This is a genomic window from Micromonospora sp. BQ11, from assembly GCF_052068135.1.
Lineage (GTDB): Bacteria > Actinomycetota > Actinomycetes > Mycobacteriales > Micromonosporaceae > Micromonospora.
Window position 1 is genome coordinate 56030 of record NZ_JBQHDB010000014.1, and the last position, 111656, is coordinate 167685.

Consider the following 111656-nt stretch of genomic DNA (forward strand, 5'->3'; position numbering starts at 1 on the left):
CAACGCCGTCGGCGACGGGCAGTCGCAGATCCCGATCAGGGCGGTCTCGGAAACCCTCCGCGACGCCCTCAAGGGCACACCACCCCGCCAGTTCACCCCACCGTCCGACACCATGGTGGGCTGAGCGGACCCGCACCGACGCGCCGTCTCCGGTTGGGACGGCGCGTCAGTGCAGGTCGGCGGAGACCTCGTCGGCGGCCTTGGCGTCGGCCACCCCGAGCGGCCGGACCTCCGTACGCGGCGTCGAGACGGTCAGCGTCGGGAAGCGGCGGACCGCCACCTGACCGATCACGCCAGGACCCCGCCGGGACCCGCGACCGCCGCCGGGTCGACCAGGGCCCGCGCCGCCGCCTCGACCAGACGGACGGCCGTGCCGGGGTACGCGGCCCAGTGCGGGACCAGCTGCGAGGCGTGCACGCCCCGCCACACGAAGCCCTCCGGCGCACCGCCGTCCCAGCTCCACGCCGCCCGTTGCCCGGCCCGTGGGGACAGCACCGCACGGTGGTCCTTGTGCCCGGTCACCACCGCGCCGGTCGAGGCGACCACGCTGTCGGTCAGCGCGGTCGCGGTGCGGTAGCCGACGACCAGACCGTCCCGGCTGCTGCCCACCGCGTCCAGCACCCCGCACATCGGCAGGCCGTCCACCTCCCGCGCCAGCCACAGCAGGCCGGCACCCTCGGCGACGACCGGCCGGCCGGTACGGGCCAGCTCGGCGACCGCAATGCAGAGCCGCCGGTTGGCCGAGAGCTGCGCCACGTACGACTCGGGCAGGCCGCCACCGACCACCAGCGCCCGCACGCCGGCGGGCAGCGCCTCGTCGTGCAGCGGGTCGACCGTCACCACCTCCGCACCGGCCGCCCGCAGCAGCTCCGTGGTCTCCACGTGGCCGTAGGCGCCGCCCGCGCCACCGGCCACCGCCACCAGCGGTCGTTCACCGGTCGACGGGCCACCGGCGGCAGCGACCTCGGCCTCGGGCGACCAGGCCGGTGCGGGCAGCTCCGGGGCCGAGCGGGCCAGCCCGAGCAGCCGTTCCAGGTCGACGGTCGCGGCGACCGCCTCGCCGAGCCGCCGGACCCCGCGGGTCGCCTCGCCGCCACCGGCGAGCACCGGCACCACGCCGTGCCGGCGGGCCGGCAGCACCGGCGGCAGGTCCTGCCGGCGCAGCGCGCCGTAGACCGGCACCCCGACGTCGTCGAGCGCCTCGCGCAGCAACGCCTCGTGCCGCGTGGACGCCACCCGGTTGAGGATCACGCCACCCAGCCAGAGCTGCTCGTCGTACGCCCGGAAGCCGTGCACGAGGGCGGCCACCGACTGGCCCATCGCGCCGACGTCGACCACCATGACGACGGGGCTGCGCAGCGCGGTGGCGACGGCGGCCGTCGACTCCGTCTCGGGGCGGCCGGCGAGCGAGTCGTACAGGCCCATGCTGCCCTGCACCACGGCGAACCCGGCACCCTCGGCGCCGTGCGCGAAGAGCGGGACGACCCGGTCGGGGCCGATCAGCCGCGGGTCGAGGTTGCGCCCGGGGCGGCCGGCGGCGAGCCCGAGGTAACCGGCGTCGACCTGGTCCGGTCCGATCTTGAAACCGGCGACGTCGAGCCCCCGGTCGGCGAGAGCGGCGAGCAGCCCGATCGCCAGCGCGTTCGTGCCGTGCCCGGAGGACGGCGCGCTGAGCACCAGGCGCGGCACGACGGTCATCATCGGCTCCTCGTGGGCGGCGGGTACGCGGGCGGACCGCTCGGCGCGGTCCGCCCGCGTGACGATAGCGGACCGGGCCGTCCCGGCCGGTGGCCCGGGTCACAGGGGTAACCTCGTCGTCGTGTACCGGTTCCTGCTGACCCCGCGCTGGCTGGGCATCCTCGCGCTGACCCTGGTCGCCGCGGTGGTGATGGTGCTGCTCGGCAACTGGCAGTTGGACCGCTACCACGGTCGGACCGTGATCAACGAGCGGATCGACGCGGGCCAGCGGATGGACCCGGTGCCGCTGCGCGACGCGCTGGCCGCGCCGACCGGCGGTTCGGGCGCCCTCGGGCCCGCTCCCACCGAGGAGAAGACCTGGACCAAGGTCAGCGCCACCGGCCGCTACGACGCCGCGAACGTGGTCCTGGTCCGGGGCCGCTCGGTGGAGCGCAGGGTCGGGTTCGAGGTGCTGACCCCGCTGGTCCTCGCCGACGGCACCGCCGTGCTGGTGAACCGGGGCTGGATCCCACCGGCGCCGGGCGCCGACGCCACCGCCCAGCCGCCGTTGCCCCCGACGCCGGCCGGCGAGGTGACCGTGGCCGGCCGGGTCCGCACCGGCGAGGAGGGGGCGGGCTCCGTCACCCGGCGCGACGGCAGGCTGGAGACGCGTCGTATCGACCTGCCCCGGCTGGCCCGTGAGCTGCCCTATCCCGTGCACGGTGGCTACGTGCTGCTGGACGAGCAGAGCCCGGCGGCCGACCCGACGTTCGTCGCCGTCCCGGTGGGGCACGCCAACAACTGGCAGAACCTCGGCTACGTCGTGCAGTGGTGGATCTTCGCGGGGATGGCGCTGGTCGGCTACGGCTGGGCCGCCCGCCGGGAGGCCCGCCGTCGGGCCGGCCTCGTGGAGGAACGGCCCGTCGACCGCGCCGCCGAACCCGTCACTCCCGGCATCGCCTGACGGTCGCCCCCCGTGCGCCGGTGTCGGCGGCGGGGCGGTCACCTGACGGCCGCGGAGGTCGCCGAGCGATATACCGGACAGTCATATTCATGCCTGCCAGGTATATCGCCCTGGGCACTTCGCAGCTCCGGGTCGGCCGTGACCGGCGGGCTCGGCCAGCCGATCAGCCGCTGGCCCGGCCCGCGTGGATGGCGCGCACGGCGTCGATGGTGTCGGCCTCGGCGGCGCTCTTGTCGTCGCGGTAACGCACCACCCGGGCGAAGCGCAGCGCCATCCCGCCCGGGTAGCGGGAGCTGGTCTGCACCCCGTCGAACGCGATCTCGACGACCTGCTCGGGGCGGACCCGGACCACCCAGTCGCCACGCTCGACGGCGAGGTCGAGGAACCGCTCGGTCTGCCAGCGCAGCAGCTCGTCGGTGAGCCCCTTGAACGTCTTGCCGAGCATGACGAAGTCGCCGGTGCGCGGGTCACGGGCACCCAGGTGCAGGTTGGAGAGCCAGCCCTGCCGCCGGCCGCTGCCCCATTCCACCGCGAGCACCACCAGGTCCAGGGTGTGGCGCGGCTTCACCTTCACCCAGGCGGCACCACGCCGGCCCGCGTCGTACGGCGCGTCGGGCGCCTTGACGACCACGCCCTCCTGCCCGGCGTCGATCGCCGCCGCGAAGGCCGCGCCGGCCCGCTCCGGGTCGTCGACCTCCATCCGGCCGACCAGCATCGACGGGTCGACCGCGCCGGCCAGCGCCGCCCAGCGCTCCCGGCCCGGCCGGTCGATGAGGTCCTCGCCGTCGAGGTGCAGCAGGTCGAAGAAGTACGGCGTCAGGACGGTCTCGCCGGTGGTCTCGGCAGCGGCCAGCACCGCCGGGGCGACCGGGGTGCCGCCGGTGGTGCTGGGCGTGGTGCGGCGGGCCGCCCGGCTCGACGTCTGCTGGAACGGCAGTGGCCGGCCGGTCGCGTCCAGGCCGATCGCCTCGCCGTCGAGCACCAGCTCCCGCGCGGGCAGCGCCCGCACGGCGGCCACCACCTCGGGCACGCGGGTGGTGATCTCGTCCAGACTGCGGGTGAAGACGGCGATGTCCCGGCCGGAGCGGTGCACCTGGATGCGGATGCCGTCGAGCTTCACGTCGACCACGGCCGGCGTGCCGGTGGCCGCCAGCGCCTCGTCCACCGACGGTGCGCTCTGCGCGAGCATCGGCGCCAGCGGACGGCCGACCTGGAGACCGAAGGCGGCGAGCGCCGCCGCGCCGCCGTCGAGCGCGGCCACCGCGACCGCCCGCAGGTCACCGGCGAGCAGGAGCGCCCGGCGTACGGAGGCGACCGGAACCTCGGCCGCCCGCGCCACCGCGTCGGCGAGCAGGCCCGCCTGGGCGCCCTGGCGCAGCTCCCCGCTGAACAGCCCGGTCAGCAGCCGCTGCTCCTCGGCGGTCGCCGCACCGTAGAGCGCGTGCAGCAGGGCGCGCCGCCGGGCCTGCGAGCCGGCACCGCTCACCGCCGCGATCCTGTCGATCGCCGCGTCCACGGCGGCCACCGTCAGCGTGGGAACGTCGGCCGGCGGAGGAAGGTCACGCAGACTGGCCCAGCCCACACCGGTCTGCCGCTGGCGCAGCTCCCCGGCGAGATAGCCCGAGCCCGGCGCGATCTCGTCCGGCGCGAGCCGGCGCAACGCCTCGGCGAGCAGCTCCACCTTCGCGCGCCGGCCGCTGGTCGCGCCGACGGCGGCGGAGGTGGCTGCCAGATCCAGGAACCGCACGGGCACCATCCTGCCAGCCACCCCCGACACCACCCGGGCATTGCCGTGCCCGGTCAGGCGGAGACGGGCTCCTCGATGCGCAGCCCGCGGGCACGAACCTCGTCGGCGACCCGGGACAGCAACGTGTCCAGCGCGACCAGGGCGGCGGAGAGCTCACCGAGCTGTTCCTTCAGCGTGTCCTCGGACCACGCGGAGACGTCGACGTCCCCCAGAGCGCTGACCGCGGCTTCCAGCCGGGACATGACCTCGTTCGTACTCATGTTCGAAAGGCTATAACAGCCCCGCGCCCGACACACCGCAAACTCCCGGATGAACCGGGAAGTTACGGTTCCGACACCTAGGCCCCGTGCGTGCCCGCCCGGGCCACGTTGGCCAGCAGCAACGCCTCGGCCAGGCAGACCCGGGCGAACTCCCCCAGGTGCAGGCTCTCGTTCGGCCCGTGCGCCCGCGCGTGCGGGTCCTCCACGCCGGTGACCAGGATCGCGGCCTGCGGGAACATCTCCTGGAAGGTGGCGATGAACGGGATCGAGCCGCCGATGCCGATGTCCACCGGGTCGGTGCCGTCCCAGGCGCTGCGGAAGGCCGAGCGCGCCGCGTCGAACATCGGGCCGGACGCCTCGATGACGCACGGGTCGCCGTCGTGCTCCAGGGTCACGGTGACCTGCGCGCCCCACGGCGCGTGCTTCTCCAGGTGCGTCCGTACGGTCGCGTACGCGCGCTTCGGGTCGTCACCCGGCGCGAGCCGTACGCTCAGCTTCGCCTTCGCGGCCGGGACCAGGGCGTTCGGCGCCTCGCCGGTGGCCGGCGCGTCGATGCCCAGCACGGCGACCGCCGGCTTCGTCCAGATCCGGTCGGTGATCCGGCCGGTGCCGATGAACTGCACGCCCTCGGCCAGCCCGGCCTCGGCCCGGATCCGGTCCTCGGGGTAGTCGACGCTCGCGCCCTCCCGGGCGACCAGGCCGTCCACCGCCACGTCACCGGCGTCGTCGTGCAGGGTGGCGAGCAGCCGCACCAGCGCGGTGAGGGCGTCCGGCACCGCACCGCCGAACATGCCACTGTGCACAGCGTGGTCGAGCGTACGGACCTCGACGAAGCAGTTGACGATGCCGCGCAGCGAGGTGGTCAGCGCCGGTACGCCGATGTCCCAGTTGCCGGAGTCGGCGATCACGATGACGTCCGAGGCGATCTCGTCGCGGTGCTCGTCGAGCAGCCGCTCCAGCGAGTCGGAGCCGAACTCCTCCTCGCCCTCGATGAACAGCACCACACCCACCGGGAGCGCGTCGCCGAACGCCCGCAGCGCCGCGACGTGCGCCATGATGCCGGCCTTGTCGTCGGCGGCGCCCCGGGCGTAGAGGCGGCCGTCCCGCTCGACCGGCTCGAACGGGTCGGACTCCCACAGCGACCGGTCGCCGACCGGCTGGACGTCGTGGTGGGCGTAGAGCAGCACCGTCGGCGCGCCGGGCGGGGCGGCCTTCCGACCGATCACGGCCGGCTGGCCGCCGGAGCGCACGATCCGCACGTCGAGGTCGCAGCCGCGCAGCAGCTCCGCGACCGCCTCGGCGGAACGCTCGACGTGCGAGTGGTCGAAGCCGTCGAACGCGATCCCCGGGATGCGGACGAGGCGTTCCAGGTCGGCGCGGACGCCGGGCATCTCCCGCTCGACGGCGGCCCGCAGGTCGGACTCGGACATGATCGGTGTGGTCATGACCGGCATCGTATGACGGCCTTACCGGGTCGCACCGACCGAGCCGGCCGAGCGTCACCGGCGGCGGACGTAGTACCGGGTGGCGTCGTGCGGCAGGGTGGGCGCGCCGTCCACCACCAGGTCCGCCCGCGCCTCGGTGCCGTCCGCCGCGAAGTGCGCCCGCTCACCGGCGTGCCACCGCCGCAGCTCGGGCAGGATCTCGGGGCCGTCGCGCTCCACCGCCCGGGTGAGCCGCAGCGGCGCCGGCGCGGTGACGAAGACCACGAGGGACAGGTCCGGACCCGCCGCCACCCGCGCCGTGCTCACCCCCTCCACGATCAGCACCGGCGCCACCGGAACCGGCACCGGGCGGGGCAGGAAGCGGCGCCGCACCCAGCTGTACCGCCGGTAGGACCCCGGTCGGCCCGCGCGCAGCGGCGCCAGCACCCATTCCTCCAGGCGTGGCCAGAAGGTGAGCTGGTCGTCCCATCCGTCGAGCAGGTCGTCGGTGTGCACCACCGGCGGTCGCGCGCCGCCGTCCGCCGCCGTCAGGGCGTCCGCGAGCCGCGACGCGAACACGCTCTTACCCGCGCCGCTCGGCCCGTCGACGGCCACCAGTCGGGTACGCCCCAACCGCGCCGGCGCGGCACCCACCCGGCGGGCGAGCCGCGCGTACGCCTCCATCACCGCGACCGTCACGCCGCCGACGGTAACCGGCGGCCCGGCCCCCGACGGCGCGGCGTCGCCCGTTCGGGCGGTCGTGGACGGGGACCCGGCCGTTGGGCGGGCGAACCGGCCGGCGGGGCGGCAGGATCGGTTCGTGGCCCACAGCGTGATGAGTCCGGGCGTCGACGCCCTGTTGGAGCAGGCCCGCGCCGGGGTACGCCGGCTGACCCCCGAGCAGACCGTCGAGGCGGTCCGTGCCGGGGCGTTGCTGATCGACACCCGCACCGAGTCGCAGCGGCGGGAGCAGGGCGACCTGCCCGGCGCCATCGTCGTGGACCGGACGGTGCTGGAGTGGCGGCTGGACCCGGCGAGCGCCTGGCGGATCCCCGAGGCGACCGGGTACGACCTGGAGGTCGTCGTGGCGTGCCGCCAGGGCTACAGCTCCAGCCTGGCGGTGGCCAGCCTGCGGGCGCTGGGCCTGCACCGGGCCACCGACATCATCGGGGGCGTGGAGGCGTGGCGGGCGGCGGGGCTGCCGATGTCCGACCGCCCGGCCGACGTCCGCCCCTGAGCGCTGGCCCCTCGGTGTCGGCGCGGGGCTAGCCCCTCGGTGTCGGCGCGCCGGGCGGGATGAACGGCAGGCCCGCGGGCGGCCCGGCCTCGACGAGGCGCCACAGCGCGTCGGTGTCCAGGTGCTCCTCGACGAGGTCGCCGAGCAGGTCCAGGGACCGCTCGCGGGCGGCGGCGAAGGACGTGTCCGGAGCCACCCGGAACCCGGTGCGGCCGGCCAGCCGGGCCGCCTCGGTGAGGAAGCGACGGCGGAACTCGTCGCACTCGAAGGCACCGTGCCAGTGGGTGCCCCGTACCGCGCCGGCCACCGCCCCCTCGCCCGTCCCGTCGGCGCGGGTCAGCAGCGGAGCCAGAGCCGGGTCGGCGGAGGAGACGTACCCGTGGTGGATCTCGTAGCCGCGCACCGGGACGTCACCGTCGACCGTGCCCACCGACTGCCGCACGGTCTTGCGCGGGTCGAAGGTGATCTCGATCGGCAACAGGCCTAGCCCCGGCACGCTCCCCCGCCGGCTCTCCACCGGGTCGTGGATCGCGCGGGCCAGCATCTGGAAACCGCCGCAGATGCCGAGCAGCGGCCTGCCGGCGGCGGCGTGCGCCAGCACGGCGTCGGCCAAGCCGGTCTCCCGCAGCCAGGCCAGGTCGGCCACGGTCGACTTCGAGCCGGGGAGGACGACCAGGTCGGCGGCGGCCAGTTCGGCCGGCTCGACGGTGAGCCGCACGCGGACACCGGGCTCGGTGGCGAGCGCCTCCACGTCGGTGGCGTTGCTGATCCGGGGCAGCCGGACCACCGCCACGTCCAGCCAGTCGGTGCCGCGCGGGGCCGCCGGCCGGCCCAGCACCCGCCCGTACGCCAGCGAGTCCTCCGCGTCCAGCCACAGGTCGAGCGACCAGGGCAGCACCCCGTACGTGGGCCGGCCGGTCACCTGGCGCAGCATGTCCAGCCCCGGCTGGAGCAGCCCGAGGTCACCCCGGAACTTGTTGATCACGAAGCCGGCGACGAGGGCCTGGTCGGCCGGGTCCAGCAGCGCCACCGTGCCGAACATCGAGGCGAACACGCCGCCCCGGTCGATGTCGCCGACCACGATGGTGGGCAGCCGGGCGTGCCGGGCCAGCCCCATGTTCACGTAGTCCCCGGCGCGCAGGTTGATCTCCGCCGGGCTGCCCGCCCCCTCGCAGATCACCACGTCGTACGCGGCCCGCAGCTCGGCCAGGGCCGCGTACGCGGTCTCCGCCAGCCGGGGCCGCAACACCCGGAAGGTGCCGGCGGTGATCGTGTCGACGGCCTCGCCGAGCAGCACCACCTGGCTGGCGAGGTCACTGCCCGGCTTGAGCAGCACCGGGTTGAACCGCAGGTCGGGGGCGATCCCGCAGGCCGCTGCCTGCATCGCCTGGGCCCGGCCGATTTCCCCGCCCCGCCCGTCCGGCCCGACGACGACCGCCGAGTTGTTGGACATGTTCTGCGCCTTGAACGGCGCCACCTTCACGCCCCGCCGGTGCAGCCAGCGGCAGATGCCGGCGGTGAGCACGCTCTTGCCGGCGTCGGACGTGGTGCCGGCGACGAGCAGACCACCGCTCACCACCCGGCCCCCCGGCGGGCACCGAACACGCGGCGGCCGGTGGCGCCGACCAGCCGGCCGAGCGTCAGCGGGTACGCGGCGGCGAGCCCGAGGGCGGCCAACCCGACCGCGCCGGAGACCTTGGCGGCCCGCTTGAGGTGCCGCGCCTCGGGGTGGGGGCCGTCACCGAGGTACGGGCGCACCTCCGACCGCCCGAAGTACACGTTGCGCCCCCCGAGCCGTACGCCCAGCGCCCCGGCCATCGCCGCCTCGCACTGGCCCGCGTTCGGGCTCGGGTGGTCGTTGCGGTCCCGGCGCCACACCCGCCAGGCCCGCTCGCGGTCCCCGTTCGCCACCGGCGCGACCGCGATGGTCAGCAGCCCGGTCACCCGGGCGGGCACCAGGTTGAGCAGGTCGTCGAGGCGGGCCGCCGGGGTGCCGAACCGGGCGTACCGCGCCGAGCGGTGTCCGACCATCGCGTCGAGGGTGTTCGCCGCGCGGTACCCGAGCAGGCCGGGCAGCCCGGCGACCGCCCCCCAGAGCAGCGGGGCGACGACCGCGTCGGAGGTGTTCTCGGCGACCGACTCGACGGTGGCACGGGCCAGCTCGGGCTCGTCCAGGGCGGACGGGTCCCGGCCGCAGAGGTGACCGAGCCGCCGCCGCGCCGCGGGCAGGTCACCGCGGCGCAGTGCCCGCCCCATCACCCTGGACTCGTGCCGCAGGGTGCGCCCGCCGAGGACCGTCCAGGTGGCGGCGGCGACCAGCACCGCCCGGGCCACCGGCCGGTGTCGCGTGGCGGCGTTGGCTGCCGCGCCGAGCAGCACCGGCACGCCGACCGCCGCAGCGGTGTACGCGGCACCGGCCGCGCGGTCCGGTCGGTAGAGGCGTCGTTCCAGGGCGGAGGCGGCCCGACCGAAGCCGGCCACGGGGTGCCCGCGACGCGGGTCGCCGAGCAGCGTGTCCAGGGCGTACCCCGCGACGAGCCCCACCGCGGTCGCCACCGGCGTCGCGTGCCGCACCGGCCATCACCTCCGGCCGGCCAGCCTAGCCGAGCACCGCCCACGGTCCGCTGCCCGAGCGACCCCGGCGATCCCACGCCCCGCCCCCCGGCGGTTCCCGCGTCGTCGGCCGGGAACCCGGCACCGGGGTGGCGGCGGCTCGTACCGCCGCCACCCCGCCCCCGTTCCCCGCGCCCACCGGGCGGCCTGATCACACCGGCCGCGCCGGGTCCCCCCGCCGGACCGGTCCACTGGACCGGCACCGTCCGGCCAGCCCGCCGCAGCGGCCCGGTCAGGCCGGCTGCGGCACGCGCCCCCGGCTCCGTCGCCCCCGCCCGGTCGACGAGCCGGCAGCGCCGCTGTCCGGCACCGGGTCCAGGTCATCGCCCGGACCGTCGGAGCCGCCGGCACCGCCCGAGGCGTCGCCCTCGACCGACGTGTCGCCCTCGGCCGAACCGTCAGATCGGTCAGCGGCTCCCGAGGCGTCCGTGCCGTCCCACCGGAGTTCGGCCGCGCCCGCACCGTCGGCCAGCTCGTCGGCGTCCTCGTCGAACGGGTCCGTCGCCCCGGCGAAGGGGGACAGCTCACGCCGGCCCCGCACCGGGAACCCGGACAGCTCGAAGTCCTCGTCCAGCGGTCCGTCGTCGAGCACGGCCGGGGCGTCGCCGTCCGGCACCGGCTCGGTCGGTTCGCCGTGCACCCGCTGCTCGGCCTCGGCATCCTGCACGGTGCTGGTGGACATGGTCGGCCGATTGCGCAGGAAGCGACCCCGGCCACGGGACAGGTCGTGCCCCACCGCGACCGCCTCCAGCTCGTAGAGGGTGCGGTGGTTGCCCGCGTCGTCGGTCCAGTCGCGGGTGTAGAGCCGACCGCAGACGACCACCGGGTCGCCCACCATGATCGAGGCGGCCACTCCCTCGGCGAGCTTGCGCCAGCAGTTCACGCGGACGCGGAGGCTGTTGCCGTCGACCCACCGGCCGCTGTCGCGGTCGAGCCGGCGGGCGGTGGAGGCGACCTTGAAGTTGGCCACCAGGGTGTTGCTCTGGGTGGTGCGGCGCCACTCCGGGGCCGTGAGCACGTTGCCCACGATCGTGACGTACGTGTCGAACATCGTCCCTCCAGGGGGAGATCGGGCTTGCCATCGCGAGTCGACTCGACGCCGAGCCTGCGTCCGGACGGCGGCTCGCGCGAGCACCGACGGCCCGCCTGTGGACAACCGGAGCGGCTGTGGACAACGACCTGATCACGGTGTCCGTGTGCTACGGCCGGTCAACTCCGAAGCACCCGCACGGGCTGTCGGGTGTTCGTCACGTTCCGAACGACGGTCGGCTGGGTATGGATTTGATCAACCGCACCGCGGACAGCACCACGAACGAAAGGTCAGCGATCATGAAGATGACCACCATCGGCACCGGTCGGGTGCAGCGATGAGCGCCGTCAGCAACCCGGCGACCGTGGCGGAGTGCCTGCGGGTCGGCGCGGGGTTCTCGCAGGGCGACCGGAACTGGATCGCCGAGCAGTTCGCCACGTTGGACGCCCGGCTCGCCGGCTTCCACGCCGACGCCACCGAGTTGGAGGTGTCGGTGAAGGACCGCGAGGCCAGGGGTCAGAAGGTCACCCTGGAGTGCTGGATCGCCGGCCGGCAGAAGATCGTCACCACCTCCTCCGAGGAGGACCTGCACGCCGCGCTGAACGACGTCCGGGACGACCTGCGGCGCCGGCTCAACGACTCCAAGACGCGGCAGGAGCCCCGGCACAACAAGCACCTGCGGGAGCTTCCCCCGCAGGCCGGCGCCCCGGCCGACGAGGACACCGAGCCCGTCCGCGCCGACGCCGAGACCGCCTGAGGCGTACGCCCGACGCCCCCGCCCGCCGGTGCGGCCGGGCGGGGGCGGGCACGCCAGGGGCTACCGCCCGGTAGCAGGCGGGCGTAGCGTCGCGTTCGTGGAACCCGACGTGCTGGGCCCGCCTTACGAGCGGCAGACGATCGACCTGGGCGCCGACGACGAGGGACCGGTGGTCGCCACCCTAGTCCGCCGTCGGGCCGACCGCCCCACCGGGCGGGCCGTGCTCTACGTGCACGGCTTCGTCGACTACTTCTTCCAGACCCACCTGGCCGACTTCTTCGCCGACCGGGGTTGGGACTTCTACGCGCTGGACCTGCGCAAGTACGGCCGCAGCCTGCTGCCGCACCAGACCGCGAACTTCTGCACCGACCTGGCGGAGTACTTCCCCGAGCTGGACGCCGCCGCGAAGATCATTCGCGAGGACGACGGCCACGACATCCTGCTCGGCATGGGCCACTCCACCGGCGGCCTGATCGTCTCCCTCTGGGCGCACGCCCGCCGGGAGGCCGGCGTCGTCGACGGCCTGTTCCTCAACAGCCCGTTCTTCGACCTCAACCTCCCCTGGGTGCTGCGCCGGCCCGGCGCGGCCGCCGTCGCGCGCCTGGCCCGCAGCGCGCCGAAGCGCGTCGTCCGTCCCGGCCTCGGCTCCGTGTACGGCCAGAGCATCCACGCCCAGCACCGCGGCGAGTGGACCTTCGACCTGGAATGGAAGCCGCTCGCCGGGTTCCCCGTCCGGGCCGGCTGGCTGGCCGCGGTCCGGCGCGGCCAGCAGCAGCTCCGGGCCGGTCTGGACATCCGTGTGCCGATCCTGCTCGCCTGCTCCACCCGCAGTTTCAAGGGCATGAAGTGGCACGAGTCGGCCACGCTCGCCGACGCGGTGCTCGACGTCGAGCACATGGTCCGCTGGGCGCCCCGCCTCGGCCGGCACGTCACCCTCGCCCGCTTCGACGGCGGGATGCACGACCTCACGCTCTCCGGCCCCGCCGTACGCCAGAAGGTGTTCGACGAGGTCGGACGCTGGGCCGACGCCTTCCTCGGCGCCGGACCCACGGCCCCGGCCGGCCAGCCGACGCCGCCGGCGAGCCGACAGCCGGCGGAATCAGCGGACGCCACCGCACCAGGCGTCTGACCCGCCGCCCCGCCGCCCCGCCCCGCCGGTCCCGCTCGGCGATCTTGGAGGATTTCGGCCCCTCTGGGGGCCGTTTCCTACCAAGATCTCCATTGGTCCGCCTTGGCCGGGCCGGCGTCCGGGTCAGGGGGCGGTGGGGAGGTCCGCGAGGGCGGCGCGGATACCGTCGAACGTGGCCACCGGGTGCCCGCCGTCGCGCGCGGGCAGCACCAGCCCCAGGCACCGTAGCCCGATCTCGCCGTCGTCGTCCTGGACGCCGAAGACCGGAGCACCCAGGTAGCCGTCCGGCAGTTCGGCGTCGAGACGAACGGTGTCGCCGTGCCGGGCGACGCGTTCGATCGCCACCTCCAGCGGCCGAGAGCCGTCCGCGCCGACGCCGAGCGCGAGGACGATGGCCGATCCGGGCTCCACGCCGATCCGGGTGATCGCGTCCGTGTCGGCCGCGAGGGCGTCCGGCACCGCCTGCGTACGCCAGTGCCAGCCCTGCCCCGCCGCCTCCTCGTGCAGTCTCGTGGTGGGGAGGACGGCCACCGGCACGCCGGCCGACCTGACCCAGGCCGCACCGTCGACGTCGGCGGAGTCCCCCGCGACGCCGGCCGGCTCGGTGACGCTGGGCCGCAGACCCAGGATCACGCCGGGTACGTGGGTCACCGTGGCGGCGGTGAGCAGGTACTCGTCCCGCCCCGGCCCGGTGCAGAAGAACGCGGTGCCGAAGCGGTCCTCCCCCGCGTCCTCCGCGCGCACGGGCAGGATGGCGCGGCCGAAGAGCTGGCACAACTCGGACGCGACGTCGCTCTCGGTCTCTCGATCAAGTAGCACGAGCCGAGGGTACGGCGTGCCGGAGGCCGGGCCGACCGGACGGCGGAACCCGGATGACCTCGGCCGCCGGTCCGTGCGACCCTGATCGGCGACGTGGCCGCGTCCACCCGTGCACCCGCCGGACCAGCGGGCGGCGGTACCCTCTTGGCGCGACACCCACGGCACGCGCCCGTAGCTCAGCGGATAGAGCAGGGGACTTCTAATCCCAAGGCCGCAGGTTCGAATCCTGCCGGGCGCGCCACTCCCACCGCAGGTCAGCGGCTTCCCGCTTCCGGTCGAGACGATCACCACGCCCCCGTACAGCCATTCGTACAGCCACGTCAGCCGAAGAGGTGCTTCGCGGCCTCGTCCACGGCGGCCCGCTCGATCTCCGGCAGGACGTGCGCGTAGGTGTTCATCGTCAGCCCGATCTGGCTGTGCCCGAGCACCTTCATCACCGTTCGGGGCGAGGCACCGGAGACGAGCAGGAACGTCGCGCAGGCGTGCCGCAGATCGTGCAGCGCAGCCAGTCGGGGCCAGCCGCCACCCGGATCTTGTGCCACGTCCGGTCGATGTGGTCCGCTTGCTGTCGACGGTGCGCGCGGAACAGGGCGAGGGTCTGCGCCGGCACGGAACTCCAGTAGTTTCCTCCCGTGGCTGAGGAGACATGGAGCCCGGAGTGGTGCATGGTGGGCAACCTGCTGCCGTACCCGTACAGCCCGGACGGGCCGCAGGCGGACTTCCGCAGTCAGAAGATCTTTCCCGCCGGGGCGAAGCTCTACGTGGTCGGCGGCTTCACCGGGTTGGGATACGAGACGATCACCGTGATCGGGTACGCCAACCGGCGGCGCCGACCGGTGACCGCGCACATCAAGGCGAAGTACGTGGGGAACTGGCGGGCGGAGCTGGTCTATCGGCCGGTCATTCTCCGCGCAATCCACGCCGCTGAACGAGAGCAGAGCACCTACCATCGCTGGCTGACCCCATTCCGCGACGACCGTACGGTCGAGTATCACCCGAGCGAGCCGGAGTACGGCGAGCATCTTGCTCAGGTTGCGGCTTACTACCAGCGAAAGCTTCACGGGGGCGGGTGAGGCGAACCTCGTACAGCCAATCCGTACAGCCAACGCGACCCACTGATGCCGACGTGACCCGACAAGGCTGCCCAGGGGTACAGCCGCCCGACCAGCCGGCGCTGATCTTCTTCTCATCCCAAGGCCGCAGGTTCGAATCCTGCCGGGCGCGCCACGCAGACCGCAGGTCAGCGGCTTCCGCCCTCGGTCTTGGCGATCATCAAGGCTGTGCCCGTCCGAGGAGGCTAGAAGGTCTACGACTCCCCGACGAGGAGATCCGCTTCCTGGATACAGCCTGTCACCCCGTCGCCGCAGGCGAGGCGTTACAAAGTGCGTCGATGCGCTCGTGCCAGGCGCTCACCTCAACCGGGAAGGTGAACTCACCGGTTTGCTGATCGGGGGTCTGTACTGAGAAGCGCAGCGGCAGAGGATTCGGGCCAGCCATGCCGCAATCAACCATCAGCCGGACGTCTATCCCGCCTGTGCTGCCCGGGACCAACAACAGTGACTGGCCGGTGTCGCGTACCAGTACGCCCGTCTCCTGAGCTCCGACGAAACGAACCATGACCGGTGTGGAACCAGCGTTAACGACCGTCAACTGGGCGTCCACCTCGGCATTCCCGTCGCGTCCGGTGCCTCCGCTGGCTGGGCCGGCCATGGCGTCGACCGCGACCGTGGCCGGCTGCGCCTGTTGTTCGCGGCGTTCCTGGAACTTGGCAACCCCGACACCGCCGAGCGCCACACCGAGAGCGAAGGTACCGACGAGGTACAGCGCCACACGGCGTCTAGACGGCACGCGCTCGCCCGGACTCTCGTCCGATCCGGCAGGACCACCCTCTTTCTGATCTAGGTCGATGAACCCATGCTCTATTGCCATGTCGGAAGCGTAGGGCCAACCTGTCCACCGCCGTCCTCGTCACCGGTTCACATCCAGTCCGCAAGAGGTCGACGGCCAGCAAGAGGGAAGTGCGACATGTCGCGAAGCACTTCCGCTGCTGGGCCCCATGCGCCCAGGTCGCCATGGCGGTCAACGTGATCTCATAGTTCCTCGGTCGCACCGTGCCCGTTGCATGCCCGTCGGGAGGGGCGACCGGGGTCAACGCGGTCAGTTCCTGGACGTGGCAGCCAGCGTGGCGACGCAGGTCAAGCCAGGGCATTGCCGAGCAGCTTCGCCCGCGTCCACACTGCCTGCACCGTATGGGACGGACGGACGGACGGGCGACCGACTGGGGGCACATGAGCAAGAAGAGCCGGTACATCGGTCCCAGCATGAATGAGCCGTACAGGGGGTTGCCGGAGCAGGCGGACCGCTTGACGCTGATCACCGACTGGCACAACTTCGTGCCCGAGCACCCCGTCCTGGTCCAAGCCGGCGAGACGATCTGGATCGAGGACCACCGACTGGTTGAGCACCGAAGGCCGCAACATCACCTCATGGTGAAGCGGAACAACGGCCAGCTTGACTCATACCCCGGCGAGCTCTACCGCTGAAGTGCTGCGACCAGCGCCGAAGCCCAGCGTGCGGACACCGCTGGCTGTACAGCCAGCGGTACAGCCAAGCCGCCGAACCCAGGCCGACGTCCCCAGACGCCGGCAGGCGCTCTGAGCAGGGGTAACGGCCTCCCAGCAGGCCGCCGCAATCTTCTTCTCATCCCAAGGCCGCAGGTGCGAATCCTGCCGGGCGCGCCACCCACACCGCAGGTCAGCGGCTTCCCGCTCCCGGTCGGCACGATCACCACACCTACTCGGTGGACCGTTGTGCTGAGGTTGATCGATGAGCCAGCTTGTCGCGGCGACGGCCGCGCCAGATCAGATCGAGTGCATGGACAGGGCAGCCGGCACGGCGTGGTCAGCCCTGTTCGGCGACGAAGGTGCCCCGCGCGTGCACGGTGACGACCAGCCCCCTGTCGCGCAGCTCGCGCATCGCCATCCGCACGGTCCCTCGGGCCACCCCGTAGGTCTGCTGCAAGTGGAGTTCGCTCGGCAGCGGCTGGCCGGGACGGAGCTTGCCCTCTTCGATCTGCTTGGCGAGCAGGTCCGCCAACTGCCGGTAGAGCGGCACGTTGGACAGTGGGCTCGTCATGGGCGCGAGCGTAGGCACGCACACGCCCTGTACGTGTCCGGGGCTGTCCAGTGCCTAGACGTCTAGTGTCTAGACGTATAGTGGCTGTACGTTTGTCACGCTCAGACAGAGGCGGCCCCCGGTACAGCGATTGCGCCGCTGACCGAGGGCCTTGATCGCCCAGCTAGGAGGCGACCCGTGCGAACCCTACCCACCCTGCCGGCCTGCGGAGAACCTGCGACAGTCCGCATCGAGCTGTACACAGCGGAATCCCTGGACGCCTGCGCGTACACCTGTACCGCGCACACCATCCGCGTGACCGCTGCCGCCACTCGGGCCGGGCTTGACGCCCACCCGGTCGGCATCGCACTGAACGTGCATCGGCCGTGCGGCTATCTGCACGTCTACCCGACCGGCACCCTCGCCGACGTCCCGACCGAACTGGCACACCCGCGCTGGTGCGACCGGAACGGTTGCCAGCGCCGGGGCCAGCACCGCTCTCGCGCCCGCCACGTGACCACCAACCGGCCGGAGGCGTTCATCGTTGACGTGGCCCTCGTCCAGGCGTTGCGCCCGGCCGCCACGCCGATGGTGAACGTGACCAGCGTGGAGGGCGCTTTCGCAGCCAGCCTCATCTTGTCGACGAGGCAGGCGCGGGTGTTGCGGTACCGACTGAGCCACCTGCTGGACGTGGCCAAGGCAACCCGCAATGACGGGCACTGGACGTAGGGCATGCGCCCGAAGCACCAGCAGACGGGACCGCCTACCTAGCCCGTGGGCGGTCCCGATACCTGCGGTTCGTGCCCGTTGGCACCGTGAGGGCCGCCAGCCAGTGTCGGTTGTGGTCAAACCAACGTAGGTACTCGACCGTGATCTCAAGGGCTTACGTCGCAGCTCGATCATCACGGTCCGGGGGAAGGCACCGGAGACGAGCAGGAACGTCGCGCAGACGTGCCGCAGGCTGTGCAGCCGCAGCTAGTCATGGCGGCCCGCAAGCGGGCCGAGCCGGCTGGCCACGCCTGGGGGACGACCAGGACCTGGAAGACCTCGCGGCTCCGCCCGGCCAGCGATCCGTAATCGTCTTCCAACCCCAAAGCCGCAGGTCCGAATCCTGCCGGACGCGCCATTCTGACCGCAGGCCAGCGGCCTCCCGCTCCCGGTCGAGACGCGGGCGCTGAGGATCCGCTGATCCCCAGCGCCCTGCCCGAAAGCGATCCGGTACGGCTACTTGCAGCCCAGGGCCTCTTCGTACTGGGCCGGCGGCTTTCCGGCGGCCACCTCGTCGGCGGTCTCCCAGAACACCTCCGGCCAGTCACCCTTGTCGTTCATCTGGTGCAGCACGGTCCACTTGTGGCTGCTGCGCAGCGCGTCGGCGGCCCGTTGGAGGGCGGCGGCGTCGCCGGCCTTCTTCGCACGCAGCCATTCGGCGATCCACCCGCAGCCCACCCGGCTGGTCACCTTGGCGCCGAACTGGTAGGCGTCGTTGATGCCGAGGGTGCGCAGCGTCGTGGTGTCGAAGCCGGGAGGGAGCGGCACGTCGGCGAGCATCCTGGCCGCCTGCTCGTCCGCCCGCTCCGGCGTGACGATCTCGGTCGGCAGTGCAGCCAGCCACGTACGAGGGTCGACGCGCACCACGTCGGCGAGAACCCGGTCGAACTCGCTGCGCGTCCAGGCGCCTCCGGTACGCAGTTCGACGAAGAAATTGTCGCGGGGGCGGAGCATGACCGCGAAGTCGCTGTCGCTGTACCGGAACAGGTCCGCCGGCCATCCGTCGACCTTCACCGGCTCCGGCTTGCTGACGTGGCGTCGATCCGCGTGGTAGCCGTCGTACTGGCCGGCCGGATACCAGTTCATCGACACCTGCCGTCCGCCGTTGCGGAACTCGATGGTGCCCTCCTTCTCGGCGAAACCGTAGACCGTGATCGCCTTCCAGCCGGGCTGGTCGATCAGCAGCCGAGGGTTCTCTTCGACCGCCTTGAGCACCATCCCCGAATACGCGGACGGGTCCGTCGCTCCGGAGGTCGTCGCCGGGGTCGCGGGGCGCCCTTCCGGCTGGTCGCCCTTCATGATCGAAACGGCCAGGACACCGGCGAGAAGGGTGGCCGCGACGCTTGCGCCGGCGAGGCCGCTCATCATGCCGCGGCGTTCCCGGAGGCGCTTGCCCGGCGGTCCGGCGACGGATTCGAGGGTTGGCACGGACATGATTTCCTCCAGGAGGTTCTGCGCGGCCCCGTCGAGGTGCGTGATGACCTCGGGTCGGTACGGGTCGGCGTCTCGGACCATTCGGTCGAGGTGCTCGTCGGTCATCTGCCCTCCTCGGAGGCGGGTACGGCCATGACGTCGAGTACATGTCCGGCCGGGCCGAGATCGTCACCGACGAGATCTCGCAACCGGGCGCGGGCACGCGACAGCCGGGTACGGACCACAGCCGGGTTCACGCGGAGGACCGCAGCGGCCTCGCGCGGCTCCAGTCCCTCCCAGAAGGTCAGCATCAACACCTCCCGGTCCAACTCGCCCAGCCGGGCCAGCGCGGCCTGGACCGTGAGCCGTTCGGGCACCTCCCTGCCCGGGTCGACGGCGACGGCGCCTCTGAGCCGTTGCCGCAACCGTTCACCCAGCCGTTCCCGGCGGACTCCGCCGCGGTGGTGGTTGGCCAGCACCCGCCGGGCCACGCCGTACAGCCACAGCCGGGCCTCTTCCTCGGGCGGCATGTCGCGGCTGCGCCGCCAGGCGACGAGGAAGGCCTCGGCGACCACGTCGGCGGCGTCCTCGGGCTGCTCGACGCGCCGTGTGGCGTACGCGAGTAGCGGCGCGAAGTTGGCGGCGTAGACGCGGCGGAAGCGGTCCTCGTGCTCAGTCCCGGAACTCACGCCTACTCCATGTCCGGTCGAGCACTCATCGTGACAAGCCCGATCCAGAAATCGCGCAGCTCGTCAGTCCGATCGAACCGTGCACGGGCACGGCGGACAAGCTCGACCTGAGCTCCGCCGAGGAGCCATAGTCCCAGGCCGAAGCCCATCCAGCTACCACCGGGGACGACCCGACCGGGTGGCCCCCGCCGCGCTGGGCGCTGCGACGCTTCAGTGTGGTCGGCTGATCTCCCGGTACCGCGCGATCCACCGCCGATTGAGCTCGTCGGCCTGACGGCGGTGCCGAGGAACGACGCCGCCTCCGCCCTCGGGCAGGTCGATGCCCAGGAAGTCGAGGACGCTGTGGACCGCGCCGGTCATGTCGGCGTCGAGGTCCTCGTAGCTCACCCGGTGCGGACGGATCCCCCACGTCGCGAACCACGCCTCCCAGGCCGCGTTGTGCTCCCGGATCGTCTCGACGAAGCCCCGGATGCCGTCGGGATCGAAACGGGGTTCGTGTCCCTCGCCGGAGTCACCGCTGATCTCGCCGTTGCCGCCGACGAACCACCGGCCGGTCTGCTCGGCGCGCAGCCAGGACACCGCCTGCGCCACGACGTCGTCCCGCCGCAGGAACACGAACCCGGTCCGCCCGAAGGCCCGGTCCAGCAGCGCGACGTCGTCGCCGCGCAGGTCGGGGTGCACCGCGGTGAGCTTGTCGACCACCTCGTCCAGCGTCCCCCACATGAGCTTCGCGCCGAAGACCCCGTTGTCGGTACGACCGGCGGCCAGCGCCGCCCGTACGTAGTCGGCGTAGTCAAAGCCGCCCCCGGCGGTACGCGGAAGGTCCCACCGGTCGGCCCACAGCGGCTCGTCCGGGGACCGGAAGTACGCCTGCGGGCGGCCGGCGACACCGGTGGACTCCAGCAGGCCGAGCAGGACCGAACTGCCGGTGCGCGGGGTGGCGCAGACGAAGTACGAGTCGATCTGGTCGGTGGGCATGGCCGCACGCAACCGCACGGCGACAGCCTGCGCAACCGAATAGACCACCGTGACAGCCCCTAGGCCGGCTCGACCAACCGGCCGCGCCGGCCCACAGGGCTCAGGAGGGAAGAGCGAACCGGGTCCAGGACGAGCCGTCCCGGGTCAGCAGGACGTGGTCCGCGCCCACCCGCGACATGTCGTCCCGCCCGTAGAGCCAGGCCTGGCCGGGAGCGACCCCCACCCCGCCGTCCTTGCGGTCGTACTCGCGCTCCGTGACGAAGTGCCGGCCCCCGTCCCGGCTCACCCGGAGGAACGAGATGTGGTCGGACCGCATGTGACCAGCCTCGGGTAACAGCAGGGAACCGTCCGCGCCGAGGGTGATCGTCCGGTGGAACGGAACCGCGGGCAGATCGGTGCCCACGTCGGTCCACCTTGCTCCACCGTCGATGGTGTGCAGTAGCTGGGACGGTCCTGTGACCTCCGTCGGCTGGGCGCCGGGCGGGAGCGGGGGCTCGATCAGCAGGTACGCCTCCGTGACGCTGACCCCGACCACCGCGATCACGTTCGTGTCCCTGGCCGGCCGCCAGGTGTTCCAGGTGGCACCCCGGTCGACACTTCGCGCGACGACCATGATGTTGGGGTCACCCGGCCAGTGGGTCGCCCAGATCGTTCCGTCCGCGCTGGGGTAGACGCTGAACGGCGGGTAGGGCGAGGGCGGCTTGCCGGTGAGCCGGTACACCGTCCCGGTGGACGGGTCCACGGCGAGCAGGTGCTTCATCGCCCCACAGCCCTCCTGACAGAAGACGACCTGGGAGTTCGCCGGGAAGGCGGGCACCGACACCATCGCCTTGCCCGCGTCCTGCCAGGTCCGCCCGTGATCGGTGGAGAGCCGGAACAGGTCACCGTCCTGGACCAGGTAGGAGCGCTCGCCGAGGACGGAGAAGTCCACGTGGTGGCCCACGGGATCGGTGGCGCCGGGCGGGCAGGCCGTGGACCGGTAGCGGCCGGCCGCCCAGTCCGACCAGGTCCGCCCGCTGTCCGAGGTGTGGGTGAAGTGCAGCGTGCACCCGTGGTCCGCGACCCCGACGCCGGATTCCGGACCGGTCATGAAGAGATGGGCCGCATGTTCCCCCGGGGACGGCACCGGCGCCGGGTCGGACCAGTCGAGCGCGTGCGTGCTGCCGGCCAGCGGCAGGGTCGCCATGCCGGCGAAGACCAGCGCGAGGGCCAGCGCCACCCCGCCGGTACGACGCCGACGGCGTGCCCGGACCGCCGACCACAGGTCGTCGAGGGGCGGCTGCCGGACGGCCTCGCTGATCGTGTCGACGTCGAAGCCGCGGAACTCATGATCGGACATCGATCCTCCCGGTGCTCGTGCGGTCGGTCGTCCGAGAGTCGGCGACGGTCGTCGGAGAGTCGGCGAGCAGCGTCGCGAGGGCCTGCCGGCCGCGGGAGAGCCGGGACTTGACGGTTCCGGCCGACACGCCGAGGGTGGCGGCGACCTCGTCCACCGGCAGGTCGACCAGGTAGTGCAGGGCCAGAGCGTGCCGCTGCCCCTCGGGCAGGCCCCGCAGCGCGGCCAGCAGGGCCAGGTGCTCCGGGGAACGGTCGGCGACGGCGGGCGGCGGGCCGATCCGGCGCAGCAGCCGGTCCAGCACCCGACGCCGACGGTGCCGGCTGCGGAGGACGTTGACCGCCACCCGCCGCAGCCACGCCTCCGGATTGTCCAGCTGGGCGAACCGCCGGGGCGCGACCAGCGCCCGGGTGAAGGCCTCCTGGACCGCCTCCTGCGCCTCGTGCAGGTCCCCGCTCACCGCGTAGAGCTGCACGACCAGCCGCCGGAAGCAGCCCGCGTACACCTCGGAGATCAGATCACCGTCGGACACCGTCACCTCCCTTCTCCACCACTTCCACTCACGAGCGGTGGGAAAGGTTCCGTGGCGGCGGCCGGAAGATGCCGGCGGGCGCCAGCGCGCCTCGTCTAGCGGGCGGTGGTCAGGGCCAGCCGGACGCCGAGGCCGATGAGGACGGTTCCGGTCAGGGCGTCGACGGCACGTCGTACGGCTGGTCGGGCGAGCACCCGGCGGAACGCCGCGACCAGGTTCGCCACGGTGACGAACCAGGCGGCGGTGACGACGACCGCCACGGCCGACAGGGCGAGGCCGTCGGTCAGACCGGCGTCGGCGGGGAAGAACTGCGGGAGCAGTGCGACGAAGAAGACCGCCACCTTGGGGTTCAGCACGTTGCACAGCAGGCCCTCACGGAAGGGAACCCACAGCCCGTCGGCACGGCCGGCGCCCGAGAGGGGCAGGGACTCCGGACCACCGGGACGGCGGGCCGCGCGCAACGCGCCCACACCGAGGAAGACCAGGTAAGCGGCGCCGACCACCTTGACCACGGTGAACGCGACGGGAGCCACCTCGAACAGGGCCGCGACACCGAGGGCCGCCGCGAGCGCCCAGGCGGACACTCCGGCGGCGATCCCGGCCGCCGCGGCCATCCCGTGCGTACGGCCCGAGATCGCGGAGCGCCGGACCACCATCGCGAAGTCCGGTCCCGGCGACATCGCGCCGAGCAGGATGAGGCCGGCGAAGGCCAGCAGGTGGGACACCGAGGTCATGACCCCGAGGCTAGCCGCGTAGCGAGGAGGATGACAGACCAGACGTGAAAGAGTACTTTCGAAACATGTCTCTCACTAATCCGTACGGAGACTTCGAGATCACCGACCCGCAGGCCCTGCGGGCGCTGGCCCATCCGGTCCGACTGGCGATCCTGGAGCACCTGCAACGGCACGGCCCGGCCACCGCGACCCAGCTCTCCCCGCACGTGGGCGCCACGCCGTCGGTGCTGAGCTGGCACCTGCGACACCTGGCCTCGTTCGGCCTGGTCAAGGACTGGGACGGCGCGACCAGCAAGCGGGAGCGCTGGTGGCAGGCGGCGGCACGGGGTTTCCGCTTCAACCTGCCGGACGACCCCGAGGGGCAGAGCGCGGCGCGGCAGCTCGGCGGGGAGATGCTCGCCCGGTACGCGGAGCTGCCCCACCGGTGGCTGATGGACGACGAACCCCGGCTGGACACCGGGTGGCGGCGACTGGCCCGGACGACGAACACCCGCATCCGGATTTCCGCCGACGAGCTGCGGGAGATCGAGGACGCGGTCGAGAAGATCCTCGCCCCGTACGTCCGACGGCCGGAACGGGACGCGCCGGCCGATGCACGGGGCGTGCGGATCCTCCGGTACGTCCTGCCCGAGGCCGACGGTACCGACGACCCGGCCGACGACGCCGCAGAGGCATGAGCGCCACCACCGCCACCGTCGCGGCGCCGGTCGACGGGCTGCGGGGCAACCGGCGCTTCCGCACGTTCTGGATCGCCGAGACGGTCTCGCAGGCCGGCGACCGCGTCACCGAGCTGGCCCTGCCGCTGATCGCGGTGACCGTGCTGGCGGCGACGCCCCGGCAGGTGAGCATGCTGACCGCGTTGATCTGGACGCCGTATCTGCTCGGGATGGTCGTCGGCGCCTGGGTGGACCGCCGTACCCACAAGCGCCGCCTGCTCGTCGTCGCCGACCTGGTCCGGGCCGGCGTCCTGCTCAGCCTGCCGGCGGCGTACCTGCTCGACGCCGTCACCCTGACCCACCTCGGGATCGTCGCGCTCCTCACCGGGGCCGGTGCGGTGCTGGCCGGCCTGGCGCACCCGTCGTTCTTCGTGGCCCTCGTGCCGCCGTCGGCCTACCTGGACGCGACCAGCCGGTTGAGCCTGAGCCGGGCCGGCTCGTCCGTCGCCGGCCCCGCCGTCGGCGGCGCGCTCGTGCAGGCGTTGACCGCCCCGGTGGCAGTCCTCGTCGACGCGGTGTCGTTCCTGGTGTCCGCGCTGCTCGTGGGCCGGATCACGGTCACCGAGGTCGCGCCGTCGCCGACCCGGTCGTCCACGCTGGCCCTGGTGCGCGACGGTTTCCGGCTCGTCCTGCGGCACCCGGTGCTGCGCGCGGCGCTCGGCTGCACCACCACCGTCAACTTCTTCACGATGATGGGTAGCGCGCTGTCGGTCCTGTACGCGAGCCGTGAGCTGCGCCTGTCCGCCGGCACCATCGGTCTCGTCCTCGGCGTCGGGGCGCTCGGGGCACTGGCGGGCGCGGCGCTGGCGCCCCGGGTCTCCCGCGCGGTCGGTGTGGGCCGGACCGCGATCGTCGGGGCGGCCCTGTTCCCCGCACCGCTCGCCCTCACGGCGCTGGCCGCCGGACCGACCTGGGCGAAGGTCGCGGTGCTCGCCGGCGCCACACTGCTCTCGGGCGTCGGGGTGATGCTCATGGACGTCAACCTCAACGCCCTCCTCGCCCGGGTCACCCCGGACGACGCCCGGGGCCGGCGGGCCGGCGCGTACGCCGCGGTCAACTACGGCGTACGCCCGGTGGGCGCGCTGGCCGGCGGCGCGCTCGGCACGGCCCTCGGGCTGCGGCCCACCCTGGTCGTGGCCGGCCTGGGCGGGATGCTGGCCGCGCTGTGGTTGGTCGCCTCCCCGGTGCGGCGGATCGCCACGATCGACGACGCGGCACCCGATCAGGCCCCGGCCGAGCGGAGCAGCGCGGTGCAGACGGCCATCGCGTCGTGAGGATCACGCGATGGCCGTCTGCTGTTCACGCGTCAGGCCTACACGGGAGAACCGTACGCGCCATTGCGGGCGGAACCGATCAGGAATGCCACCCCGTCAGGGCGAATTTACCGGTGCCGACGAAGTCGATGCCCGTGGAGGAATTCATGGTGACGGATCGGGGATTTCCCTTTACCCACGGGGAGCGCGTCAGCTGCACCACTCCCCTGGCCGGGCCGCTGGTGAGGGTGACGTCGGCCGAGTCGAGATCGAAGATCCAGTTTTCCCTGATGTTGGAGACCTGGACATTACCTTGGGCAAGAATCGTCAAGTAGCAGCTGAATTGGTACGTGTTCCTCGCCAGGTCGATGTTGAGGCCGATCGGGAACGGGCAGACTCCCTGGCCGACGTATCGTGGGTCGACGTTCGTCGTCCAGACCGCCCGTCCGCCGGCACCGAATGCGGTGGACCCCCAACCCAGCGGTTGTTCCCGCACTCCCAGCCCGGTCGGCTCATCGATGAACATCGTCTGCCATTCGTAGCAGTACGTTCCCCACAGCTTCTTTTCGCAGGCCCGCTGGTTGACCTCGTACTTGTTGCCCAGGACGTGGGTGTAGATGTCGTACCCACGGCGCACGTCCACCGGGGGATGCGACACGCTGTAGGTGGTGGACCAGCCGATCGAGGTCTCCGACGTGCGGGTGACCGAGGTGCTCCCCGAGGCCGAGACGTTGCCGTCGATCTTGATCCCGGCCGAGGCGCTGCCCGCCACCAGGTTGGCGATCGCGCCGAACTCACGCGAGCTTCCGAAAGACCACGAGAAGGCGGCGGTCTGGCTGACCGCATTGGTTATCTTGTAGCTGCTGGTAGCCGTGATGTTCGCGCTGACCGTCGGCCCGACCGGTGAAGCTCCCGGCAGCACCCGGAAGACTTTACTTTCCCCGCTGAGGGGGACGCCGATCTGGCGACGCAGGATCTCGTACTGGTAGCACGTGGCCCCCACCGAGGCCGTCGCGCATTTGTCGTCAACGACCGCGAGAGCCGGACTTGCGTTCACCACCGAGCCGACAACACCCATCAAGACAGATGTCGCCAGCACAGCAATGCGGGCCGGGATTCGCCTCATCACTCTCCTTTCGTTGCAACGGAACCTCGCCTCAGCGGAGCGCGAGTGAACGAACGAAGTAGAGCACGAGCGAACATAGCCGGTCCAAGAACTTCGATCTATTCCGCCTATTCGCGACGCCTATCGCGGAGCGGAGCCGGGCCGTCTGCCCGGGGCAACCGCGCGCAGGCCGCCCCGGGCGACCGTTACCCTGGCCGGTGCATGCGTGTCGCCCACCGCCGATCGACCATAGTGGAGGCGCCATGGAGCTGAGACACCTGCGCTATGCCGTGGCACTGGCCGAATCGGGTAACTTCACCCGCGCCGCGGAGCGGCTCCACATCAGCCAGCCGACACTCAGCGTGCAGATCCGCGCACTCGAGCGTCTGGTCGGAGCGGAGCTGTTCGAACGGCTGCCGAACGGGGTCCGGGTGACCACCGCCGGGGAGGTGTTCCTCACCCACGCGCGCGTGGCGCTCGCGGCGGCCGACGATGCCGTCGGTGCTGTTCGGGCCGCCATGCCGGCGACGGCGCCGGTGCGGGTCGGCTGCTTCCGGGCCCCCTGGAGCAGTTGGGCGATCGCCGATGCCCTGCACCCCGACGACCGGCAGCAGGCCGTCGAGACCATCACCGTCGGCACCACGGAGGGTATGGCCCTACTGCTCGACGGCAAGCTGGACGTCCTGGTCGGCCAGGACTTCACCTCCGTGCCGCTGCAGTTGCCCGAAGGGGTGGACCGGCACGAGGTTGCCACCGAGCACGTCTGGCTGGCACTCGGAGGCAGGCACCGCCTCGCCCGGCGTCCCCGGCTGACGATTGCCGACCTGGTGGACGAGAACTGGCTCGTCCTGACGAGCCAACCCGATCTCCACGAACTCACCGTCGCCGTGTGCCGCAACTACGGACGCTTCGAGCCCCGGCAGGTGCCGGTGCACGCCGGCGACGAGCTTCCCACCGCGCTCGTGGAGCTCAGGGGAGTCTGCCTGTGCACCCCGATGGTCCGCCGGGTGGGTGGACTGACCACACGGGACATCGGCCTGCCGGAACAGCGGCGGATTTTCGTCGCCCGCGTACGGGCGAAGACCTCGCGGGAGCAGGCCCTCCGCATCGGTGGCTCAGTCGCACGACTCCATGCCGACCACACCGCCCGCAGTCCCGCCGGCCGAGCCAGGCGGGGACCCACCACGATCGAACGGCCGGCTCCCCTCGCCGCGGCGGCACGCGACCACGATGGCACGGAACCCATGCGGTGAGTTCGACACGAGTCGGTCAGCACGAACCGTTCCTGCTCGGGCCGGACGCGCAGCCGGCACTGCGGGCCGGCCGGGGGCCGCGACGGCACAATGACCGGGTGGCACATCTGGGACTGGTCGCGCTGCTGGTGCGCGAGTACGACGAGGCGATCTCCTTCTACGTCGACCGGGTCGGCTTCGACCTGGTGGAGGACACGCCCCGGCCGGACGGCTCCCGCTGGGTGGTGGTCCGGCCGCCCGGTGCCCGGGAGACGGCGTTGCTGCTCGCCCGCGCGTCCACCCCCGAGCAGCGCGAACGCGTCGGCGACCAGACCGGTGGCCGGGTCGGCCTGTTCCTGAACACCGACGACTTCACCCGTGACCACGGGCGGATGAGCGCCGCCGGGGTGCGGTTCGTCGAGGAGCCACGCCACGAGGCGTACGGGTCGGTCGCGGTCTTCGAGGACCTGTACGGCAACCGGTGGGACCTGATCCAGCCCCGTGGCTGAGGCCACGGATCGACGAGATCGCACGTACCGTCCGTGATCATCCGGTACCGGTCGTGTTATTCTCCGGCGTCGATTTGCCGCGTGGACCCCCGAGAGGGTCGTTTCGCCTAAGGACGTCTCCCTCGATGCCGGCCGTTTCCGCCTCCGCTCCGACGCTCGCCACGTCGGACACCCCGGCAGGCGACGCCTTCACCCTCATCTTCACCACCCTGCCCGCGCTGCTGCGGCTCTCCTGCGGGCTGGTCGGCGCGGTGGTGGCCCTGTCGGTGCGGACGCCTCCGGTCGCCCCGGCGGTGCTGGTGCCGGCCGTCGCGGCGTTGACCGTCTGGTCGGTCTGGTACGCGGCACACGTCCTCCGGCAGGGCGTCTCCGGTCCGCTGGTCGCCGGCGACGTCCTCCTCACCACCGTCACGTGCCTGGCGATCCCGGTGCTGGTGGCACCCGAGGTGCTGCCCGGCGAGGGGAGCTGGGTCGCCGTCCTGGCCAGCACCACGGTGATCAACGCACAGGCCACCGCGCCGGTGCGCTGGTCGGTGCCGGCGGGCCTGCTGGTCACCGGCGCGTACGTCGTCGGCGCGGGGGCGGCCGACGCGCGTGCGGAGGCGACCGCGCACGCGGCGACGCTGCTGGTGCAGGTGTTCTGCGCGGCGGTGATGACCGGGGTGATGCGTCGTCGGATCGCCCGCGCCGACGGTGCCTTCGCCGCGCACCAGCGGCTCACCCGGAAGACGCTGGTCGCCCGCACCGCCCGCGAGGCCGAGCGGCAGCAGAACCGGGACCTGCACGACACTGTCCTGGCCACCCTCACCATGGTCGGTCTGGGCGCGGTGGGCGGCCCGTCGGCGGCGCTGCGGGAGCGGTGCGCCGCCGATCTGCGCACCCTGGGCGCGCTCGCGGACGCCCGCGCGACGCCGGAGGGGCCGACGTCGCTGGACGAGCGGCTGCGGGCGGTGCTCACGCGCCTGCCGGACCTGCCGGTCACCGTCGAGCTGGCGCCCTGCACCGTACCGGCGCCGGTGGCCGACGCCATCGCCGAGAGCGCCCACGCCGCCCTGTCCAACGTGGTCCGGCACGCGCCCGGCGCGACGGCCACGCTGCGTCTGGACCGGATCGCCGACATCGTCGTGGTCGAGGTCACCGACGACGGTCCCGGCTTCGACCCGGCCACGGTCCCGGCCCACCGGTACGGACTGCGCGAGTCGGTACGTGGCCGGATGGCCGGTGTGGGGGGCCGGGCCGACGTCGGGTCCCGACCCGGCGCCGGTACCCGGATCCGGCTGGAGTGGTCCGATGTCGACTGAGACCGACCCGGCGCCGACCGGAGCCGCGGTCACCGGCGACACCGCGTCCGCGTCGTACCCCGGGGGCGCGCCGACGCCGGTCGCGCCGGCAGCGCGTACGCCAGCGGAGGGCCCGGCCGGGGCGGACGCCGCGGCGGCTGTGGCGAGCGCGTCCGACCGCGGCGCGCGGGTGGTCGCGGTGGTCATCGCCCTGGCCTGGCACACGGCGATCGGCCTGCCGGCGGTGCTGGCGGCCCGCGCGGACCTGGCGCGGCCGACGCTGGTGCTCGCCTGCTGGGCCGTGGTGGCGGTGACCGGCGCCGTCGCCGGGCTGCGGCTGCTACGCGGCGAACCCCTGCCCGCGTGGCCGCTGGCCGTGCTGCTGCTGGTGGTCGACGCGCTGGTGTTCGCGGCGGCCGGCGAGCGCCAGCTGTTCACCGCCGCGAACTGGGCCTGGGGCACCCTCGGCTGGTTCTTCGTGCTGGTGCTCTGGGGGCGCCGGGTGACCGGCCTGCTGGTGCTGCTCGCCGCGCACTCGCTGATCGCCCTGGTGGCGGTCCTCGGCCACGGCGCGACCGCGCCCGCCGACCTGGCGCGCTTCACGATGTACGTCTACGGCACCGTGTCGCTGCAGGTCGCGGTCTTCGCCGGCAGCGCCGCGATCGCCGCGCTGGCCCGGAACCGGGCCGCCGCCGCCGCGACGGCGTCCGCACTGGTCGCCGAGCGGGACGCGGCCGAACGGGCCCGGCGGGAACGGCGGGAACGGCTCGCGCTGGTCAGCGGCACCGCCGAGGAGGTGCTGGCGGACCTGGCCGACGGGCGGGCCGACCCGGCCGACCCGATGGTCCGGCGGCGCTGCGTGCTGGCCGCCGCGCGGCTGCGCCGGCTGATCGCCGAGTCCGACGACGTACCGGACCCGCTCCTGCACGAGCTGCGGGCGGCGGCCGACCTGGCCGAGCGCAGGGGCGTCCCGATCGACCTGGTGACGATCGGCACGCCGCCGCCCCTGCCGGTGGAGGTACGCCGGGCGCTGGCCGAACCGCTCACCGCGACGCTGGCCGACGCCCGGGACCGGGCCCGGCTGACCGTCGTCGCCGAGCCGGACGAGGTGGTGGTCAGTCTGGTCGTACCGGACCGCGACGACGAGCCGACCGCCGGGCCGCCGGGCGACGGGGACCCACGGGTGGAGCACCTCCAGGAGCGGGACGGGGAGATCCGATGGACGCAGACGCGGTGGCGGCGGTGACCGGGGGGCGGTCGATCGGCGTGGCGATCGTGGACGACCACCCGGTGGTCGTCGAGGGCGTACGCGCCTGGCTGGCCACCGAGCCACGGCTGACCGTGCTGGCCACCGGCGACGACCCGGACGAGGTGCTGCGGGTCGCTCCGCACGCCGACGTCGTCCTGCTCGACCTGCGCCTGCACGGCCGCATGGTGCTGGACAAGCTCGCCGAGCTGAGCGCCGCGGGACGCCGGGTGGTGGTCTACTCCGAACACACCGACCCGGCGACGATGCTCGCCGTGCTGGACGCCGGCGCGGTGGCGTTCCTCGCCAAGCAGGAGGGACGGGAGCACTGCGTGGCGACCGTCCTGGCCGCCGCCAGCGACCGCCCGTACGTACCGCCGGCCCTGGCCGGTGCCATCGTCGGTGATCCCCGGCCGGACCGGCCCGCGCTGTCCGACAAGGAGCGGGAGGCGCTGCTGCTGTGGTTCCAGTCCATGTCGAAGGCGTCGGTGGCCCGACGGATGCGGATCAGCGAACACACCGTCAAGCAGTACGTCGACCGTGCGCGGATCAAGTACACCCGGGCGGGGCGACCGGCTGCCACGAAGGCGGCGCTGCTCGCCCGGGCGATCGAGGACGGCCTCGTCCGGCCGGAGGAGATCGGCACCTACCGGTCGCAGGCGTCGTACGACCGGCCGACCCCCTAACGGGCGTCATGACAGGGCGGGCCGGGGTGGGCGAGGCTCGACGGGTAAGGGGCCGAGGGGAGCCCGGGGCTGAGTCCCGGCGCGGGACGGGGGTTCCGACGGCCTCCGCAGACGTGTCCACACCGGAGGTCGTCACGATGCACGACGCTTCCCCCTTCTTCATCGCACCGCACCGCTTCGACGCCCCGGACGACGACACCGGGCCCGTCCTCGACCGGCGCCACCGGCTCGCCCTGGAGTCGGGCGAGCAGACGATCGGCCGGTACCTGCTGCACGCCGAGGGCCACCTGCTCGACCCCACCGAGGGGTGGCGGTGCTGGAGCCTGCCCGAGCCGGTGGAAGTCAACGTCACCGACCGGCGCATCGCGTACGCCGGCACCGGCTCGCAGCTGTCCGTGGCCGGCGCGGCCTCCGATCCCCGGCACCGCCGCGCCGTCCGGCTGCCCGGTCTGGTCAGCGGCCAGATCCGCTGGCAGTGGCCGTCCCGGCTGGAGCTGTCGACGCCGACACCCGACGGCGCCGCGCGGCTGCTGGTCGTCTGCGACGCGCTGCGCACCATCCGGCAGCCCGCGCTCGCCCTGACCGGCCCGGCGGACGTGGTCGCCGAGCTGGCCCGTCAGGTACGCCGGGCGGTGGCCGCCTTCCGGCTCACCCACCCCGAGCTGGTGGACCTGTCCCCGCCGGAGCGGGACGTCCTGGTGCTGCGTGCCCGGCCGGCGCTCCCCTCCGGCACCGACCGGGTCACACTGCCGGGGGCGCTGCCGGTGGAGTTCCACTCGCGGGACGACTACTACCGGCGGGGCCAGGTCGGCCGGGCGTGGCCCGGGCCCGCAGCCGGCGCAGCATCCGGGCATCGGTGAAGCCGACGGTACGGGCGGCGGACTCGACCGTCGTCCCGTGCCCGATCAGGTGCTCGGCCCTCTCCACCCGCAGCAGCTGCTGGTAGCCGAGCGGCGTCAGGCCGGTGGTCCGGCGGAACAGGCGCGTCAGCGTCCGCTCGGCCACTCCGCCGACGGCGGCCAGCTCGGCCAGCGGCAGCGGCTCGGCGTACCGGCCGTCGATGAGGTCCTGCACCCGGTGCACCACGTCGGACAGGTGCGAGCGGTGCCGCATCATCGCGCTGGTCTGCTGCTCGTGGCCGTTGCGGCGCGCGTACACCACCAGGGTGCGGGCGATCCGCGCGGCCGTCGCCGGGCCGTGCCGGGTCGCCACCAGGTGCAGTGCCACGTCGATGCCGCTGGCGATGCCCGCCGAGGTCACCACCCGGTCGTCGACCACGTACAGGACGTCCCGGACCACCCGCGCCGCCGGGTGCCGGCGGGCCAGGTCGTCCTGCACGTCGTGGTGTGTCGTGCAGCGCCGGCCGTCGAGCAGCCCGGCCCCACCGAGGGCGTACGCCCCGGCGCACACGCTCGCGACGGTCCCGCCGGCCGCGTGGTGGGCGGCCAACCGCCGCAGGTCCTCCGGGCCGACCGGCCCCTGCGGCCCGTGCGCCCGAGGTCGCCATCCGGGTACGACGAGGAGGTCGTCCGGGGTCAGCTCGGGCCACCGGAGGTCGGCCACCACCGGCACGCCCTGCACCGTCGGCACCACCTCACGGTCGGCGACGTAGTGCAGCCGGTAGTCGTACCCGAGGTCGGCGGCGGTCGAGAAGACCTGGGCCGGGCCGGCGAGATCCAGCAGGTGCAGGTGCGGGACCAGCAGGAAGACGACCCGGGCCACGGTGGTCAGACTCCGGCCGGCACCGCGCCGGTGACCTCGGCGACCGTACGGACGGTGGCGAAGCGGCCGGCGAGGGCGTACTCGGTGCGGGCGATCATGTCGTCCGCGGACAGGGTGCGGGGATCGGCGAGGATCTCGGCCGGCGTGGCGGTCTCCGGCAGGCTCCAGTGCGGAGTCGGGAAGCTCACCGTCGCGTCGGTCACGAACGTCATCTCGTACCCGAGGTCGCAGCCGACCCGGGCGGTGGTCTCGACGCACTGCTCGGTGCGGATGCCGCAGACGGTCACCTCGCGGATGCCGGCCAGGGTGAGCACCTGCTGGAGACCGGTGGTGGTGAAGGCGTTGTGCGACGTCTTCACCAGCGTCGGTTCCCCGTCGGCGGAGGCGAGTCCGTCGATGAGGCGCACATGGCCACCAGCCGGGTCGAACACGCCTCCGGTGCCCGGCTCGGCGTGCAGGACCCAGACGACCAGATCACCACGGCCCCGGGCGTACGCGACCAGCCGGTCCACCTGCCCGACGATGTCCGGCTGTGAGGCGTGGGCCCAGATCGGGCGCTGCCGGAAGGACTCCTGGACGTCGATCACGACGAGTGCTGTTCTGCTCATGACGGAGATCCTGGTCGAACGGGCCACGTGTCGACAGGCACCATCACGCCCGGCACCGGAACGATCCGGTCCCCTCCCCCGCGGACGGCGTCAGGCCCAGGGGTCCTTGGCGGCGGCACGACGGCGAACCTCCAACTCGGCGGCCTCCTCCAGGGTGGGCGCGGTGCCACCGAGGTGACACGGCTGCCACCAGGCGTCGTCCGGGCCGGCCGGCGAATCCGGGTACTCCCGCTGGGCCCGGTCGACCAGGGCCGTCAGCCGGGTCTTCAGGTCCGCGGTCATCACGTTCGGGTCCTCGTACGCCGCCGGGTCCATCGGCTCACCGATGAGGATGGTGATCGGCACGTGCCGACGGGTGAGGGTGCGGGGGCGGCCCTTCGTCCACAGCCGCTGCCCACCCCAGAGCGCCACCGGCAGCACCGGCACACCGGCCTGGCTCGCCATCCGGGTCGCGCCGCTCTTCAACTCCTTGACCTGGAACGACCGGCTGATCGTCGCCTCCGGGAAGACGCCGACGACCTCGCCGCCGCGCAGCGCGCTGACCGCGGAGGCAAACGACCCGGCACCGGCCCGCCGGTCCACCGGGATGTGTCGCATGCCCCGCATCAACGGGCCGGACACCTTGTGCGTGAACACCGACTGCTTGGCCATGAAGCGCACCAGCCGCTTCGACTCCTGGGCGCCCAGCCCGCAGAAGATGAAGTCCAGATAGCTGACGTGGTTGCTGGCCATGACGGCCCCGCCGGTCCGCGGGACGTGGTGGGCGCCCTCCACCGTGATCTTCAGGTCGAGGACCCGGAACATCGCCTTGGCGGCGGCGACGACGGGCGGGTACACGAGTTCCGGCATCCGGCAACTTTACCCCGGGTAAGTTACGGGACCGTAGGGCGAGGCCGCGTCGGCGCCGCCGGCCGCCGGCCGCCGCGGATCGGGGCCACCGGCGGCCGGTGCACTCAGCCGGCGCTGTTGCGCAGGTCGAGCCGACCACGGGCGAACGCGTCCACCCGGCCCCACCGGCCCGGGATGTCCAGGACCTCGATGCGACCCATGCCGACGGGCAGGCAGGGCGCCACCGCGAGGTGACCCTCGTGCGGTTCCAGGCCGAGCATGGTCCGCAGCAGCAGCAGCGGGGCGCCGGTGGACCAGGCCTGCGGACTGCACGCCGTCGGATACTCCACCGGGAACTTGGTCAGCTCCCGCTGGTAGCCGCCGAACGCCTCCGGCAGCCGCCCGTCGAAGAACGTGGCCGCGTCCAGGATGCCGTTGGCGATGGTGGCCGCCTCCTCACCGAAGCCGTACCGGCGCAGGCCCCAGGCGATGAACGAGTTCTCGAACGGCCAGATCGTGCCGTTGTGGTAGCCGATCGGGTTGTAGCGCACCTCCCCCTCGGCCAGCGTCCGCACGCCCCAGCCGGAGAAGAGCCGCGGCCCCACCAGGTGCTCAGCGATCTTCTCGGCGCGGTCGTGGTCGACGATGCCGCTCCAGAGCAGGTGCCCGATGTTGGAGCTGAGCACGTCACACTGCCGGCCGTCCGGGTCCAGCCCGAGGGCGTAGTACTCGCCGTCGTCGACCCACCAGTCCCGGTTGAACCGCTCCTTGAGCTCCGCCGCCTCCCGCTCCAACTGGTCGGCCAGGGCCGCGTCGTCCCAGCACTCCCGAGCCAGCCGGGCCGCGCGGACCTTCGCGTCGTACGCGTACCCCTGCACCTCGCAGGTGGCGCGGGGGAACGGCGGCAGCGTGCCGTCGCGGTACGAGATGGAGTCCCACGAGTCCTTCCAGCACTGGTTCTCCAGGCCGGTGTCGCTGTTGCGCCGCTCGTACCAGATGTAGCCGGTGCCGCCGACCAGGTCGGCGTAGTCGTCGATCCACCTGAGGGCTCGGCGGCACTCCTGCTCCAACTCCTTGACCAGGGCGACGTCCCCGGTCCACTGCTCGTACTCGTCGAGCAGCACCAGGAACAGCGGCGTGGCGTCCACCGACCCGTAGTACGGCGAGTGCGGCTGCTCCTCGAAGGCGGCCGACTCGCCGTAGCGCATCTCGTGCAGGATCCGCCCGGGGTCCTCGTCCCGGAAGTCGTCGAACCGGGTGCCCTGCAACGCGGCCAGGATCCGCAGCGTCGTCTTCGACAGCGCCGGGGTGAACGGCAGCGTCTGGAGGCAGGTGAAGATGCTGTCCCGGCCGAACATGGTCATGAACCAGGGCAGGCCGGCCGCCGGCAGGGTTGCGCCGCCGAGCGAGAGCGGCGAGAAGCGCAGCGCCGCCAGGTCGACGAGGCTGCGGCGGTACGTCCTGGCCAGTTCCTCGTGCTCGGTGTTGACCTTCGGTGCGGCGGCCATCCACTCCTGGAGGTCCTGCTGGAGGGCGAGCCGTTCGGCGCCGTGTGCGCGCAGCCCCATCCGCAGGTCCCGGCCGCCCGGGCCCAGGGCGGAGGTCTGCACGTCGATCTGGGTGTCCCACCGCTCGTTCGGCTCAAGGTGGACGGTGTACGCGAAACCGCTCTTGTCGAACCGGGCCGGCTCCTGGGAGGAGATGACGGTCTCCCGATTGAAGTTGCCCCGGCGGTAGCCCAGGCGCAGCCGGTCCGACTCCACCTCGGTGTAGATCTCGCCCTTCTTGTTGAGGATCTCGTCCTTGACCTCGAACAGGTCGGCGAAGTCCGCGGCCGCCTCCATCCGGATCTCCAGGTCGACGGGCTTCTCGTCGTGGTTGAGGATGGTCAATTGCTCCGAGAAGCTTCCCCCCACCGCCCGCTGCCGGATGACCGACAGCTTGGCGTCGACGTAGTGGGTCGCCGCCCCCGGTACCAGGAAGAACCGCGCCTCGTAGTACTGCAGGTCGTCGTAGGACAGCGGAGTCAGGCGTTCCCCGTTGACCGTCAGCACCCAGGTGGAGAGGAACCGCGTGTCGAGCGAGAAGAGTCCACTCGGTTCGCTCGCCGTCGCCCTGATGTCCCCGGTCTCCTCGGAGACCACGAAGGTGCTGCCGTCCAGGATCCGGACGTTGTTCTTCCCCGCCATCAGTCGACCTCCCGGTGGCCGAATCGCCGGTGGGGGCCCCGTGCGTCGGGGTGACCGGGGAACAGCCGCTCCACCTGGATCACCAACTGGGCGTCGCCGGAGACCGTCATGTCGCCGCGCAGGATGGCCGCGAGTCCGTGCTCGCGGCCGGCGGCGAGGTCCTCGAACAGGGCGGGACTGGTCACGACCACCGTGTCCGCCTCCCGGTCCTCCTGGCTCACCTGGAGCCGCCCACGGTCGACCTTCAGCAGCCAGTGCACCGTCCGCGCCCTCTCGTGCAGGTCGAAGCGCAGCGTCCCCGACGACTTCGCCAGCAGCGGCTCGTAGCCCCGCCGGTCCAGGTCCTCGAAGAACCGCATGGTCGCGTCCACCATCGGGTCCCCCTCCTCCCGTCGGTCCCGTCCCACCCGCCGGCCTGCGTCCACCGGCGTGCCGAGCACGGGTCCCCGTCCGGTGCCGGGTCAACCTCGCCCGGATCGGGTGAGTCGCCTCGCCGGAGGTGTCGGTGCGGGGCGGTAGCGTCCCTAGGAGCACCGACGGTGGGGGTGACGATGGCCGGGAACGCGCCGGAGATGGGTCGCGCGGAGGTGCTCGCCTACCGGGCCGCCGTCCAGGAGTTGCACAGACCACCCGTACGCCGGCCCGGTGACCTGGCGGTGCTGGGGCTGGGCGTGCAGGACACGCCGTACGGCTCGGCCCGGCTGGCGCTCGCCGCCCGCGGTGTCACCAACCCCGACGACGACCGGTTGGAACTGGTCTGGTCGGTGCGCGGCGCCCCGCACCTGCACCGTCGCGCCGCGCTGCCGGCGCTCGCCGCCGCGCTGTGGCCGTTGGACGACGCCGACGCCGCGCGCCGCATCGGCGGCCAGATCGGAGCCGGCGCCGCGCTGGGGCTGGCCGCGTTCGAGGCGGCGGCGCGGGCGTTCACCGAGGTGGTCACCGGGCCCATGGCCAAGGGCGGGGTGAGCCGCGCGGTCAGCGACCGGGTGCCCACCGCGCTGACCTACGACTGCGGCCCGTGTCGGGCACGGCACATCTCCGGGTCGCTGTTCCAGCAGGCCGGGCTCGCCGGCGGCGTACGCCTGGAGGTGTCCGGCCGCACCACGACGCTCGCGCCGCTGGCCGGCTGGCCGGGACCGCCCACGGCGGCGACGGGCACGACGGCGCTCGCGCGGACGGTGCTGCGGCTGCTCGGGCCGGCCACGCCGGGTGACGTCGCCGCCTTCCTCGGCACCTCCCCCACCGCGCTGCGGCCGGTCTGGCCGGGTGATCTCGCGGAGGTACGTGTCGACGGCCGGCGGGCCTGGCTCCCGGCCGAGCAACTGCCGGCGCTGCGGGCCGCGGAGGCACCGCCCGGGGTCCGGCTGCTGCCACCCGGCGATCCGTTCCTCCAGGCTCGGGACCGGGAGGTGCTGGTGCCGGAGAAGGCTCAGCGGTCACAGCTGTGGCGGATGATCGGCAGTCCCGGCGCGGTCCTGGTGGACGGTGACGTGGCCGGCACCTGGCGGGCGAAGCAGGCCGGCCGGGGCGTCCTCGACCTGACCGTCAGCCCGTTCGGCCGGCTGCCGGCCCGGGCGCGCCGCAGCCTCGACGAGGAGGCCGCCGCGGTGGCGGCGGCGCGCGGCGCCACCGAGACGCGCGTCCACGTCGAGACGGGTTGACGGACGAAGCCGGCCCTCCGTGTCGGAGGACCGGCCCGGTCCGCGGCGGACGGTCAGTTGTTCGGCTCGTTGGCGCTGATGTCCGCGAGCACCGACTGCGGTTCGCGCTCGACGGCCAGGTCGCCCATGGAGACGAGGCCCACCAGGCGGCCGTCGTCCATGACCGGCAACCGGCGTACGGCATAGGTACGCATCAGGTCGGCGGCGGCGACCGCGTCGTCGTACTGGCTGACCGTGATCACGTCCTTGCTCGTGATCTCGTTCAGCATGGTGGCGTTCGGGTCCATGTTCTCTGCCACGCCCCGGACCGTGATGTCGCGGTCCGTCACGATGCCGACCACGTTGTCGCCGTCGGTCACCACCACGTCGCCGATGGCACTGTCGCGCATCTCCTGGGCCGCGGCGGTCAGCGTGTCGTTGCCGTCCATCGTCACCAACCGGGTCGTCATGAACTCTCCGACCGTTGTCATGGTGCTCCCCTCTCGGTGTCGGCACCGCGGTCTACCCGTCGCCCCGCCACAGGTAACGCCGACTTTCCGACCCCCGCACGGTCACATCGACTCCTCTAAGGTGACCGGGATGACCGGGGCGGAGCGGGAGTTGGCCGACATCGTCGCCGAAAGTACGTGGATGCTCCGGGCGCTGACCGTGGTGCGGGACTCCGGCCTGCCGGACGCCTGGATCGGCGCCGGCGCCCTCCGCGATCTGGTCTGGGGCGAGCGCTACGGCACCGGATTCGACCCGGTGGCGGTGCGTGACGTGGATGTGGTCTTCTTCGACCCGTCCGATCTGAGCGGGGAGAACGACCAGCGCGCCACCGCAGGTCTGGTGGAGGCATGGCCCGAGCCGCCGTGGCAGGCGAAGAACCAGGCCGCCGTGCACACCTGGTACGCGGCGAAGTTCGGCGGCGAACAGATCGCACCGTACCGGAGCGTGGCGGAGGCGGTGGCCACCTGGCCGGAGTTCGCCACGGCGGTGGCGGTACGCCTCGATGCCGCCGACCGGCTCGTCGTCTGCGCACCCCACGGGCTGGCCGACCTGCTCGGGGGGGTGTGGCGGCACAACCCCACGAGGGTCGACGCGACACGGTTCGACGAACGGCTGGCACGGGTCCGTCCCCGCTGTCGATGGCCGGGAGTCACGGTCGTGGCGCCCGACCAGCCCTCGTAGCTGTCCGGTCAGCCGCGTGGGGGCACGCCGTAGATGCGCTCGACGTGCAGGCGCAGCACGAGCCGCTGCTCGGCGACCATGGCGGCCCGGAACTCGTCCCAGTTCGGGTGTTCCCCCTGGACCGCCCGGTAGAGCCCGACCAGTTCCTCCACGGTCGGGTCGCCCGGCCGCTCGGCCACCGGGGTCAGCTCGGCCCGGGCCTCCGCCACCGCGTACGCCCAGCCGTCGTCGCTGCTGACGTGGAAGCTGGCGCGCGGGTCCCGGCGCAGGTTCGCGGTCTTGGCCCGACCGTCGGTGACCGACACCCGGATCAGGCCCCGCTCCCGGTCAAAGGTGTAGACGACGTTGGACAGCTGGGGACGGCCGTCCCGTTTGAGGGTGACCAGTACGCCCAGCCACCGCCCGGCGATGAGGTCGGTCAGGGCCTTGGAAATCTCGTCAACGGGCACGGTTACCTCCGTCGGGTCGGCGCGTCGCTCTCATCTCACCCCTGCCTTTTCCATGGTCCACTCGCTGTTCCCGACATCGGGGTGTCCGCCGCTCAGTGACACCCCGATGTCCAGGACACCGAGTGGACCATCCCGAACCGACCCGCAACCGGGGCGCGGCCGGGCGGCCTCAGCGGCGCTCGGCCGCGACCAGCTCGGCGAGCTGCACCGCGTTGAGCGCGGCGCCCTTGCGCAGGTTGTCGTTGGAGCAGAACAGGGCCAGGCCGTGCTCGACGGTTTCGTCGGCCCGGATCCGGCCCACGTAGGTCGGGTCCTGACCGGCGGCCTCGAGCGGGGTCGGCACGTCGCTCAGCGCCACGCCGGGCGCGCCGTCGAGCAGCTCGCGGGCCCGCTGCGGGGTGATCGGCCGAGCGAACCGGGCGTTGATCTGGAGCGAGTGACCGGTGAAGACGGGCACCCGGACGCAGGTGCCGGAGACCTTCAGCCCGGGGATGTCCAGGATCTTGCGGCTCTCGTTGCGGAGCTTCTGCTCCTCGTCGGTCTCGGCGGAGCCGTCGTCGACGATCGAGCCGGCCAGCGGCAGCACGTTGAACGCGATCGGCCGGGCGAACGAGCGCGGCGTGGGGAACTCCACGGACGCGCCGTCGAAGGCGAGCCCGGCGGCGTGCTCGGCGACCTTGCGGACCTGCTCGTCCAGCTCGGCCACGCCGGCCAGACCGGCCCCGGAGACCGCCTGGTACGTCGACACGACCAGGCTGACCAGCTCCGCCTCGTCGTGCAGCGGGCGCAGCACCGGCATCGCGGCCATCGTGGTGCAGTTGGGGTTGGCGATGATGCCCTTCGGGCGGTTCGCCGCGGCGTGCGGGTTGACCTCGGCCACGACCAGCGGCACCTCCGGGTCCATCCGGAAGGCCGACGAGTTGTCGATCACGACCGCGCCGGCCTCGGCGACCCGGGAGGCCAGCTCCTTCGCGGTGCCCTTGCCCGCCGAGAAGAGCACGATGTCGAGCCCGGAGTAGTCGGCCGTGGCCGCGTCCTCCACGGTGACCTCGCCGTCCCGCCAGGGCAGGGTGCGCCCGGCCGACCGGGCCGAGGCGAACAACCGCACCTGCTCCGCCGGGAACTCCCGCTCCGCCAGCACCTGCCGCATCACGCCACCGACCTGGCCGGTGGCCCCCACAATGCCGATCCTCATGACCGCGAGGCTACCCAGCCGGGCGGCACAACCGTGAACGCTTTCCCACCGCCCGGCCACCCCGGGGGACGCCGGTGATCGCTCCGGCCGGGTCGCCGACCCGCAACGACACCGCCGATCAGCCCCACGGACCGGAAGATCCCGAGCCGGCGGTTCACGCAACCGCAAGCCTTCGCCACCCACGCCACCCCGCCGCCGCCACCTCTCTCATCCACCCACGCGACCCACATCACACCCACCCACCCACACCCCGCCGGCCCGCCGGCCCGCCGGCCCGCCGGCCCGCCGGCCCGCCGGCCCGCCGGCCCGCCGACACTTTCACGGAAAGAGTGGCCTCCGGGCGCCACATGAGCACTCTTTCCGTGAAAGTGAGCTGATCTTGGGTGCGCGGGTCACGGCGGCGGGGCGGGATCAGCTCGTCTGGTCGACTATGTCGCCCAGGCCGGCTGCGGCCAGCTCGTCCCGGATCAGGGTCGCGTCGCCCTCCACCACCAGGGTGAGCGAGCCCGGCCTCAGGTGCGTGGCGGCCGCCGCGGAGACCTGCTCCACCTCGGCGGCGAGCAGGGACTCCCGCAGCCGGGCGTGGTAGTCGTCGGGCAGGTCGTGGACGACGAGCGTGGTCAGCGCCGCGGCGATCGCCCGGGGGCTCTGCAACTCCACCGAGAGCTGACCGGCCCGCCAGGACCGCGCCACCGCCAGCTCGTCCTCCGTCACCCCGGTCTCCTGCGTACGGGTGATCTCGCCGACCGCCTCCACCAGCGCGGGGGCGGTGACGGCGGTCTGCACCCCGGAGCTGACGGCGAACCGCCCGAACCGGCGGGACGTGCCGAACTCGCCCCGGATGCCGTACGTGTAGCCACGGACCTCCCGGATCAGGTGGTTCAGTCGCGAGGTGAACGCGCCGCCGAGCACGGTGCCGGCGAGCGTCATCGGCACGTGGTCCGGGTGCGCGCGGTGCGGCGCCGGGTGCCCCAGCCGCAGCGTGGACTGCACCGAGCCGGGCCGGTCCACCAGGATGATCCGCCGCCCCTCGCGGGGGGTCACCGCGATCGGGCCGCCCCGCTCGACGGGCCCGCCGCCGGTGCCGGCGAAGGCCACCGCGCCGAGCGCGTCCAGGTCGATCCGGTCCAGGTCGCCGGCGACGACGAGGGTGCCGGGCCGGATGAACCACTCGGAGTGGAAGACCGTGACGTCCTCGACGTCCAGGGCGGCCACCGAGTCCGGATCTCCGTACATCGGGCGGCCCCACCGGTTCTCCGCGCCGAACAGGTCGGCGCGCAGCGCCGCGTCGGCCCGGGGGCCCGGGTTGGCCCAGTCCATCCGCAGCGCGGTCGCCTCGTCGTCGCGGACCCGCCGGACGTCCTCCGGGTCCAGCTTCGGCGTCCGCACGGCCTCGGCCAGCAGCTCCACGGCGGCGGCCAGCCGGTCCACCGGCACCTGCACGCTGACCTGGAACGAGTCCCAGTCCAGGCCGGCGACCAGCTCGGTGCCGAGCGCCTCGATCGCCAGCGCGTACGCCGTCGCGTCCCGCTGCGCGGTCCCCTCCTCCAGGGCCTTGGCCAGCACCGCACCCAGGCCCTCCTTGCCGGTCGGCTCCCGTTCCGCGCCCGCGTCGAGCAGCAGCAGGGCCACGGCGAGGTTCTGCCCGGGCAGGTGCGCGGCGACGACCTGCCCGCCGGCCACCGTCCGGCGCACGACCTGCGGGAACCGGTACGGGCGGGACGTGCCCGGGCCGGGACGGTCGACGATCAGCGTCATGAGGTCTCCTCGGGCAGGTAGGTCAGGGTCACCCGGTCGGCGGCGGTCAGCACCTCGGCGGCCACCTCGGCGATCTCCTCCGCGGTCACCGCGAGCCAGGCCGGCAGTCGATCGGCCGCCTTGGCCGGGTCGCCGAACTGGGTGGCGTACCGGCCCAGCGTGTCGGCGCGGCCGTCCACCGTGGACATCTGGCGCCACCACGCGGTGCTCAGCAGCGCCTTGGCGCGGTCCAGCTCGGCGGCGGTGACCGGCACGGTGGCCAGCTCGTCGACGACCTCGGCCAGCCCGGTGGCCAGCCGCTCGGCGCTCACCCCGGGACGGGCCGTGGCGGTGACGATCAGCGGCGCGGGGGCGTGCGCGAGGTCCACCCCGTACGCCCCGACCAGGTCCGGCTGCGCGAGCCGTTCGCCGTCGGCGAGCCGCTGGTAGAGGCGGCTTCCCCGGCCACTGCCCAGGACGGTGGCCAGCACGGTGACCACGTCGTACCCGGCGCTGCCGAAGGCGTGCGTGCGGTGGGCGACGTAGACGCGCGGCGCGGGGACGTCCGCGGTGACCGTCTCCACGGCGGGCCGCCCGCCGGCCGGGACGACGGAACCGTCCGGCGCGGAGGGGATCTCCGGGCGGGCGGGGATGGCGCCGAAGTACTTGTCGGCGAGCGCGAAGACCTCGGCGGCCGTGGTGTCCCCGACCACGGTCAGCACCGCGTTGTTCGGTGCGTAGTAGGTCGAGTGGAACGCCTGGAAGGTGGCCAGGTCGGCGGCGTTCAGATCCTCCATCGACCCGATCGTGGCGTGGTGGTACGGATGCCCCGGCGGGTAGAGCAGCGGCAGCAGCCGCAGCCACGCGTCGCCGTAGGGGACGTTCTCGTACCGCTGGCGGCGCTCGTTCTTCACCACGTCGCGCTGGTTGTCCAGCGTCTCCTGGGTCAGCGCGGGCACCAGGCCACCCATCCGGTCGGCCTCCAGCCAGAGCGCCAGCTCCAGGTGCTCGGCCGGGACCGTCTCGAAGTAGTTCGTCCGGTCCGGGTTGGTGGTGGCGTTGAGCGAACCGCCGGCGCCCTGCACCAGCTTCATGTGCTCGGTCTTGGCCACGTTGAGCGAACCCTCGAACATCAGGTGCTCGAACAGGTGGGCGAAGCCGGTCTGCCCCTGTGGCTCGTGTCGGGAACCGACGTCGTACCAGAGGTTCACGGCGACGGCCGGGGCGGTGCGGTCCTCGCTCACCACCACGCGCAGGCCGTTGTCCAGTCGGGTCGTCTCGATGGGCCAGGGGTAACCGCTGTCGGGCATGGCACGACGCTATCCGATCATCGGACGGAAAGGGGACAGGCCGGACGCGCCGCGTGCCGTACGGCAGGCTTCGCGGCCCGGCGCCCGGGTACGGAAGGGCATGCCGACCGTCACCGGAACCCGTACCGCCGCCGACCGGGCCGCCACCGCCGTCGAACGGGCGTCCGCCGCCCTGACCCGGTTGCGCCGGGGGAGACTGCTGCACCCGGCCGGCCGCTCCTTCACCGGGGAGGTGATCGTGTGGGGCCGGTCCGGTCCGCCGACCGGGGTTCCGCTGATCGACCGCCCCGGGCGGTACGCCGCGACGGTCCGGCTGTCCAAGGGGGTGCCCACGCCGGGGAGCTGGCCCGACGTGCTGGGGTTGGCGGTCCGGCTGCACCGGGATCCGGAGCGCCCGTACGACCTGCTGGTCAGCTCCAGCGCCGCCCCACCGGTGCTGCGTCACCTGCCGCTGCCCCGGCGTCGGTTCGCCGGGACGTACAGCTCGATCATGTCCTTCCGGGCGGGCCGGCGGCGCCTGTTCCTGGCGGCGCTGGCCGACCCGGACTCGGCCGACCCGGGCCGCAGTCTCGCCGAGGCGACCGCGTCGGCCCGCGCCGACGGGCCGAGCTTCGTCCTCGCCGTGGCATCCGCGGTGGGGCCGTGGCGGCCGTTCGGGCAGGTCCGGGTCGGGACGCAGCTCGGCGCCCGCGCGGACGCCGCCCTGGCCTTCGACCCGATCGGCAACCTGCCGCCCGGGTTGCGGGCGGCAGGGCCGATCGCCTGGTTGCGGGAGCACAGCTACCGTGCCTCCCGCCGTACGCGGGGGGCGGAGGCTCAGTCGGGGGGTTCGACGGCGGTCACCGTCTGATCGGAGGTACGCCGTTCCAGGAAGGTGTCCGGGGCGGCGTTCTGGCCCTCCTCCCGGATGTCGGACTCGGCGAGGATGGCCTCGGCCTGGGTCTCCGCGTCGTCGCTGCCGGCCGCCGCCTCCTCGGGCAGCAGGTGCGCGCGGGACTCGACGCGTTCCTGATCGCTCTGCTCGTGACTCATGCCCGCACCCATACCCCGCCCCCCGCCTCCGCACGCGTGAAAGGAAGGGCCCCCCGTTAACGCCTGGCGTTGTACAGGGGACCCTTCTTAACGCCGACACCCGCTCAGGAGCGGAACGGGCCCCGCACCTCGTAGGTGATGCCGCCGGAGGACGAGCCGGACGTGCCGCGCTGCGAGGAGAAGTAGAACCGGGTCCCGTCGGGCGAGAACGCCGGCCCGCAGATCTCCGACGAGGACTGCCCGGTGATCCGCAGGAACGGCGCGACGATCTCGTCCGGCGTGATCACGTTGATCTCCATGTTGCCGCCGTCCTCCGCGACGAACAGGTCGCCGGAGCGGGCGCCGGTGATGTTGTCCACCCCGGTCAGCGGCGCCGTGCCGGACACCAGCGAGTCGTCGTACGCGAGGTCGAGCCGCTGGTTGACCGCGTCGTACGCCCACACCCGGTTGTCGCCCTTGGTGGTGAACCAGCAGGTGCCGTCGGCGTACCAGCAGCCCTCGCCGCCGTTGAACTTCTTCGCACCGGAGACCTGGCTGCGGGTGAGGGTCGGCGAGCCGTCCGGGTCGGAGACCCGCGCCCAGGTGACCGGGCCGCTGGTGGCCGTGCCGGCGACCAGCACCTCCAGGGTGCCGGCGGAGAGGTCGCCCCAGGTGGTCGGCCGGAACCGGTAGAAGCAGCCGCTCGACTCGTCCTCGGTCAGGTAGATCACCCGACGGTCCGGGTCGCACGCGGCGGCCTCGTGCTTGAACCGCCCCATCGCCGACCGCCGCACCGCCGCCTTCCCGCCCTGCGGGTACGTCTCGTAGACGTACCCCAGGCTGACCTCCTCGCAGGAGAGCCAGGTCCCCCACGGCGTCGCGCCGCCGGCGCAGTTCTGCCGGGTGTTCGACAGGATCCGGTAGGCCGAGGCGACGCTGCCGTCGGCGTTGAAGCGCACCGCCGACGCGCCCCCGCCCGGGGTGATCTCGGAGTTCGAGACGTAGATCCAGCCGGTGCCGGCGGCGAAGCAGGCGCCGCCGTCCGGGGCGTCGTGCCACGTGTACGAGGTGCCGGCCACGGTCTGCCGGGACCGGGCGATGATCCGACTGGTGAACCCGGCGGGCAGTTGGATGCCCCGCGCGTCGGCCGGCTGGAGCGGCCCGTAGGGGCTGCTGCCGGGCTGAGCAGGGGCGGCGAGGGCGGCGCCGGCCCAGAGACTGCCGGAGAAGGCGGCGGCGCCACCGGCGGCGGTGGCGCGCAGGACGGTACGACGGTCCATCGGGAAACCTCCGGGATGCAGCGTTCGGTGGCGCTGAAACTACCGGTGGTCGCATCGACGGAGGTGAACACGAGGCGAGGCTTTCCGGTCGACACGGTGATCCCTGCGCCTCGAATCGGGTACGCTGGCCGACGTGACGCGCTCGTATCGATGGTTTAGGCAGCCGGCTCGCCCGGTGACTTCACCATGATCTGACGTCACCGCACGACGAGCCGGCCGGGCAGGAGCTTTCGTTCCTGCCCTTTTGCGTACGAGCAGCCGGCTCGTTCCCGGGCGCCGGCCCCGGGCACGGTCGGCGGAAGGAATCCCACCGTGACGACCCCGGAGACCGACCGGGTCAGCGATCAGCGCATCGACCGCGTCGTGCCGTTGACCACCCCGGCCCTGCTCCACCACGACCTGCCCCTGGGCGCTCCGCTCGCCTCGGACGTGCTCGCCCACCGGCGTGCCGTCGGCCGGGTGCTGGACCGCGTCGACGACCGACTCCTGGTGGTGGTGGGCCCGTGCTCGGTGCACGACCCGGCCGCCGCGCTGGAGTACGCCCACCGGCTGCGCGAGGCCGCCGACCGGCACGCCGACGACCTGCTGGTGGTGATGCGGGTCTACTTCGAGAAGCCGCGTTCCACGGTGGGCTGGAAGGGTCTGATCAACGACCCGGGCCTGGACGGCTCCGGTGACGTCAACAGCGGCCTGCGCACGGCCCGGGCGCTCCTGCTCGACGTGCTGCGCCTGGGGCTCCCGGTGGGCTGTGAGTTCCTCGACCCGATCACCCCGCAGTACATCGCCGACACCGTCGGGTGGGGCGCGATCGGCGCCCGTACGGTCGAGAGCCAGGTGCACCGCCAGCTCGCCTCCGGCCTGTCCATGCCGATCGGCATGAAGAACCGCCCCGACGGCAGCATCGCCACCGCGGTGGACGCGATCCGGGCGGCCGGCGTCCCGCACGTCTTCCCGGGCATCGACGTCTCCGGCACTCCGGCGATCATGCACACCCGGGGCAACGCCGACGGGCACCTGGTGCTGCGCGGCGGCAACGACGGCCCGAACTACGACGAGGCGTCGGTGGCCGGCGCGCTGGACCTGCTGCGGGCGGCGGGGCTGCCGGAGCGGCTCGTCGTCGACGCCAGCCACGCCAACAGCGGCAAGGACCACCGCAACCAGCCGACGGTGGCGGCGGACGTGGCGGCGCAGCTCGCCGCCGGCCAGCGCGGCATCGTCGGCATCATGCTGGAGAGCTTCCTGCTCGCCGGTCGCCAGGACCTCGACCCGACCCGCGAGCTGACCTACGGCCAGTCGGTGACCGACGCCTGCATCGGCTGGGACACGACGGCCGACGTGCTCGACCACCTCGCCCAATCGGTACGAACCCGCCGAGCCACCCTCCCCACCCCCGCCTGACCCCCACCCCCCTCACCCCGAGCGTCGATCATGAAGTTGTTGTCACGACACGCCGGCACCACTGGCGATACCTTCGTGATCGACGCAGAGGCACAGAGGGGGGCGCCTCGGGCGGGGCGGGATGGGGAGTTTGGGGGCAATCGGGGCGGGTAGCTGGATCGGGTGACCGACGACGCACCCGTGACCGAGCGACCCGTGTCCGACGAGCCCCTGACCGACGAGTCGAACGTACGGCGCCTCGACGACCTGCTCGAGGACCTGTACCACGGCCAGGAGCGGATCAGCCAGGGGGACATCTACCGTCGTGCCGTCGCGGCCGAGCTTCCGGCCGACCTGCTCACCCGGATCGCCGCCCTGCCCGAGGGTCAGTACGCGGTGGACGAGGCGGCCGACCTGCTCGGCGGGTCGGTCACCTGACGGGGCGACGACAAGGAGAAGAGATGTCCCACCACGAGGAGCACCACGAGAAGATCGCCGCCCTGGGCCAGCCGCCCGAGGGTACGGACACGTTGCCCGAACCCGACTTCGCCAACGAGCACGACCGCACGGCGGTGGACCGGGACATCGTCACCGGCGCCGACGCCGACGAGCGCGAGGAGGAGTCCCCGCGCGGTTGGTCCGGCGAGGAGAGCTGACCGTACGACAGACGCGACGGAGGGGCCGGCGAACCGCCGGCCCCTCCGCTCATGTCCGAGGGTCAGTCCTCGTCGTCGTCGCCCTCGGCGGCCTGCTGCGCCACCGCGTACGCCATCTGGAGGAAGTCCGACGCGGCGACCGCCGTCATCGTGGTGGCCACGAGGCGGGTGAGCCGGGGCGCCAGCACGAGACCGCCGGTGAGGCCGGTGGCCACCCAGACGGCCAGGCAGAACGGGCAGCTCAGCAGCTCGCCGATCGCGTGCCGGGTGGAGCTGCCGGAGTCGCGTACCTCCTCCATCACCTCGCCGCTGCCGATCGGCTTCTCGTACCGGGTGAAGGGGGCCCGCAGCGGACTGGTCACCGCGTCCTTGGTGAGCAGCCGGCTGAGCTTGTGCGTGGCGATGGAGAGCAGCACCACGTCGGCCGTCGCGGGACGCTCGGGCACCGGTCGTCCGGTGGCCTTGACGAGGCCGGCGAGGGTGGCGGTCACCCCGGCATAGGTGCCCATCGCCACCAGGTAGCTGCCGATCGGGCGGTGCTCGTGCGGCGCGTAGGCCCGGCGCAGGCGCGCCACCTTTTCCTTGACGTCGGTCACCGGGTCTCCTCGTTTTCCTTGGTCGGCGGACCGGCCTGGCCGGCCCGCAGGTCGTTGACGGCCGGGGGTGAGCCGGCGCGCAGGTCGTTGCCGGCCGGGGGTGAGCACGGCCCGCAGGTGGTGCCGGGATGAGCCGGCCACGAGGGCCTGCTCGCGCCGGCCGGGCGGGCCGCGACACCGGTTGGCCCGAGTGTGCTCAGCCGGCCTGGAGGTTGTCGGCCACCTCGCGGGCGAGGTTGTCCAGCGCCTCGCCGGCGAGCTGGTCGGCGTCGGGGCCGCCGGTGAGGTCGAGCCGGACCCGGGCACCGCCCGCGTCGGCCTGGTCGATCCGGATCTCGGCGGACCAGTCCCCGGCAGCGCGCCAGCGGGCCTCCAGCTCCTCCGTACTGACGTGCTCGGCCGGGGTACCGTCGCCGCGCAGCGGTTCGGGTAGCCACGCCGACGCGCGGGCCGGGTCGGTGGCCGTGTTGAAGACCACCTCCGGCGGCGCCGACAGGCCGCGCTCCGCCGACGCCATCAGGCGCCCCGGAGCCGGCTCGGGTCCACCTCGCGCCCCGGATGCCGGGCCAGGTACTCGGTCTCCAGCTCGGCCGTCCGGCGCAGGTGGTTGGCGAGCGCGGAGTCGGCGGCGTGCCGCAGCGTGTCCAGCCGGGTGCGGTGCAGGCTGTGCATCTCGCGGATCAGGTCGTCGTCGCCCAGCTCGGCCGGGTCGACGCCGAGCAGGTCGCCGTCGACGTCCGCGCCGCCGGAGGGCGTGTCGTGCACCTGGTCACCGCCCCATTCGGGCACCCGCTGCTCCGGGCTCGAAAAATCGTCCTGCCGTAGGGATCCGGTCATCATCGCCCCCCTGGTCTGTTTTGGGCTGGCGCCTAGACGGATGCCCACGCCCGGGGACACCAAACCCTCGGACGACTACGACACCGTGTCGGAGGTCGCCGCGGCCCCGGTACCCTCGTGGGCATGAAGCGGCTGTGGACCCCGGGGTGGATCGTGCGCCACGTGGCCATGGTCGTGCTGGTGGGGGCGTTCCTGGCGCTCGGGTGGTGGCAGGTCAGCCGGGCCGCGGCCGGCAACGCGATCAGCTGGGGCTACGCGATCGAGTGGCCGGTCTTCGCCGGCTTCGTGGTCTTCGTCTGGTGGCGCGAGGTGCGGCAGGCGCTGCGCCTGACGTCGACCGACGAGCCGCCGGCCGTCGCGGAGGCACGGCCGACCGGGTCCGACGCGGGCGCCGCGACGCGTCCGGAGGTACGCCGACCCGTGCGCGTCGCCCGCGTACCGGCGGCGACAGCCGGCCCGGACGACCCGGACCTCGCCGAGTACAACCGCTACCTGCGATGGCTCAACGACAATCCGGGCGCCCGGCCCGGCGACTATCCCGGCTGACGAATGGGCCGGATGGGGAAGGACGGACGACGGTGGGCGCAGCCCTGACCCGGTACCGCGTGATCGCCTGGATCGTCGGCGTCGCGCTGATCCTGCTCGTGGTGATCGGCATGCCGCTGAAGTACGGGTTCGACAACCCGTTGGTGGTGGAGACCGTGGGCCAGGTGCACGGTTTCCTCTACATGCTCTACCTGGTGGCCGCCTTCGACCTGGCCCGCCGCGCGGGGTGGCCGCTGAAGCGGATGATCCTCGTGATGCTGGCCGGCACGGTGCCGTTCGTCTCGTTCTACGCCGAGCGTCGGGTCAGCGCCTGGGTCACCGCGCGGCCCGAGCGGACCCCGGAGCCGGTCGCCGGCTGACGTCGACCCGCTGCACGGGCCGACCGGCCCGTTCAGCGGGTCGGCCGCCACGGGTCCAGGAGGGCGGGCGCGTCCTCCCAGCCGCCGTACCGGTGCATCTCCCGGGCCCGGCGCAGCGCCCGGGTGACCTGTCCGAACTGCCGCTCGTCGTCGCTGCTGAACAGCAGGACGTCAGCGCCCCGGCGGCGGCCCCACAGCTCGTACGCCGGCGGCCGCCAGCGGTCCCCCACCAGCGCGAGCAGCACCGGAACCAGGAAGACCACGCCCAGGATCAGGTACGCGCCGGCGTCGAGTCGGTGCAGCCCACCGGTGAACCCGAGCAGCAGCCCGACGCCGCCGACCATCGTGGCGGTGACGACGACCGCCCGGACCGCGATCCGATCGTGCGGCCCGCGCCCGGTTCGCAGGTGGGTCAGCTCGGCAACCCGCCAGCTGGTACGGCCGACGGTGAACCGCTCGACGGTGACGATGATCCCCGGCCGGGCGTAGAGCAGCGTGTCGCTGGTTCCGCCCGGCCCTCGCGGGGACCGGTGCGGTCGTGTCGTGGCGCCCCGAGACGTCATGGCTCTCCTCCCGCAGCTGTGGTGCGGGGTCGGCTGCCCACCGGCACCTGCGCGGCGGTGGGACTCCCGGCTCCGGGACCCATTGTGTTGTCCGCCCGCCAGCCGACGTGCCGCTTTACGGGTGTGACGGGAGCCGGCCCCCCTCCGCCGTCGCCGGGTAAAGGCATCCATGTCGGTCTTATCGGTTATAGGCCGTACCGATCCGGCGGCATACGCCGGGAACGACGAATCGGGGCCTACCACCCGTACTGCTACAAGTGGTGCGGGTATCCGCTCCCGGTGACCACGCCAGGACCACGCACCGTCACCCGCCTCCGCCGCATTTTCCGCCACTTCGCCAACATTCGCCCCTGCTTTCTCTGCGGGTCACTCCGGCACCGGGTTACCGTGTCCGGGCCGGCCCGGTCCACCGCCGTCCACCCGGACAGCACCGGCCCGGCGCCGCCGAGGAGCCCCAGCAGTCCCCGGCGGCCGGTTGGGAGAGGAGCACCAACGCTCTTGTCGTCCCTCAGGAAGACGCTGCGCGCCCTCGCGGTCGCCGTGGTGTCGGCCGCGCTGGTCGCACCGGCGGTGCCCGCCCGGGCCGAACCGTCACCCGCCGAGTTGACCCGTCGGATCGAGAAGTCCTCGGCGGAGCTGGAGCGCGTCGTCGAGGCGCACAACGAGCTCCGCGAAAAGATCAAGGCCAACAAGGCCGACGCGGACCGATTACAGGCCCGGATCGGTCCGCTGGAGCAGCAGGCCGACCAGAGCCGTGCGGATGTGAGCGAGCTCGCCATCACCGCGTACAAGACCGGAAACCTGAGCACCACCGCGGCGCTGCTGCGCGCCGAGGACTCCACCGCGCTGCTCGACCGGATCAGCACCATCGACCACTTGACCCGCCAACGGCAGGAGCGGATCGCCACGTTCACCGGCGACCAGCGCCGCCTGCTGGCGGAGAAGACCCGCCTGGACGTCACCCTGGAACGGCAGGCAGTCCAGGCACGCCAGTTGACCACCGCGAAGACGCGCATCGAACGGGACCTGGCGAAGCTCTACGAGTTGCGCCGACAGGCGTACGGCCGGGCCACCGAGAAGCCCGCCTCCCGCTCGGACAGCGCGCGGGACGCGCCCTCGGTCGCCGGCTCCGCCGGGGTGGCGGTCCGGTACGCGTACGGCGCGCTCGGCAAGCCGTACGTGTGGGGAGCGGACGGGCCCAACGGCTACGACTGCTCGGGACTGACCTCTGCCGCGTGGCGGGCGGCCGGCAAGTCCCTGCCGCACAACACCCGCATGCAGTGGGGTGTGGTGGCGCACATCAGCCGCAGCGAACTGCGTCCGGGTGACCTCGTCTTCTACAGCAACCTCGGGCACATGGCCATCTACGTGGGCTCGGGCCAGGTGATCCACGCGCCCACCTTCGGCCGGAACGTGGAGAAGCGGAGCATCGACCTGATGACCCCGTACGGCTACGGCCGGGTCCGCTGACCCGAGGCGCACACACGGAAACGGCCGGCGTCCCCTGTCGGGCGCCGGCCGTTCTCGTCATTACTACCAGCTCAGGCCGCCTGGAGCCCCTCGGCCCGGGCTAGCTCGCGGAGCCGGCCGAGGGCCTGGATCTCCAGCTGGCGGATCCGCTCGCGGGACAGTGAGAACCGCGAGGCGACCTCGGTGAGCGAGTGCTCCCGGCCGTCCTCGAGCCCGTACCGGGCCCGCATGATGCCGGCCGAGCGGTCGTCGAGGTGGTTGAGCAGGCCCTCGATCCGCTGCCGCTCCAGGCCGGTGAGAACGATCTCCTCCGGCGAGGGGGCGTCGCTGTCGGCGACCAGGTCGCCGAGGTTGGTGTCGCCGTCGTCGCCGACCGGGGTGTCCAGCGACACGGTGTCCTGCGACCAGCGGCGCAGCTCGTTGACCCGCTCGACGGTGACGCCGAGCGAGGCCGCGATCTGCTCGGGCTCCGGGTCGGCGCCCAGCTCACGGGTGAGCTGGCGGGCGACGTTGCGCATCCGGTTGACGTCCTCGACCAGGTGCACGGGCAGCCGCACCGTACGCTCCTGCTGCGCGATCGCCCGGCTGATCGCCTGACGGATCCACCAGGTGGCGTAGGTGGAGAACTTGTAGCCGCGCTCGTAGTCGAACTTCTCGACCGCCCGGACCAGGCCGGTGTTGCCCTCCTGGATCAGGTCGAGCATGGGCATGCCCGAGCGGACGTACCGCCGCGCGATCGACACGACCAGGCGCAGGTTGGCCCGGATGAACAGGTCCTTGGCCCGCTCGCCCTCGACGACCAGGCGCTCCAGGTCCTCCCGGTCGACGCCCTCCGGAACGCGCTCGGAGTCGAGCAGGTGCTCGGCGTAGAGGCCCGCCTCGATGGCCTTGGAGAGGTCGACCTCCTTGGCGGCGTCCAGCAGTGGCGTCCGGGAGATCTCGTGAAGGTAGACGCCGACCAGGTCACGCTCCTCGGCGACCTCGTCGGTCCGCATGCCGATGTTCTTGTCCACGTTGCTCACGGTCCCCTCGCTCGCGCCGGTTGCCCGGTTCCTTGCCATCCCCACGTCCGTCAGCTCCCTCCCCGTAACTTCCGCTGTGCCCACCGGTGCTGACACCTACACAACAGATGAGACGCGTCGGGGATTCCATGTCGTGAGTCGAAAGTGTCACGAATGCCTGATAATCAGCTGAGAGCACGGTCCATGTTTGCTGTCAGCACCCCACGTGGTCGCACTCTCTCGGGCACCACGTACGGGCTGGTCGATCGACGGATCGCTGCCGCCCCGACCATGGCAACACCGCCCGCCCGGGTGGCACAGCGACCCGGGTCACCACCGAGCTGCGATCCTGGTCACTGCCAGATACGCACCACTGGACGGGTCGGTTCATCCACGCCCGTGGTAATACCCCGCCCCCCGGTGAACAATCCGGAGCCCGACTCCATGCCCGGGCCCGGACCGGGTGGCGTGGGCGTCGGTCCGGTACCCGGTGTCCGGTTCGCAGGGGCGGGGGCCCCGGGTCAGGAGGCGAGGAGGGCGAGAGCGCCGCGTACCTGGTGGGAGGAGCGGGCGAGAGCGGCCCGCGCGGCGGGAACCCCGGCACCGGAGACGAGGGACACCAGGGCGGTCTTGAGGTCGCCGTCGGCCTCGTGGAGGGCGCGTCGGCAGATCTCCTCGCTGCAGCCGGTGGCCTCCATCAGGATCGAGATCATCCGGCCGCGGAGCTTGGCATTGGTGGCGACCATGTCGATCATCAGGTTCGAGTAGACCCGCCCCAGGCGCACCATGACGGCCGTGGAGAACGTGTTGAGCACCAGCTTCTGCGCGGTGCCCGCCTTCATCCGGGTCGACCCGGTCACCACCTCGGGGCCGGTGTCCACGCCGATGAAGACGTCCACCGACCCGGCGGCCTCCGCCTCCGGGTTCGCGCAGAGCAGCACCGTCGCGGCGCCCTTCGCCCGGGACGCGGCGAGCGCACCCAGGACGTACGGCGTACGCCCACTGGCGGCGAGACCGACCACGACGTCCCCCGCGCGCACGCAGTCGGCGGCCTCGGCCGCGCCGCCCCGGGTGTCGTCCTCGGCGTTCTCGACCGCGCGCCACATGGCGTCCGGCCCACCGGCCAGGTGGGCGCAGAACCAGTCCCGCGGGGAGTTGAAGGTCGGGGCCAACTCGGCCACGTCGAGGACGCCGAGGCGGCCGGACGTGCCGGCGCCGAAGTAGTGCACCCGGCGCCCCTCGCGCAGCGCGGTCACCGCCAGGTCGACCGTGACGGCGATCTGGTCGAGGACGGCGGCGACGGCGGCGGGGACCCGCCGGTCGGCGTCGTTGATCACCGAGAGGACGTCCCGGGTGGACATCAGATCCAGGTCGACGCTGAGCGGGTTGCGCCGTTCCGTCGGAGCGCCGACCCGGATCACCGGGCGGTCGGTCACCTCGTGCGGCTCCACCGCGCCGGTCGTCATCCCCGCCTCCGTCCGGAACCCACCCGGCGCGACTGGACCGCCTCGGCGGTCACCTCGAGCGCCTTGCGGGCCCGGGTGCGGTTGCGTGCCGCCACCCCGACGAAGAGGCAGTCGACGACGGTGAGCTGCGCCAGGCGGCTGGCCATCGCCCCGGAGCGGTAGGTGGTCTCCCGAGCGGCCGTGGTGAGGACGAAGTCGGCCACCTCGGTGATCGGCGACCGGGGGAAGTTGGTCAGCGCGACGGTCGCCGCGCCCCGCGAGCGTGCCTGCTCCAGCACCTCGATGACGTCGGAGGTGGCGCCGGTGTGGGAGATGCCGATCGCGACGTCGCCCTTGCCGAGCAGGGCGGCCGAGGTGAGCGCGGTGTGTACGTCCGGGAAGTAGAAGGCGGTGCGGCCGATCCGGTGCAGCTTCTGCTGGAAGTCCGAGGCGACGAAGCCGCTGGCGCCGGCGCCGTACACGTCGATGCGGCCGGCACCGACGATGGCCTCGACGACCTGCTCGCAGATGGCCGGGTCGAGCTGCTCGGCCGTCTCCTCGACGGCCCGGGCGTCGTTGAAGGCGATCGTCGCGATGATTTGCGCGAGGTCGGCGCCGGGAGGAATGTCGCCACCGACGACCCGCGCGTCCGGCGGCTCGACCCGGCGGGCGGCCTCGGCGGCGAGCCGGATCCGCAGCTGGGGGTAACCGTCCATGCCGACCGAGCGGCAGAACCGGATGACCGTCGCCTCGGAGGTCTCGGCTGTGGTGGCAAGGTCCGTGATGGTCCGGCGCGCGGCGTCCGCCGGGTCGGCCACCACCAGTCGCGCGACCCGCTGTTCGGCCGGCGACAGCGACGGGAGGAGGCCACTGATGTGGACGATCAGCCCACCGGACTCGTGACTCGCAGAAACCTTCGGACTCTTCGCCACGGATGAAACTTACTTTCATGAGGCGTGAGCGTCAACCATCACCGTACGTATTGGGGAAAGTACCGCGATGCGGGAGGCGTCGTTCCTGACCAGCGTGCCATCGCGGGCGGGACATCGCCTCCCCCGGGCGGGCGGCTCCGGTGGCCGGACGGTCGCCAGCCGGTGCCGCCGCCTCCCCGTCGACGACCGCCCGGCACGGCACACTAGCGTGGAGCCATGGCGGATCGCAGTGTGCTGGTCACCGGAGGCACGGGCGGGCTGGGCGGTGCGGTCACCGCGGCCTTCGTCGAGGCGGGCTGGCGGGTCGTCGTACCGGAGCGGAAGGGCCGTGGGGCGGCGGACGCGGCGGCCGGCGGACCGGTCCGACCCGTCGCGGACCTGACCGTCCCGGCCGACGTGGAGCGGGTCGTCGCGGTCGCCGCCGGTGACCCGGCGGCACCCTTGCGTGCAGTGGTGAACCTGGTCGGCGGGTACGCGAGCGGCGGCCTGGTGCACGAGACGCCGATCGACGAACTCGACCGGATGCTGGCGATGAACCTGCGCCCGACCTGGCTGGTGACCGGGGCGGCGCTCCCGCACCTGGTGTCCGCCGGTGGTGGCGCCGTGGTCTGCGTGTCCGCCCGGGCCGCCGTCACGCCCTTTCCCGGCGCCGCGGCCTACGCGACGTCCAAGGCGGCGGTGCTGGCCTTCGCGAACGCGGTGGCGGTGGAGTACCGGCCGACCGGTGTGCGCTGCAACACCGTGCTCCCGAGCGTCATCGACACCCCCACCAACCGGGCGGCGATGCCCGACGCCGACCACTCGCGCTGGGTGACCCCGGCCGAGATCGCCCCGGTGATCCGCTTCCTCGCCTCGGACGAGTCGGCACCGACCAGCGGCGCCACCGTCCCGGTCTACGGGCGGGCCTGACCGTCGCGACGGTCCGGCCCGTCGGAGGCGCCTCCGCGCGGCATCGCCGTCAGAGGTGCACCTCGACCGGTACCGGATCCAGCCCCGGCCGGGTGACCGGCCGTCCGCCTTGGGCCGGGTCGGGCCGGACCGACGCGTCGGACGCGGCCAGCCAGGCGGCCAGGTGGTCCTGGATCTGTCGCGCCACCTCGTCGGGTGGGCGATCGGCGTCGACCAGCACGAAGGTCGGGTACTCCGGCAACGTCCGGTAGGCGGTGGCCGCCGCGGTCAGGTAGCCCATGGACTCGTGGTCGGTCCCGCGTTGCTCAATCCTCTGGTACGCCTCGGCCGGATCGACGGCGAGCAGGAACGTCACCTGTGGCGGCGGGAAGACCCGGTAGGCGAGGCGGGCCAGGCGCTCCCACCGCCGGCCGCCGCCGTGGGAACGGATGCTGGCGTACTGGCAGACGGAGTAGCGGTCCATGATCGCGATCCGCCCGGTCAGCAGGCGGCTGAGCAGAGCGCCGGCGATCGCGAGCCACCGCAGCACGGACTCCACCGCCAGCATCCCGTTGCGCCCCACGAGGCGCTGGGCGTCCGGACGGCCGAGCCGGTGCGCGACGCGGCCGAGCCAGCGCCGCCCGCCGGCGTTGCGGTGGTAGGTGGCGGGGTGTCCCGCCAGGGTGAGCGCCTCGGCGAGCCGGTGCGCCTGGGTCGTCTTGCCCGAGCCGTCGATGCCGATCAGGGCGACGGCGCGCAATCGGGCCCTGCCGCGCCGCGCCCGAGGTGATCTGGACACCTTCCCCAGACTACGCGACGCGCGCTCGCGTCATGGGCGTTTGATCCCGTTCCATGCCGGTTGCCACCTAGCCGCGCCCATGCCAGGTGTGGGCCACGGGGATGCCGGGTACCCGAGTTCGACACCATCCCCCCGACCACCACGACGGGAGATCCACATGGCCGAGCGCGGGGACGAGAGCCTGGTCCACACCCTGAAGAAGGTCGCCGCCGTGCTCAAGCAGGAAGAGATCCCGTTCGCGCTGGGCGGCAGCTTCGCCGTGTACGCGCACGGCGGGCACTCCAGCGAGCACGACGTCGACTTCCTCATCCGCGAAGCCGACGTCGAACGTTCCCTGGAGGCCCTGGTGGCGGCCGGCTTCATCGCTGAGCGCCCGCCGGAGGACTGGCTGGTCAAGGTCTTCGACGACGGGCGGATGGTCGACCTGATCCACCGGCCGATCGAGACCCCGGTCACCGAGGAGACCTTCGCGGACACCGTGGTCCGACCGGTCGACGCCATCCACATGCCGGTCCTCTCGGCGACCCAGCTGATGGTGCACAAGCTGCTCAGCTTCTCCCAGCACTACTGCGACTTCGCCCGTGGTCTGCCGTTGGCCCGATCACTGCGGGAGCAGATCGACTGGGAGCGGGTACGCAAGGAGACGCAGCACTCGCCGTACGCCGAGGCGTTCCTGGTGCTGCTCGACCGGCTGGACGTGGTGCCGTACGCCGACACCACGCGAGGAAAGGGGACACCGTGACCGAGCACCACGACGTCGCCACGGGACCGCCGGACGAGTACGTCGAGGCGGAGGTCCAGCGACTGCTGACCGAGGATCCGGACGTGGCCGAACAGGGCATCACCGTGGTCCGCAGGGAGCGCGGCCTCGTGCTCCAGGGCGAGGTGGAGAGCGCGCACCGACGCGAGGAGATCCTGCGCCGAGTGGCCGAGCACTTTCCGAACGTGCCGGTCACCAGCGACATCGGGGTGATCCGTACGTCCGCGCCCACGGAGATCGAGCAACTGCCCTGAGGGAGGGTTCATGGTGATCCGCATCGCCGCCGTGGGCGACGTGCATCTGGACGAGGACGTGGTCGGCCGTTTCCGGCCGGCCCTGGAGGAACTGCCCGAGTGCGCCGACGTGCTGCTGCTCGCCGGTGACCTGACCCGGCACGGCACCGAGGCCGAGGCGCGCTGCGTGGCGCGGGAGTTCGGTGGGCTGGGCGTGCCGGTGGTGACCGTCCTCGGCAACCACGACCACCAGTGCGACCAGGTGCCGCAGGTGGTGAAGGTGCTGGAGGACGCCGGGATCACCGTGCTGGAAGGCAACGGGGTGGTACTGGACTGCGCCGGCGGCCGGCTCGGCATCGCCGGGGTGAAGGGGTTCGGCGGCGGGTTCGCCGGGCGCTGCGCCAGCGACTTCGGCGAGCCCGAGATGAAGGCGTTCGTCCGGACGACGACGGACAGCGCGGACGCGTTGGGATCGGCGCTGCGCGGGCTGGACTGCGACGTGCTGGTGGCGCTCACCCACTACTCCCCGGTGCCGGACACCCTCGCCGGCGAGCCGCTGGAGATCTACCCGTTCCTCGGGTCGTACCAGCTCGGTCAGGCCATCGACTCGGCGCCGACCGCGCTGGCCCTGCACGGGCACGCGCACGCGGGCACGGAGAAGGGCACGACGCCGGGCGGCGTACGCGTCCGGAACGTGGCCCACCCGGTCATCCGGCAGGCGTACAGCATCTACCACCTGGGAGATCATCTCGACAGGGGTGAGGTTTCCCGCACGGTCAGTTCGGGTACTCAGCGAACATGGAGCTGATTCTCTGGATTCTCGCAGTCGTACTGGTGGTCGCCGGCATCCTCGCGCTGTTCCGGCGGCAGATCCTGTGGGGCGTCGTCCTCATCGTGGTCGGTCTCCTGGTCGGCCCGGGTGGTGTGAGCATCTTCAATTGACCAGGCGGCCAGCGGCCGCCGCACCGGACCCGCCGGGGTCGTCGTGACCGGAACTCCGTCCTCCCGACTGGAGCTCCCGGCCACGACGACCCCGGCGTCGTGCTGTCCGGGACGGGACAGAGGGGTTTGCCGACCTGACGGCGGGGAGATATCTCGACCATGGAGATAACTCGGAGCGTCGGGCGTACCGACGGCACGCGACGGTGGTGGGTCCTGCTCGGCTTCGGCGCGGCGGTGTTCGTCGCGGCAGCCATCGGCGGGCTCGGTGTCCAGGGTACGTCGGCGGAGTACGCGAGCCTCGAACAACCCTCCTGGGCGCCACCGTCCTGGCTCTTCGGACCGGTCTGGACCGTGCTCTACGCGATGATCGCGGTGGCCGGCTGGCTGGTCTGGCGACGGGTCGGCTTCGGTCCGGCCGTGTGGGCCTGGGTCACGCAACTGGTGCTCAACGCGATCTGGACACCGCTCTTCTTCGGTGCCGGCCGCTACGGCCTGGCGTTCGCCGAGATCGTGCTGATGTGGCTGGCGATCGGCGTGACGGTGGTCCTGTTCTGGCGGATCTCCCGCCCGGCGGCGCTGCTGATGCTCCCCTACTGGGCCTGGGTCACCTTCGCCAGTGCGCTGAACTTCTCCATCTGGCAGCTCAACAGCTGACCGACCGGCCCCGCCGCGTGTCCGGTGGCGGGGCCGACCTGTGTCCGCTCAGCAGCGGGGCACGTTCGGGATGTACCCGTCGTGGCCCGTGTACACGTACGCGTCGGCGATGTAGCGGCCGGCGCCGATCCGGTCCCAGATCGAGCTGGTGCCGTAGGTGCCGGTGACGCTGGTGCCGCTGGTCTGGCAGGAGATCGTGACGCGGGTGCCGTCGGCCACCGTGCCGACCGCGTCGTAGCCGGTCCCGGGGCCCGACCGCACCGTCAACGCGGTGCCGCTGGTGTCCACCGTGCCGTTTCCGGTGCCCGAGGAGCAGCCATTGCCGCTGGTGTAGGACCGGGTGCCCCAGTAGAGGGCCAGGGAGCCGTCGAACCGGACCTGGATGTCGTCGCCGTTCAGGCGCTGCTCGTAGTGCAGGTGCGGGCCGGTCGAGCCACCGGTGCTGCCGACCCACCCGATGACCTTGCCGTACCCGACGCTCTGCCCGACGGAGACGTTGAACCCGTCGAGGTGGGCGTAGTAGGTCGTGTACCCGCCGCCATGGTCGATGCGGACGTATCTGCCGTAGCTGGTGCCGCCGAGGTCGGTGACCCGGTCGACGGTGCCCGGTGCGCTCGCCACCACCGGGTCGCCGAGGTCGTCGGTGCGGTTGAAGTCGACCGCGTACGCCGGACTGTGGCCGGTCCGGGTCTGGCCGGACCAGGTCTGGCCGCACGGGAACGGGACCTTGAACGTCGGGGCGGCCGTCGCCGGCGACGCCGGGAGCAGGACGCCCGCGACCAGCAGAGCGACCGCGAGCAGGCGGTACCACCGCTTGTCCATCCACCACCTCCGATGTCGAAAATCTTCGATCTTCTTGATCCAGGGTGACAGATATCGGCGTCCATCGAAAGACCCCGGCATCTGGGCCGGGAGCGGTCCCACAGGGCGCTGCCAGGGTTTCCGGATTGTTACTCGCTCGTGTCCGGCAGGGGGTGGACCAAGCCGGATGCAAGCGCTTACATGTGAACACGACCATCGGACCGGCGCCCGGTCATCGAGCACGACCAGCGCCGGCAAGGAAGGAGGACGGCATGGCGGTCTTCACCAGACCACGCCAGGCCTTCGTGATCGCCGGCGTTCTCGGGCTGGCGCTCAGCGCCACCGCGTGCGGCACCGGCGGCAACGACGACACCAATGACAACGCGGGCTCCGCCGAGTGCTCCGCGTACGAGAAGTACGAGGGTCACGACGGCAAGAAGGTCACGATCTACTCGTCCATCCGGGAGATCGAGGCCGACCGGCTGGAGCAGTCGTGGGAGCAGTTCGCCAAGTGCACCGGCATCGAGATCGACCACGAGGGCAGCGGTGAGTTCGAGGCGCAGCTCCCGGTCCGGGTCGATGGCGGCAACGCCCCCGACCTCGCGTTCATCCCGCAGCCCGGCCTGCTCAAGCGCTTCGCCGACGGCGGCAAGCTGAAGGCCGCCAGCGCCGACACCAAGGCGATGGCCGAGGCCAACTACCCGGCCGACTGGCTGAAGTACAGCACCGTCAACGGCACCTTCTACGGCGCCCCGCTCGGCTCGAACGTCAAGTCCTTCGTCTGGTACTCGCCGAAGATGTTCAAGGAGAAGGGCTGGGCCGTCCCGCAGTCCTGGGACGACCTGATCAAGCTCAGCGACACCATCGCGGCCGGCGGCACCAAGCCGTGGTGCGTCGGTATCGAGTCCCAGGACGCGACCGGCTGGCCGGCCACCGACTGGATCGAAGACCTGATGCTGCGGACGCAGACCCCCGAGGTCTACGACCAGTGGACCAGCCACGGCATTCCGTTCAACGACCCGCGGGTCGCCGAGGCCCTCGACCGGGCCGGCACCATCCTCAAGAACGAGAAGTACGTCAACGGCGGCTTCGGCGGCGTGAAGAGCATCTCCACCACCTCCTTCCAGGAGGCCGGCGTGCCGATCACCACCGGCAAGTGCGCGCTGCACCGGCAGGCGTCCTTCTACGCCAACCAGTGGCCCGAGGGCACCAAGGTGGCCGAGGACGGCGACGTGTTCGCGTTCTACTTCCCGGCCATCGACCCGGCCAAGGGCAAGCCGGTGCTGGGCGGCGGCGAGTTCGTCGCGGCCTTCGCCGACCGTCCCGAGGTCCAGGCGGTGCAGACCTACCTCGCCTCCGGCGAGCACGCCAACAGCCGCGCCAAGATCGGCGACTGGGTGTCGGCGAACAACAAGCTCGACCTGGCCAACGTGGCGAACCCGATCGACAAGCTCTCCGTCCAGATCCTTCAGGACAAGAGCTCGGTCTTCCGCTTCGACGGTTCCGACCTGATGCCGGCCGCGGTCGGCGCCGGGACCTTCTGGAAGGGCATGATCGACTGGGTCAACGGCAAGGACACGGCGACGGTGCTCCGGGGCATCGAGAGCAGCTGGCCGAAGTGATCTCCTGACGACGGGCCGGTCCGCACCACGGACCGGCCCGTCGTCCGACCTGAGCCCCCGAGGGAGGGTTGATGAACTTCGACTTCGCTGACGAACAGCCGAAGCTCCTCATGCTGATGTACGGGCTGGTCGCGTTCGTCGCGGTGGTGGGGGGCCTGCTCCTCCTGCTCGACGTCGTACCGTCCTGGTTCGCCCGGCGTCGGGAGGCGCAGCTGGTGGCGGCGTCGGTGGGCGGCGCACCGCTCCCCCGGCGGCCGAAGCAGCGGGAGGGGCTTCTTGCGCTCTTCTTCCTGCTGCCCACCGTCCTCCTGCTCATGGTCGGGCTGGTCGTACCGGCGATCCGCACCGTGCTGCTGTCCTTCATGGACCGCACCAGCACCGACTGGGTCGGCCTGCGCAACTACACCTGGATGTTCTCCGACGACGCGATCGTCCGGGTGCTGACCAACACCCTGATCTGGGTGGTCCTGGTGCCGCTGCTGGCCACGACGTTCGGCCTGCTCTACGCGATCATGGTGGACCGGGCCCGGTTCGAGGCGATCGCCAAGTCGCTGATCTTCCTGCCGATGGCGATCTCCATGGTCGGCGCCGCCATCATCTGGCGCTTCGTCTACGCCTACCGGGGCGAGGGCGAGCAGCAGATCGGCCTGCTCAACCAGATCGTGGTCAGTTTCGGCGGCACACCGCAGTCCTGGCTGCAGGAGGCGCCGATCAACACGTTCCTGCTGATCGTCATCATGATCTGGATCCAGGCCGGTTTCGCCATGGTGGTGCTGTCCGCCGCGATCAAGGCGATCCCCGCCGACATCGTGGAGGCCGCCCGCCTGGACGGCGTCACACCGTGGCAGATGTTCTGGCAGATCACCATGCCGAGCATCCGGCCGGCGCTCATCGTCGTGGTGGTGACGCTGTCGATCGCCACGCTCAAGGTCTTCGACATCGTGCGTACCGCCACCAACGGCAACTACGAGACCAGCGTGATCGCCAACGAGATGTACAACCAGGCGTTCCGCTACGGCGAGAACGGCCAGGGCTCGGCGCTGGCGGTCTTCCTGTTCATCCTGGTCGTGCCCATCGTGCTCTACCAGATCCGTAACCTGCGCCAGCAGCGGGAGGGCTGAGATGACCACCGCCACGCCCACCGTCGCCGTCGGCACCCAGAGGATCGACCCGACACCGGGTCGGGCCGCCCGGGTCCGCAAGCGTCTCAACACCCGTACCGCGACGCTGATCTCCGTCGTCATCGCGGTGCTCTGGACGATCCCGACCTTCGGCCTCCTCGTCTCGTCGTTCCGACCGGAGGACGAGATCAAGTCCTCCGGCTGGTGGACCTTCTTCACGAACCCGCAGTTCACCCTGGAGAACTACCAGCAGGTGCTGTTCGGCCGGTCGTCGTCGTCCGGACAACTCGCCGGCTCGTTCATCAACTCGCTGGCCATCACCATCCCGTCGGTGCTCTTCCCGCTGGCCTTCGCGGCGCTGGCCGCGTACGCGCTGGCCTGGATCAACTTCCGCGGCCGGGACTGGGTCTACATCGCGATCTTCGCGTTGCAGATCGTCCCGTTGCAGATGGCGCTGGTGCCGCTGCTGAAGTTCTTCTCCACCGGCGTCACCCTGGCCGGCGTCACCCTGATGCCGGCCTGGGACCTGGACGGCTCCCAGAGGTTCGCTCAGGTGTGGTTCGCGCACACCTGCTTCGCGCTGCCGTTCGCCGTGTTCCTGCTGCACAACTTCGTGTCGCAACTGCCCAAGGATCTGATGGAGGCGGCCCGCGTCGACGGCGCCACCCACCCGAAGATCTTCCGCACCATCGTCCTGCCCCTGATCGTCCCGGCGATCGCCGCGTTCGGCATCTTCCAGTTCCTCTGGGTCTGGAACGACCTGCTGGTCGCGCTGATCTTCGCCGGGGGCAACGACGAGACGGCCCCGCTGACCGTCCGGCTCGCCGAGATGGCCGGCACCCGGGGCAACGAATGGCAGCGGCTGACCGCCGGCGCGTTCGTGTCGATGGTCGTACCGCTGATCGTGTTCCTGTCCCTCCAGCGCTACTTCGTACGCGGCCTGCTCGCCGGCAGCGTCAAGGGCTGACCGAGCTCCGCCGCCGCCCGGATACCGGGCGGCGGCGGGGTTCGGCGCGGAGCGGGGGTACCGTGACCAGGATCGACGACGTCGCTCGGTTGGCCGGCGTCTCCACCGCCACCGTCTCGCGGGCACTGCGCGGCCTGCCGACAGTGTCCGCGGCGACCCGCCACCGCGTGCTCGCGGCCGCCGAGCAGCTCGACTACCGCGTCTCGCCGAGCGCGTCGCGGCTGGCCGGCGGCCGGACCGGCACGATCGCCGTGGTGGTTCCGCGGATCACCCGCTGGTTTTTCGGCACGGTGGTGGAAGCGGTCGAGGAGTTCCTCTACCAGTGCGGCTACGACCTGCTGCTGTACAACCTCGGCGGGCGGGAGCAGATCCGACAGCGGGTGCTGAGCACCGCCAACCTGCACAAGCGGGTGGACGGCATCATGCTGGTCGCCACCCCCCTGCACCGCACCGACCTGCCCGCCCTCACCGCCCTGGACCTGCCGGGGGTGACGGTCAGCTCCGGCACGGCGGTGCCGGGCTGGCCCTGCGTACGCGTCGACGACGTGGCCGCCGCGCGGGCCGCCACGCGGCACCTGCTCGACCTCGGTCACCGACGGATCGCGCACATCTCCGGCGACCCCGACGACGAACTGGCCTTCACCACCCACCTGGACCGCCGCCGCGGCTACCTGGCGGCCCTGCGGGCCGCCGGCATCACGCCCGACCCCAGCCTGGACGTCGAGTCGCGGTTCACCATCGACGGCGGCACCCGGGCCGCCGAGGAACTGCTGCGCCGTGGGGACCCACCCACGGCGATCTTCGCCGCCTGCGACGAGATGGCGATGGGCGCGATGACCGCGCTGCGCGACGCCGGGCTGCGGGTGCCGCAGGACGTCAGCGTCATCGGCATCGACGACCACGACCTCGCCGGCGTGCTCGGGCTGAGCACGATCGCGCAACCCGCCGCCGCACAGGGCTTGCTGGCCGCCCGGATCCTGCTGGACCCTCTGGTCGGCCGCAGCCTGGACCCGCCCCCCGGCCCACCCGGATCACCGGTGATCCTGCCCACTCGGCTGGTGGTGCGTGAATCGACCGCCCCTCCCCGGGCAGACTGAACGACAGCCATCCGTGGGCACGCCCCTCGACATCGCACGGCTCGACACACGGGAGAAGGCCCTGAACAGCAATCCGACGCACCAGGACACGTCCGCCGACGCGGCCACCGGCTGGTGGACCGAGGCCGTCATCTACCAGATCTACCCGCGCTCGTTCGCCGACTCCGACGGCGACGGGATCGGCGACCTGCCGGGCATCACCGCGCGCCTCGACCACCTCGCCGAGCTGGGCGTGGACGCGGTCTGGCTCTCGCCGTTCTACCCGTCCCCGCAGGCCGACGCCGGGTACGACGTGGCCGACTACCGGGACGTCGACCCGCTCTTCGGCACCCTCGCCGACGCGGACAAGATGATCACCGAGGCCCGTGCACGTGGTCTGCGGGTGATCGTCGACCTGGTGCCCAACCACACCTCGTCGGCGCACCGGTGGTTCCGAGCCGCGCTGCCGGCCGCACCGGGCAGCCCCGAGCGTGACCGGTACGTCTTCCGGGACGGCAAGGGGCCGGACGGCGCGCAGCCGCCGAACGACTGGCAGAGCGTCTTCGGCGGCCCCGCCTGGACCCGGGTCACCGAGGCCGACGGGCGGCCCGGCCAGTGGTACCTGCACCTGTTCGACACCGGACAGCCCGACCTCAACTGGGACAACCCGGAGGTGCGGGCCGAGTTCCTGGACGTGCTCCGGTTCTGGCTGGACCGCGGGGTCGACGGGTTCCGGGTGGACGTGGCGCACGGTCTGATCAAGCAGGCCGACCTGGCCGACTGGGAGGAGCCGCAGGAGATCCTCTCGGGCCAGGAGGTCGACAAGCCCCGCCCGCCGATGTGGGACCAGGACGGCGTGCACGACATCTACCGGGAGTGGCGGGCCCTGCTGGACAGCTACCCGGGCGAGCGCATCCTCGTCGCCGAGGCGTGGGTGGAGCCGGCCGAGCGGTTGGCCCGGTACGTACGGCCGGACGAGATGCACCAGGCGTTCAACTTCGAGTACCTGCTCGCCTCCTGGACGGCGCCGGCCCAGTACGCGGTGGTGACCCGCTCGCTGGAGGCGACCGACGCCGTCGGCGCTCCGACCACCTGGGTGCTCTCCAACCACGACGTGGTGCGGCACGCCTCCCGGCTGGGCCTGGACACCAGCGGTGGCCGGCCCAACGGCGTCGGCATCGGCGACCCGCAGCCGGACGCCGCGCTCGGGCTGCGCCGGGCCCGGGCGGCCTCGCTGCTGATGCTCGCCCTGCCCGGCTCGGCGTACCTCTACCAGGGCGAGGAGCTGGGCCTGCCCGAGCACACCACGATGCCCGACGAGGCCCGGCAGGACCCGACCTGGCTGCGCAGCGGGCACACCCAGCGCGGCCGGGACGGCTGCCGGGTGCCGATCCCGTGGGAGGCCGACGCCCCGTCGTACGGGTTCGGGCCGACCGACGCGAGCTGGCTGCCGCAGCCGCCGATGTGGGCGGAGTACGCCCTGGACCGGCAGCGTGACGTGCCCGGCTCGACGTACGAGCTGTACCGGACCGCGCTGCGGCTGCGCCGCGAGCACGGGCTCGGCCGGGGCACCCTGCGGTGGCGAGAGTCCGGCGACGAGGTGCTGGCGTTCGACAACGCCGGTCTCACCGTGCTGACCAACTTCGGTGCCGCCGCCGTACCGCCGCCGGCGGGCGAGCTGCTGGCCGCGAGCGGCCCGCTGGAGGCCGACGGTCGGGTCCCGACCGACGTGACGGTCTGGGTGCGGTCCGCCTGACGGATCGGGGAGGGCCGCCCCGTGCGGTGCGGCCCTCCTCTACAGCTTCTCGGCGCGGGCCTGGAGCACCTCGTGGACGGCGGCGATGTCGTCGGGTGAGCTGCGCGACGCCAGCCAGTACATGATCCCGGTGGGGATGAAGAAGAGCTGGAAGGCGGCCAGCCCGACCGCGTAGTTCAACGGCGGCGGGAAGGCCGCCCGCAGGCCGTGGAAGGCCACCCCGACCAGGCCGTTGCCGGCCGCCCGGCCGACACCGTTGACGAGGTTGCCGAGGCTGTAGACGGTGCCCCGGTGCTCCGGCGGGTTGACGTCGGCGATGAGCGCGAACCAGTTCGGCGAGTTGGCCGAGGTCAGCGCCAGCGCCACCACGGCGGTCAGCAGGCTGAGCCCGACCGTGGGCTCGCTGAACACGCTGGCCAGCACCGCCGCGACCACCGCCCCGGAGCCGGCGTCGTCGGGCACGTCGATGCGGATCGGCACGAAGAACAACACCAGGTAGAACGGCAGCGCCGCGAGGACGCCGATCGCCGCGACCCGCGCCCGGCCCGAGGGCGTACGCCGCTGCAGCGCGTCCCCGGCCAGCCCGCCGACGATCGAGAAGACCCCGCCGAGCTGGAACAGGGTGGCGAACACGCTCCCCACCACGACGGCCGTGGCCGGCGAGTACCCCTGGTCCTTCGCCCGCTCGGCGAACAGGACCGGCAACCACACCAGCGAGCCGAAGGCGGCCTGCGCGGTGAGGCCCTGGAGGATCAGCCACCGGTTCGTCCGCCGGGCGAGGATCCGGGGCAGGTCTGCCCGGGTGATCCGGTAGTCGTACTCGGCGCCGCCGGCCAGCACGTCGGCCAGCTCCGGCTCGCTCTCGCCCCGCCGGATGTCGAAGGTGAACAGGTACGCGACGGTGGCACCGAGACCGACGACGGGCAGCAGCAGGAACGGCCGCCGCCAGTCGGCGGCACCGAGCAGCCCGCCGACCAGCGTCCCGGCCAGCGTGCCGACGCCCTGGGACAGGCCCCAGAAGCTCATGACGAGGCCTCGGCGGCGGGGCGAGATGAGGTCGGTCACCACGGAGAAGCCGACCGAGCCCACCGCGCCGAGCCCGACCGCCGCGAGCAGTTGGGCGGCGAGGAAGGTGGGGTAGGTACCGGCGACCGCGCTGCCGCCGGTACCCAGCGCCCAGATGAGGGTGCCGACCATCAGGAGCGGCTTACGGTTGGTCCGGTCCCCGACGTACGCCCAGCCGACCGCGGCGACCGCGCTGACCAGGAAGCTGACGGCGGTGACCAGGCCGAGCAGGCGCTGCGGGACGTCGAAGGCGTCGGCGATCGGCCCGTAGAGGGGTGGCACCAGGCCGATCGCCACGTTGTCCAGCGAGGCGAGCACCACGAAGACCACGACGCTGTAGATCCGGTGCGTCGCGCTCCCACGGTGGCGGGTACGGGTGCCGGTCATGTCCGGCAGCCAACCAGGCCCGGGGTGACGGCCCAACGACGACCCCCTCCGTTCCACCCCGTGCCCGAGCCGGCGCCGCACTGAGTTACGGCGAGTAGTCGAGGGCTGGCCGTCGACAGGGTGCCGCGCCCCCCTTTGCTCTGCAGCCCTATGCGCGCCGGTGACCGAGGGTCATTGGCGCGTATCAGGGTGCAGAGCAAAGCGGCGAGAAGAGGGTGTCGACTGTTGTCGAGTGATTCTCCGACATGCCTGGTCAGCCGGCCAGCGGCTCCAGGCCCACCTGTGGACGGGTCGCCGACGACACGAATCCGACCACAGAGCGTCATCCCTGAAGATGCCACCCGTCAAACTACGCAACGTGACGTCGCTGTGCCCGACGTGTCAGCGGTCCGGCGTGGACGCCTCTCGGTCGAGGATCCGGTCCCGGGCCGCCCCATACCGGTCCCGGACGGCCGGGACGGAGGCGCCCGCGTACTCCTCCGCGCCGGCGACCGCCCACTCCGGCGGTGCCGCGCCGCCGAGGGCGACCCAGGCGGCCTGGCGGGCCGCCCCGTCCGCGACGTACTCCCCGAGCGGCGGGACGACCACCGGCCGGCCGAACACCTGCGGGGCGATCCGACGCACGGCCGCCGAGCGGGCACCGCCGCCGACCAGGATGACGCGCTCGGCGGTGGCTCCCTGCGCGAGCAGCGCGTCGAGTCCGTCGGCGAGCGCGCAGAGCATCCCCTCGACGGCTGCGCGGGCCAGGTGGGCCGGGGTCGCGGTGTGCAGGGTCAACCCGTGCACCGCACCGGTTGCGGTCGGTCGGTCCGGGGTCCGCTCCCCCTCCAGGTAGGGGACCATCACCAGCCCGTCGGCGCCGGGCGGGGCGGCCAGCGCCAGGTCGCCCAGCTCGTCCAGCCCGACCCCGAGCATCGTGGCGGTCGCGTCGAGGACCCGGGCCGCGTTCAGCGTGCAGACCAGGGGCAGGTACCGGCCGGTGGCGTCGGCGAACCCGGCGACCGCCCCGTCCGGGTCCGCCGCCGGGGCCTCCGCCACGGCGAACACCGTGCCGGAGGTGCCGATCGAGACGACCACGTCACCGGGCCGGGCGCCGACGCCGAGCGCGGCGGCGGCGTTGTCGCCGGCCCCCGGGCCGAGCCGGGCCGCCGCGGCGGCACCGCCGAGCACGCGAGGATCGAGCTGGCCGGCGACCTCGGCCGGGCCGAGCACCCGGGGCACCGTCACGACGCGGCCGAGCGCCTGTTCCAGCAGGTCGGGCCGGTACTCACCGGTCGCCGGCGACCAGTAGCCGGTGCCGCTGGCGTCGCTGCGGTCGGTGACCAGCCCGTCCAGGCCGGGCGCTCCCGCCAGCCGCCAGGTCAGCCAGTCGTGCGGCAGGCAGACGGCCGCCACCCGGTCGGCGTTCGCGGGCTCGTGCCGGGCCAGCCAGCGGAGCTTGGTGACGGTGAAGCTGGCCACCGGCACGGCGCCCACCGCGTCCGCCCACGAGCGCCGGCCGGTCTCGCCGCCGCCCGCCTCCGCGATCAGGTCCGCGGCCGCACCCGCCGACCGGGTGTCGTTCCACAGCAACGCCGGGCGGACCACCGCGCCGGCCTCGTCGAGGCACACCATGCCGTGCTGCTGCCCGGCCACCGAGATCGCCGCGACGTCGGCGAGCCCGCCGGCGGCCGCCACGGCCTGGTCCAGCGCCGACCACCAGGCGGCCGGATCGACCTCGGTGCCGTCCGGGTGCGGAGCCCGGCCCTGGCGGACCAGGGCACCGGTCTCCGCGTCCCGGACGACGACCTTGCAGGACTGGGTGGACGAGTCCACCCCTGCCACGAGCGGCATCGTGGCCGCCTCAGCGGGCGCCGAGCAGGTGCTCGACGGCGAGCTGGTTGAGCCGGACGAAGCCGAATCCCCTGGCCGCGGCCGCGTCCACGTCGAACTGCTCGAACGCGGAGGTGTCGGCGAGCAGCTCGGCGTAGCCCTCCCCCGGGGCGAGGGTCGGCGTGGCCAGCTCGGCGACCCGGCTCGCGGCGAGGGCCTCGGCCACCTCCGGGTCCGCCCGGAAGGCCGCGGCCCGCTCCTTGAGCAGCAGGTACGTGCGCATGTTCGCCTCGGCCGACGCCCAGACGCCGGTCATGTCCTCGGTGCGGGAAGGCTTGTAGTCGAAGTGGCGCGGCCCCTCGTACGCGGGACCGCCGGCCGGACCGCCGTGCTCCAGCAGGTCCACCAGGGCGAACGCGTTGAGCAGGTCGCCGTGGCCGAAGACCAGGTCCTGGTCGTACTTGATGCCGCGCTGACCGTTGAGGTCGATGTGGAACAGCTTGCCCTGCCAGAGCGCCTGGGCGATCCCGTGGGCGAAGTTGAGCCCGGCCATCTGCTCGTGGCCGACCTCCGGGTTGAGGCCGACCAGCTCCGGGTGGGCCAGGGTGGAGATGAACGCCAGCGCGTGCCCGACGGTGGGGAGCAGGATGTCGCCGCGCGGCTCGTTGGGCTTGGGCTCGAGGGCGAAACGCAGGTCGTAGCCGCGGTCGACGACGTACTGGCAGAGCAGGTCGACGCCCTCCCGGTAGCGGTCCAGCGCCGCCTGCACGTCCTTGGCGACGTCGTACTCGGAGCCCTCCCGGCCGCCCCACATGACGAAGGTGCGGGCACCCAGCTCGGCGGCGAGGTCGACGTTGCGCAGCACCTTGCGCAGCGCGTACCGCCGTACGTCGCGGTCGTTGCTGGTGAAGCCGCCATCCTTGAAGACCGGGTGGGTGAAGAGGTTGGTGGTGACCATCGGTACCACCAGGCCGGTCTCGTCGAGGGCCTTGCGGAACCGGGCGATGTGCTGGTCACGGGTGGCGGCGTCGACGCCGAACGGGATCAGGTCGTCGTCGTGGAACGTGATCCCGTACGCGCCCAGCTCGGCGAGGCGGTGCACCGCCTCCACCGCGTCCAACTCCGGTCGGGTGGCGTCGCCGAAGGGATCGCGGGCCTGCCAGCCCACCGTCCAGAGACCGAAGGAGAACTTGTCGGCGGGGGTGGGACGGGGTGCCATGGCAGACCTCCGGGAGTGTCGTCCGCTATTTGTTCAGTGGTTGAATTATTTGACCGACCTGTGACAGTGTCAAGTGGTGAGCCGACCCGACTCCCCCGCCGGCGCGGTCCGGCAGGCCAGCCTGCGCGAACTCAACCTCGCCCTGGTGCTGGGCCGGATCGCCGCCGCCGAGCGACCGCCGTCCCGCGCCGACCTGGCAGCCGAGACCGGCCTGACCAGAGCCACCGTCTCCGCCGTCGTGGAGGACCTGCTCGCCGGCCGGCTGGTCAGCGAGGCGGACCCGACGCCCCGCAACGGCGCCGGTCGACCCGCCCGGGGCCTGGTGCCGGCCGGCGACGGCCCGGCCGGCCTGGGCCTGGAGGCGAACGTCGACTACCTCGCCGCCTGCGTCGTGGACCTCGCCGGGAGGGTCCGGCACCACACGGTGCACCGCGCCGACCTGCGTCCCCTCTCCCCCGCGGACGCACTCGCCGGCCTTGCCGAGCTGGCCGCGGCCGCCCGCGCCGACGCCGCCGACCAGGGCCTCACGCTGGCCGGGGCGGCGCTGGCGGTGCCCGGCCTGGTGGACGAGGCCGGACTGGTCCGCCTCGCTCCCAACCTCGGCTGGCGGGACGTGGACGTGCCGGCCCTGCTCGCCCGGCACCCGCCGCTGACCGCCCGCGTCGAGGGCGTACCGCCGCTGGTGGTCGACAACGAGGCCAACCTGGCCGCCCTCGGTGAACTGCACGCCGGCCCCGCCGTGCCGGCCAGCTTCCTGCACATCTCCGGTGAGGTCGGCATCGGCGCCGGCATCATGCTCGACGGCACGCTCTTCCGTGGCGCCCGTGGCTGGAGCGGCGAGATCGGTCATATCCCGGTCGACCCCGCCGGCCACCCCTGCCGATGCGGCGGGCGGGGCTGCCTGGAGCGGTACGCCGGGCAGGAGGCCGTCCTCGCCGCCGCCGGGCTGGCCGGCGCGGACCTGCCGGCGGACACCGCCTCGGCCCGGCTCACCGAGCTGGCCGGCGCCGGCGACCCGGCCACGCTGCACGCGCTGGCCGAGGCCGGGACGGCCCTCGGGGTGGCGGTCGCCGGCGTGGTCAACCTCCTGGACCTCGACACCGTGGTCCTCGGGGGCGGATACGCCCGACTGACCCCCTGGCTCCGGCCACCGGTGCTCGCGGAGATCTCCCGTCGCGTCCTCACCGCCGCCTGGTCGCCGGTCACCGTACGGCCGGCCGTGCTCGGCTCCGAGGCCGCGGTGGTCGGCGGGGCCGGCTCGGTGGTTCGCCGGATCCTCGCCCGACCCGCCGGCTGGCTGGCCCACCCCCGCTGAGCCGCCTCGTCCTGCACGGGCGACCAGCCGACCGTCTCGGTACCCTTGCAGCGAGGCAAGCACAGCGACCCGAGGGAGTGCGCGACCAGCATGCGCAGAGGGCGACAGGCCGAGGCGCCCGGCGACCGGCGGTGACCACGGCCCCACGCGACGGCGTCACCGGGCCGGTCAGCGGCGGTCGGGCGGTCCAGTCGGGTTCCCGACGGACGCCTGCCGCCCCGCTGCCGGCGGACGCCCGCCTCGTCCGCGAGCTGCTGGACGGGCTCGCGGAGGCCGTCGTGACGACCGACGCCGGCGGAACGGTGACCCTGGTCAACGCCATGGCGACCGCGCTCCTGCCGGAGGTCGTACCGGGCGCCACCCTGCTCGGCTGCACACTCCCCGCACTCGCCGACGCGGTGCGCGACGGTGTGGAGGGCTTCGAGACCGACCACCACGGGCGGCGGCTGCGCGGGGTCCGCCGCGACCTCGCCGGCGGTCGGTACGCCTGGTACGTCCGGGACGTCACCGAGGAGCACGCCCGCACCGACTCCCTGCTGGCCGAGCGCGCCCGCACCGCGTTCCTCGCCCAGGCCGGCAGCCGCCTCGGGATGTCCCTGCACCGCGAGCAGACCCTGCGCACGACCGCCACCCTCGGTGTCCCCTACCTCGCCGACCTGGCCGTGGTGGTGCACCGCGTGCCCGCGCCCGCCGAGGACCTGCCGCACTGGGTCCGGTACGCCCAGGGCGACCCGGCGCCGGTCACCGGAGTCGCCCCGGCGACCCTCACCGAGACGGTGCCGGGGCTGGCCGACGCGCTCGACGGCCATCTCACCGACCCCAGTCCCTGGCTGGACGCACAGCTCGCCGGCCTGGCCGCGCTGCTCCCCGAAGGCTTCGGGCGGCCCGGCACGGTGCTGGTCAGCCCGATGCTCAGCGCGGGACGCCCGGCCGGCGCCCTGGTGCTGGTCCGCACCACCGGACGCGCCGACTTCGACGAGCGCGACATCGAGCTGGCCCGGGAGTTCGCCGCCCGTGCCGGAGCCGCCCTCGGCACCGCCGAGCTGTACGGCGAACAGGCACACCTCGCCCGGGTGCTGCAGAACAGCCTGCTCCCGCCGGATCTGCCGCCCGTGGCGGGCGTGGCCCTGGCCGGGGGCTACCGCGCCGCCGGGGACAGCCTGCGCATCGGTGGGGACTTCTACGACGTCTTCCCGACCGCGAAGGGGGCGATGTTCGCCCTCGGCGACGTCTGCGGCAAGGGCGTCGGCGCGGCCGTACTCACCGGGCGGGTCCGCCAGTCCCTCCAGACGCTGCGGCTGGTCGAGCAACGGCCGCTGGAGCTCATGCGGCTGCTCAACCGCGCGCTCTTCGACACACCGGACGCGGTGCGCCGCAGCCAGTTCACCACCCTGCTGCTGGGCGGCCTGGAACCGGAGCCCGACGGTGCCGTACGGGCCCGAATCGCCGGCGGCGGCCACCCGTCCCCGCTGGTCGTCCGGCCCGACGGCACGGTCACGCCGGTCGCGGTCGGCGGGATGCCGGTCGGTGCGCTCACCTCCGCCCGCTTCGCCCAGGCCGAGGTCCGGCTCGCACCTGGCGAGTTGCTGCTCGCGTACACCGACGGGGTGACCGAGGCCCGGGGCGGGCCGCGCGAGACGGAGATGTTCGGCGAGCAGCGGCTGCACCGGGCGCTGGCGTCGGCCGCCGGGCTGCCCCCGGCGGCGCTGGTCGACCGGCTCCTGCAACTCGTCGACGAGTGGCTGAACGGGCAGGGCCACGACGACATCGCGATGCTGGCCATCTGCCCGACGGCGACGACCTGACCGACCCGACCCCGTACGGCGAGGCGCGGGTGACGGCGTGGCTCCCGTCGACGCGGACGGGGCCGGGCTCAGGCCGTCCTGACCGCCGGCGGCTCGTCGGCCCGCCACTCCGGGGCCGCGATCGTCAGCTCCGGGCCGGCGATCGTGTGCTCCGCGCTCCCGCGCTCGTCGGCCGTCCGCGGCTCGACGTAGGCCAGCGCGGCGTCCTGCCGGCGTGCCGCGTCGTCGAACTCGCGCAGGCCCGTCAACAGGGCCTGGGCGCCGTCCGGCGACATGTCCGCGAGAATCGCGGCGAGCTGTTGTCTGCGGTGGTGACGCAACTCGGCGAGGAGCTGGCGGGCCTCCCCGGTGAGGTGCAGCGAGATCTCCCGACGGTCGAGCCGGCCGGGCTCGCGCTCCAGCATGCCGGCGGCCACCAGGCGGTCGCAGAGCCGGCTGGCCGAGGAGAGCAGCATGCCCATTCGGTTGGCGAGCCGGCGCAGGTTGATGCCGTCGTGCTGCTCCACGACCATGACCACCCGTAGTTGGGCGCCGGAGACACGGCTGGTCGTGCTCTCGCGCGCCGCCTGCCAGACAGCCACGAGAGCACCCGCCGCAGCATCGAGCTCGGCAGCCATACTCGTCTGGGGTCCCGGTGGACCGTGCAGTTCCGCCATGGTGCGCCCGAGAGTACCCCGAATTCGGCGGACTCTGGGCTTGTGATCAAGGAGCAGGTATGAGTGAACCGGTCAACTGGGCACGACGAGTGCTCAACGAGGCGCCGGCCGACCTCCTGCTCGACCGGATCTCCTCGATCCTGACCGCGTCCTACCAGGCCGAGCGGGTGGAACTGCTCCAGGTCGACTACCGGTTGTCGGTGCTGCTGCCACTGGGCGAGGGCGAGCCGGTCACCGGCCCGGGGCACCCGGCGTGGCGGTGTTTCGACCACCAGACACCGATCGTCGCCGACACGCACGTGTACCTCCCGGTGTCGATGCGCGGCGAGCGGCGCGGCGTGCTCCGCGTGGGGCCGGCACCGGACGACGCGGCGGTCATCGACGAGTTGGCGGAGATCGCCACCGCCCTGGCGCACGAGATCGAGGCGGTCACCGGAGGCACCGACGTCTACCGGGCCGCCCGCCGTACCCGCCGGCTGACCCTCGCCGCCGAGATGCAGTGGGAGATGCTCCCCGGGCGCAGCCGGGTCCGCCCGTCGTTCAGCCTGGCAGGCCAGCTGGAGCCGGCGTACGCGGTGCGCGGCGACAGCTTCGACTGGTCCGACGACGGCGACCGGGTGTGGCTGGCGACGATCAACGGCATGGGCGAGGGGGTGTCCGCCTCCATGCTCACGGCGCTGGCCACGTACGCCCTGCGTAACGCGCGCCGTGCCGGTCTCAGCCTGGCCGACCAGGCGTCGCTGGCCGACCAGGCGGTCTACGACCTGCACCGGGGCGACCAGCACATCTCCGCGCTGCTGCTGGAGCTGGACCTGCGCTCGGGGGTCCTGACGGTGGTCGACGCCGGGTCGCCACGGCTGATGCTGCTGCGCGACGGTGACGTCCGGGAGCTGCCGCTGGAGGCGCAGTTCCCCCTCGGCATGTTCGAGGGCACCGACTACCGGGAACAGCACGTGACGCTGCACCGGAACGACCGGCTCTTCGTGGTCAGCGACGGGGTCATCGACGCGACCGGCCACGACGTCCGGTACGGCGAGACGGCGCTGGAGCGCTTCCTGCGCCGCACCGGCCCGATGGAGCCGTTGGAGGCGGTCCGTTCACTCCTCGGCGACCTGCGCGCCTTCGTCTCGGGCGACCTGGTCGACGACGCGGTGGTGGTCTGCCTGGACTGGACCGGTCCGCAGCCCTGACCGGCCGCCGCAGGGGCACCGGCGCGGGCAACTCCCGCCGCGGTCAGTACGCCCCGCGGCTGTTCACCACCGCGCCGAAGGTCTTCCACAGGATCGTGAGGTCCGCGGCGAGGGACCAGTTCTCCACGTAGTAGAGGTCCAGCCGGATGCCGTCCTCCCAGCTCAGATCCGACCGACCGCTGACCTGCCAGAGCCCGGTCATGCCGGGCTTGACCAGCAGCCGGCGGGCGACGTCGCCGTCGTAGCGGGCGACCTCGGACGGCAGCGGCGGTCGCGGGCCGACCAGACTCATCTGCCCGCACACCACGTTGACCAACTGCGGCAGCTCGTCCAGCGACCACTTCCGCAGCAGCCGGCCCACCCGGGTGACCCGGGGGTCGTCGCGCATCTTGAACATGAGGCCGTCGGTCTCGTTGCGGGCGGACAACTCGGCCAGCAGCGCGTCGGCGTTGACCACCATGGTGCGGAACTTCCAGACGCCGAACTCCCGGCCGCCCTGCCCGACGCGGGTCTGCCGGAACAGCACCGGTCCCCGGCTGTCGACCTTGATGGCCAGCGCGATCACCAGTAGCAGCGGCGCCAGCAGGGCCAGCGCCAGCGAGGAGGCGGCCCGGTCGACGAAGCCCTTGACCAGCTTGCGGGCGCCCCGGAATTCCGGCGCCTCCACGTGGATCAGGGGCAGGCCGGCGACCGGACGGGTGTGGATGCGGGGGCCCGCCACGTCGGTCAGCGCCGGAGCCACCACGAGGTCGACCCCGGTGCCCTCCAGCTGCCAGCCGAGCCGGCGCAGCCGGGTGGCGGTCAGCTCACCGGAGGCGGTGACCGCCACCGTGTCCGCCCCGATGGCGGTGGCGGCCTCCGGGATCCCCCGGAACGAACCGACCACCGGCACGTCGCCCAGCCGCTGCGGCACCGGCGCGAGCAGCGCGTCCGGGATGCAGGCACCGACGACCTGGTAGCCGGCGTACGGCTCACGGCGCAGCGTGTGCACCAGTTCCAGCACGTGCGCGGTGTCGCCGACCACCAGCACCTTGCGCGACCAGCCGGCACCCCGGGACCGGGCCCGGTGCAGCCGCTTGCGGGCCGCGAACCGTGCCACCTCCAGGCCGACCGTGCCGACCGCGAAGGAGATGGCCAGGAAGCCCCGGGAGACGCCCACGTCGGCGATGTAGCCGGCGATCGCGATGCCACCGGCCAGACGCAGGCTGGCCGCGGAGACCCGCCGGTACTCGTCGGCGCCGTAGCCGAGCACCTGGTCGTCGTAGCAGCGCAGCGCCTTGAGCGAGATCAGCCACGCCAGCACCAGGCCGGGCGCCACGATGACGTACGGGATGTCGGAGCCACTCGGATCGCCGTTGCGGCCGAAGCGGGCAAGGTAACCGACGAGCACGGCGAGGACCAGCACGGCGGTGTCCAGCACCACCAGCGACCGGACGTAGGTCCGCTCGTCGGAGCGGGACAGCCGACCGGGCGGCGGGTCACCGGGACCCGACCTCCTGGTGGGGGTCAACAGCGTCGACGACGTCACCGGACCTCCCCACATAGATCGCGGACCGCCCCGGTCCACCGGCCGGGCTCACAGGTGAGCGGCCGTGCCAGAGCGGTACCACATACTGCATCGACAACTATGCGTATCGATTGCTTCCGACGTATTGCCGTCAGTTTGCAAAATCCGAGGACTGCTCGGATCGAGCCCGCCGTAGGATCGCACCCCCACGGCGGGCTCGCCACTTCGCTCCGGACTCAGTTACCGGACTTCCGCAGCGCGATCGCCTTCAGGAAGATCGCGCCGATGCTGTTCGGGTCCTCGGTGACGAACGGGCCGCCACCGGTGACGTCGGTGATCGCCTTCAGCTCCGCCTTGCTGACGTCGCTGCCGATGCCGATGAGGACGACCTGCACCGGACGCTCCGGATCCTTGATGGCCTCCAGCTGGGCCACCAGCTGCGCCTGGCTGATGCCGTTGTCGTCGTCGTTCTTGCCGTCGGTGAACAGCACGATCGAGTTGACCTGACCCGGGTCCCAGTTCTCCTGGACCCTCTTGTACGCCTCGAGCACCGTGTCGTAGAGCCCGGTGTCTCCGTCGGACGACTTGATCCCGGCCAACGCCTGCTCCAGCTGGCCCCGCTGGCCGGACAGCGGCCCGATGTCGACCAGCTCCCGGAAGTCCTTGTTGCCGTCGAGCTTGGTGGAGAACGTCCAGAGGCCGATCTGCCAGGAGTCGTCGAACAGGTTCAGGCCGCGCTGGGCCGCCGCGACGGTGACCTGCTGACGGGTGGCGTTGTTGGCGGTCGGCACCTTCGCCTTCATCGAGCCGGAGACGTCGATGATGCAGAGCATCCGGCCGGACTGGGTGGCGATGGACCAACTGGACACGGCTCGCTCGATCGCGCCCGGATCCAGGTCACCGGCCGCCCCGCCGCCGTTCGACGGGGGGTTCGCCGTTCCACCGGCCGGGCTCGGCGCGCCGGGCGGCGCGGTGAAGCCCTCGCCCCAGTTGCCGTCCGGCGCGCGCAGCGACTGCGCCGCCAGCCGGTTACGGAAGGCCGGCGTGGTCAGTACCTCGAACAGCACCCGGGCGGCGGAGGCCTTCGCCGGCTCGATGCCGGGCAGCACCGCGTACGGGTAGTCCAGCGGGATGGACGCCGGCTCCAGGTAGAGCGCCGCGAGCGGTACCGGCGGCTTCTTGTTGTTGTACGCGATCACGTCCTCTTCGGAGAGGGCAGCCGCGCCGAGGGAACGGGCGATCGTGGTCGGGTCCTCGGCGGTCGGGAACTTCGCCACCAGGTCCTGCCGCAGGTTCGACCGGCCGGTGGCCAGTGCCCGCAGCGCCCCGACCGTTTCCTTCTGCGCGTCCTTGCCGGCGCTGGCGGCCGTGGTCAGCGAGAGCAGCCCGGAGAGGCCGGCCGCGTCCCGGGTGGGATCGACGATGCCGGTCTTCAACGGCTTGCTGCTGTTGACCCGCTGGACCAGGTTCACCCAGCTCAGCTTCTTCTCCGGCCAGCCCAACTGGGTGGCGATCGGCTGCGGCATCGCCACGACCACCGGGCTGCGCGCGATGGACGACCCGTTACCCGGATCGAAGGCGGTCGCGCCGCCGGTCTTCAGCCGCAGCAGCCAGGTGGAGGAGTCGGGTACCCACACGTCCGGGCTGACCGCCGTGCCGCTGGCCTGCCCCACACCGGCGAGGGTCGCGCCGTGCTTGGCGGCGACGGTGGCCGCCACCTCGACCGGCTCGGAGGCGGAGACCGTCACGTCGATGCAGGTCCCACCGACCGCGGCTCCGTCCTGCTCCCACTGGGTGGCGGCGGCGTCGACGGCCGGGGCGAGCTCGGTCGCCACCGCGACGGCGAGGTCGATCTTCCCGGAGCAGTCGGACTGCGCCAGCTGCTGGTAGCCGAAGTAGCCGCCGGCGGTGACGGCGAGTACGCCGACCGCTGCGGCAGCTCCGGCGGCGTGGACGTTGGAACGCATGCGATGGCGGCCTGCTGACACGCTGACCATCTTGCGGACCCATCGCCACAACTGCCACAACCGTTCGGACGAAAGTTACGCAGGAGAAACAGTTGATCGCCGTTTCGTCACTGTGGGTAGCCAGTCGGGCGCAAGACGTGGCGAAACGCGCAAAGGATTCACGGACGTACACAGGTCGGGCTCGGCACGGGGACCGGTTCCCCGACGGCGGTCGGCACACCGGTCGCCGGATCGACCTGGAAGACCCGGACCATGTCGGCCCGCTCGTCCGCCACGTACAGGTGGGATCCGACCAGCGCGAAGTGCCGTGGCCACTCCCCGCCCGTCTCCACTTCAGCCACCAGTTCGGGCAGGGTGCCCTCGACCGCGAAGACCGACACCGTGCCGACGCCACGGTTCGCCACGTACAGGAAACGACCGTCCGGGCCGACCGCGATCTCCGACGGTTGGACGTGCCCGGTCCGCCCGCTCGCCTCCACACGCCCGCGCTCGTGCAGCGCGCCGTCGTCGGTCAGCTCGTACGCGCCGACCGAACCGTCCAGCTCTCCCACCAGCCAGCAGCGACGACCGTCGGGGTGCCGGGCGAGGTGCCGGGGGCCCGTCCCGGCCGCCGTCCGCACCCGTGGCCCCCGGGGAACGAGACGGCCGGAGCCGGCGTCGAGGTCGTACCGGTAGATGGAGTCGGTGCCCAGGTCGACCGCGAGCAGCGGCCCGCGCCCGGGGGCCGGGGTCACCATGTGGGCGTGCGCGTGCTCCTGGCGCTCGGGGTCGGGGCCGTGCCCCTCGTGCCGCACCAGGTCACTGCGCTCACCCGGCACCCCCCGCTCGTCGAGCGGAAGCACCGTCACGCTGCCGTCGCCGTAGTTCGCCACGAACAGGTGCCCACCGCCCGGCGCGACCGCCAGGTGACACGGCGCGGCACCGCCGGTCAGCCGGACGCCGAGCAGGTCGAGGTCGCCGTCCGCACCCACCCGGAAGGCACTGACCTCCCCCGTGGGCAGCTCGTTGACCGCGTACAGCACGGGCAGGCGGGGGTGCCGGACGAGGAACGACGGCGACGGGGTGGTCGCGACGGTGCCCAGGGGCGTCAGCGCACCGGAATCCGGATCCCGGCGCGCCGCGACGATGCCCGTGCCCCGCCCCCCGCCGTGCGCCGTGTAGCCGCCGATGTGGACGATCGCACCCTGACCTGTCACCGGACCCGCCCTCCGCCGAACTCCTCCGTCGATCCAACCAGAGGCTTCCCGATCCGCCGGTCCCGCACACGGAAAACCGCGGCTTTTCCGGCGGTGGGCCGACCCAGCGGGTCAGACCGCGGGTACCGGCTCGCCGCGCTGTCGGGCCACATGCTCGACCAGCGCGATCAGCACCCCCTTGCCGGACTGCCGCTCCCGGGCGTCGCAGAGGACCAGCGGCACGTCGGGGTCGAGGTCCAGCGCCTGGCGTACGGTCTCCAGGCTGAACCGACGGGAACCGTCGAAACAGTTCACGCCGACCACGAACGGGATCCCCCGCTCCTCGAAGTAGTCGATCGACGGGAAGCAGTCGGCCAGTCGCCGGGTGTCCGCCAGCACCACCGCGCCGAGCGCCCCGAAGGCCAGCTCGTCCCAGAGGAACCAGAAACGGTCCTGCCCCGGTGTGCCGAAGAGATAGACCTGCAGGTCCTCGTTGATCGTGATCCGCCCGAAGTCCATCGCCACCGTGGTGGTCGACTTCGTCTCCACACCGGAGGTGTCGTCGGTGCCGATACCGGCGCCGGTCAACACCTCCTCGGTCTGCAACGGCCGGACCTCGCTCAGCGCGCTGACCAGCGTCGTCTTCCCGGCGCCGAAGCCACCGGCGATCAGGATCTTCAGCGCGAGCGGGATCCGCCTGTCGGGCCCGTCAGAGCGCACGGAGTCCATCGACCACCGCCTTGAGGATGTCGTTGTCGGGCAGGTTCGTAGCGGCCGGCGGCTGGTGCACCGTGATCAGCCCCCGGGACAGCAGGTCGCCCAGGAGCACGCGGACCACACCCAGCGCGAGGTCGAGGTCGGAGGCCAGTTCGGCCACCGGGACGGGCCGGGCGGCCAGTGCCACCAGCCGCCGGTGCTCCGGCTGGAGGTCCGGGTGACCGGTCGGGTCGGCGTCCGGCTCGGCGAGCACGTACGCGACCAGGTCGAAGCGGTGCGAGGACCGGACCCGGCCGCCGGTGAGCGTGTAGGGACGCACGACCGGGCCGGCGTCGTCGTCCAGCCACTGGTGCGGCGTCCCGGGCGACTCACCCCGCATCGGCGCCCCCCGCCGTCGACCGGGCCGGGACCGTCAGGTTCTCCCCCACCCGGGTCACCAGCATCGCCATCTCGTACGCCACCAGGCCGATGTCCGCGTCGGCCTCGCTCACCACCGCCAGACAGCTGCCCTGGCCGGCGGCGGTGACAAAGAGGTACGCCGACTCCATCTCCACCACGGTCTGGCGTACCGGACCGCCCACGACGTGCCGGCTGGCGCCGCGCGCCAGGCTCGCGAAACCGGAGGCCAGGGCGCACAGGTGCTCCGCGTCGGACCGGTCCTGGCCGGCGGACGCGCCGAGCAGCAGCCCGTCCGCGGACAGCACGACCGCCTGCCGCGCGGGCGGCACCCGTTCCACCAACTCGTCGAGCAACCAGTCCAGGTCGCCGCTCTGCTTCGTCGGATGCCGCATCAGGCGTCCCTCTCGGTCGTGGTGGGGGTTTCGGTCCGGGTGCCGGACTCGGCGGCGGGAGCGCGACCGGCGGCCGACCGACCGCGCGCGGTGCCGGCCTGCAACGCGGCCATGACGCGCCGCGCCTCGTCCGGGGAACGTGGAGTGGCCGTCTCGACGACCGACTGCCGCACCGTCGGCCCGTCGATCACGGGCACCGGCGCCGAAGTGCCGTCGGCCGGCGGACGTCCGGCCGGCAGGGCGGCCTCCGGGGTGGCGTCGACCGCCGGGGCGACGGTCGGGGACAGCGTCGACGGCACGCCGGGACCGGGCGCCCCGGCGGCGGGACGGACGGGGCGGCTGCCGGGTGCGGCCCGCCGTACCCGTCGGGGCAGACCGTCGACCTCGCCGGTCACCTCGGCCGGTGCGGGGTCGGCGGGGACCGCCGCCTCCGACGCGACGGTGACCGGGGCCGCCGGCGCCGGCTCCTGAGGCCGGGCGGTACGTGGCCGCGGCACCGTCCTCCTCCGGGCCGCGGTGGCGGCCGTCCCCGCGTCCTGGTCGACGGGGAACGCCGGCTCGTCGGTGACCAGGTCGGAGGGGATGAGCACCACCGCGGTCAGTCCGGAGGTGGCCGAGGGGCGCAGCCGCACCCGGACCCCGTGCCGGGCGGCGAGCCGCGCCACCACGAACAGGCCGAGCCGGGCCGTCTCGGACGGGTCGAACTCCGGGGACCGGGCCAGCCGCCGGTTGGCGTCCTCCAGTGCGGCCGGCGACATGCCCAGGCCGCGGTCGCTGACCTCCACCACGTATCCGTTGGCGACGTGGTGCCCGGAGACCTCCACCCGGGTGTCCGGCGGTGAGAAGGCGGTCGCGTTCTCGATCAGTTCGGCGAGCAGGTGCATCACGTCACCGACGGCCCGCCCGGACGTCCCGGCCGGCGCCACCGTGGCGATGTCCACCCGGTCGTACGACTCCACCTCGCCGATCGCGCCGCGGATCAGGTCGAGCACCGCCACCGGCTGCCGCCACCCGCGACCCGGTGCGGCACCGGCCAGGATCACCAGGTCCTCGGCGTGCCGCCGCAGCCGGGTGGCGAGATGGTCGACGCGGAACAGCTCGGCCAGCTCGTCCGGGTCCTCGGTGCGGCGCTCCATCCGGTCCAGCAGGGCGAGCTGCCGGTGCACCAGCCCCTGGCTGCGCCGGGCGATGTTGAGGAAGACCTGGTTGAGCCCGCGCCGCAGCGTGACCTCGTCGACCGCCGCCTGTACGGCCGTACGCTGCACCTCGGTGAAGGCGCGTCCCACCTGGCCGATCTCGTCCGCGCCGTACTCCAGCGGCGGTGCCTCGCGAGCGACGTCGACCTCCTCCCCGCGGCGCAGCCGGGCCACCACGTCGGGCAACCGGTGGTCGGCCGTCTCCAACGCGACCGTGCGTACCTCGGTGAGCCGGCGCGCGAGGGAGCGACCGACCCGCAGTGCGACGACGACCGAGACCACGACGGCGGTCAGGCCCAGCAGTCCGGCGACGACGAGCCGCCCGAGGATGCGCACGGCCGTCGGTACCGACCGTTCGGCCAGCCCGTCGGCCTGGTCCAACTCGAACTCGCGCATCGCCTGCTGGACCCGGTCGTAGCTGGCCGCCCAGGTTTCGGCGGCGACTGGGGGCCGGGACCGTCCGGGGGCGGCGACCACGCTGTCCAGCATGGTCCGCAGCCGCCCGAAGGGCTCCTGCTCGGTCAGCCGCTGGTATGCCGCCCGCTCCGCCGGCGGCAGGTCGACGACCGCGGCCTCGGCGAGGTAGCGGTGGTTGGCGGCGGCCTGGACGACCTGGGTGTGCTCGCCCTCGGCGAAGCGGCCGGAGGCGAACGCGCCGGCCAGCAGCGCGTCGACCTGCCCGAGCAGCTCACGGGATCGGCCGAGCCCGGTGAGCGCCAGCGCCTGCCGGTTGAGCTCCCCGTCGGGCACGGCCGCCATCGCCGCGAACGCCTGGAAGGCGCCGGTGATCATCCCGCTGTAGAGGCCGACCGCGCCGGCCCGGTCCATCTGCCGCCGGTCGATGAACTCCCGGCCGGCGGGCAACGCGTCCAGCGCCACCACGAGCTGGTCGAGCCGGGTGTCGAGGAGGTCGCCGGCGGCGTCCCGCAGGTCGTCGCCCGCGATCTTGCGCCGCAGCTCGGTGACCGCCCGGTCGGTCCGCTGCCGCTGCTCGACGAGGTCGGGCAGTTCGGCCGTGCCGGAGAGCTGGATCACCGACAGGCGCCGTTCCCGCTGCAGCTCGGCCACCACGGTCTCGCCGGGACGGCCGAGGTCGTACAGGAGGGTGCGGGCGGCGAGCAGGTCGAGGGCCGGGCCGAAGGTCAGCGTGGTCGCGAAGATCCAGAGCGCGAGCAGCGCGGTCACCGGGACGACGACCAGCGCGGTCAGCTTGGAGCGGATCGGCCAGTCGCGGGTGTTCAATCAGACCTCGCCCGGAAGGTGTGGCTGCGGGGGCGCCGTCACCGGTGGACGCCTTGGGCAGGATACGTAATCGGTGCCCGTTTGCACTACCGTCCGTCGCTCCACGATGCCCGGGCGGAGCCACCCGAAGTCACGGTGCGCCCCGGTCGTCGGGGTCGCTGCGGCGCCACGAGGTTTACCCGTCCGACAGGAAAGTCGCCCGGATCGGGATTGGCGATCAGTCGAGGGAGGGAATACCGGGGGCGAAGGAGGAGCCATGTCGCCCACGCAGGTAATCGTCATAGTTCTCGTCGTACTGGTGATCGCGGCGCTCGTGGTGGCGGGCCGGGCGTACGCGCGCCGCCGGGCACTGCGGTCCCGGTTCGGCCCGGAGTACGACCGCGTCGTCGCCGAACAGGACAACCGGTCCGCCGCCGAGCGGGAGCTTCGGGACCGGGAACGCCGGCACGCCGAGCTCGCACTCACCCCGCTCAGCCCCGAGGCCCGGGCCCGGTACGCCGCCGCCTGGGAGGAACTTCAGGTCCGATTCATCGACTCGCCGGCCGAGACCGTGGGTGACGCGGACGCACTGGTCACCCGGCTCATCGCCGAATGTGGCTACCCGACCGGCGACTTCTCCGACCAGATCGCCCACCTCTCCGTGGAGCACGCCCGGACGCTGACGCACTACCGGGACGCCCACGAGATCCACCTGCGCAACTCCCGGGGAGAGGCGAGCACCGAGGAACTGCGCCAGGCGGTCGTGCACTACCGCGCCCTCTTCGCCGACCTGCTCGGCGAGGAGCCGGTGGGCCACCGGCCGCCGGAGCAGCGCCACCCGGACACGTCCCACGACGCCACGAGCCGCTGAGGAGTTGCGATGCGCGAGGACGAGCAGGTCACCAACGAGCACCCCGAGGCCGTACGCTCCGCGCCGGTCCCGGTGCCGCCGCCCGGCGACCGGGCCGCCCGCACCGAGGTCCCCGAGGACGCGCTCGACGACCGGGGCACCTTCGACGACCCGGCGGTCGCGGGCGAACGGGACGGACGGGACGACGCGGACCTGGACCGGACCCGTGCCCACGACGTACGGGCCGATCAGGACGACGACGGGCGTCCCGAGTTCCACGAGCCGGGTCCGGTGCCGACCGCCTTCGGCGCCACCACGGTCGGCGGCGCGGTGGCCGCGTCCGCGCTGGCCGCGCCCCGCCCGCAGGACGAGCCGGACCCACGACTGGAGGCGACCGCCCGCCCGGGCGACGGTGCCGTGGACGGCGACCGGGAGGGGCGGCGGGCCGACCCGACGGCCGAGTTCCACCACCGGACCCAGGAGGCCGACCGCGGCGGTTACGTCGACGACGTCGACCGGGACGGGCGCGAGGACCGGCGGAACGACACGGCTGAGGCGATCACGCTGCCGGCGGACGCCACGGAGGGGCGTCCCGAGCGACGCGGCGACCTGACCTCGTGGGCCGGTGACCCGGACGCCGCCCGGTCGGGCGCCGCCGGCTACGGCAGCGCCACTCCTGCCATGGTCGACCCGGACTCGGCCTCCCCGGACGCCGACCCGGCGCTGGCCGGCGCGGCGGGCGCGGCCGGTGCCGGCGCGCTCGCGTCCGCCGGCACCGCCCGGCCCGCCGGTTCCGCCGTCGCGGCCGAGCCGGCCACGCTGTTCGACCCGGGGACGGCCCAGGGATTCCGGGACCGGTGGCGGGACGTCCAGCTGCGGTTCGTGGACGACCCGCGGGCGGCGGCCGGCGAGGCACAGTCGCTGGTCGACGAGGCCATCCAGGCGCTCGCCTCGGCCCTGTCGGCACAGAAGTCCAAGCTGGGTACGTGGCAGGACGAGGGCTCGGCCGACACCGAGCAGCTTCGGATGGCGGTCCGCCACTACCGCGACTTCCTGGACCGCGTCCTCGGCCGCTGAGCCGCACACACGGTGCCCCGACGGTGTACCCCGTCGGGCCACCGTCGCGTCCGGGGCCTGACCGCCCAGAATGTCCGCTCCGTCCCGGGCGTGAACCTTCGCAGTCGGGGTAATTGTGCGCGCCGGTGACAGGGACGTTCGCCGGGTGGCGGGGCGCGGACGAAGGGTGGACGGGATGGACGGCGGGGGCCTCCGGCTCAACATGAACGTGCTGGACTACAGCCTCCTGGCGCTGTACTTCGTCACGGTGCTGGGCGTCGGGTTCGCCGCCCGGCGCGCGATCCGGACGAGCGTCGACTTCTTCCTCTCCGGGCGGTCGCTGCCGGCCTGGGTGACCGGTCTCGCCTTCGTCTCGGCCAACCTGGGGGCGCTGGAGATCATCGGCATGGCCGCCAACGGCGCCCAGTACGGGGCGATGACCCTGCACTACTACTGGATCGGTGCCGTGCCGGCGATGGTCTTCCTCGGCATCGTGATGATGCCCTTCTACTACGGCTCGAAGGTCCGCAGCGTGCCGGAGTACCTGCGGCTGCGGTTCAACCGCCCCACGCATCTGCTCAACGCGATCAGCTTCGCCGTCGCGCAGGTGCTCATCGCGGGGGTGAACCTCTACGCGCTGGCCCTCATCATGCAGGCGCTGCTCGGCTGGCCGCTGTGGGTGGCCGTCGGGATCGGCGCGCTGATCGTGCTCGCGTACATCACCGTGGGTGGCCTCTCCGGGGCGATCTACAACGAGGTGCTCCAGTTCTTCGTCATCATCGCCGGCCTCCTGCCGATCACCATCCTCGGGCTGGTCAAGGTCGGTGGGTTGTCCGGCCTCATGGACGCGGTACGCGACTCGAAGCTCGGCGAGGCGGGTCTGCACACCTGGCAGGACACAGGCACCACGGCGAATCCGCTCGGCGCCCACTGGATCGGCATCGTGTTCGGTCTGGGCTTCGTCCTGTCCTTCGGCTACTGGACCACCAACTTCGCCGAGGTGCAGCGGGCGCTGTCGGCGAAGAACATGAGCGCCGCCCGGCGTACGCCGATCATCGCCGCGTACCCGAAGCTGCTCATCCCGGTGGTCACGGTGATCCCCGGCCTGGTGGCCCTGGTGACGGTGCAGGGGCTCGGCGCGGACAGCGGGGACCTCCAGTACAACAACGCCATCCCGCTGCTGATGCGGGACCTGCTGCCCAACGGTGTGCTGGGGGTCGCGGTGACCGGCCTGGTCGCCTCCTTCATGGCCGGCATGGCGGCGAACGTCTCCGGCTTCAACACCGTGTTCACCTACGACATCTGGCAGCAGTACGTCCGGAAGGACCGGTCCGACGAGCACTACATCCGGATCGGGCGCTGGGCCACCGTCGGCGGCGTGGTCGCCGGCATCGGCACGGCCTTCATCGCCGCCGGGTTCAGCAACATCATGAACTACATCCAGGCGCTGTTCTCCCTCTTCAACGCGCCGTTGTTCGCCACGTTCATCATCGGCATGTTCTGGAAGCGGATGACCGCGGCGGCGGGCTTCCTGTCGCTGCTCATGGGCACGCTCGCGGCGGTGGCGACGTACCTGCTCTACAAGGCCGGCGTGATCGCCTTCAACTCCGACCTGGAGGAGAGCTTCTGGGGCGCCGGCATCGCGTTCGTCACGGTCGCCGTGGTGGCCGCGATCGTCACCCCGCTGACCCGGCCCAAGCGGGACGAGGACCTGCGCGGCCTGGTGTACGGCATGGGCGGCGTGGACGTGAAGGCGGACGTCCTCACCGGCGACGCCGTCTGGTACCGCTCCCCGGTCCTGCTCGGCGTGATCGCCGTGGTGATCGCCGCGCTTCTCTACCTGCCGGTCTTCTAGGAAAGGGTGCTCCCGCGCCATGGACAACCTGAATCCGAGCGGCCACGACAAGATGGTGACGGCGACCGAGGAGGCCCGCCGCCGCACGTCCGCCGCCCGTCAGTTCGACATCCGGCGGGTCATCGGTGGCCTGTTCGCCGTCTACGGGGTGATCGTGACCCTGGTCGGCCTGTTCGACTCCGACGCCGCGATCGAGAAGGCCCAGGGGGTCCGGATCAATCTCTGGGTGGGTCTGGGGATGCTGCTGTTCGGCACGGTGATGCTGCTGTGGCAGTGGCGGTTCCCGGCCGAGCCGCCGGAGACGAACACCGACGAGAGCTGAGCGGCCGGCCGGTCGTCGGGCGCGCATGGCGGTGTCCGCAGGGGGTACGTGAGAAGCACAGCGAACCCGCGTGCGGACAGGAGGGCGGCGCCATGACGGATCGTGACCGGAACCGACCGCTGGAGGAGAGCCCCGAGGTGGCCGCGGCGGTGGAGGACGACACGGGCGTACCCCAGCTGATGACCGGTGGCGGCACCGACCGGGACAACCCGTCGTTCACCGAGCCGGGCGCCCGACCGGACCGGGACGCGCCGACCGACGACATCCTCGGTGACCCGTACGCCGCCGGTACCGGCGCGACGGGCACCGGCACCGGGGCCGGCGGGGACAACATCCGTACCGGGGCGGAGCAGCCCTGGGAGGCGGAGGACCTGGTGAAGGCCCGTGGCCAGGACATGACACCGCACAACCTGGAGCGTGCCCGCCGCGACCTGGCCGAGATGGGCCAGGCGGCCATCGAGCGCACGGTGCCCTAGACCGGCAGGGGGCCCCTGGTACGACCACCGGAGCGGTCGGACCAGGGGCCCGGGGAACCTGCCGCTGGAAGCGCCTCACCTACTGCCAGCGGCGGGTGGGCGTGCCGGCGCTCAGAGCGCCGGGTACGCGTTCTGCATCAGCTGGGCGAACTGCGCCGGGAACCACGCGCCGGAGATCGGCGCGTTCGGCAGGGCACCGGTCATGCTGTTGCCGTTACGGGCGTTACCGGTGTACGTCGGGTCGCACATCCGGTCGAAGCCCTTGCCCTCGTTGTTCGGGATGGCGGTGCTGGAGCCGTCCGACTCACCCGGGGGCTTCACCCAGACGTACGCGTCGATGCCCGGCTCCGGCGCGGCCTTCGGGCGCTCGCCCAGGCCGGCCCCGGCCTGGTTGCACCAGTTGCCGGCGTGGATCCGGCGGTCGACCCGACCACCGTTGACGTAGGTGTCCACGCTGGTCGTCGCGCCCGGGCCGGTGGGCCGGGCGGTGCCGCCCCAGCCGTTGCGGGAGGTGTCGATCAGCATGCCGATGTTGCTGTTGAAGCCGACGGAGACCAGCTTGTTGCGGAACGCCTGGGCGAACGACAGCTCGTCGACGTACTGGTTCCAGTCGATCCACTTGGACTGGCGGACGGTCTGGCCGTTCACCGTGTCGGTGATCTTGATGTACGGCTCCTTGAGAGCCGAGTAGTTGGCGGTGTTGACGATGAAGCCGTGCACGTTGTTCACGGTGCTGCCGGACGCGACGGCGGCGGCCTTGAGCTGGTCGGCGGTCGGGCCGAAGTTGCTGTCCCAGCCGATCCAGCCGTGGTGCGCGGCGTCGATGTAGTTGTAGACGTTGCCGATCGCGCCGAGCTTCGCCAGGGCGTAGCCGACACCGTTGACGTACGCGCCGTTGGCCTTGACCGTGTCGCACATGACCGTGCCACCCGGGTTGCCGGAGGTGTTGGTCACCAGGTTCGGCAGTGAGTCGATCTCGATGATGTTGATGATCCGCAGGCTCGCGTACTTCGGGTCGGCCTGGATGGCCGCGATCGGGTCGATGTACTCGGCCTTGTACCGGGGCAGGTCGTTCGGGCCCAGCTCACCGTTGGAGGCGAGTGCGGCGCAGTCCCGGCCGGGCAGGTTGTAGATCACGAACTGGATGTAGCCGGCACCCTGCTTCAGCGCCTCGTTCAGGTGGTCGCGCACGCCGAACGCGCCGTTGGAGCTGCTGTCCGGGGTGCCGTTGATCGCGGCGATCCGGTCCAGCCAGACGGCGGTCGGGTTGTTCGACACCCGGTTGCCACCGGCGACCGACTCGGCCTTGGCCTTCCACTCCGGGTTCACGTAACCCTTGGCACCCACGTAGGGGTTGTCCACCTTCTGGCCGTTGGGCGGAGGCGTCGTGGGCGGCGGGGTGGTGGGCGGAGGCGTCGTCGGCGGCGGCGTGGTGGGCGGCGGGGTCGTCGGCGTGGTGCCCCCGTTGCAGGTCACCCCGTTGAGGGTGAACGAGGTCGGCTTCGGGTTGCTGCCACTCCAGGCGCCGTTGAACCCGAGGCTGATGGTGGCACCGCTGGCCACCGCGCCGTTCCACGACTCGTTCTGCGCGGTGACGTTCTGGCCCGACTGCGACCAGCGGGCCGACCAGCCCTGCTGCACCTTCTGGCCGGCGTCGGGGAAGGTGAAGCCCAGAGTCCAGCCGTTCAGGGCGTCGCCGATGTTCTTGATGTTCACGGTGGCGGTGAATCCGCCCGGCCAGTCGTTGGTCGTGTACGACACGTCGCACTGGGTCGCCGCGTGCGCGACGGTGACCGGCAGGGTCACCAGTCCGCCCGCGACCAGGGCGCCCGCGCCGGTCAGCGCGAGGGCCCGGCGGGGGCCGGACAGCCTTCTCCACACATTCATGCCACTGATCTCCTTGGGCGAGTCCGGGCGCGAGGTTCGGCCCGGCGGAACGGCCCGATGGGCGTCCTGTGCGGACGACCGCCGGCGCCGACGGGAATGTCTTCCGGTTGCCCGACCCGGACGGGCGGTGGTGGGTGGTGGTGCCGACCGGCTCACGAGGGGCCGGTCGTCGGCGGGAGGTCGTCCGGTGTGACCGGTGCCCTCGACGTCCCTGCCCTGCGCGGTGTGGCTCCGGTTACCGCGTGCGCCGATTGTTGCATGGGAGCGCTTCCATGGCAATGCCTCGATGCCTGCCCATAATGCGCTACCGGACCGGGCGGGCGCGGTACGGCCGCAAGGGCGCGGGCGGACACCGGGGGGTCGAGAACTACCGCGAAGGGGGTGTAGCGGCCCTAAGCCGCGTTGCTCCGTCCCAGGTCAAAACACGAATCTTTCCCTTCATAAGTCGTGAAACGGTCTAACGTCGGTCGTAGCTCGGTTGTCGCCGAGCTCAGGACAACAGGGATGGAGTGACGCAGGTCATGGCAAACAAGATGCTCGGGAAAGTCGTTGCGGGTGCTGCCCTCGGTGGCGCTTCCCTGCTCGTGTTCACGCCGGGGATCGCGTTCGCGGACGGCGACCGTCACCACGACGAAGACGGCAAGGTCTACGCCAAGCCGCACGTCGTCAAGGCCGGGGACGAGGTCAAGCTCCTCGAAATCTGCGAGAAGCCGCAGGAGCACGCGTACGTCTGGTCGAAGGTGACCGGCAAGGTCAAGCTCAAGCCGGCCCACGACCGGGGGGAGCGCGGCGGCGACCGCGGCGACCGCGACCACGGCAAGGACGACTGGAAGGGCCGCGACGACCACAAGGACGACAAGGGCCGGGACGACAAGGGCCGCGACGACAAGGGCGAGGACGGCAAGGACAAGCCCGGGTCGCCGAAGCCGAGCTCCTCCTCCACGCGGCCCGGTCAGCCGGCGAACGGCCAGGGCGGTGGCGACGCCGCCGGGGATTCGCGTGACTACAAGGGCTACGAGCACGGTCAGGAGGGCGAGGGCCGCGGCGGGAAGGGCCACGAGGACTACGACCGCAACGGCCACAACGGGTACGACCGCGAGGACCGCGGCCAGGGTCGCGACAACAAGGACCACAACGGCTACGGCTCCGACTACGACCGCGAGGACCGCGACAACAAGGACCACAACGGCTACGGCTCCGACTACGACCGCGAGGACCGCGACAACAAGGACCACAACGGCTACGGCTCCGACTACGACCGCGAGGACCGCGACAACAAGGACCACAACGGCTACGGCTCCGACTACGACCGCGAGGACCGCGACAACAAGGACCACAACGGCTACGGCTCCGACTACGACCGCGAGGACCGCGACAACAAGGACCACAACGGCTACGGCTCCGACTACGACCGCGAGGACCGCGACAACAAGGACCACAACGGCTACGGCTCCGACTACGGCCACGAGGGTCGCGACAACAAGGACCACAACGGCTACGGCTCCGACTACGGCCACGAGGGTCGCGACAACAAGGACCACAACGGCTACGGCTCCGACTACGGCCACGAGGGTCGCGACAACAAGGACCACAACGGCTACGGCTCCGACTACGGCCACGAGGGTCGCGACAACAAGGACCACAACGGCTACGGCTCCGACTACGGCCACGAGGGTCGCGACAACAAGGACCACAACGGCTACGGCTCCGACTACGGCCACGAGGGTCGCGACAACAAGGACCACAACGGCTACGGCTCCGACTACGACCGCGAGGGTCGGGGCGACAAGGGCCACGACGAGTACGACCGCGAGGGTCGGGGCGACGAGCGCTACGGCAAGGACAAGGACCGCTGGGAGCACAAGCGGGACTACGTCTACTACGGCGAGGCCAAGGTCGACAAGGACGCCGAGCCGGGCCGCTACAAGCTCAAGGGCTCGTGCGGCGAGGGCGAGCTGGTCGTGCTGCCGAAGGGCGGGGTCGACGGTGGTGACGGCGGCGTCGGTGCCGGCACCGACCGGGGCCTGGCCGCCGGTGGGGCGAGCCTGATCGGCGCGGCCGCCCTGGGCGGCATCGTGCTGATGCGCCGGCGTCGGACCGATGAGTCCTTCGTCTGAGTTGGCGACGACACGGGCCGGCGGCCGTCACGGGAGACCGTGGCGCGCCGCCGGCGCGGCCGTCGTCGTCCTCCTCGCGATGGTGGGCGCCGGAATGATCGGCGCCTCGATGAAGACCGCGCCCGCTCCCCGACCTCCGCAACCGCTCGCCCAGGCCGGGCCGGACGTGACCGGAGCGGCGACCGTCGCCCCGGGCACCGCCAACCCCATGCCGGCCGCGACCGGCCTCCCCCCGTCCGTCCCCACGAAGATCACCATTCCCAGGATCCGGGTGGACGCCTCGGTCATGTCACTGGGCACCAAGCCGGACGGCACCGTCGAGGTTCCCCCACTGGAGCAGGCCCAGCTCGCCGGCTGGTACTCGAAGGGCGTCAGCCCGGGCGAGGTCGGCAACGCGGTGATCGTCGGCCACGTCGACTCCGCCAAGTTGGGTCCGGCGGTCTTCTTCTCGCTCGGCGCGACGCAGCCCGGTGACGCCGTCACCGTCACCCGCGCTGACGGCCGGCAGGTCACCTTCACCGTCGACGCGGTGAAGTCGTACCCGAAGGACGCCTTCCCGACCGAGCTGGTCTACGGCCCGAACGAGCGTCCCGGGCTGCGGGTCGTCACCTGCGGCGGGGTCTTCGACTCGACCGCCGGCAGCTACCCGGACAACGTGGTCGTCTTCGCCACGCTGGCGGGATGACGCCCGGGGTGCCCCCGGCGACGCGGAGCGGCCCGGCCGGTCGGACGATCCGACCAGCCGGGCCGCGTCACACGTGCGGTCAGGCGGCCGCGGAGGTCCGCACCAGGGTACGGATCTGCCGCAGCAGCACGGACAGGGCGGCGAGGTCCGCCCGCGACTCGTCGAACTCCCCCATCGCCCGGTGGGCGCGGTGGATCGAGGTGGCGTTGGACTGCTCCCACTGCTGCACCCGCTCGTGCGGCGGCAGGCTGTCCGGAGTCGAGTCGAGCACCTCGGCGGTGAGCGCGGCCAGCGCGGCGTACAGGTCGTAGCGCAGCGCCATCCGGGCCAGCGTCTGCCAGCGATCCTCGCGCGGCAGCAGGGAGATCTTCGACAGCAGCGAGTCGACCCGGAACCGGTCGGAGAGCACGAAGTAGACCGAGGCCACCTCGCTGACGTTCCGGCCGCTGCTGGTCGCGGTCTCCACCACGTCGAGCAGGCCGAAGCTGTACATCAGCCGGACCGCCTGCTCGGCCAGGTCCCGTGGCAGCCCCTTGGCCGCCATCGACTCCATGTGCGCCGCGATGGCCTCCCGCTCGCTGCCGTAGAACAGCGTCTCCAGACCCGGCAGGAGCTGGGCCACGCCGTCCCGCAGCCGCCGGATCTCCGCCGGCACGTCGATCGGCGAACGACGGTTGGTCACCAACCACCGCACCGCCCGGTCGAGCAGCCGACGGGTGTCCAGGTAGACGTTGGTCTGGAGCTCGGGGGCGACCTTGTTGTCCAGCGCCTCCACCGCGTCCCACAACTCGCGCAGCCCGAACACCTCGCGGACCACCACGTACGCGCGGATCACGTCCGCGGCCGAGGCCGCCGTCTCCTCCACCACCCGGAAGACGGACGAGATGCCGCCCCGGTTGATGGCCTCGTTCACCAGGACCGTCGTCACGATCTCCCGGCGCAGGCGATGCCGCGACATCCGGTCGGCGAACCGCTCCCGCATCGGGGTCGGGAAGTAGTTCACCAGGACGTCGTTGGTCCACGCCTCGTCAGCCAGCCCCTCGGCGAGGATGTCCCGCTCCAGGACGATCTTGACGTACGCGAGCAGCACCGCGAACTCCGGCGCGGTCAGACCCGACTCGGTCCGGACCGCCAGCTCCTCGTCCGGCGGCAGCGCCTCCAGCGTCCGGTCCAGCGCGCCGGAGCGCTCCAGGTCGGTGATCATCCGCCGGTGCACCGGCAGCAGCGAGGCGGCCTGCGCCTGCGCGTTGTTGATCGCCCGCGCCTGGTCGTAGTTGTCCCGCAGCACCAGGTCGGCGACCTCGTCGGTCATCTGCGCGAGCAGCTCGTCCCGCTCGGGCACGGTCAGCTCGCCGTCGGCGACCGCCGTGTTCAGCAGGATCTTGATGTTGACCTCGTGGTCGGAGCAGTCCACCCCGGCGGCGTTGTCGATGAAGTCGGTGTAGATCCGACCGCCGGTCAGGGCGTACTCGATCCGGCCGAGCTGCGTGCAGCCCAGGTTGCCGCCCTCGCCGACCACCCGGCAGCGCAGGTCCTTGCCGTTGACCCGGATCGCGTCGTTGGACTTGTCGCCCACCTCCGCGTTGGTCTGGCTGGACGCCTTCACGTAGGTGCCGATGCCGCCGTTCCAGAACAGGTCGACCGGCGCCGTCAGGATCGCCTTCATCAACTCCTGCGGCGAGAGCTGGGTGACGTCGTCGTCGAGGCCGAGCACCGCGCGGACCTCCGGCGTGATCGGCACCGACTTGGCGGTACGCGGGTACACCCCGCCACCGGCCGAGATCAGCTCCGCGTTGTAGTCCTCCCAGGACGACCGGGGCAGGTCGAACAGTCGCTTCCGCTCCGCGTACGAGGTGGCGGCGTCCGGATCCGGGTCCAGGAAGATGTGCCGGTGGTCGAACGCGGCCACCAGCCGGATGTGCTCCGACAGCAGCATGCCGTTGCCGAACACGTCACCGGACATGTCACCGACGCCGGTCACCGTGAAGTCCTGGCTCTGGGTGTCGTGGCCCAGCTCCCGGAAGTGCCGCTTGACCGACTCCCACGCCCCACGGGCGGTGATGCCCATCTTCTTGTGGTCGTAGCCGGCCGAACCGCCCGAGGCGAACGCGTCGCCGAGCCAGAAGTTGTGGGCGGTGGAGATCTCGTTGGCGATGTCGGAGAAGGTCGCGGTGCCCTTGTCCGCCGCGACCACCATGTACGGGTCGTCGCTGTCGTGCCGGACCACGTCCTCCGGCGGCACGATCTCGCCACTGGCGATGTTGTCCGTGACGTCGAGCAGCGCCGAGACGAACTCCTGGTAACAGGCGACCGCCTCGTCCCGGTCGCCCGGCTTCTGCTTGAGCACGAAGCCGCCCTTGGCGCCGACCGGCACGATCACGGCGTTCTTGACCATCTGCGCCTTGACCAGGCCGAGCACCTCGGTGCGGAAGTCCTCCCGCCGGTCGGACCAGCGCAACCCGCCCCGGGCCACCGGCCCGAACCGCAGGTGCACACCCTCGAACCGGGGCGAGTACACGAAGACCTCGAACTTCGGCCGGGGCGCCGGCAGGTCGGGGATCGCCTGCGGATCCAGCTTGAAGGCGACGTACGACTTGGGCCGCCCGTCGGGGCGCTTCTGGTAGAAGCTCGTCCGCAGGGTGGCCTGCATCAGCGTCAGGTACGACCGCAGGATCCGGTCCTGGTCCAGGCTGGCCACGTCGTCGAGCGCGGCCCGGATCTCGGCCACCAGGTCGGCGCTGCGCTGCTGCCGCTGCTCGGGGTCCGTCGCGCCGGGCGCGAAACGCACCTCGAAGAGGTCCACCAGCAGCGCCGCGATGCGCGGGTACGCGATGAACGTCGCCTCCATGTACTCCTGCGAGAAGACCGTGCCGGCCTGCCGCAGGTACTTCGCGTACGCCCGCAGGACGACGACCTGGCGCCAGGTGAGGCCACCGCGCAGCACCAGTTCGTTGAAGCCGTCCACCTCGGCCTCGCTGCGCCACGCCGCCGCGAAGGCGTTCTCCACGTGCGGGCGCACCTCGGCCAGGTCCTGGTGCCCCTCGGGCAGGTGCAGGCCGAAGTCGTACAGGTAGACCCGGCCGTCGACGCGGTCCACCTCGTACGGGTGCTCGTCGACCACCCCGACGCCGAGCGAGTGCAGCACCGGCAGCACCGCGGAGAGCATCATCGGCTCCCCGTAGCGGTAGACCTTGAACCGCACGTCCATCGACTCGTCGTGGACACGGCCGCCGCCACCGGTGCGCGGCGCGAGCTGCTTGCGGAACAGGTGCATCTCCAGCTGGCCCGGCTCCTCCAGCAGCTCGAGCTTCGCCAGGTCCTTCATCGCCTCGTACGGGGTGTGCCCGTCCTTGTAGCCCTCCGGGAAGGCGTCGGCGTACCGGCTGAACAGGTGCTTGGCCTGCTCGTCGCCGAGCTTGCGCTCCAGCACCAGCCGGTAGTCGTCGTCCCACAGCCGGGTGGCGTCGGCCAGCTCCTCGGCCAGCAGGTCGGCGTCGATGTGGCCCGGCGGCTTGGTCGGGTCGGTCCGGACGATGAAGTGCACCCGGGCGAGCATCGACTCGGTGACCCGGGTGGTGTAGTCGACCCCGACACCGTTCAGCTCACGGAGCAGGATGTCCTGCATGCGGAGCCGGTTCTGGGTGGTGAACCGGTCCCGGGGCAGGTAGATCAGGCACGAGATGAACCGCCCGTACGCGTCCCGGCGCAGGAAGACCCGCAGCTGGCGACGGCCGGCCATGCGCAGCACGCCGATCACCGCGTGGTAGAGGTCCTCGGTCTTGATCTGGAACAGCTCGTCGCGCGGGTAGGTCTCCAGGATCTGGAGCAGGTCCTTGCCGGAGTGGCTGCGCAGGCTCAGGCCGGACCGGTCCAGCACCTCGGCGACCTTCCGCCGGACCACCGGCAGCTCCTGCACGCTGGTCCGGTACGCGGCGGTGGAGAACAGGCCCAGGAAGCGCCGCTCGCCGACCACCTCGCCGGCCTCGTTGAAGATCTTGAAGCCGATGTAGTCCAGGTAGGCCGAACGGTGCACGGTGGCCCGCGAATTCGCCTTGGTGATGATCAGCAGGCGCTTCTCGGTGACCTTCTCGTGCGCCTCCGACGTCATCGACGACAGGGCACGGGCGTCCGTGGAGTCCGACCGCAGGATGCCGAGCCCGGTGCCGAGCACCGCCTCCAGGGCCTTGCCGCGGCCCTCGCCGTCCTCGGCGGGCGCGTCGACCAGCTTGTACTCCCGGTAGCCGAGGAAGGTGAAGTGGTCGTGGGCCAGCCAGCGCAGCAGCTCGACCGAGTCGGTGATGTCCTTCTCCGGCACCGGCGGGCGGTTGTCGCTGGTGCGGGCGGTGGCCAGCTCGTCGGCGAGGGCGAGCGCGCGCTGGCGCATCTTCGGCCAGTCCTCGACCGCCTCCCGGACGTCGGTGAGCACCCGCTGGAGCTCCCGCCGCAGTTTGTCCCGCTCCGCCGGGTCCCGGACCGGGTCGATCTCGATCCGCATCCAGCTCTCGACCAGGTCACCGGCTATCGCGTCGTCGGGCTCCACGTCGGCGGAGACCTCGGTCAGCCGGCCCAGCGGCTCCCGTCGCACCACGACCAGCGGGTGCACCAGCAGGTGCACGTCGAGGTGGTGCGAGTTGAGCAGGGCGGTCACCGAGTCGACCAGGAAGGGCATGTCGTCGGTGACGATCTCGATCACCGTGTGGTGCTGGTCGGCATCCGGTTCGTGGATGCGCAACTTCAGCTCCCCCGGTACCCGCTGCTGGGCCAGGTCCCGATGGGCACGGGCCGCGTCGAGCATCTCCTCGGCGGTGAAGCCGATCAGCTCCTCGTCCGGTGCGAACCGCCAGAAGCGGCCGACCAGCGTCGCCACGTCGTGATCGTCGCCGGCGAGCGCGACCGCCTGGGCCACCAGGCGCTCCGCGTTGGGTACCGGTTCGTCGAGTTCCGAGTCCTCCACGTCGTCCGTCAGCGCCTCTGCTGGCAGACCCATGTCGTAGATGGTGTCGATACTCGAACCGGTCATCCCGGTCACTCCTGTGTCGAGACGGTCGTAGCCGTCTCCGTCGGTTGCCGAATCGAAGCTGTCGTCCCGGCCGGTGTCAACCTGCCGGAGGTCGGGTCCCGGTTTGATAGCCGGACGCCGGTCCATCGGTGCCACTCCCCTCGACCCACCGCGTTGTGGGTCACTCTGCCGCCAGCCTAGGCCCTGCCGATGTGCCCCTTCGTCGGCGGACCACAGTGCGGACGTCCGGATCCGGACTCTGTCCCTTCACCCGTTGCGGGTACGAGGTTGGCCGGTCCAGGAGTACCCCGCATGGTGTTGTTCATCACCCCGGCACGCCCTGCGTCTTGCCCGTCACCCCAGGTCGCACGCACGGGGCGTCGCCTCCGGCGGTCGCGTACTACCGTGCAGGAAGTCCGATCCCGGAGGGACCGCTCCATGCACCTGTCGTACCCCCGTCGGCGCCGGCTCCACCCGGCGCTGGCGCTGCTCACCGCGACCACTCTCGCCGCCGGCGCACTCGCCGGTTGCTCGTCCGACGACGGACCGAAGGACGCCGTCGACGCCTTCCTGACCGGTTGGCGCTCGGGCGACCTCCAGAAGGTCGCGTTCGTCGACCCGACCGGCGCCAAGGTGCCGGCGGCGGACGTCGCCCGCGAGATCCGGGAGCTGTCCGGCGAGCTGGCCGCCATCCCGCCCGCGCTGCGCCGGGTGGGCGACCCGACGGTCACCAAGGGCACCGCCACCACCACCGTCGCGGTGGAGTGGACGCTGCCGGGCGACACCAGATGGGCGTACGAGCGGCCGGTGCGGCTCACCCGGGGCCGCGACGACCGGTGGCAGGTCATCTGGGAGCCACCGGTGGTGCAGGAGCAGCTCACCCGGGGTGACCGGCTCGGTCTGCGCCGGGACACCGGGGCTCGGGCGGCCGTGCTCGACGCCGCCGGCCAGCCCGTCGTGGCGCCCCGGCCGGTGGTCCGGGTCGGGGTGCAGCCGAGCGAGGTCACCGACGTCCGGAGGTTGAGCCGGCAGCTGGACACCGCCTTCCGGGCGATCCGGCCGGCCCTCGTCCCCGCGGTCGACCTCTCCGACCTGCCCAAGCGCGTCGCCGAGGCCGAGCCGGGCGCGTTCGTGGAGGTGGTGACGCTCCGGAGGGACGCGTACCTCCAGATCAAACCGCGCATCTACGACCTGCCCGGCACGAAGTTCCGCGACGACACCCTGGACCTGGCGCCCACCCGCGAGTTCGCGCGTGCGGTCCTCGGCAGCGTGGACCCGGCCCAGGCCGACGACCTGGCGAAGTTCCCCGACCGGTACGTGGCCGGCGACCTGGTCGGCCACGGCGGTCTCCAGGGCCGCCACGACGAGCGGCTGCGGGGCGTGCCGGGGCTGACCGTGATCGTCCAGCGTCCCGGCGAGGACGGCACCCTGGTGGCCACCGGCACCGAGCTGTTCCGCCGGGAGCCGCAGCCGGGCCAGCCGGTGAAGACCACGCTCGACGTGGCCGTCCAGAAAGCGGCCGACGCGGCCCTGGGCGCCGAGAAGCGACGTTCCGCCCTGGTGGCCGTACGCGTCAGCGACGGTGCCGTGCTCGCCGCGGCGAACGGCCCCGGACCGGCCGGGGAGAACCTCGCCTTCACCGCCCAGGTGCCGCCCGGCTCGACGTTCAAGATGGTCAGCGCGCTCGGCCTGCTGGACAGGGGCGCGGTCACCGCCGACACACCGGTGGACTGCCCGAAGCTCTACCCGGTGGACGGCCGGTCGTTCAAGAACTCCGACGACTTCGCCCTCGGTCGGGTGCCGTTCCGCACCGACTTCGCGAAGTCGTGCAACACCGCCTTCGCGGCGCTGGCGCCGCAACTAGGCGCCGACGGGCTGGCCGTCACCGGCCGGACGCTGGGCCTGGAGGGCCGGTGGGACGTCGGCCTGGACGCCTTCACCGGCAAGGTCTCCGCGAACGGCGGCGGCACCGAGCAGGCCGCCGCCGCGATCGGTCAGGGCACCACCGTGGTCAGCCCGGTGGCGATGGCGGGTGCCACCGCGGCGGTCGCCCGAGGGCGCTTCGTGCAGCCGAAGCTGGTGCTCGACCCGGCCCCCGCCGAACCGGCCGCCGACGGGCCGGAGCTGAAGGCCGAGTCCGTCACCGCGCTGCGCGCGATGATGCGCGAGGTGGTCACCGCCGGCACGGCCACCGCCCTGGCCGACGTACCCGGCGGTCCGGTGCACGGCAAGACCGGCACGGCCGAGTACGACAACAACCCGAAGAACACCCACGCCTGGTTCGTGGGCTGGCAGGGCGACGTGGCGTTCGCCGTGTTCGTGGAGAAGGGCGGCGCCAGCACCGAGAGCGCGGTCCCGATCGCCGAGCGTTTCCTGCGTGCCCTTCCCCGCTGATCCGCGCCGGCCCACGCCGGCGACAGGACGGGAGGCGGACGTCAGGCGATGCCGGCGGCGGAGTGGGAGCTGTCGTCCTCCGGCTCCGGACCGGGCGACGGTGGCCGACGCAGCAGGCCGGGACCGGCCGCGGCGGGCGGCCCGACCGGCTCCAGGGCGACCCGGCCGTCGTCCGGCACCTCCTGCGGGACCTCCCCGGCGGACGGGCGACCCTCATCCCGGCGACCGTCCGGATTCACCGCTGGGGAGCGACTTTCACCACGGCGGCCAACCGGATCCACGGCGACCGGACGGGCGTCGCCCCGGCGGGGGGCGGGAGGTGGGCCGGGCAGCAGCCGGGGCGGCACCGCCTCGGGGGCGGAGACCGGTCGCAGACCGGCCACCACCGTGTTGACGATCTCGGCCGCGTACGACCCGTCCGGGTCGTAGTCGGGGTCGAACACGGTCAGCTCGACGCCGAGGCAGTGCGGCGTGTCGACCAGGCCGGCGAGCAGGATCTCCAGCTCGGCGAAGGCGATCCCACCGGGGTCGGGCGCGTCGACGGCGGGCATCACCGCCGGGTCCAGCACGTCCACGTCGACGTGCACCCAGTAACCCGCGCAGTCGGCCAACTGCTCGTGGGCCCACTGCGCGGTCCGCGCGGCGCCCTCGGCGCGTAGCGCCGGCACCGGTCGGGTGGTGATGCCGGCGGCCTGGAGGTCCAGGCGGTACTCGTCCTGCGCCCGGATGCCGAGCACCACCACGTCGATGTCCCGGAAGTACGGTCGGCGCCCCTCGATGGCCGCCAGGTCGGCCTGTCCCCGCCCGGTGACCAGGGCGAGGTCCTCCCCCGCGGCGGCGCCCACGTACGAGGCGTTGCCCGGGTGCCGGAAGTCGGAGTGCCCGTCGACGAAGACGAGCCCGATCCGGCCGCCGACCGCCTCGCCGAGCCGGTGCATGGCCAGTGCGGAGCCGAGCAGGATCGAGCAGTCTCCACCGAGAACCAGGGGGAACTCCCCCCGGTCGATGATCGCGCCGATCCGTTCGGCGAGGGCCACCGAGTAGCCCGCGATCTCCGGGGCGTGGCAGACCCCGTCCCCGGGCCGCCAGTCACCCGGGTCGTACCGGGGTGGGGTCAGGCAGCCGGCGTCGCGGGCCCGCAGCCGGGCGAGCAGGTCGTGGTCGCGCAGCGCTCCGGGTGCCTTGACGCACCCGGGCACCGACGTGACGGTGGGTGGCCGCAGGCCGAGGTTGCTGGGCGCGTCGAGGACGGCGATCCGGCGCATCATGGGCTCCCGTCCTCGAAGGTCGAGCGGGCCGGCCGGAACGCCGGCCCGCGCTGGCGTGTCAGATGCTCAGAACAGGGCGCTGGCCAGGGCCCGTCGCGCCGAGGCCACCGCCGGGTCCTCCGGGCCGGCGACGGTGAAGAGGCCGACCAGGTGCTGGCGTACCTTCTCCCGGTCGTCGCCGGAGGTGCGACGGACCAGGCCGACCAGACGCTGGTAGGCGTGCTCGGCCATCCCGCTCAGCACCTCGACGTCGGCGGCCAGGAGCTGCGCCTCGACGTCGTCGGGGGCGGCCTCCGCGGCGGCGAGCGCGGCCCGGGGGTCGGCTCCGGCGACCCGGCGGGCCAGCCCGACCTGGGCGAGACCCGCCTCCGCGGCGGCGTCCGCGGGGGTCTCGGCCAGGATCTTCCGGTACGCGCGCTCGGCCTCGTCCAGGTCGCCGCTCATCAGGGCGTCGTCGGCCTCGTCGAGACGCGGGTCCACCGCCTCGGCGACGGACACACCGCCGGCCTTGAGCACCGCAGAGATCCACTGCCGCAGCTGGGCCTCGGGGACGACGCCGGAGAAGGCGTCGATCGGCTGGCCGCCGACGACGGCGTAGACCATCGGGATGCCCTGCACGCGGAACATCTGGGCGATCCGCGGGTTGGCGTCCACGTCGATCCTGGCGAGCACCCACGCGCCGCCACCCTCGACCGCCAGCCGCTCCAGCACCGGGGAGAGCTGCTTGCAGGGTTCGCACCACTCGGCCCAGAAGTCCACGAGCACCGGTGTGCTCAGCGACCGTTCGAGGACCTCCGACTGGAAGGTCGCCTCGGTCACGTCGATGACGGTGACCCCGCCCCCGACGACGCCGGGCAGACCGGCGCCCGGGTCGGCGGACGGGCCGGGCTGGGCGGGGGTGGCGGGGCGGGCGGGGGCCGGTGCGGGAGTGCGCAGCGCGCTGAGGTCGACCGCGCCGCGGGTGAAGATCGACGAGGTGATCCGTGGGTCGCTCATGGTTATCTAGTCTCGCACGCGGCGCACGGATCTCCGATCAACCGCGACGGCGACAGTTGCGGTTCTCACCCCTGCTCACCCGCCCTGCCCGCACCCCACCCCACCACTCCCGCGATCATGCACTTCCGGTCGCCGACACGCGTGGAATGCGGGCATTCGCCGAGACACAAAGTGCAAGATCGTCGGGGCGGGGGCGGGGCGGGGTCGGGGCGGGGCGGGGTCGGGGCGGGGGTCGGGGTTAGAAGCGGGCGGGCTCTCGGTAGACGCCCCATTCGGCGCGGAGGGCGTCGCAGATCTCGCCGAGGGTGGCCTCGGCGCGGACCGCGTCCAGCATGGCCGGGATCATGTTGCCGTCGGTGCGGCTCACCTCGACCATCCGCGCGACGGCGGCCCGGACCGCCGCCTCGTCGCGGGCGGTCTTGCGCTCGGCGAGCACCCGACGCTGCTCCAGCTCGACCTCGTGCGAGATGCGCAGGATCTCCAGGTCCTTGGCGACCGTGCCGGTGTGGCAGTTGACGCCGACGATCTTCTTGTCGCCCTTCTCCAGCGCCTGCTGGTAGACGAAGGCCGACTCGGCGATGTGGCCGGTGAACCAGCCGTCCTCGATGCCGCGCAGGATGCCCGAGGTCATCGGTCCGATCTGGTGCGGGCCCTCGCCGCCGAGCTGACGGATCCGGGCGAAGATCTCCTCCGCCTCGGCCTCGATCCTGTCGGTCAACGCCTCGACGTACCACGAGCCGCCCAGCGGGTCGGCCACGTTGACCACGCCGGTCTCCTCCATCAGCACCTGCTGCGTACGCAGGGCGATCTCGGCGGACTCGTCGGTGGGCAGGGCCAGGGTCTCGTCCAGCGCGTTGGTGTGCAGGGAGTTCGTCCCGCCGAGCACCGCCGCGAGGGCCTCCACGGCGGTCCGGACGACGTTGTTGACCGGCTGCTGGGCGGTCAGCGACACCCCGGCGGTCTGCGTGTGGAACCGCAGCCACAGGGCCTTCTCGCTGGTGGCGCCGTAGACGTCGCGCAGCCAGCGGGCCCAGATCCGGCGGGCCGCCCGGAACTTGGCGATCTCCTCGAAGAAGTCGACGTGCGAGTCGAAGAAGAAGCTCAGCCCGGGGGCGAAGACGTTGACGTCCAGCCCGCGCGAGAGCCCCAGCTCGACGTAACCGAAGCCGTCGGCCAGGGTGTACGCCAGCTCCTGCGCGGCCGTCGAGCCGGCCTCCCGGATGTGGTAGCCGGAGACGGACAGCGGCTTGTAGCGCGGGATCTCCCGGGCGCAGTACTCCATCAGGTCGCCGATGAGGCGCAGGTGCGGCTCCGGGTCGAAGAGCCACTCCTTCTGCGCGATGTACTCCTTGAAGATGTCGGTCTGCAGCGTGCCGTCCAGCTTGGACAGGTCGGCGCCCTGCCGTTCGGCGGCGACCAGGTACATGCAGAAGACCGGCACGGCCGGGCCGGAGATGGTCATCGAGGTGGTGACGCCGGCCAGGTCGATGCCGTCGAAGAGCGTCTCCATGTCGGTGGCGGTGTCGACGGCGACGCCGCAGTGGCCGACCTCGCCGAGCGCCTGCGGGTCGTCGGAGTCACGACCCATCAGGGTCGGCATGTCGAACGCGACCGAGAGCCCACCGCCGCCGGCGCCGAGGATCATCTTGTAGCGCTCGTTGGTCTGCCGCGCGTTCCCGAAGCCGGCGAACTGGCGGATCGTCCAGGTCCGGCCGCGGTACCCGGTCGGGTGCAGACCCCGGGTGTACGGGTACTCGCCCGGCCATCCAATCCGCTCGAAGCCCGGGTAGGCCGTCCCCTCGGGTGGGCCGTAGACCGGGTCCACGGTCATCCCGGACAGGGTGGTGAAGTCGGCGTCCCGCTTGCGCGCGGCGTCGTAGCGGGCCTGCCAGCGTGCCCGTCCGGCGGCGATCTCGTCGGCGTTCATCCGCGGGGCTCCTCCTCGAGTCCTCGACTGCACTCCGAGTGTAGGGCCCTCGACTGAACGATCGCTAAGGAAGTTCGTACCGGTGGGTAACCTGGTCAGCCCGCGGTTGCGGGCGCGCCGGGCAGCGCCACGTCGTCCACCCGAATGTTGATCTCGACGGCCCGCAGCCCGTACGACTCGACCGCCGCCGTCACCGCGGCCCGCACCCCGTCGGTCACCTGCGGCACCGGGTGACCGGCCTCGATCACCAGCACCAGGTTGACCACCGCCGCACCGTTGGTGACGTTCGCCGAGCAGCCGCGTCGGGCGTCACCGACCTGGTCCAGGCCGACCCGGTCCAGTACCGCGTTGAAGAACCGGGCGACGTCGCCACCCAGCTCCGCTACCCCGGGCACCGACCGCGCGGCGGCCACCGCGATCTTCTCGACCACCTCGTCGGAGACCTGGGTGGTCCCGCCCGCCACCGCGTCCGGCGTCACCGACAGCTCCTGCGTCGCCTCGTCGCCCATGTCTCCCCACCACCGTCGTCGCGTCCCACGGGTCCGTGGGCGAGGCGAGCGTACTAGCCGGAAAGGGTCCGCAGTGGACGGGTCGGTACGGTCAGGACGCGATCTGGGACAGCAGTTCGTCGGCGGCGGCGTACGGGTCGAGGGAGCCCTCGGCCACCTTCGCGGCCAGCGCCGGCAGCTCCGTACCGTCGCGGAGCGAACCGATCCGGGCGCGGAGGGCGCCGAGCGCGATCGCCTCGATCTCCGCGGCGGCCCGCGCCTCCTGCCGGCGGCGCAGCTCGCCGTGCTCGACAAGCCAGCCGCGGTGCTTGTCGATGGCGGCGGCGATGTCGTCGATGCCCTCGCCGCGCGCGGCGATCGCGCGCACGACCTGCGGCCGCCACTGCCCGGGGCCGCGCTCGCCCAGGGCGATCATGCCCTGGATGTCGCGCACGGTGGCGTCGGCGCCGTCCCGGTCGGCCTTGTTGACCACGAAGACGTCGGCGATCTCCAGGATGCCGGCCTTCACCGCCTGGATCGCGTCGCCCATCCCGGGGGCGAGCAGCACCAGCGTGGTGTCGGCCAGCGAGGCCACCTCCACCTCGGCCTGCCCGACACCCACCGTCTCCACCAGCACCACGTCGCAGCCGGCGCCCTCCAGCACCCGCACGGCCTGCGGCGTGGCGGCGGAGAGCCCGCCGAGGTGCCCCCGGCTGGACATCGAACGGATGTAGACGCCGGGATCGGTCGCGTGGTCCTGCATCCGGACCCGGTCGCCGAGGATCGCCCCGCCGGTGAACGGGCTGGACGGGTCGATCGCCAGCACGCCCACCCGGTGCCCCCGCGCCCGCAGCGCCCGGACCAGCTCGTTGGTCGTGGTCGACTTGCCCACGCCGGGCGAGCCGGTCAGACCGACCACCTGGGCCTGACCGGCGTACGGCGCGAGCGCCGCCGCGATCCGCGGCAGCGTCTCGTCGCCGGACTCCACGAGGGTGATCAGCCGGGCCACCGCGCGGGGGTCACCCGCGCGCGCCCGCTCGACCAGCAGGGGTACGTCCCGGCTGCGGCGCACCGGGGCGGTGGCCGTCGCCGGGACGCTCTCGACAGCGTCGCCCACGGTCAGCTCTCGCCGCCCGCCGGCACGTGGATGATCAGCGCGTCGCCCTGGCCGCCGCCGCCGCACAGAGCCGCCGCGCCGGTGCCGCCGCCGCGCCGCTTCAGCTCCAGCGCCAGGGTCAGCACCAGCCGCGCGCCGGACATGCCGATGGGGTGGCCCAGCGCGATCGCGCCGCCGTTGACGTTCACCGTGTCCGGGCTGACGCCGAGGTCACGGGTCGACTGGATGCCGACCTGCGCGAACGCCTCGTTAATCTCGATCAGGTCGAGGTCGGAGATGCTCAGCCCGCCCTTCTTCAGCGCGTGCTGGATGGCGTTGGACGGCTGCGAGTGCAGCGAGTTGTCCGGGCCCGCCACGTTGCCGTGGGCGCCGATCTCGGCCAGCCAGGTCAGGCCCAGCTCCCGGGCCTTCGCCTTGCTCATGACGACCACGGCGGCGGCGCCGTCGGAGATCGGCGAGGAGCTGCCGGCGGTGATCGTGCCGTCCTTGGCGAACGCCGGGCGCAGCTTCCCGAGCGACTCGACGGTGGTGTCCGGGCGGATCCCCTCGTCCTCGCTGATCACCAGCGGGTCGCCCTTGCGCTGCGGGATGATCACCGGGGTGATCTCGTCGGCGAAGTGGCCGTTCTTCTGGGCGGCGGCGGCGCGCTGGTGGCTGGCCGCGGCGAACGCGTCCTGCTCCTCGCGGCTGATGCCCCTGGTGCTGCCGTGGCGCTCGGTCGACTCGCCCATCGAGCAGCAGTCCCAGGCGTCGGACAGGCCGTCCAGCGCCATGTGGTCCTTGATCACCACGTCGCCGTACTTGTAGCCGGAGCGCTGGCCCAGCAGCAGGTGCGGGGCGTTGGTCATCGACTCCATGCCGCCGGCGACGACGATGTCGAACTCGCCGGCGCGGATGAGCTGGTCGGCGAGGGCGATCGCGTCCAGCCCGGAGAGGCAGACCTTGTTGATGGTCAGCGCCGGCACGGACATCGGGATGCCCGCCTCGACGGCCGCCTGGCGGGCCGGGATCTGACCGGTGCCGGCCTGGAGCACCTGACCCATGATCACGTACTGGACCTGGTCGGGGGCGATCCCGGCGCGCTCCAGCGCCGCCTTGATCGCCACGCCACCGAGCTTGGTCGCGGGGAGGTCCTTGAGGTTGCCCAGCAGTCGCCCCATCGGGGTCCGCGCGCCGCTGACGATCACCGAAGCCATGCCTGCCTCCGAGGGGGGGTGCCGACCTGTACGCCTTAACGATTGTTCGGTCAGACTAGCGCCATGGCTGAGAACTCCCCCGTCGAGCCCGCTGCGGACTACGTCACAGACATCGGGCTGCGGCGCATCGACCACGTCGGGGTCGCCGTCGCCGACCTCGACGCCGCGATCGACTTCTACCAGCGGACCTTCGGCATGCGCTGCGTGCACCAGGAGACCAACACCGAGCAGGGCGTACGCGAGGCGATGCTGGCCGTCGGCCCGACCGCCGAGGGCGGCTGCGTGCAACTGCTGGCCCCGCTCACGCCCGAGTCGACGATCGCAAAGTTCCTGGACCGCAACGGCCCGGGCGTGCAGCAGGTGGCGTACACCGTGGCCGACATCGACGTGGCCTGCGCGGCGCTGCGCGAGCGTGGCCTGCGGCTGCTCTACGAGACCCCGAAGCGCGGCACGGCGAACTCCCGGATCAACTTCGTGCACCCGAAGGACGCCGGCGGCGTCCTCGTCGAACTGGTCGAGCCAGCCGCACCCCACTAGGTGCAAGGAAGGGCCCCCGCTTAACGCCTCCGGTAGAGCAGGGGGCCCTTCTTAACCGCCCGTCGAGCACGCCCCTGCGCGGTACGCCGTCCACCCGGACAGCTTCACGCATCGGTCGATGCAGTTTTTCACAGAGGACTTCCCGCCCTAGCTACCGTTCAGTAACGTCCGGCCCCACAGCAGCGCGGCCGGTGCCGGATGTGTCGGATGCCGACATGGTGAACGGCCGCACCGGCGCCGACGATGGCAGCACCCATGCCCGTGACGCGCGGGGTGCGGACGAACGGGAGGTCGACGTGCAGGACATCCTCGAGGCGATCATGGCGGCGGAGGGATCCGACCGACCGGAACGGGAACTGGCCGGTCTCGCCTCGCTTCCGGTACCGGAGTCCTACCGCGGCGTGGTGGTGCGCGCGGACGAGACGCGCATGTTCGACGGCATGGCCACCCGCGACAAGGACCCCCGCAAGGCGCTGCACGTGCAGGAGGTGCCGACCCCCGAGCTCGCCCCCGGCGAGGCCCTGGTGGCGGTGATGGCCAGTGCCATCAACTACAACACCGTCTGGACGAGCATCTTCGAGCCGCTGTCCACCTTCAAGTTCCTCCAGCGCTACGGCCGGCTCTCCGAGCTGACGCGCCGGCACGACCTGCCGTACCACGTGGTCGGCTCGGACGCGGCCGGCGTGGTGCTGCGGACCGGCCCCGGGGTGACGAAGTGGAAGGCCGGCGACGAGGTGGTCGCGCACTGCCTGTCGGTGGAGCTGGAGGACGCCGCCGGGCACGACGACACCATGCTCGACCCGCAGCAGCGGATCTGGGGCTTCGAAACCAACTTCGGCGGACTCGCCGAGCTGTGCGTGGTCAAGGCCAACCAGCTGATGCCAAAGCCGGCTCACCTGAGCTGGGAGGAGGCGGCGAGTCCCGGCCTGGTGAACTCCACCGCGTACCGGCAGCTCGTCTCGCACCACGGCGCCAACATGAAGCAGGGCGACGTGGTCCTCATCTGGGGCGCCTCCGGCGGCCTGGGCGGCTACGCCACCCAGATGGCTCTCAACGGCGGCGCGATCCCGATCTGCGTGGTCTCCTCGCCGGAGAAGGCCGAGCTGTGCCGGTCCATGGGCGCGGAGCTGGTCATTGACCGCACCGCCGAAGGCTTCCGGTTCTGGAAGGACGAGCAGACCCAGGACCAGGACGAGTGGCGGCGCTTCGGTGAGCGGATCCGGCAGCTGACCGGCGGCGAGGACCCGGACATCGTCTTCGAGCACCCCGGCCGGGAGACCTTCGGCGCGAGTGTCTACGTCGCCAAGAAGGGCGGCACCATCGTCACCTGCGCGTCCACCAGCGGCTTCCTGCACCAGTACGACAACCGCTACCTCTGGATGCACCTCAAGCGGATCGTCGGCAGCCACTTCGCCAACTACCGTGAGGCGTGGGAGGCCAACCGCCTGGTGGCGCTCGGCAAGATCCACCCGACGGTGTCCCGGACGTACGCGCTGGAGCAGACCGGTCAGGCCGCGTACGAGGTGCACCGCAACGCCCACCAGGGCAAGGTCGGTGTCCGCTGCCTCGCCCCGGCCGACGGACTCGGGGTGCGTGACGCGGAGCTGCGGGCACGGCACGAGACGGCGATCAACCGGTTCCGGGGTCACTGACC

The 111656-nt window shown here is 72.5% G+C and carries 109 protein-coding genes, 1 tRNA gene and 1 pseudogene (1 of these 111 cut by a window edge); 51 read left to right on the plus strand and 60 right to left on the minus strand.

Annotated elements, in window-relative coordinates; genetic code table 11:
* Window positions 1–124, plus strand: the 3' portion of a protein-coding gene (locus ACTMSW_RS25280) for a transglycosylase domain-containing protein (protein ID WP_441183169.1). 2009 nt of this gene lie to the left of the window's left edge; 124 of the gene's 2133 nt are visible here — the last part of the coding sequence; its start codon lies off the left edge, out of view; it ends in the stop codon at window positions 122–124.
* Window positions 125–166: 42 nt separating this feature from the next.
* Here the strand turns inward: ACTMSW_RS25280 and ACTMSW_RS25285 are convergent, their stop codons facing one another.
* Both ACTMSW_RS25285 and ACTMSW_RS25290 read right to left on the minus strand, forming a co-directional pair.
* Window positions 167–292 (minus strand): hypothetical protein, encoded by a 126-nt coding sequence (locus ACTMSW_RS25285; RefSeq protein WP_441183170.1) that lies wholly within the window; start codon window positions 290–292, stop codon window positions 167–169.
* Window positions 289–1698 carry a cobyrinate a,c-diamide synthase gene (locus ACTMSW_RS25290; RefSeq protein ID WP_441183171.1) on the minus strand — a complete coding sequence of 470 codons (1410 nt, stop codon included), beginning with the start codon at window positions 1696–1698 and terminating at the stop codon, window positions 289–291. Before ACTMSW_RS25290 ends, ACTMSW_RS25285 begins: the two co-directional genes overlap by 4 nt.
* Before the next feature lie 121 nt (window positions 1699–1819).
* Between ACTMSW_RS25290 and ACTMSW_RS25295 the strand changes: the two genes are divergently transcribed.
* Window positions 1820–2641 carry an SURF1 family cytochrome oxidase biogenesis protein gene (locus tag ACTMSW_RS25295; RefSeq protein ID WP_441183172.1) on the plus strand — a complete coding sequence of 274 codons (822 nt, stop codon included), beginning with the start codon at window positions 1820–1822 and terminating at the stop codon, window positions 2639–2641.
* A 163-nt stretch (window positions 2642–2804) separates the two neighbouring features.
* Here the strand turns inward: ACTMSW_RS25295 and ACTMSW_RS25300 are convergent, their stop codons facing one another.
* The 4 genes and pseudogenes from ACTMSW_RS25300 to ACTMSW_RS25315 all read right to left on the minus strand — a co-directional run.
* Window positions 2805–4388, minus strand: coding sequence for an ATP-dependent DNA ligase (locus ACTMSW_RS25300; RefSeq protein WP_441183173.1), 1584 nt, complete (start codon window positions 4386–4388; stop codon window positions 2805–2807).
* A 53-nt stretch (window positions 4389–4441) separates the two neighbouring features.
* Complete coding sequence (locus ACTMSW_RS25305) at window positions 4442–4648, minus strand: hypothetical protein (RefSeq protein WP_357035183.1); 207 nt, start codon at window positions 4646–4648, stop codon at window positions 4442–4444.
* A gap of 77 nt (window positions 4649–4725) precedes the next feature.
* Window positions 4726–6078: a dipeptidase gene (locus ACTMSW_RS25310; protein ID WP_441183286.1), complete on the minus strand. Its 1353-nt coding sequence runs from the start codon at window positions 6076–6078 to the stop codon at window positions 4726–4728.
* A pseudogene (locus ACTMSW_RS25315) lies at window positions 6071–6901 on the minus strand (uridine kinase family protein); the annotation flags it as partial. The pseudogene ACTMSW_RS25315 and the gene ACTMSW_RS25310, both read right to left, overlap by 8 nt.
* Window positions 6902–6907: 6 nt before the next feature.
* Between ACTMSW_RS25315 and ACTMSW_RS25320 the strand changes: the two are divergent.
* Window positions 6908–7309, plus strand: coding sequence for a rhodanese-like domain-containing protein (locus ACTMSW_RS25320; RefSeq protein WP_441183287.1), 402 nt, complete (start codon window positions 6908–6910; stop codon window positions 7307–7309).
* A 28-nt stretch (window positions 7310–7337) separates the two neighbouring features.
* Here ACTMSW_RS25320 and ACTMSW_RS25325 read toward each other — a convergent pair whose 3' ends face one another.
* From ACTMSW_RS25325 to ACTMSW_RS25335, 3 genes are all read right to left on the minus strand, one after another.
* The gene (locus ACTMSW_RS25325) at window positions 7338–8885 is read right to left on the minus strand and encodes a cobyric acid synthase (RefSeq protein WP_441183174.1); all 1548 of its coding nucleotides are present in this window, start codon (window positions 8883–8885) and stop codon (window positions 7338–7340) included.
* Window positions 8882–9883 (minus strand): cobalamin biosynthesis protein, encoded by a 1002-nt coding sequence (locus ACTMSW_RS25330; RefSeq protein WP_441183175.1) that lies wholly within the window; start codon window positions 9881–9883, stop codon window positions 8882–8884. The genes ACTMSW_RS25325 and ACTMSW_RS25330 overlap by 4 nt, the downstream gene beginning before the upstream one ends.
* Window positions 9884–10154: 271 nt before the next feature.
* Window positions 10155–10973: a single-stranded DNA-binding protein gene (locus ACTMSW_RS25335; protein WP_441183176.1), complete on the minus strand. Its 819-nt coding sequence runs from the start codon at window positions 10971–10973 to the stop codon at window positions 10155–10157.
* A 116-nt stretch (window positions 10974–11089) separates the two neighbouring features.
* On the opposite strand from ACTMSW_RS25335, the gene ACTMSW_RS25340 reads away from it, so the two are divergent.
* The 3 genes from ACTMSW_RS25340 to ACTMSW_RS25350 all read left to right on the plus strand — a co-directional run bounded on the left by ACTMSW_RS25340 (window position 11090) and on the right by ACTMSW_RS25350 (window position 12838).
* The gene (locus tag ACTMSW_RS25340; RefSeq protein ID WP_441183177.1) at window positions 11090–11293 is read left to right on the plus strand and encodes a hypothetical protein; all 204 of its coding nucleotides are present in this window, start codon (window positions 11090–11092) and stop codon (window positions 11291–11293) included.
* The gene (locus ACTMSW_RS25345) at window positions 11290–11709 is read left to right on the plus strand and encodes an HPF/RaiA family ribosome-associated protein (RefSeq protein WP_441183178.1); all 420 of its coding nucleotides are present in this window, start codon (window positions 11290–11292) and stop codon (window positions 11707–11709) included. The genes ACTMSW_RS25340 and ACTMSW_RS25345 overlap by 4 nt, the downstream gene beginning before the upstream one ends.
* 97 nt (window positions 11710–11806) lie before the next feature.
* Window positions 11807–12838 carry an alpha/beta hydrolase gene (locus ACTMSW_RS25350; RefSeq protein WP_441183179.1) on the plus strand — a complete coding sequence of 344 codons (1032 nt, stop codon included), beginning with the start codon at window positions 11807–11809 and terminating at the stop codon, window positions 12836–12838.
* Window positions 12839–12961: 123 nt separating this feature from the next.
* Here ACTMSW_RS25350 and ACTMSW_RS25355 read toward each other — a convergent pair whose 3' ends face one another.
* Window positions 12962–13657, minus strand: coding sequence for a hypothetical protein (locus tag ACTMSW_RS25355; RefSeq protein ID WP_441183180.1), 696 nt, complete (start codon window positions 13655–13657; stop codon window positions 12962–12964).
* A gap of 165 nt (window positions 13658–13822) precedes the next feature.
* Here ACTMSW_RS25355 and ACTMSW_RS25360 point away from each other — a divergent pair.
* Window positions 13823–13898, plus strand: a tRNA-Arg gene (locus ACTMSW_RS25360).
* Between the two features lie 79 nt (window positions 13899–13977).
* Here the strand turns inward: ACTMSW_RS25360 and ACTMSW_RS25365 are convergent.
* Window positions 13978–14199: a tyrosine-type recombinase/integrase gene (locus ACTMSW_RS25365; RefSeq protein WP_441183181.1), complete on the minus strand. Its 222-nt coding sequence runs from the start codon at window positions 14197–14199 to the stop codon at window positions 13978–13980.
* Window positions 14200–14289: 90 nt separating this feature from the next.
* On the opposite strand from ACTMSW_RS25365, the gene ACTMSW_RS25370 reads away from it, so the two are divergent.
* Window positions 14290–14730 (plus strand): hypothetical protein, encoded by a 441-nt coding sequence (locus ACTMSW_RS25370; RefSeq protein WP_441183182.1) that lies wholly within the window; start codon window positions 14290–14292, stop codon window positions 14728–14730.
* Between the two features lie 277 nt (window positions 14731–15007).
* On the opposite strand, the gene ACTMSW_RS25375 is transcribed toward ACTMSW_RS25370, so the two are convergent.
* Window positions 15008–15586 carry a hypothetical protein gene (locus ACTMSW_RS25375; RefSeq protein WP_441183183.1) on the minus strand — a complete coding sequence of 193 codons (579 nt, stop codon included), beginning with the start codon at window positions 15584–15586 and terminating at the stop codon, window positions 15008–15010.
* A gap of 359 nt (window positions 15587–15945) precedes the next feature.
* Between ACTMSW_RS25375 and ACTMSW_RS25380 the strand changes: the two genes are divergently transcribed.
* Window positions 15946–16200: a hypothetical protein gene (locus tag ACTMSW_RS25380; protein WP_441183184.1), complete on the plus strand. Its 255-nt coding sequence runs from the start codon at window positions 15946–15948 to the stop codon at window positions 16198–16200.
* Between the two features lie 358 nt (window positions 16201–16558).
* On the opposite strand, the gene ACTMSW_RS25385 is transcribed toward ACTMSW_RS25380, so the two are convergent.
* Entirely contained in the window at window positions 16559–16792 is a 234-nt protein-coding gene (locus ACTMSW_RS25385) for a GntR family transcriptional regulator (RefSeq protein WP_441183185.1), read from the minus strand.
* Between the two features lie 177 nt (window positions 16793–16969).
* Here ACTMSW_RS25385 and ACTMSW_RS25390 point away from each other — a divergent pair, with 177 nt between their 5' ends.
* The gene (locus ACTMSW_RS25390) at window positions 16970–17500 is read left to right on the plus strand and encodes a hypothetical protein (RefSeq protein ID WP_441183186.1); all 531 of its coding nucleotides are present in this window, start codon (window positions 16970–16972) and stop codon (window positions 17498–17500) included.
* A 495-nt stretch (window positions 17501–17995) separates the two neighbouring features.
* Here ACTMSW_RS25390 and ACTMSW_RS25395 read toward each other — a convergent pair whose 3' ends face one another.
* From ACTMSW_RS25395 to ACTMSW_RS25420, 6 genes are all read right to left on the minus strand, one after another.
* Complete coding sequence (locus ACTMSW_RS25395; protein ID WP_441183187.1) at window positions 17996–19078, minus strand: hypothetical protein; 1083 nt, start codon at window positions 19076–19078, stop codon at window positions 17996–17998.
* Window positions 19075–19641: an RNA polymerase sigma factor gene (locus ACTMSW_RS25400; RefSeq protein ID WP_441183188.1), complete on the minus strand. Its 567-nt coding sequence runs from the start codon at window positions 19639–19641 to the stop codon at window positions 19075–19077. Before ACTMSW_RS25400 ends, ACTMSW_RS25395 begins: the two co-directional genes overlap by 4 nt.
* Before the next feature lie 210 nt (window positions 19642–19851).
* Window positions 19852–20637: a Stf0 family sulfotransferase gene (locus ACTMSW_RS25405; protein ID WP_441183189.1), complete on the minus strand. Its 786-nt coding sequence runs from the start codon at window positions 20635–20637 to the stop codon at window positions 19852–19854.
* Window positions 20638–20719: 82 nt separating this feature from the next.
* On the minus strand, window positions 20720–21958 hold the full coding sequence (locus ACTMSW_RS25410; protein WP_441183190.1) for a hypothetical protein: 1239 nt from the start codon (window positions 21956–21958) through the stop codon (window positions 20720–20722).
* Window positions 21945–22487: an RNA polymerase sigma factor gene (locus ACTMSW_RS25415; protein WP_441183191.1), complete on the minus strand. Its 543-nt coding sequence runs from the start codon at window positions 22485–22487 to the stop codon at window positions 21945–21947. Before ACTMSW_RS25415 ends, ACTMSW_RS25410 begins: the two co-directional genes overlap by 14 nt.
* 95 nt (window positions 22488–22582) lie before the next feature.
* On the minus strand, window positions 22583–23221 hold the full coding sequence (locus ACTMSW_RS25420) for a LysE family translocator (protein ID WP_441183192.1): 639 nt from the start codon (window positions 23219–23221) through the stop codon (window positions 22583–22585).
* 65 nt (window positions 23222–23286) lie between these two features.
* On the opposite strand from ACTMSW_RS25420, the gene ACTMSW_RS25425 reads away from it, so the two are divergent.
* Both ACTMSW_RS25425 and ACTMSW_RS25430 read left to right on the plus strand, forming a co-directional pair.
* Window positions 23287–23898: an ArsR/SmtB family transcription factor gene (locus ACTMSW_RS25425; protein ID WP_441183193.1), complete on the plus strand. Its 612-nt coding sequence runs from the start codon at window positions 23287–23289 to the stop codon at window positions 23896–23898.
* On the plus strand, window positions 23895–25211 hold the full coding sequence (locus tag ACTMSW_RS25430) for an MFS transporter (protein WP_441183194.1): 1317 nt from the start codon (window positions 23895–23897) through the stop codon (window positions 25209–25211). Before ACTMSW_RS25425 ends, ACTMSW_RS25430 begins: the two co-directional genes overlap by 4 nt.
* A 79-nt stretch (window positions 25212–25290) precedes the next feature.
* Here ACTMSW_RS25430 and ACTMSW_RS25435 read toward each other — a convergent pair whose 3' ends face one another.
* The gene (locus tag ACTMSW_RS25435; protein WP_441183195.1) at window positions 25291–26316 is read right to left on the minus strand and encodes a hypothetical protein; all 1026 of its coding nucleotides are present in this window, start codon (window positions 26314–26316) and stop codon (window positions 25291–25293) included.
* A 242-nt stretch (window positions 26317–26558) separates the two neighbouring features.
* Here ACTMSW_RS25435 and ACTMSW_RS25440 point away from each other — a divergent pair, with 242 nt between their 5' ends.
* The 6 genes from ACTMSW_RS25440 to ACTMSW_RS25465 all read left to right on the plus strand — a co-directional run bounded on the left by ACTMSW_RS25440 (window position 26559) and on the right by ACTMSW_RS25465 (window position 32108).
* Window positions 26559–27548 carry a LysR family transcriptional regulator gene (locus tag ACTMSW_RS25440; RefSeq protein ID WP_441183196.1) on the plus strand — a complete coding sequence of 330 codons (990 nt, stop codon included), beginning with the start codon at window positions 26559–26561 and terminating at the stop codon, window positions 27546–27548.
* A gap of 98 nt (window positions 27549–27646) precedes the next feature.
* Window positions 27647–28036 carry a VOC family protein gene (locus ACTMSW_RS25445; RefSeq protein ID WP_441183197.1) on the plus strand — a complete coding sequence of 130 codons (390 nt, stop codon included), beginning with the start codon at window positions 27647–27649 and terminating at the stop codon, window positions 28034–28036.
* A 125-nt stretch (window positions 28037–28161) separates the two neighbouring features.
* Entirely contained in the window at window positions 28162–29337 is a 1176-nt protein-coding gene (locus tag ACTMSW_RS25450; RefSeq protein ID WP_441183198.1) for a sensor histidine kinase, read from the plus strand.
* Window positions 29327–30562, plus strand: coding sequence for a hypothetical protein (locus tag ACTMSW_RS25455; RefSeq protein ID WP_441183199.1), 1236 nt, complete (start codon window positions 29327–29329; stop codon window positions 30560–30562). Before ACTMSW_RS25450 ends, ACTMSW_RS25455 begins: the two co-directional genes overlap by 11 nt.
* Complete coding sequence (locus ACTMSW_RS25460) at window positions 30535–31248, plus strand: response regulator transcription factor (protein ID WP_441183200.1); 714 nt, start codon at window positions 30535–30537, stop codon at window positions 31246–31248. Before ACTMSW_RS25455 ends, ACTMSW_RS25460 begins: the two co-directional genes overlap by 28 nt.
* Window positions 31249–31385: 137 nt before the next feature.
* Window positions 31386–32108, plus strand: a complete 723-nt coding sequence (locus ACTMSW_RS25465; RefSeq protein WP_441183201.1) for a hypothetical protein — start codon at window positions 31386–31388, stop codon at window positions 32106–32108.
* On the opposite strand, the gene ACTMSW_RS25470 is transcribed toward ACTMSW_RS25465, so the two are convergent.
* The 5 genes from ACTMSW_RS25470 to ACTMSW_RS25490 all read right to left on the minus strand — a co-directional run bounded on the left by ACTMSW_RS25470 (window position 31990) and on the right by ACTMSW_RS25490 (window position 36969).
* Entirely contained in the window at window positions 31990–32970 is a 981-nt protein-coding gene (locus tag ACTMSW_RS25470) for a GlxA family transcriptional regulator (RefSeq protein ID WP_441183202.1), read from the minus strand. The two genes, ACTMSW_RS25465 and ACTMSW_RS25470, sit on opposite strands and share 119 nt — an antisense overlap.
* 5 nt (window positions 32971–32975) lie before the next feature.
* On the minus strand, window positions 32976–33578 hold the full coding sequence (locus ACTMSW_RS25475; protein ID WP_441183203.1) for a cysteine hydrolase family protein: 603 nt from the start codon (window positions 33576–33578) through the stop codon (window positions 32976–32978).
* 90 nt (window positions 33579–33668) lie between these two features.
* The gene (locus ACTMSW_RS25480; RefSeq protein WP_441183204.1) at window positions 33669–34427 is read right to left on the minus strand and encodes a lysophospholipid acyltransferase family protein; all 759 of its coding nucleotides are present in this window, start codon (window positions 34425–34427) and stop codon (window positions 33669–33671) included.
* 104 nt (window positions 34428–34531) lie between these two features.
* A complete protein-coding gene (locus ACTMSW_RS25485; RefSeq protein WP_441183205.1) occupies window positions 34532–36595 on the minus strand; it encodes an amylo-alpha-1,6-glucosidase in 2064 nt (687 codons plus the stop codon).
* The gene (locus ACTMSW_RS25490) at window positions 36595–36969 is read right to left on the minus strand and encodes an SCP2 sterol-binding domain-containing protein (RefSeq protein ID WP_441183206.1); all 375 of its coding nucleotides are present in this window, start codon (window positions 36967–36969) and stop codon (window positions 36595–36597) included. The genes ACTMSW_RS25485 and ACTMSW_RS25490 overlap by 1 nt, the downstream gene beginning before the upstream one ends.
* A 165-nt stretch (window positions 36970–37134) precedes the next feature.
* Between ACTMSW_RS25490 and ACTMSW_RS25495 the strand changes: the two genes are divergently transcribed.
* Entirely contained in the window at window positions 37135–38256 is a 1122-nt protein-coding gene (locus ACTMSW_RS25495) for a DNA glycosylase AlkZ-like family protein (protein WP_441183207.1), read from the plus strand.
* A 53-nt stretch (window positions 38257–38309) separates the two neighbouring features.
* Here ACTMSW_RS25495 and ACTMSW_RS25500 read toward each other — a convergent pair whose 3' ends face one another.
* A complete protein-coding gene (locus ACTMSW_RS25500; RefSeq protein WP_441183208.1) occupies window positions 38310–38726 on the minus strand; it encodes a CBS domain-containing protein in 417 nt (138 codons plus the stop codon).
* Window positions 38727–38835: 109 nt separating this feature from the next.
* On the opposite strand from ACTMSW_RS25500, the gene ACTMSW_RS25505 reads away from it, so the two are divergent.
* Window positions 38836–39426, plus strand: coding sequence for a nucleotidyltransferase family protein (locus ACTMSW_RS25505; protein ID WP_441183209.1), 591 nt, complete (start codon window positions 38836–38838; stop codon window positions 39424–39426).
* Window positions 39427–39434: 8 nt separating this feature from the next.
* Here ACTMSW_RS25505 and ACTMSW_RS25510 read toward each other — a convergent pair whose 3' ends face one another.
* From ACTMSW_RS25510 to ACTMSW_RS25525, 4 genes are all read right to left on the minus strand, one after another.
* Window positions 39435–39875, minus strand: a complete 441-nt coding sequence (locus tag ACTMSW_RS25510; protein ID WP_441183210.1) for a PPOX class F420-dependent oxidoreductase — start codon at window positions 39873–39875, stop codon at window positions 39435–39437.
* Between the two features lie 169 nt (window positions 39876–40044).
* Window positions 40045–41070: an aspartate-semialdehyde dehydrogenase gene (locus ACTMSW_RS25515; RefSeq protein ID WP_441183211.1), complete on the minus strand. Its 1026-nt coding sequence runs from the start codon at window positions 41068–41070 to the stop codon at window positions 40045–40047.
* A gap of 411 nt (window positions 41071–41481) precedes the next feature.
* Window positions 41482–42828 (minus strand): M16 family metallopeptidase, encoded by a 1347-nt coding sequence (locus ACTMSW_RS25520; RefSeq protein WP_441183212.1) that lies wholly within the window; start codon window positions 42826–42828, stop codon window positions 41482–41484.
* Window positions 42825–44117, minus strand: coding sequence for a M16 family metallopeptidase (locus ACTMSW_RS25525; protein WP_441183213.1), 1293 nt, complete (start codon window positions 44115–44117; stop codon window positions 42825–42827). The genes ACTMSW_RS25520 and ACTMSW_RS25525 overlap by 4 nt, the downstream gene beginning before the upstream one ends.
* Before the next feature lie 100 nt (window positions 44118–44217).
* On the opposite strand from ACTMSW_RS25525, the gene ACTMSW_RS25530 reads away from it, so the two are divergent.
* On the plus strand, window positions 44218–44967 hold the full coding sequence (locus ACTMSW_RS25530) for a phosphodiesterase (RefSeq protein ID WP_441183214.1): 750 nt from the start codon (window positions 44218–44220) through the stop codon (window positions 44965–44967).
* Here the strand turns inward: ACTMSW_RS25530 and ACTMSW_RS25535 are convergent.
* Window positions 44934–45149 carry a hypothetical protein gene (locus tag ACTMSW_RS25535; protein WP_441183215.1) on the minus strand — a complete coding sequence of 72 codons (216 nt, stop codon included), beginning with the start codon at window positions 45147–45149 and terminating at the stop codon, window positions 44934–44936. The two genes, ACTMSW_RS25530 and ACTMSW_RS25535, sit on opposite strands and share 34 nt — an antisense overlap.
* 104 nt (window positions 45150–45253) lie before the next feature.
* Entirely contained in the window at window positions 45254–46408 is a 1155-nt protein-coding gene (locus ACTMSW_RS25540) for an alkaline phosphatase PhoX (protein WP_441183216.1), read from the minus strand.
* Window positions 46409–46720: 312 nt separating this feature from the next.
* On the opposite strand from ACTMSW_RS25540, the gene ACTMSW_RS25545 reads away from it, so the two are divergent.
* The 3 genes from ACTMSW_RS25545 to ACTMSW_RS25555 all read left to right on the plus strand — a co-directional run bounded on the left by ACTMSW_RS25545 (window position 46721) and on the right by ACTMSW_RS25555 (window position 48441).
* The gene (locus tag ACTMSW_RS25545) at window positions 46721–47806 is read left to right on the plus strand and encodes a 3-deoxy-7-phosphoheptulonate synthase (protein WP_441183217.1); all 1086 of its coding nucleotides are present in this window, start codon (window positions 46721–46723) and stop codon (window positions 47804–47806) included.
* A gap of 162 nt (window positions 47807–47968) precedes the next feature.
* A complete protein-coding gene (locus ACTMSW_RS25550; RefSeq protein WP_441183218.1) occupies window positions 47969–48223 on the plus strand; it encodes a hypothetical protein in 255 nt (84 codons plus the stop codon).
* A gap of 23 nt (window positions 48224–48246) precedes the next feature.
* Window positions 48247–48441, plus strand: a complete 195-nt coding sequence (locus ACTMSW_RS25555; protein WP_441183219.1) for a hypothetical protein — start codon at window positions 48247–48249, stop codon at window positions 48439–48441.
* Between the two features lie 62 nt (window positions 48442–48503).
* On the opposite strand, the gene ACTMSW_RS25560 is transcribed toward ACTMSW_RS25555, so the two are convergent.
* From ACTMSW_RS25560 to ACTMSW_RS25570, 3 genes are all read right to left on the minus strand, one after another.
* Complete coding sequence (locus tag ACTMSW_RS25560) at window positions 48504–49037, minus strand: DUF1360 domain-containing protein (protein ID WP_441183220.1); 534 nt, start codon at window positions 49035–49037, stop codon at window positions 48504–48506.
* 196 nt (window positions 49038–49233) lie between these two features.
* A complete protein-coding gene (locus tag ACTMSW_RS25565; RefSeq protein WP_441183221.1) occupies window positions 49234–49554 on the minus strand; it encodes a hypothetical protein in 321 nt (106 codons plus the stop codon).
* Entirely contained in the window at window positions 49554–49877 is a 324-nt protein-coding gene (locus ACTMSW_RS25570) for a DUF6158 family protein (protein ID WP_441183222.1), read from the minus strand. Before ACTMSW_RS25570 ends, ACTMSW_RS25565 begins: the two co-directional genes overlap by 1 nt.
* A 120-nt stretch (window positions 49878–49997) precedes the next feature.
* Here ACTMSW_RS25570 and ACTMSW_RS25575 point away from each other — a divergent pair, with 120 nt between their 5' ends.
* Window positions 49998–50420: a hypothetical protein gene (locus ACTMSW_RS25575; RefSeq protein WP_441183223.1), complete on the plus strand. Its 423-nt coding sequence runs from the start codon at window positions 49998–50000 to the stop codon at window positions 50418–50420.
* Window positions 50421–50452: 32 nt separating this feature from the next.
* Window positions 50453–50779 (plus strand): DUF3817 domain-containing protein, encoded by a 327-nt coding sequence (locus tag ACTMSW_RS25580; protein WP_441183224.1) that lies wholly within the window; start codon window positions 50453–50455, stop codon window positions 50777–50779.
* A gap of 32 nt (window positions 50780–50811) precedes the next feature.
* Here the strand turns inward: ACTMSW_RS25580 and ACTMSW_RS25585 are convergent, their stop codons facing one another.
* Window positions 50812–51342, minus strand: a complete 531-nt coding sequence (locus tag ACTMSW_RS25585) for a DUF6232 family protein (RefSeq protein ID WP_441183225.1) — start codon at window positions 51340–51342, stop codon at window positions 50812–50814.
* Window positions 51343–51840: 498 nt separating this feature from the next.
* Between ACTMSW_RS25585 and ACTMSW_RS25590 the strand changes: the two genes are divergently transcribed.
* Window positions 51841–52812 (plus strand): NlpC/P60 family protein, encoded by a 972-nt coding sequence (locus tag ACTMSW_RS25590; protein WP_441183226.1) that lies wholly within the window; start codon window positions 51841–51843, stop codon window positions 52810–52812.
* A 71-nt stretch (window positions 52813–52883) separates the two neighbouring features.
* On the opposite strand, the gene ACTMSW_RS25595 is transcribed toward ACTMSW_RS25590, so the two are convergent.
* From ACTMSW_RS25595 to ACTMSW_RS25605, 3 genes are all read right to left on the minus strand, one after another.
* Complete coding sequence (locus ACTMSW_RS25595) at window positions 52884–53873, minus strand: sigma-70 family RNA polymerase sigma factor (RefSeq protein ID WP_441183227.1); 990 nt, start codon at window positions 53871–53873, stop codon at window positions 52884–52886.
* A gap of 461 nt (window positions 53874–54334) precedes the next feature.
* Window positions 54335–55279, minus strand: coding sequence for an N-acetylmuramic acid 6-phosphate etherase (murQ, locus tag ACTMSW_RS25600; RefSeq protein WP_441183228.1), 945 nt, complete (start codon window positions 55277–55279; stop codon window positions 54335–54337).
* A complete protein-coding gene (locus ACTMSW_RS25605) occupies window positions 55276–56190 on the minus strand; it encodes a MurR/RpiR family transcriptional regulator (RefSeq protein WP_441183229.1) in 915 nt (304 codons plus the stop codon). Before ACTMSW_RS25605 ends, murQ begins: the two co-directional genes overlap by 4 nt.
* Window positions 56191–56406: 216 nt before the next feature.
* On the opposite strand from ACTMSW_RS25605, the gene ACTMSW_RS25610 reads away from it, so the two are divergent.
* Window positions 56407–57099, plus strand: coding sequence for an SDR family NAD(P)-dependent oxidoreductase (locus ACTMSW_RS25610; protein ID WP_441183230.1), 693 nt, complete (start codon window positions 56407–56409; stop codon window positions 57097–57099).
* Between the two features lie 49 nt (window positions 57100–57148).
* Here the strand turns inward: ACTMSW_RS25610 and ACTMSW_RS25615 are convergent, their stop codons facing one another.
* Entirely contained in the window at window positions 57149–57877 is a 729-nt protein-coding gene (locus tag ACTMSW_RS25615; protein WP_441183231.1) for a dTMP kinase, read from the minus strand.
* Window positions 57878–58034: 157 nt separating this feature from the next.
* Here ACTMSW_RS25615 and ACTMSW_RS25620 point away from each other — a divergent pair, with 157 nt between their 5' ends.
* The 5 genes from ACTMSW_RS25620 to ACTMSW_RS25640 all read left to right on the plus strand — a co-directional run bounded on the left by ACTMSW_RS25620 (window position 58035) and on the right by ACTMSW_RS25640 (window position 60466).
* Window positions 58035–58619, plus strand: a complete 585-nt coding sequence (locus ACTMSW_RS25620) for a nucleotidyltransferase (RefSeq protein WP_441183232.1) — start codon at window positions 58035–58037, stop codon at window positions 58617–58619.
* Entirely contained in the window at window positions 58616–58891 is a 276-nt protein-coding gene (locus tag ACTMSW_RS25625; protein ID WP_441183233.1) for a hypothetical protein, read from the plus strand. Before ACTMSW_RS25620 ends, ACTMSW_RS25625 begins: the two co-directional genes overlap by 4 nt.
* Before the next feature lie 10 nt (window positions 58892–58901).
* Entirely contained in the window at window positions 58902–59678 is a 777-nt protein-coding gene (locus ACTMSW_RS25630; RefSeq protein ID WP_441183234.1) for a metallophosphoesterase family protein, read from the plus strand.
* On the plus strand, window positions 59669–59812 hold the full coding sequence (locus ACTMSW_RS25635; protein ID WP_165947907.1) for a GPGG-motif small membrane protein: 144 nt from the start codon (window positions 59669–59671) through the stop codon (window positions 59810–59812). The genes ACTMSW_RS25630 and ACTMSW_RS25635 overlap by 10 nt, the downstream gene beginning before the upstream one ends.
* 159 nt (window positions 59813–59971) lie before the next feature.
* Window positions 59972–60466, plus strand: coding sequence for a TspO/MBR family protein (locus tag ACTMSW_RS25640; protein ID WP_441183235.1), 495 nt, complete (start codon window positions 59972–59974; stop codon window positions 60464–60466).
* A gap of 48 nt (window positions 60467–60514) precedes the next feature.
* On the opposite strand, the gene ACTMSW_RS25645 is transcribed toward ACTMSW_RS25640, so the two are convergent.
* Window positions 60515–61288 (minus strand): peptidoglycan DD-metalloendopeptidase family protein, encoded by a 774-nt coding sequence (locus ACTMSW_RS25645; protein ID WP_441183236.1) that lies wholly within the window; start codon window positions 61286–61288, stop codon window positions 60515–60517.
* Between the two features lie 251 nt (window positions 61289–61539).
* Here ACTMSW_RS25645 and ACTMSW_RS25650 point away from each other — a divergent pair, with 251 nt between their 5' ends.
* From ACTMSW_RS25650 to ACTMSW_RS25670, 5 genes are all read left to right on the plus strand, one after another.
* Window positions 61540–62889 (plus strand): ABC transporter substrate-binding protein, encoded by a 1350-nt coding sequence (locus tag ACTMSW_RS25650; RefSeq protein ID WP_441183237.1) that lies wholly within the window; start codon window positions 61540–61542, stop codon window positions 62887–62889.
* A gap of 71 nt (window positions 62890–62960) precedes the next feature.
* Entirely contained in the window at window positions 62961–64010 is a 1050-nt protein-coding gene (locus tag ACTMSW_RS25655) for a carbohydrate ABC transporter permease (RefSeq protein WP_441183238.1), read from the plus strand.
* A 1-nt stretch (window position 64011) separates the two neighbouring features.
* Window positions 64012–64977, plus strand: coding sequence for a carbohydrate ABC transporter permease (locus ACTMSW_RS25660; protein WP_441183239.1), 966 nt, complete (start codon window positions 64012–64014; stop codon window positions 64975–64977).
* Window positions 64978–65039: 62 nt separating this feature from the next.
* Window positions 65040–66074 (plus strand): LacI family DNA-binding transcriptional regulator, encoded by a 1035-nt coding sequence (locus ACTMSW_RS25665; protein ID WP_441183240.1) that lies wholly within the window; start codon window positions 65040–65042, stop codon window positions 66072–66074.
* 61 nt (window positions 66075–66135) lie between these two features.
* Window positions 66136–67809 (plus strand): glycoside hydrolase family 13 protein, encoded by a 1674-nt coding sequence (locus ACTMSW_RS25670; RefSeq protein WP_441183288.1) that lies wholly within the window; start codon window positions 66136–66138, stop codon window positions 67807–67809.
* Window positions 67810–67848: 39 nt separating this feature from the next.
* Here the strand turns inward: ACTMSW_RS25670 and ACTMSW_RS25675 are convergent, their stop codons facing one another.
* The 3 genes from ACTMSW_RS25675 to xylA form a co-directional block, all read right to left on the minus strand.
* Window positions 67849–69261, minus strand: a complete 1413-nt coding sequence (locus tag ACTMSW_RS25675) for an MFS transporter (RefSeq protein WP_441183241.1) — start codon at window positions 69259–69261, stop codon at window positions 67849–67851.
* A 381-nt stretch (window positions 69262–69642) separates the two neighbouring features.
* Window positions 69643–71094 carry a xylulokinase gene (gene xylB / locus ACTMSW_RS25680; protein ID WP_441183242.1) on the minus strand — a complete coding sequence of 484 codons (1452 nt, stop codon included), beginning with the start codon at window positions 71092–71094 and terminating at the stop codon, window positions 69643–69645.
* 10 nt (window positions 71095–71104) lie between these two features.
* The gene (xylA, locus tag ACTMSW_RS25685; protein WP_441183243.1) at window positions 71105–72292 is read right to left on the minus strand and encodes a xylose isomerase; all 1188 of its coding nucleotides are present in this window, start codon (window positions 72290–72292) and stop codon (window positions 71105–71107) included.
* 76 nt (window positions 72293–72368) lie between these two features.
* On the opposite strand from xylA, the gene ACTMSW_RS25690 reads away from it, so the two are divergent.
* Window positions 72369–73607 carry an ROK family protein gene (locus tag ACTMSW_RS25690; protein ID WP_441183244.1) on the plus strand — a complete coding sequence of 413 codons (1239 nt, stop codon included), beginning with the start codon at window positions 72369–72371 and terminating at the stop codon, window positions 73605–73607.
* Window positions 73608–73738: 131 nt separating this feature from the next.
* Window positions 73739–75412, plus strand: a complete 1674-nt coding sequence (locus ACTMSW_RS25695; protein ID WP_441183245.1) for a SpoIIE family protein phosphatase — start codon at window positions 73739–73741, stop codon at window positions 75410–75412.
* Window positions 75413–75480: 68 nt separating this feature from the next.
* On the opposite strand, the gene ACTMSW_RS25700 is transcribed toward ACTMSW_RS25695, so the two are convergent.
* Window positions 75481–75993, minus strand: a complete 513-nt coding sequence (locus ACTMSW_RS25700) for a MarR family transcriptional regulator (protein ID WP_441183246.1) — start codon at window positions 75991–75993, stop codon at window positions 75481–75483.
* Between the two features lie 134 nt (window positions 75994–76127).
* Here ACTMSW_RS25700 and ACTMSW_RS25705 point away from each other — a divergent pair, with 134 nt between their 5' ends.
* On the plus strand, window positions 76128–77258 hold the full coding sequence (locus ACTMSW_RS25705) for a PP2C family protein-serine/threonine phosphatase (RefSeq protein ID WP_441183247.1): 1131 nt from the start codon (window positions 76128–76130) through the stop codon (window positions 77256–77258).
* Window positions 77259–77301: 43 nt separating this feature from the next.
* Here ACTMSW_RS25705 and ACTMSW_RS25710 read toward each other — a convergent pair whose 3' ends face one another.
* The 7 genes from ACTMSW_RS25710 to ACTMSW_RS25740 all read right to left on the minus strand — a co-directional run bounded on the left by ACTMSW_RS25710 (window position 77302) and on the right by ACTMSW_RS25740 (window position 85853).
* Entirely contained in the window at window positions 77302–78786 is a 1485-nt protein-coding gene (locus ACTMSW_RS25710; protein WP_441183248.1) for a sugar transferase, read from the minus strand.
* A 215-nt stretch (window positions 78787–79001) separates the two neighbouring features.
* Window positions 79002–80753: a substrate-binding domain-containing protein gene (locus tag ACTMSW_RS25715; RefSeq protein ID WP_441183249.1), complete on the minus strand. Its 1752-nt coding sequence runs from the start codon at window positions 80751–80753 to the stop codon at window positions 79002–79004.
* A gap of 137 nt (window positions 80754–80890) precedes the next feature.
* The gene (locus tag ACTMSW_RS25720) at window positions 80891–81928 is read right to left on the minus strand and encodes a lactonase family protein (RefSeq protein ID WP_441183250.1); all 1038 of its coding nucleotides are present in this window, start codon (window positions 81926–81928) and stop codon (window positions 80891–80893) included.
* 111 nt (window positions 81929–82039) lie between these two features.
* On the minus strand, window positions 82040–82636 hold the full coding sequence (locus tag ACTMSW_RS25725; protein ID WP_441183251.1) for a GTP-binding protein: 597 nt from the start codon (window positions 82634–82636) through the stop codon (window positions 82040–82042).
* On the minus strand, window positions 82617–83003 hold the full coding sequence (locus ACTMSW_RS25730; protein WP_441183252.1) for a DUF742 domain-containing protein: 387 nt from the start codon (window positions 83001–83003) through the stop codon (window positions 82617–82619). The genes ACTMSW_RS25725 and ACTMSW_RS25730 overlap by 20 nt, the downstream gene beginning before the upstream one ends.
* A complete protein-coding gene (locus tag ACTMSW_RS25735) occupies window positions 82993–83415 on the minus strand; it encodes a roadblock/LC7 domain-containing protein (RefSeq protein ID WP_441183253.1) in 423 nt (140 codons plus the stop codon). The genes ACTMSW_RS25730 and ACTMSW_RS25735 overlap by 11 nt, the downstream gene beginning before the upstream one ends.
* Window positions 83415–85853 (minus strand): nitrate- and nitrite sensing domain-containing protein, encoded by a 2439-nt coding sequence (locus ACTMSW_RS25740; RefSeq protein WP_441183254.1) that lies wholly within the window; start codon window positions 85851–85853, stop codon window positions 83415–83417. Before ACTMSW_RS25740 ends, ACTMSW_RS25735 begins: the two co-directional genes overlap by 1 nt.
* Before the next feature lie 256 nt (window positions 85854–86109).
* Here ACTMSW_RS25740 and ACTMSW_RS25745 point away from each other — a divergent pair, with 256 nt between their 5' ends.
* The 5 genes from ACTMSW_RS25745 (at window position 86110) to ACTMSW_RS25765 (ending at window position 90391) form a co-directional block, all read left to right on the plus strand.
* Window positions 86110–86703: a hypothetical protein gene (locus ACTMSW_RS25745; protein WP_441183255.1), complete on the plus strand. Its 594-nt coding sequence runs from the start codon at window positions 86110–86112 to the stop codon at window positions 86701–86703.
* A gap of 9 nt (window positions 86704–86712) precedes the next feature.
* The gene (locus ACTMSW_RS25750) at window positions 86713–87759 is read left to right on the plus strand and encodes a hypothetical protein (protein ID WP_441183256.1); all 1047 of its coding nucleotides are present in this window, start codon (window positions 86713–86715) and stop codon (window positions 87757–87759) included.
* 175 nt (window positions 87760–87934) lie between these two features.
* Complete coding sequence (locus tag ACTMSW_RS25755; RefSeq protein ID WP_441183257.1) at window positions 87935–89593, plus strand: sodium:solute symporter family protein; 1659 nt, start codon at window positions 87935–87937, stop codon at window positions 89591–89593.
* Between the two features lie 19 nt (window positions 89594–89612).
* A complete protein-coding gene (locus ACTMSW_RS25760) occupies window positions 89613–89915 on the plus strand; it encodes a hypothetical protein (RefSeq protein WP_441183258.1) in 303 nt (100 codons plus the stop codon).
* Window positions 89916–90007: 92 nt separating this feature from the next.
* The gene (locus tag ACTMSW_RS25765) at window positions 90008–90391 is read left to right on the plus strand and encodes a hypothetical protein (RefSeq protein WP_441183259.1); all 384 of its coding nucleotides are present in this window, start codon (window positions 90008–90010) and stop codon (window positions 90389–90391) included.
* A 111-nt stretch (window positions 90392–90502) separates the two neighbouring features.
* Here ACTMSW_RS25765 and ACTMSW_RS25770 read toward each other — a convergent pair whose 3' ends face one another.
* Window positions 90503–92278, minus strand: a complete 1776-nt coding sequence (locus ACTMSW_RS25770) for a glycoside hydrolase family 6 protein (protein ID WP_441183260.1) — start codon at window positions 92276–92278, stop codon at window positions 90503–90505.
* Between the two features lie 521 nt (window positions 92279–92799).
* Between ACTMSW_RS25770 and ACTMSW_RS25775 the strand changes: the two genes are divergently transcribed.
* Together ACTMSW_RS25775 and ACTMSW_RS25780 are read left to right on the plus strand one after the other, a co-directional pair.
* Window positions 92800–94395, plus strand: coding sequence for a hypothetical protein (locus tag ACTMSW_RS25775; protein WP_441183261.1), 1596 nt, complete (start codon window positions 92800–92802; stop codon window positions 94393–94395).
* A gap of 1 nt (window position 94396) precedes the next feature.
* On the plus strand, window positions 94397–95080 hold the full coding sequence (locus ACTMSW_RS25780; RefSeq protein WP_441183289.1) for a class F sortase: 684 nt from the start codon (window positions 94397–94399) through the stop codon (window positions 95078–95080).
* A gap of 79 nt (window positions 95081–95159) precedes the next feature.
* Here the strand turns inward: ACTMSW_RS25780 and ACTMSW_RS25785 are convergent, their stop codons facing one another.
* A complete protein-coding gene (locus ACTMSW_RS25785; RefSeq protein WP_441183262.1) occupies window positions 95160–100226 on the minus strand; it encodes an NAD-glutamate dehydrogenase in 5067 nt (1688 codons plus the stop codon).
* A 291-nt stretch (window positions 100227–100517) separates the two neighbouring features.
* Here ACTMSW_RS25785 and ACTMSW_RS25790 point away from each other — a divergent pair, with 291 nt between their 5' ends.
* Entirely contained in the window at window positions 100518–102473 is a 1956-nt protein-coding gene (locus ACTMSW_RS25790; protein ID WP_441183263.1) for a penicillin-binding transpeptidase domain-containing protein, read from the plus strand.
* Window positions 102474–102514: 41 nt separating this feature from the next.
* On the opposite strand, the gene ACTMSW_RS25795 is transcribed toward ACTMSW_RS25790, so the two are convergent.
* The 6 genes from ACTMSW_RS25795 to ACTMSW_RS25820 all read right to left on the minus strand — a co-directional run bounded on the left by ACTMSW_RS25795 (window position 102515) and on the right by ACTMSW_RS25820 (window position 109465).
* Window positions 102515–103741, minus strand: coding sequence for an arginase family protein (locus ACTMSW_RS25795; RefSeq protein WP_441183264.1), 1227 nt, complete (start codon window positions 103739–103741; stop codon window positions 102515–102517).
* A 66-nt stretch (window positions 103742–103807) separates the two neighbouring features.
* Entirely contained in the window at window positions 103808–104737 is a 930-nt protein-coding gene (locus tag ACTMSW_RS25800; protein ID WP_441183265.1) for a tetratricopeptide repeat protein, read from the minus strand.
* A gap of 238 nt (window positions 104738–104975) precedes the next feature.
* Window positions 104976–106664, minus strand: coding sequence for an acyl-CoA mutase large subunit family protein (locus ACTMSW_RS25805; protein WP_441183266.1), 1689 nt, complete (start codon window positions 106662–106664; stop codon window positions 104976–104978).
* Window positions 106665–106759: 95 nt separating this feature from the next.
* Entirely contained in the window at window positions 106760–107173 is a 414-nt protein-coding gene (locus ACTMSW_RS25810; protein ID WP_441183267.1) for an Asp23/Gls24 family envelope stress response protein, read from the minus strand.
* A 91-nt stretch (window positions 107174–107264) separates the two neighbouring features.
* Complete coding sequence (meaB, locus tag ACTMSW_RS25815; protein WP_441183268.1) at window positions 107265–108269, minus strand: methylmalonyl Co-A mutase-associated GTPase MeaB; 1005 nt, start codon at window positions 108267–108269, stop codon at window positions 107265–107267.
* A 2-nt stretch (window positions 108270–108271) separates the two neighbouring features.
* The gene (locus tag ACTMSW_RS25820) at window positions 108272–109465 is read right to left on the minus strand and encodes an acetyl-CoA C-acetyltransferase (protein ID WP_441183269.1); all 1194 of its coding nucleotides are present in this window, start codon (window positions 109463–109465) and stop codon (window positions 108272–108274) included.
* A gap of 63 nt (window positions 109466–109528) precedes the next feature.
* Between ACTMSW_RS25820 and mce the strand changes: the two genes are divergently transcribed.
* Both mce and ccrA read left to right on the plus strand, forming a co-directional pair.
* Window positions 109529–110002 carry a methylmalonyl-CoA epimerase gene (gene mce, locus ACTMSW_RS25825; protein WP_441183270.1) on the plus strand — a complete coding sequence of 158 codons (474 nt, stop codon included), beginning with the start codon at window positions 109529–109531 and terminating at the stop codon, window positions 110000–110002.
* 296 nt (window positions 110003–110298) lie between these two features.
* Window positions 110299–111654 carry a crotonyl-CoA carboxylase/reductase gene (gene ccrA / locus ACTMSW_RS25830; RefSeq protein WP_441183290.1) on the plus strand — a complete coding sequence of 452 codons (1356 nt, stop codon included), beginning with the start codon at window positions 110299–110301 and terminating at the stop codon, window positions 111652–111654.
* Window positions 111655–111656: the final 2 nt, after the last annotated feature.

Excerpts from the sequence above, each read along its gene's own strand:
- ACTMSW_RS25290 (WP_441183171.1), bottom strand. The coding sequence starts at position 1,698 with ATGACCGTCGTGCCGCGCCTGGTGCTCAGCGCGCCGTCCTCCGGGCAC.
- ACTMSW_RS25305 (WP_357035183.1), bottom strand. The coding sequence starts at position 4,648 with ATGAGTACGAACGAGGTCATGTCCCGGCTGGAAGCCGCGGTCAGCGCT.
- ACTMSW_RS25310 (WP_441183286.1), bottom strand. The coding sequence starts at position 6,078 with ATGTCCGAGTCCGACCTGCGGGCCGCCGTCGAGCGGGAGATGCCCGGC.
- ACTMSW_RS25320 (WP_441183287.1), top strand. The coding sequence starts at position 6,908 with ATGAGTCCGGGCGTCGACGCCCTGTTGGAGCAGGCCCGCGCCGGGGTA.
- ACTMSW_RS25335 (WP_441183176.1), bottom strand. The coding sequence starts at position 10,973 with ATGTTCGACACGTACGTCACGATCGTGGGCAACGTGCTCACGGCCCCG.
- ACTMSW_RS25345 (WP_441183178.1), top strand. The coding sequence starts at position 11,290 with ATGAGCGCCGTCAGCAACCCGGCGACCGTGGCGGAGTGCCTGCGGGTC.
- ACTMSW_RS25375 (WP_441183183.1), bottom strand. The coding sequence starts at position 15,586 with ATGGCAATAGAGCATGGGTTCATCGACCTAGATCAGAAAGAGGGTGGT.
- ACTMSW_RS25380 (WP_441183184.1), top strand. The coding sequence starts at position 15,946 with ATGAGCAAGAAGAGCCGGTACATCGGTCCCAGCATGAATGAGCCGTAC.
- ACTMSW_RS25385 (WP_441183185.1), bottom strand. The coding sequence starts at position 16,792 with ATGACGAGCCCACTGTCCAACGTGCCGCTCTACCGGCAGTTGGCGGAC.
- ACTMSW_RS25395 (WP_441183187.1), bottom strand. The coding sequence starts at position 19,078 with ATGACCGACGAGCACCTCGACCGAATGGTCCGAGACGCCGACCCGTAC.
- ACTMSW_RS25410 (WP_441183190.1), bottom strand. The coding sequence starts at position 21,958 with ATGTCCGATCATGAGTTCCGCGGCTTCGACGTCGACACGATCAGCGAG.
- ACTMSW_RS25420 (WP_441183192.1), bottom strand. The coding sequence starts at position 23,221 with ATGACCTCGGTGTCCCACCTGCTGGCCTTCGCCGGCCTCATCCTGCTC.
- ACTMSW_RS25425 (WP_441183193.1), top strand. The coding sequence starts at position 23,287 with ATGTCTCTCACTAATCCGTACGGAGACTTCGAGATCACCGACCCGCAG.
- ACTMSW_RS25430 (WP_441183194.1), top strand. The coding sequence starts at position 23,895 with ATGAGCGCCACCACCGCCACCGTCGCGGCGCCGGTCGACGGGCTGCGG.
- ACTMSW_RS25435 (WP_441183195.1), bottom strand. The coding sequence starts at position 26,316 with ATGAGGCGAATCCCGGCCCGCATTGCTGTGCTGGCGACATCTGTCTTG.
- ACTMSW_RS25440 (WP_441183196.1), top strand. The coding sequence starts at position 26,559 with ATGGAGCTGAGACACCTGCGCTATGCCGTGGCACTGGCCGAATCGGGT.
- ACTMSW_RS25450 (WP_441183198.1), top strand. The coding sequence starts at position 28,162 with ATGCCGGCCGTTTCCGCCTCCGCTCCGACGCTCGCCACGTCGGACACC.
- ACTMSW_RS25455 (WP_441183199.1), top strand. The coding sequence starts at position 29,327 with ATGTCGACTGAGACCGACCCGGCGCCGACCGGAGCCGCGGTCACCGGC.
- ACTMSW_RS25460 (WP_441183200.1), top strand. The coding sequence starts at position 30,535 with ATGGACGCAGACGCGGTGGCGGCGGTGACCGGGGGGCGGTCGATCGGC.
- ACTMSW_RS25465 (WP_441183201.1), top strand. The coding sequence starts at position 31,386 with ATGCACGACGCTTCCCCCTTCTTCATCGCACCGCACCGCTTCGACGCC.
- ACTMSW_RS25475 (WP_441183203.1), bottom strand. The coding sequence starts at position 33,578 with ATGAGCAGAACAGCACTCGTCGTGATCGACGTCCAGGAGTCCTTCCGG.
- ACTMSW_RS25480 (WP_441183204.1), bottom strand. The coding sequence starts at position 34,427 with ATGCCGGAACTCGTGTACCCGCCCGTCGTCGCCGCCGCCAAGGCGATG.
- ACTMSW_RS25485 (WP_441183205.1), bottom strand. The coding sequence starts at position 36,595 with ATGGCGGGGAAGAACAACGTCCGGATCCTGGACGGCAGCACCTTCGTG.
- ACTMSW_RS25490 (WP_441183206.1), bottom strand. The coding sequence starts at position 36,969 with ATGGTGGACGCGACCATGCGGTTCTTCGAGGACCTGGACCGGCGGGGC.
- ACTMSW_RS25500 (WP_441183208.1), bottom strand. The coding sequence starts at position 38,726 with ATGACAACGGTCGGAGAGTTCATGACGACCCGGTTGGTGACGATGGAC.
- ACTMSW_RS25505 (WP_441183209.1), top strand. The coding sequence starts at position 38,836 with ATGACCGGGGCGGAGCGGGAGTTGGCCGACATCGTCGCCGAAAGTACG.
- ACTMSW_RS25515 (WP_441183211.1), bottom strand. The coding sequence starts at position 41,070 with ATGAGGATCGGCATTGTGGGGGCCACCGGCCAGGTCGGTGGCGTGATG.
- ACTMSW_RS25520 (WP_441183212.1), bottom strand. The coding sequence starts at position 42,828 with ATGACGCTGATCGTCGACCGTCCCGGCCCGGGCACGTCCCGCCCGTAC.
- ACTMSW_RS25525 (WP_441183213.1), bottom strand. The coding sequence starts at position 44,117 with ATGCCCGACAGCGGTTACCCCTGGCCCATCGAGACGACCCGACTGGAC.
- ACTMSW_RS25530 (WP_441183214.1), top strand. The coding sequence starts at position 44,218 with ATGCCGACCGTCACCGGAACCCGTACCGCCGCCGACCGGGCCGCCACC.
- ACTMSW_RS25535 (WP_441183215.1), bottom strand. The coding sequence starts at position 45,149 with ATGAGTCACGAGCAGAGCGATCAGGAACGCGTCGAGTCCCGCGCGCAC.
- ACTMSW_RS25540 (WP_441183216.1), bottom strand. The coding sequence starts at position 46,408 with ATGGACCGTCGTACCGTCCTGCGCGCCACCGCCGCCGGTGGCGCCGCC.
- ACTMSW_RS25555 (WP_441183219.1), top strand. The coding sequence starts at position 48,247 with ATGTCCCACCACGAGGAGCACCACGAGAAGATCGCCGCCCTGGGCCAG.
- ACTMSW_RS25565 (WP_441183221.1), bottom strand. The coding sequence starts at position 49,554 with ATGGCGTCGGCGGAGCGCGGCCTGTCGGCGCCGCCGGAGGTGGTCTTC.
- ACTMSW_RS25570 (WP_441183222.1), bottom strand. The coding sequence starts at position 49,877 with ATGATGACCGGATCCCTACGGCAGGACGATTTTTCGAGCCCGGAGCAG.
- ACTMSW_RS25575 (WP_441183223.1), top strand. The coding sequence starts at position 49,998 with ATGAAGCGGCTGTGGACCCCGGGGTGGATCGTGCGCCACGTGGCCATG.
- ACTMSW_RS25585 (WP_441183225.1), bottom strand. The coding sequence starts at position 51,342 with ATGACGTCTCGGGGCGCCACGACACGACCGCACCGGTCCCCGCGAGGG.
- ACTMSW_RS25595 (WP_441183227.1), bottom strand. The coding sequence starts at position 53,873 with ATGGCAAGGAACCGGGCAACCGGCGCGAGCGAGGGGACCGTGAGCAAC.
- murQ (WP_441183228.1), bottom strand. The coding sequence starts at position 55,279 with ATGACGACCGGCGCGGTGGAGCCGCACGAGGTGACCGACCGCCCGGTG.
- ACTMSW_RS25610 (WP_441183230.1), top strand. The coding sequence starts at position 56,407 with ATGGCGGATCGCAGTGTGCTGGTCACCGGAGGCACGGGCGGGCTGGGC.
- ACTMSW_RS25620 (WP_441183232.1), top strand. The coding sequence starts at position 58,035 with ATGGCCGAGCGCGGGGACGAGAGCCTGGTCCACACCCTGAAGAAGGTC.
- ACTMSW_RS25630 (WP_441183234.1), top strand. The coding sequence starts at position 58,902 with ATGGTGATCCGCATCGCCGCCGTGGGCGACGTGCATCTGGACGAGGAC.
- ACTMSW_RS25635 (WP_165947907.1), top strand. The coding sequence starts at position 59,669 with ATGGAGCTGATTCTCTGGATTCTCGCAGTCGTACTGGTGGTCGCCGGC.
- ACTMSW_RS25640 (WP_441183235.1), top strand. The coding sequence starts at position 59,972 with ATGGAGATAACTCGGAGCGTCGGGCGTACCGACGGCACGCGACGGTGG.
- ACTMSW_RS25645 (WP_441183236.1), bottom strand. The coding sequence starts at position 61,288 with ATGGACAAGCGGTGGTACCGCCTGCTCGCGGTCGCTCTGCTGGTCGCG.
- ACTMSW_RS25650 (WP_441183237.1), top strand. The coding sequence starts at position 61,540 with ATGGCGGTCTTCACCAGACCACGCCAGGCCTTCGTGATCGCCGGCGTT.
- ACTMSW_RS25655 (WP_441183238.1), top strand. The coding sequence starts at position 62,961 with ATGAACTTCGACTTCGCTGACGAACAGCCGAAGCTCCTCATGCTGATG.
- ACTMSW_RS25660 (WP_441183239.1), top strand. The coding sequence starts at position 64,012 with ATGACCACCGCCACGCCCACCGTCGCCGTCGGCACCCAGAGGATCGAC.
- ACTMSW_RS25675 (WP_441183241.1), bottom strand. The coding sequence starts at position 69,261 with ATGACCGGCACCCGTACCCGCCACCGTGGGAGCGCGACGCACCGGATC.
- xylB (WP_441183242.1), bottom strand. The coding sequence starts at position 71,094 with ATGCCGCTCGTGGCAGGGGTGGACTCGTCCACCCAGTCCTGCAAGGTC.
- xylA (WP_441183243.1), bottom strand. The coding sequence starts at position 72,292 with ATGGCACCCCGTCCCACCCCCGCCGACAAGTTCTCCTTCGGTCTCTGG.
- ACTMSW_RS25705 (WP_441183247.1), top strand. The coding sequence starts at position 76,128 with ATGAGTGAACCGGTCAACTGGGCACGACGAGTGCTCAACGAGGCGCCG.
- ACTMSW_RS25725 (WP_441183251.1), bottom strand. The coding sequence starts at position 82,636 with ATGGACTCCGTGCGCTCTGACGGGCCCGACAGGCGGATCCCGCTCGCG.
- ACTMSW_RS25730 (WP_441183252.1), bottom strand. The coding sequence starts at position 83,003 with ATGCGGGGTGAGTCGCCCGGGACGCCGCACCAGTGGCTGGACGACGAC.
- ACTMSW_RS25735 (WP_441183253.1), bottom strand. The coding sequence starts at position 83,415 with ATGCGGCATCCGACGAAGCAGAGCGGCGACCTGGACTGGTTGCTCGAC.
- ACTMSW_RS25745 (WP_441183255.1), top strand. The coding sequence starts at position 86,110 with ATGTCGCCCACGCAGGTAATCGTCATAGTTCTCGTCGTACTGGTGATC.
- ACTMSW_RS25750 (WP_441183256.1), top strand. The coding sequence starts at position 86,713 with ATGCGCGAGGACGAGCAGGTCACCAACGAGCACCCCGAGGCCGTACGC.
- ACTMSW_RS25755 (WP_441183257.1), top strand. The coding sequence starts at position 87,935 with ATGGACGGCGGGGGCCTCCGGCTCAACATGAACGTGCTGGACTACAGC.
- ACTMSW_RS25760 (WP_441183258.1), top strand. The coding sequence starts at position 89,613 with ATGGACAACCTGAATCCGAGCGGCCACGACAAGATGGTGACGGCGACC.
- ACTMSW_RS25765 (WP_441183259.1), top strand. The coding sequence starts at position 90,008 with ATGACGGATCGTGACCGGAACCGACCGCTGGAGGAGAGCCCCGAGGTG.
- ACTMSW_RS25770 (WP_441183260.1), bottom strand. The coding sequence starts at position 92,278 with ATGAATGTGTGGAGAAGGCTGTCCGGCCCCCGCCGGGCCCTCGCGCTG.
- ACTMSW_RS25775 (WP_441183261.1), top strand. The coding sequence starts at position 92,800 with ATGGCAAACAAGATGCTCGGGAAAGTCGTTGCGGGTGCTGCCCTCGGT.
- ACTMSW_RS25785 (WP_441183262.1), bottom strand. The coding sequence starts at position 100,226 with ATGGACCGGCGTCCGGCTATCAAACCGGGACCCGACCTCCGGCAGGTT.
- ACTMSW_RS25790 (WP_441183263.1), top strand. The coding sequence starts at position 100,518 with ATGCACCTGTCGTACCCCCGTCGGCGCCGGCTCCACCCGGCGCTGGCG.
- ACTMSW_RS25795 (WP_441183264.1), bottom strand. The coding sequence starts at position 103,741 with ATGATGCGCCGGATCGCCGTCCTCGACGCGCCCAGCAACCTCGGCCTG.
- ACTMSW_RS25800 (WP_441183265.1), bottom strand. The coding sequence starts at position 104,737 with ATGAGCGACCCACGGATCACCTCGTCGATCTTCACCCGCGGCGCGGTC.
- ACTMSW_RS25805 (WP_441183266.1), bottom strand. The coding sequence starts at position 106,664 with ATGAACGCCGACGAGATCGCCGCCGGACGGGCACGCTGGCAGGCCCGC.
- ACTMSW_RS25810 (WP_441183267.1), bottom strand. The coding sequence starts at position 107,173 with ATGGGCGACGAGGCGACGCAGGAGCTGTCGGTGACGCCGGACGCGGTG.
- ACTMSW_RS25820 (WP_441183269.1), bottom strand. The coding sequence starts at position 109,465 with ATGGCTTCGGTGATCGTCAGCGGCGCGCGGACCCCGATGGGGCGACTG.
- mce (WP_441183270.1), top strand. The coding sequence starts at position 109,529 with ATGGCTGAGAACTCCCCCGTCGAGCCCGCTGCGGACTACGTCACAGAC.